General features: G+C 67.1%; 97 protein-coding genes, 1 tRNA gene and 1 pseudogene (2 of these 99 only partly in view). 33 read left to right on the top strand and 66 right to left on the bottom strand.

Annotated features, from left to right (window positions below; genetic code table 11):
* The 16 genes from nuoN to ndhC all read right to left on the bottom strand — a co-directional run.
* A protein-coding gene (gene nuoN, locus PK98_RS03920) for an NADH-quinone oxidoreductase subunit NuoN (RefSeq protein WP_039094436.1) crosses the window boundary here: on the bottom strand, positions 1-515 show its 5' end (the start). The gene continues 961 nt to the left of window position 1, outside the view; 515 of the gene's 1,476 nt are visible here — the first part of the coding sequence; its start codon is at positions 513-515; its stop codon lies beyond the left edge, outside the window.
* The gene (locus PK98_RS03915; protein WP_039094435.1) at positions 515-2,071 is read right to left on the bottom strand and encodes an NADH-quinone oxidoreductase subunit M; all 1,557 of its coding nucleotides are present in this window, start codon (positions 2,069-2,071) and stop codon (positions 515-517) included. The genes nuoN and PK98_RS03915 overlap by 1 nt, the downstream gene beginning before the upstream one ends.
* Positions 2,071-4,155, bottom strand: a complete 2,085-nt coding sequence (gene nuoL, locus PK98_RS03910) for an NADH-quinone oxidoreductase subunit L (RefSeq protein ID WP_039094434.1) — start codon at positions 4,153-4,155, stop codon at positions 2,071-2,073. Before nuoL ends, PK98_RS03915 begins: the two co-directional genes overlap by 1 nt.
* A gap of 4 nt (positions 4,156-4,159) precedes the next feature.
* On the bottom strand, positions 4,160-4,465 hold the full coding sequence (gene nuoK / locus PK98_RS03905) for an NADH-quinone oxidoreductase subunit NuoK (protein WP_039094432.1): 306 nt from the start codon (positions 4,463-4,465) through the stop codon (positions 4,160-4,162).
* Positions 4,466-4,493: 28 nt separating this feature from the next.
* Positions 4,494-5,114, bottom strand: coding sequence for an NADH-quinone oxidoreductase subunit J (locus PK98_RS03900; protein ID WP_039094430.1), 621 nt, complete (start codon positions 5,112-5,114; stop codon positions 4,494-4,496).
* Between the two features lie 34 nt (positions 5,115-5,148).
* On the bottom strand, positions 5,149-5,634 hold the full coding sequence (nuoI, locus tag PK98_RS03895) for an NADH-quinone oxidoreductase subunit NuoI (RefSeq protein WP_039094428.1): 486 nt from the start codon (positions 5,632-5,634) through the stop codon (positions 5,149-5,151).
* Entirely contained in the window at positions 5,631-6,677 is a 1,047-nt protein-coding gene (gene nuoH / locus PK98_RS03890; protein ID WP_039094426.1) for an NADH-quinone oxidoreductase subunit NuoH, read from the bottom strand. The genes nuoI and nuoH overlap by 4 nt, the downstream gene beginning before the upstream one ends.
* Positions 6,674-8,692, bottom strand: a complete 2,019-nt coding sequence (nuoG, locus tag PK98_RS03885) for an NADH-quinone oxidoreductase subunit NuoG (protein ID WP_039096208.1) — start codon at positions 8,690-8,692, stop codon at positions 6,674-6,676. Before nuoG ends, nuoH begins: the two co-directional genes overlap by 4 nt.
* Positions 8,693-8,917: 225 nt before the next feature.
* Positions 8,918-10,210 carry an NADH-quinone oxidoreductase subunit NuoF gene (gene nuoF, locus PK98_RS03880; RefSeq protein ID WP_039094424.1) on the bottom strand — a complete coding sequence of 431 codons (1,293 nt, stop codon included), beginning with the start codon at positions 10,208-10,210 and terminating at the stop codon, positions 8,918-8,920.
* Positions 10,210-10,350, bottom strand: coding sequence for a hypothetical protein (locus PK98_RS17200; protein ID WP_162835546.1), 141 nt, complete (start codon positions 10,348-10,350; stop codon positions 10,210-10,212). Before PK98_RS17200 ends, nuoF begins: the two co-directional genes overlap by 1 nt.
* A gap of 25 nt (positions 10,351-10,375) precedes the next feature.
* The gene (locus tag PK98_RS03875; RefSeq protein ID WP_039094421.1) at positions 10,376-11,059 is read right to left on the bottom strand and encodes a complex I 24 kDa subunit family protein; all 684 of its coding nucleotides are present in this window, start codon (positions 11,057-11,059) and stop codon (positions 10,376-10,378) included.
* Positions 11,052-11,222, bottom strand: a complete 171-nt coding sequence (locus PK98_RS16995) for a hypothetical protein (RefSeq protein ID WP_161792398.1) — start codon at positions 11,220-11,222, stop codon at positions 11,052-11,054. The genes PK98_RS03875 and PK98_RS16995 overlap by 8 nt, the downstream gene beginning before the upstream one ends.
* Positions 11,219-12,433 carry an NADH-quinone oxidoreductase subunit D gene (locus PK98_RS03865; RefSeq protein WP_039094418.1) on the bottom strand — a complete coding sequence of 405 codons (1,215 nt, stop codon included), beginning with the start codon at positions 12,431-12,433 and terminating at the stop codon, positions 11,219-11,221. Before PK98_RS03865 ends, PK98_RS16995 begins: the two co-directional genes overlap by 4 nt.
* Entirely contained in the window at positions 12,433-13,338 is a 906-nt protein-coding gene (locus tag PK98_RS03860; RefSeq protein ID WP_081996027.1) for an NADH-quinone oxidoreductase subunit C, read from the bottom strand. The genes PK98_RS03865 and PK98_RS03860 overlap by 1 nt, the downstream gene beginning before the upstream one ends.
* Entirely contained in the window at positions 13,335-13,970 is a 636-nt protein-coding gene (locus PK98_RS03855; protein WP_235425390.1) for a NuoB/complex I 20 kDa subunit family protein, read from the bottom strand. The genes PK98_RS03860 and PK98_RS03855 overlap by 4 nt, the downstream gene beginning before the upstream one ends.
* The gene (gene ndhC / locus PK98_RS03850; protein ID WP_039094417.1) at positions 13,967-14,341 is read right to left on the bottom strand and encodes an NADH-quinone oxidoreductase subunit A; all 375 of its coding nucleotides are present in this window, start codon (positions 14,339-14,341) and stop codon (positions 13,967-13,969) included. Before ndhC ends, PK98_RS03855 begins: the two co-directional genes overlap by 4 nt.
* 224 nt (positions 14,342-14,565) lie before the next feature.
* Here ndhC and PK98_RS03845 point away from each other — a divergent pair, with 224 nt between their 5' ends.
* From PK98_RS03845 to PK98_RS03835, 3 genes are all read left to right on the top strand, one after another.
* Positions 14,566-15,762 (top strand): thiolase family protein, encoded by a 1,197-nt coding sequence (locus PK98_RS03845; protein WP_039094416.1) that lies wholly within the window; start codon positions 14,566-14,568, stop codon positions 15,760-15,762.
* 225 nt (positions 15,763-15,987) lie between these two features.
* Positions 15,988-17,460 (top strand): amidophosphoribosyltransferase, encoded by a 1,473-nt coding sequence (gene purF / locus PK98_RS03840; RefSeq protein WP_039094414.1) that lies wholly within the window; start codon positions 15,988-15,990, stop codon positions 17,458-17,460.
* On the top strand, positions 17,460-18,185 hold the full coding sequence (locus tag PK98_RS03835) for an SDR family NAD(P)-dependent oxidoreductase (RefSeq protein WP_039094412.1): 726 nt from the start codon (positions 17,460-17,462) through the stop codon (positions 18,183-18,185). Before purF ends, PK98_RS03835 begins: the two co-directional genes overlap by 1 nt.
* A 367-nt stretch (positions 18,186-18,552) precedes the next feature.
* On the opposite strand, the gene PK98_RS03825 is transcribed toward PK98_RS03835, so the two are convergent.
* Together PK98_RS03825 and PK98_RS03820 are read right to left on the bottom strand one after the other, a co-directional pair.
* Positions 18,553-19,917 (bottom strand): cryptochrome/photolyase family protein, encoded by a 1,365-nt coding sequence (locus tag PK98_RS03825; protein WP_039094408.1) that lies wholly within the window; start codon positions 19,915-19,917, stop codon positions 18,553-18,555.
* A gap of 23 nt (positions 19,918-19,940) precedes the next feature.
* The gene (locus PK98_RS03820) at positions 19,941-20,852 is read right to left on the bottom strand and encodes a metal-dependent hydrolase (RefSeq protein ID WP_039094405.1); all 912 of its coding nucleotides are present in this window, start codon (positions 20,850-20,852) and stop codon (positions 19,941-19,943) included.
* Between the two features lie 80 nt (positions 20,853-20,932).
* On the opposite strand from PK98_RS03820, the gene PK98_RS03815 reads away from it, so the two are divergent.
* Complete coding sequence (locus PK98_RS03815) at positions 20,933-21,415, top strand: RNA pyrophosphohydrolase (protein ID WP_039096205.1); 483 nt, start codon at positions 20,933-20,935, stop codon at positions 21,413-21,415.
* 4 nt (positions 21,416-21,419) lie between these two features.
* On the opposite strand, the gene PK98_RS03810 is transcribed toward PK98_RS03815, so the two are convergent.
* The 14 genes from PK98_RS03810 to PK98_RS03745 all read right to left on the bottom strand — a co-directional run bounded on the left by PK98_RS03810 (position 21,420) and on the right by PK98_RS03745 (position 33,254).
* Positions 21,420-21,920 (bottom strand): tetratricopeptide repeat protein, encoded by a 501-nt coding sequence (locus PK98_RS03810; protein ID WP_081996143.1) that lies wholly within the window; start codon positions 21,918-21,920, stop codon positions 21,420-21,422.
* 60 nt (positions 21,921-21,980) lie between these two features.
* Positions 21,981-23,162 (bottom strand): RsmB/NOP family class I SAM-dependent RNA methyltransferase, encoded by a 1,182-nt coding sequence (locus PK98_RS03805; protein ID WP_039094401.1) that lies wholly within the window; start codon positions 23,160-23,162, stop codon positions 21,981-21,983.
* A complete protein-coding gene (locus tag PK98_RS03800; RefSeq protein ID WP_039094399.1) occupies positions 23,159-23,941 on the bottom strand; it encodes an alpha/beta fold hydrolase in 783 nt (260 codons plus the stop codon). Before PK98_RS03800 ends, PK98_RS03805 begins: the two co-directional genes overlap by 4 nt.
* Positions 23,942-24,114: 173 nt before the next feature.
* A complete protein-coding gene (locus PK98_RS03795; protein WP_039094397.1) occupies positions 24,115-24,558 on the bottom strand; it encodes a GFA family protein in 444 nt (147 codons plus the stop codon).
* 118 nt (positions 24,559-24,676) lie between these two features.
* The gene (locus PK98_RS03790) at positions 24,677-25,219 is read right to left on the bottom strand and encodes a hypothetical protein (RefSeq protein WP_039094395.1); all 543 of its coding nucleotides are present in this window, start codon (positions 25,217-25,219) and stop codon (positions 24,677-24,679) included.
* Between the two features lie 8 nt (positions 25,220-25,227).
* On the bottom strand, positions 25,228-26,253 hold the full coding sequence (locus tag PK98_RS03785) for an aspartate-semialdehyde dehydrogenase (protein ID WP_039094393.1): 1,026 nt from the start codon (positions 26,251-26,253) through the stop codon (positions 25,228-25,230).
* 87 nt (positions 26,254-26,340) lie between these two features.
* A complete protein-coding gene (locus PK98_RS03780) occupies positions 26,341-28,602 on the bottom strand; it encodes a S9 family peptidase (protein ID WP_052207995.1) in 2,262 nt (753 codons plus the stop codon).
* Positions 28,603-28,745: 143 nt separating this feature from the next.
* Positions 28,746-29,111 (bottom strand): 50S ribosomal protein L19, encoded by a 366-nt coding sequence (gene rplS / locus PK98_RS03775; protein WP_039094391.1) that lies wholly within the window; start codon positions 29,109-29,111, stop codon positions 28,746-28,748.
* A gap of 15 nt (positions 29,112-29,126) precedes the next feature.
* Positions 29,127-29,855: a tRNA (guanosine(37)-N1)-methyltransferase TrmD gene (trmD, locus tag PK98_RS03770; RefSeq protein WP_039094390.1), complete on the bottom strand. Its 729-nt coding sequence runs from the start codon at positions 29,853-29,855 to the stop codon at positions 29,127-29,129.
* A 203-nt stretch (positions 29,856-30,058) separates the two neighbouring features.
* The gene (rimM, locus tag PK98_RS03765) at positions 30,059-30,544 is read right to left on the bottom strand and encodes a ribosome maturation factor RimM (protein WP_039094388.1); all 486 of its coding nucleotides are present in this window, start codon (positions 30,542-30,544) and stop codon (positions 30,059-30,061) included.
* Positions 30,545-30,597: 53 nt separating this feature from the next.
* Complete coding sequence (rpsP, locus tag PK98_RS03760) at positions 30,598-31,077, bottom strand: 30S ribosomal protein S16 (protein WP_039094387.1); 480 nt, start codon at positions 31,075-31,077, stop codon at positions 30,598-30,600.
* 32 nt (positions 31,078-31,109) lie between these two features.
* Positions 31,110-32,618: a signal recognition particle protein gene (ffh, locus tag PK98_RS03755; RefSeq protein ID WP_039094386.1), complete on the bottom strand. Its 1,509-nt coding sequence runs from the start codon at positions 32,616-32,618 to the stop codon at positions 31,110-31,112.
* A gap of 132 nt (positions 32,619-32,750) precedes the next feature.
* Positions 32,751-32,826: transfer RNA gene (locus PK98_RS03750), tRNA-Ala, on the bottom strand.
* Between the two features lie 104 nt (positions 32,827-32,930).
* Positions 32,931-33,254 (bottom strand): TIGR02300 family protein, encoded by a 324-nt coding sequence (locus tag PK98_RS03745; protein ID WP_039096203.1) that lies wholly within the window; start codon positions 33,252-33,254, stop codon positions 32,931-32,933.
* A gap of 268 nt (positions 33,255-33,522) precedes the next feature.
* Here PK98_RS03745 and aroA point away from each other — a divergent pair, with 268 nt between their 5' ends.
* From aroA to cmk, 3 genes are read left to right on the top strand one after another with little or no spacing between them, the layout of a single operon-like run.
* Complete coding sequence (gene aroA / locus PK98_RS03740; protein ID WP_326998649.1) at positions 33,523-34,809, top strand: 3-phosphoshikimate 1-carboxyvinyltransferase; 1,287 nt, start codon at positions 33,523-33,525, stop codon at positions 34,807-34,809.
* Complete coding sequence (locus tag PK98_RS03735; protein WP_235425389.1) at positions 34,806-35,081, top strand: CBU_0592 family membrane protein; 276 nt, start codon at positions 34,806-34,808, stop codon at positions 35,079-35,081. The genes aroA and PK98_RS03735 overlap by 4 nt, the downstream gene beginning before the upstream one ends.
* Positions 35,078-35,704 carry a (d)CMP kinase gene (gene cmk, locus PK98_RS03730; RefSeq protein ID WP_039094385.1) on the top strand — a complete coding sequence of 209 codons (627 nt, stop codon included), beginning with the start codon at positions 35,078-35,080 and terminating at the stop codon, positions 35,702-35,704. The genes PK98_RS03735 and cmk overlap by 4 nt, the downstream gene beginning before the upstream one ends.
* 54 nt (positions 35,705-35,758) lie before the next feature.
* On the opposite strand, the gene PK98_RS03725 is transcribed toward cmk, so the two are convergent.
* Entirely contained in the window at positions 35,759-36,637 is an 879-nt protein-coding gene (locus PK98_RS03725; protein WP_039094384.1) for an OmpA family protein, read from the bottom strand.
* Positions 36,638-37,219: 582 nt separating this feature from the next.
* Between PK98_RS03725 and rpsA the strand changes: the two genes are divergently transcribed.
* Positions 37,220-38,920 (top strand): 30S ribosomal protein S1, encoded by a 1,701-nt coding sequence (rpsA, locus tag PK98_RS03720; protein WP_039094381.1) that lies wholly within the window; start codon positions 37,220-37,222, stop codon positions 38,918-38,920.
* Between the two features lie 90 nt (positions 38,921-39,010).
* A complete protein-coding gene (gene gloB, locus PK98_RS03715) occupies positions 39,011-39,772 on the top strand; it encodes a hydroxyacylglutathione hydrolase (protein WP_039094379.1) in 762 nt (253 codons plus the stop codon).
* Here gloB and PK98_RS03710 read toward each other — a convergent pair.
* The 7 genes from PK98_RS03710 to radC all read right to left on the bottom strand — a co-directional run bounded on the left by PK98_RS03710 (position 39,766) and on the right by radC (position 43,890).
* Complete coding sequence (locus tag PK98_RS03710; RefSeq protein ID WP_039094377.1) at positions 39,766-40,377, bottom strand: flavodoxin family protein; 612 nt, start codon at positions 40,375-40,377, stop codon at positions 39,766-39,768. The genes gloB and PK98_RS03710 overlap by 7 nt on opposite strands.
* Before the next feature lie 74 nt (positions 40,378-40,451).
* Positions 40,452-41,024: a F0F1 ATP synthase subunit B family protein gene (locus PK98_RS03705; RefSeq protein WP_039094375.1), complete on the bottom strand. Its 573-nt coding sequence runs from the start codon at positions 41,022-41,024 to the stop codon at positions 40,452-40,454.
* Complete coding sequence (locus PK98_RS03700; protein WP_039094373.1) at positions 41,017-41,511, bottom strand: F0F1 ATP synthase subunit B family protein; 495 nt, start codon at positions 41,509-41,511, stop codon at positions 41,017-41,019. The genes PK98_RS03705 and PK98_RS03700 overlap by 8 nt, the downstream gene beginning before the upstream one ends.
* A gap of 91 nt (positions 41,512-41,602) precedes the next feature.
* Positions 41,603-41,827: a F0F1 ATP synthase subunit C gene (locus tag PK98_RS03695; RefSeq protein WP_039094371.1), complete on the bottom strand. Its 225-nt coding sequence runs from the start codon at positions 41,825-41,827 to the stop codon at positions 41,603-41,605.
* A 27-nt stretch (positions 41,828-41,854) separates the two neighbouring features.
* Complete coding sequence (locus tag PK98_RS03690; RefSeq protein ID WP_407637613.1) at positions 41,855-42,613, bottom strand: F0F1 ATP synthase subunit A; 759 nt, start codon at positions 42,611-42,613, stop codon at positions 41,855-41,857.
* Between the two features lie 117 nt (positions 42,614-42,730).
* Positions 42,731-43,048 (bottom strand): AtpZ/AtpI family protein, encoded by a 318-nt coding sequence (locus tag PK98_RS03685; RefSeq protein WP_039096200.1) that lies wholly within the window; start codon positions 43,046-43,048, stop codon positions 42,731-42,733.
* Positions 43,049-43,161: 113 nt separating this feature from the next.
* On the bottom strand, positions 43,162-43,890 hold the full coding sequence (gene radC / locus PK98_RS03680) for a RadC family protein (protein ID WP_081996142.1): 729 nt from the start codon (positions 43,888-43,890) through the stop codon (positions 43,162-43,164).
* A gap of 47 nt (positions 43,891-43,937) precedes the next feature.
* On the opposite strand from radC, the gene PK98_RS03675 reads away from it, so the two are divergent.
* The 7 genes from PK98_RS03675 to PK98_RS03645 all read left to right on the top strand — a co-directional run bounded on the left by PK98_RS03675 (position 43,938) and on the right by PK98_RS03645 (position 50,914).
* Positions 43,938-47,153: an intermembrane phospholipid transport protein YdbH family protein gene (locus tag PK98_RS03675; protein ID WP_039094367.1), complete on the top strand. Its 3,216-nt coding sequence runs from the start codon at positions 43,938-43,940 to the stop codon at positions 47,151-47,153.
* The gene (locus PK98_RS03670) at positions 47,150-47,389 is read left to right on the top strand and encodes a YnbE family lipoprotein (RefSeq protein WP_326998648.1); all 240 of its coding nucleotides are present in this window, start codon (positions 47,150-47,152) and stop codon (positions 47,387-47,389) included. Before PK98_RS03675 ends, PK98_RS03670 begins: the two co-directional genes overlap by 4 nt.
* A complete protein-coding gene (locus tag PK98_RS03665) occupies positions 47,389-47,775 on the top strand; it encodes a YdbL family protein (RefSeq protein WP_039094363.1) in 387 nt (128 codons plus the stop codon). The genes PK98_RS03670 and PK98_RS03665 overlap by 1 nt, the downstream gene beginning before the upstream one ends.
* An 87-nt stretch (positions 47,776-47,862) precedes the next feature.
* Complete coding sequence (purB, locus tag PK98_RS03660; RefSeq protein WP_039094361.1) at positions 47,863-49,182, top strand: adenylosuccinate lyase; 1,320 nt, start codon at positions 47,863-47,865, stop codon at positions 49,180-49,182.
* 33 nt (positions 49,183-49,215) lie between these two features.
* Positions 49,216-49,584, top strand: a complete 369-nt coding sequence (locus tag PK98_RS03655) for a DUF1049 domain-containing protein (RefSeq protein ID WP_039094359.1) — start codon at positions 49,216-49,218, stop codon at positions 49,582-49,584.
* Positions 49,581-50,267: an orotidine-5'-phosphate decarboxylase gene (gene pyrF / locus PK98_RS03650; RefSeq protein WP_039094357.1), complete on the top strand. Its 687-nt coding sequence runs from the start codon at positions 49,581-49,583 to the stop codon at positions 50,265-50,267. The genes PK98_RS03655 and pyrF overlap by 4 nt, the downstream gene beginning before the upstream one ends.
* Complete coding sequence (locus tag PK98_RS03645; RefSeq protein ID WP_039094355.1) at positions 50,267-50,914, top strand: phosphoribosylanthranilate isomerase; 648 nt, start codon at positions 50,267-50,269, stop codon at positions 50,912-50,914. The genes pyrF and PK98_RS03645 overlap by 1 nt, the downstream gene beginning before the upstream one ends.
* Positions 50,915-50,939: 25 nt before the next feature.
* On the opposite strand, the gene PK98_RS03640 is transcribed toward PK98_RS03645, so the two are convergent.
* The 3 genes and pseudogenes from PK98_RS03640 to PK98_RS03630 all read right to left on the bottom strand — a co-directional run bounded on the left by PK98_RS03640 (position 50,940) and on the right by PK98_RS03630 (position 54,748).
* Positions 50,940-53,492, bottom strand: a complete 2,553-nt coding sequence (locus tag PK98_RS03640; protein WP_039094352.1) for an HWE histidine kinase domain-containing protein — start codon at positions 53,490-53,492, stop codon at positions 50,940-50,942.
* A gap of 236 nt (positions 53,493-53,728) precedes the next feature.
* Positions 53,729-53,992, bottom strand: a pseudogene (locus tag PK98_RS03635) (SDR family NAD(P)-dependent oxidoreductase); the annotation flags it as partial.
* 3 nt (positions 53,993-53,995) lie between these two features.
* Entirely contained in the window at positions 53,996-54,748 is a 753-nt protein-coding gene (locus PK98_RS03630) for a glutaredoxin family protein (RefSeq protein WP_039094348.1), read from the bottom strand.
* A gap of 82 nt (positions 54,749-54,830) precedes the next feature.
* On the opposite strand from PK98_RS03630, the gene PK98_RS03625 reads away from it, so the two are divergent.
* Positions 54,831-55,253 carry a MerR family transcriptional regulator gene (locus PK98_RS03625; RefSeq protein ID WP_039094346.1) on the top strand — a complete coding sequence of 141 codons (423 nt, stop codon included), beginning with the start codon at positions 54,831-54,833 and terminating at the stop codon, positions 55,251-55,253.
* 149 nt (positions 55,254-55,402) lie between these two features.
* Here PK98_RS03625 and PK98_RS03620 read toward each other — a convergent pair whose 3' ends face one another.
* Genes PK98_RS03620 through PK98_RS03610 form a run of 3 tightly spaced genes read right to left on the bottom strand, consistent with a single transcriptional unit; the run spans position 55,403 to position 59,121 of the window.
* On the bottom strand, positions 55,403-57,322 hold the full coding sequence (locus tag PK98_RS03620; protein ID WP_081996141.1) for an NPCBM/NEW2 domain-containing protein: 1,920 nt from the start codon (positions 57,320-57,322) through the stop codon (positions 55,403-55,405).
* 60 nt (positions 57,323-57,382) lie between these two features.
* A complete protein-coding gene (locus PK98_RS03615; protein ID WP_039096197.1) occupies positions 57,383-58,378 on the bottom strand; it encodes a cupin-like domain-containing protein in 996 nt (331 codons plus the stop codon).
* A gap of 14 nt (positions 58,379-58,392) precedes the next feature.
* Complete coding sequence (locus tag PK98_RS03610; protein ID WP_052207993.1) at positions 58,393-59,121, bottom strand: SapC family protein; 729 nt, start codon at positions 59,119-59,121, stop codon at positions 58,393-58,395.
* Positions 59,122-59,323: 202 nt separating this feature from the next.
* Here PK98_RS03610 and PK98_RS03605 point away from each other — a divergent pair, with 202 nt between their 5' ends.
* The 4 genes from PK98_RS03605 to PK98_RS03590 all read left to right on the top strand — a co-directional run bounded on the left by PK98_RS03605 (position 59,324) and on the right by PK98_RS03590 (position 66,840).
* Complete coding sequence (locus tag PK98_RS03605) at positions 59,324-62,245, top strand: TonB-dependent receptor (RefSeq protein ID WP_039096195.1); 2,922 nt, start codon at positions 59,324-59,326, stop codon at positions 62,243-62,245.
* Positions 62,246-62,319: 74 nt separating this feature from the next.
* A complete protein-coding gene (locus tag PK98_RS03600; RefSeq protein ID WP_039094344.1) occupies positions 62,320-63,861 on the top strand; it encodes a tryptophan halogenase family protein in 1,542 nt (513 codons plus the stop codon).
* Positions 63,862-63,878: 17 nt separating this feature from the next.
* Positions 63,879-65,822: a sialate O-acetylesterase gene (locus PK98_RS03595; protein ID WP_039094342.1), complete on the top strand. Its 1,944-nt coding sequence runs from the start codon at positions 63,879-63,881 to the stop codon at positions 65,820-65,822.
* A gap of 55 nt (positions 65,823-65,877) precedes the next feature.
* On the top strand, positions 65,878-66,840 hold the full coding sequence (locus PK98_RS03590; protein ID WP_039094340.1) for an alpha/beta hydrolase: 963 nt from the start codon (positions 65,878-65,880) through the stop codon (positions 66,838-66,840).
* A 297-nt stretch (positions 66,841-67,137) separates the two neighbouring features.
* Here the strand turns inward: PK98_RS03590 and PK98_RS03585 are convergent, their stop codons facing one another.
* Positions 67,138-69,804, bottom strand: a complete 2,667-nt coding sequence (locus tag PK98_RS03585; RefSeq protein WP_081996025.1) for a glycoside hydrolase family 3 protein — start codon at positions 69,802-69,804, stop codon at positions 67,138-67,140.
* A gap of 133 nt (positions 69,805-69,937) precedes the next feature.
* Between PK98_RS03585 and PK98_RS03580 the strand changes: the two genes are divergently transcribed.
* Positions 69,938-71,533: a glycoside hydrolase family 43 protein gene (locus PK98_RS03580; RefSeq protein WP_235425388.1), complete on the top strand. Its 1,596-nt coding sequence runs from the start codon at positions 69,938-69,940 to the stop codon at positions 71,531-71,533.
* A 47-nt stretch (positions 71,534-71,580) separates the two neighbouring features.
* Here the strand turns inward: PK98_RS03580 and PK98_RS03575 are convergent, their stop codons facing one another.
* On the bottom strand, positions 71,581-74,514 hold the full coding sequence (locus PK98_RS03575; RefSeq protein ID WP_052207989.1) for a TonB-dependent receptor plug domain-containing protein: 2,934 nt from the start codon (positions 74,512-74,514) through the stop codon (positions 71,581-71,583).
* Positions 74,515-74,972: 458 nt separating this feature from the next.
* Between PK98_RS03575 and PK98_RS03570 the strand changes: the two genes are divergently transcribed.
* Positions 74,973-76,196 carry an MFS transporter gene (locus PK98_RS03570; RefSeq protein ID WP_039094337.1) on the top strand — a complete coding sequence of 408 codons (1,224 nt, stop codon included), beginning with the start codon at positions 74,973-74,975 and terminating at the stop codon, positions 76,194-76,196.
* A complete protein-coding gene (locus PK98_RS03565) occupies positions 76,193-77,872 on the top strand; it encodes a glycoside hydrolase family 43 protein (RefSeq protein WP_052207985.1) in 1,680 nt (559 codons plus the stop codon). Before PK98_RS03570 ends, PK98_RS03565 begins: the two co-directional genes overlap by 4 nt.
* Here PK98_RS03565 and PK98_RS03560 read toward each other — a convergent pair.
* A complete protein-coding gene (locus PK98_RS03560; protein WP_081996024.1) occupies positions 77,782-78,861 on the bottom strand; it encodes a LacI family DNA-binding transcriptional regulator in 1,080 nt (359 codons plus the stop codon). The two genes, PK98_RS03565 and PK98_RS03560, sit on opposite strands and share 91 nt — an antisense overlap.
* An 89-nt stretch (positions 78,862-78,950) precedes the next feature.
* Positions 78,951-81,980: a glycosyl hydrolase family 28-related protein gene (locus PK98_RS03555; protein WP_081996023.1), complete on the bottom strand. Its 3,030-nt coding sequence runs from the start codon at positions 81,978-81,980 to the stop codon at positions 78,951-78,953.
* A 255-nt stretch (positions 81,981-82,235) separates the two neighbouring features.
* Between PK98_RS03555 and PK98_RS03550 the strand changes: the two genes are divergently transcribed.
* Entirely contained in the window at positions 82,236-84,329 is a 2,094-nt protein-coding gene (locus PK98_RS03550) for a right-handed parallel beta-helix repeat-containing protein (RefSeq protein WP_039096190.1), read from the top strand.
* Positions 84,330-84,344: 15 nt separating this feature from the next.
* Here PK98_RS03550 and PK98_RS03545 read toward each other — a convergent pair whose 3' ends face one another.
* The 10 genes from PK98_RS03545 to PK98_RS03495 are packed head-to-tail and all read right to left on the bottom strand — an operon-like array spanning position 84,345 to position 99,024.
* Positions 84,345-85,445, bottom strand: a complete 1,101-nt coding sequence (locus tag PK98_RS03545) for a CapA family protein (RefSeq protein ID WP_039094333.1) — start codon at positions 85,443-85,445, stop codon at positions 84,345-84,347.
* An 11-nt stretch (positions 85,446-85,456) separates the two neighbouring features.
* The gene (locus PK98_RS03535; RefSeq protein WP_235425387.1) at positions 85,457-88,048 is read right to left on the bottom strand and encodes a CocE/NonD family hydrolase; all 2,592 of its coding nucleotides are present in this window, start codon (positions 88,046-88,048) and stop codon (positions 85,457-85,459) included.
* Positions 88,045-89,247 (bottom strand): CaiB/BaiF CoA transferase family protein, encoded by a 1,203-nt coding sequence (locus PK98_RS03530; RefSeq protein ID WP_052207983.1) that lies wholly within the window; start codon positions 89,245-89,247, stop codon positions 88,045-88,047. The genes PK98_RS03535 and PK98_RS03530 overlap by 4 nt, the downstream gene beginning before the upstream one ends.
* Positions 89,244-90,290: a TRAP transporter substrate-binding protein DctP gene (gene dctP, locus PK98_RS03525; RefSeq protein ID WP_235425386.1), complete on the bottom strand. Its 1,047-nt coding sequence runs from the start codon at positions 90,288-90,290 to the stop codon at positions 89,244-89,246. Before dctP ends, PK98_RS03530 begins: the two co-directional genes overlap by 4 nt.
* Positions 90,287-91,573 (bottom strand): 2-hydroxyacyl-CoA dehydratase subunit D, encoded by a 1,287-nt coding sequence (locus PK98_RS03520; RefSeq protein ID WP_039094331.1) that lies wholly within the window; start codon positions 91,571-91,573, stop codon positions 90,287-90,289. Before PK98_RS03520 ends, dctP begins: the two co-directional genes overlap by 4 nt.
* Complete coding sequence (locus PK98_RS03515) at positions 91,570-93,654, bottom strand: CaiB/BaiF CoA-transferase family protein (RefSeq protein WP_039094329.1); 2,085 nt, start codon at positions 93,652-93,654, stop codon at positions 91,570-91,572. Before PK98_RS03515 ends, PK98_RS03520 begins: the two co-directional genes overlap by 4 nt.
* A complete protein-coding gene (locus PK98_RS03510) occupies positions 93,651-94,529 on the bottom strand; it encodes a hypothetical protein (protein WP_081996022.1) in 879 nt (292 codons plus the stop codon). Before PK98_RS03510 ends, PK98_RS03515 begins: the two co-directional genes overlap by 4 nt.
* A gap of 6 nt (positions 94,530-94,535) precedes the next feature.
* Complete coding sequence (locus PK98_RS03505; RefSeq protein ID WP_039094325.1) at positions 94,536-95,846, bottom strand: TRAP transporter large permease; 1,311 nt, start codon at positions 95,844-95,846, stop codon at positions 94,536-94,538.
* Positions 95,843-96,307: a TRAP transporter small permease subunit gene (locus PK98_RS03500; protein WP_039094323.1), complete on the bottom strand. Its 465-nt coding sequence runs from the start codon at positions 96,305-96,307 to the stop codon at positions 95,843-95,845. Before PK98_RS03500 ends, PK98_RS03505 begins: the two co-directional genes overlap by 4 nt.
* 14 nt (positions 96,308-96,321) lie before the next feature.
* Positions 96,322-99,024, bottom strand: a complete 2,703-nt coding sequence (locus tag PK98_RS03495) for a TonB-dependent receptor domain-containing protein (protein ID WP_161792397.1) — start codon at positions 99,022-99,024, stop codon at positions 96,322-96,324.
* Positions 99,025-99,155: 131 nt separating this feature from the next.
* Between PK98_RS03495 and PK98_RS03490 the strand changes: the two genes are divergently transcribed.
* The 3 genes from PK98_RS03490 (at position 99,156) to PK98_RS03480 (ending at position 101,051) form a co-directional block, all read left to right on the top strand.
* Positions 99,156-99,851: a GntR family transcriptional regulator gene (locus PK98_RS03490; RefSeq protein ID WP_039094319.1), complete on the top strand. Its 696-nt coding sequence runs from the start codon at positions 99,156-99,158 to the stop codon at positions 99,849-99,851.
* A gap of 53 nt (positions 99,852-99,904) precedes the next feature.
* Positions 99,905-100,543 (top strand): TetR/AcrR family transcriptional regulator, encoded by a 639-nt coding sequence (locus tag PK98_RS15900; RefSeq protein ID WP_152608522.1) that lies wholly within the window; start codon positions 99,905-99,907, stop codon positions 100,541-100,543.
* A gap of 64 nt (positions 100,544-100,607) precedes the next feature.
* Positions 100,608-101,051 carry an acyl-CoA thioesterase gene (locus PK98_RS03480; RefSeq protein ID WP_081996020.1) on the top strand — a complete coding sequence of 148 codons (444 nt, stop codon included), beginning with the start codon at positions 100,608-100,610 and terminating at the stop codon, positions 101,049-101,051.
* A gap of 49 nt (positions 101,052-101,100) precedes the next feature.
* Here PK98_RS03480 and PK98_RS17485 read toward each other — a convergent pair whose 3' ends face one another.
* Positions 101,101-101,913, bottom strand: a complete 813-nt coding sequence (locus tag PK98_RS17485; protein WP_161792396.1) for an alpha/beta hydrolase — start codon at positions 101,911-101,913, stop codon at positions 101,101-101,103.
* A gap of 65 nt (positions 101,914-101,978) precedes the next feature.
* On the opposite strand from PK98_RS17485, the gene PK98_RS03470 reads away from it, so the two are divergent.
* Together PK98_RS03470 and PK98_RS03465 are read left to right on the top strand one after the other, a co-directional pair.
* Positions 101,979-103,127: an ABC transporter substrate-binding protein gene (locus tag PK98_RS03470; RefSeq protein ID WP_039094317.1), complete on the top strand. Its 1,149-nt coding sequence runs from the start codon at positions 101,979-101,981 to the stop codon at positions 103,125-103,127.
* 4 nt (positions 103,128-103,131) lie between these two features.
* Entirely contained in the window at positions 103,132-104,559 is a 1,428-nt protein-coding gene (locus PK98_RS03465) for a YncE family protein (RefSeq protein WP_052207978.1), read from the top strand.
* 6 nt (positions 104,560-104,565) lie between these two features.
* On the opposite strand, the gene PK98_RS03460 is transcribed toward PK98_RS03465, so the two are convergent.
* Both PK98_RS03460 and PK98_RS03455 read right to left on the bottom strand, forming a co-directional pair.
* On the bottom strand, positions 104,566-105,351 hold the full coding sequence (locus PK98_RS03460; RefSeq protein ID WP_039094315.1) for an ABC transporter ATP-binding protein: 786 nt from the start codon (positions 105,349-105,351) through the stop codon (positions 104,566-104,568).
* Complete coding sequence (locus PK98_RS03455; protein WP_235425385.1) at positions 105,344-106,690, bottom strand: FecCD family ABC transporter permease; 1,347 nt, start codon at positions 106,688-106,690, stop codon at positions 105,344-105,346. The genes PK98_RS03460 and PK98_RS03455 overlap by 8 nt, the downstream gene beginning before the upstream one ends.
* Here PK98_RS03455 and PK98_RS03450 point away from each other — a divergent pair.
* From PK98_RS03450 to PK98_RS03440, 3 genes are all read left to right on the top strand, one after another.
* Positions 106,689-107,477 carry an energy transducer TonB gene (locus tag PK98_RS03450; RefSeq protein WP_161792395.1) on the top strand — a complete coding sequence of 263 codons (789 nt, stop codon included), beginning with the start codon at positions 106,689-106,691 and terminating at the stop codon, positions 107,475-107,477. The genes PK98_RS03455 and PK98_RS03450 overlap by 2 nt on opposite strands.
* A 168-nt stretch (positions 107,478-107,645) precedes the next feature.
* Positions 107,646-108,569 (top strand): hypothetical protein, encoded by a 924-nt coding sequence (locus tag PK98_RS15895; protein ID WP_052207975.1) that lies wholly within the window; start codon positions 107,646-107,648, stop codon positions 108,567-108,569.
* Entirely contained in the window at positions 108,566-109,717 is a 1,152-nt protein-coding gene (locus PK98_RS03440; protein ID WP_039094311.1) for an amidohydrolase, read from the top strand. Before PK98_RS15895 ends, PK98_RS03440 begins: the two co-directional genes overlap by 4 nt.
* Here PK98_RS03440 and PK98_RS03435 read toward each other — a convergent pair.
* The 3 genes in view from PK98_RS03435 to PK98_RS03425 are tightly spaced (each overlapping or abutting the next) and all read right to left on the bottom strand, a layout consistent with a single transcriptional unit that may run on beyond the window.
* Positions 109,698-113,552, bottom strand: coding sequence for a non-ribosomal peptide synthetase (locus PK98_RS03435; protein WP_039094309.1), 3,855 nt, complete (start codon positions 113,550-113,552; stop codon positions 109,698-109,700). The two genes, PK98_RS03440 and PK98_RS03435, sit on opposite strands and share 20 nt — an antisense overlap.
* Positions 113,549-113,773 (bottom strand): phosphopantetheine-binding protein, encoded by a 225-nt coding sequence (locus PK98_RS03430; RefSeq protein WP_039094307.1) that lies wholly within the window; start codon positions 113,771-113,773, stop codon positions 113,549-113,551. Before PK98_RS03430 ends, PK98_RS03435 begins: the two co-directional genes overlap by 4 nt.
* Positions 113,773-115,343 carry the 3' portion of a (2,3-dihydroxybenzoyl)adenylate synthase gene (locus tag PK98_RS03425; RefSeq protein WP_235425384.1) on the bottom strand. The gene runs 49 nt beyond the window's last position, so the window shows 1,571 of its 1,620 coding nt (coding positions 50-1,620); its start codon lies beyond the right edge, outside the window; it ends in the stop codon at positions 113,773-113,775. The genes PK98_RS03430 and PK98_RS03425 overlap by 1 nt, the downstream gene beginning before the upstream one ends.

Here is a 115,343-nt window from a genome sequence, read left to right as displayed (position 1 = left end):
GCCAGCGAACCCAGCACGAAGTACTTCAGCCCCGCCTCGGCCGAACGGTTGTCGTCTCGCACGAAGGACGCCAGCACATATGCTGCCAGCGATTGCATCTCCAGGCCAATATACAGGGTCAGCAGGTCGGTCGCGGACACCATGATGCTCATGCCCACGGCAGAAAACAGCACCAGTACCGGATATTCCGCCCGCATCGACCGGATCCGCTCAAGGAAGGCCGGTGCCAATACCAGAGCCGCAAGGCTGGCAGCATAGATCATCAGTTTGGCGAGGGACGCGAAAGCATCCGCCCGGAACTGTCCGTCGAAGGCGATACGATCGGCGCCCGCAAGGCCGCCATTCACGACCGGGAGGCACAGCGCGAAGGCCGCACCGAGTGCCATGCACGCCAGCACGCTGATGGTGCGGGCGGCACGGTCGCCGGCCCACGCCGCCACCAGCAGCAGCGCCAGGCCGGAAAGCGACAGCACCAGTTCCGGTGCAATCAGCGCGAGCGAAGTCGAGAAATCCATCAGTGCGCGCCCCCATGCGCGTCAGTTCCGTGGGCTGGCGCTTCATCGCCACCCTGGGCCGCTGGCGCGACCGTTCCCATCACGAGCCGGGCGTCGCTTTCGGGCGCGGCGCGGGCCAGACGAGCGTCCAGGATCGCGATGTCGGACCGCATCGGCGCCAGGAAGCTTTCGGGATAGATGCCCATCCAGAGCGTCGCAGCCGCCAGCGGCGCCAGCATCGCCCATTCGCGCGCATTCAGGTCCGGCATGGCGGCAGCATCGGCATTCTTCTGTTCGCCAAACACGACGCGGCGGTACAGGTACAGCATGTAGGCCGCACCCAGGATGATGCCGGTTGTGCCGACAAAGGCGACCCAGCTGTTCACCTGATAAGCGCCGGCGAGGCTCAGGAACTCGCCCACGAAATTGCTGGTGCCCGGCAAGCCGACGCTGGCCATGGTGAACAGCAGGAAGAACAACGCATAGCGCGGCATGTTGATCGCCAGACCGCCATACCGACTGATCTCGCGGGTGTGCAGCCGGTCGTAGATCACGCCGACACACAGGAACAACGCCCCTGACACCAGGCCGTGACCCAGCATCACCATCATCGCGCCTTCCAGCCCCTGCACGTTGAACGCGAACAGGCCGATTGTCACGATCGCCATATGGGCAACTGAGGAATAAGCGATCAGCTTCTTCATGTCGTGCTGCACCAGCGCAATCAGGCTGGTCACCACCACGGCGATCATCGACAGGACCCAGATCAGCCAGGCCAGTTCGGCGCTCGCTTCGGGGAACATCGGCAGGCTGAAGCGCAGGAAGCCATAACCGCCCATCTTCAGCAGCACGCCAGCCAGGATGACCGAGCCCGCCGTCGGCGCCTGAACGTGCGCATCGGGCAGCCAGGTATGCACCGGCCACATCGGCATCTTGACCGCGAAGCTGGCGAAGAAGGCGAGGAACAGCCAGAACTGCGCATCGACGGGGAAGTCGTAGACCATGAGCGCCGGGATGCTGCTGGTACCCGCCACGTTCACCATCCACAGCATCGCGATCAGCATCAGCAGCGATCCGAACAGTGTATACAGGAAGAACTTGTAGCTGGCGTAAATGCGGTTGTCCCCGCCCCAGATCCCGATGATCAGGTACATCGGGATCAGGCTGGCTTCGAAGAAGATGTAGAACAGGAAAATGTCCTGCGCGCTGAACACACCGATCATCAGCACTTCCATGAACAGGAATGCGGCCATGTATTCAGGCACCCGCTTGCTGATCGCCTGACTGGCCAGGATGCAGATCGGCATCAGGAACACGCTGAGCACGATCAGCATGAGAGCGATGCCATCGATGCCGAGCGCCCACGCGAAGCCGGCAAACACGTCCGCTCGCTCGGTGAACTGCCACTGCGCGCCTCCGATGTCGAAGCTGGTCCACAGGATCACGCCCAGCACGAGGTCAATGGCAGTAGCGGCTAGCGCGATCGAACGCGCGGCGCGTTCATTCACGAACAGGCACGCGATGGCACCCAGCAAAGGTACCAGCAACATCAGCGAAAGGATCGGAAAACCCCCCATTACACGAGCACCCAGCTGACCACGGCGACAAGGCCGAGCAGCATGACCAGAGCATAGCTGGTGAGATAGCCCGACTGCACCTTGCGTGCGAGCACCGCCCCCTGTTGCACGACAAACGCCGCGCCATTGGGACCGAACCGATCGATCCCGCCGACATCACCCTTCTGCCAGAACACGCGACCAAGCGCGAAAGACGGCTTCACGAATACGGCATGGTATAGTTCGTCGAAATACCACTTGTTAAACAGGAAGCGGTAGACCGGACCCAGCGCCGCCGCGGTCTTCCCCGGAATGGAGGTATCGCGGACGTAGGCCAGCCAGGCAACCGCCAGACCGATCAGCATCACGATGGTAGCTGACAGCTTTACCCACAGCGGGACCAGATGCATCTCGTGCATCAGATGCTCGTTATAGGCGATCGCGCCGTTCCACACGCTCTCGCTTTCCAGGAAGAACGGGCTGAACATGAAGCCGGCAAACACCGCGCCGACCGTCAGCACGACCAGCGGGATCAGCATGGACCACGGACTTTCGTGCGGGTGGTAACCGGCCGTCCCGTCATCCTGCTGCGCCGAAGGTACAGCATGGCTGTGATCATGCCCGGCATCTTCCTGCGCAGGCGGATTGTGCGCAGCATGCTCGGCATGGCCGTGTGCGTCATGGTGGCCATGCGCATCATGCATCGCATGCTGGATATGCTCGGATAGCGCCCAGCGCGGCTTGCCCCAGAAGGTGAGAAACATCAGCCGCCAGGAGTAGAAGCTGGTCAGCAGAGCCGCCAGCGCGCCGACCCAGAAGGCAAACCGCCCCATGCCGGTCCCGCTTGCAAATGCTGCTTCCAAGATCGCGTCCTTGGAGTGGAAGCCGGCGAAGCCTGCATGCACCCAGTAAATGCCGACACCGGTGATCGCCAGCGTACCCGCCAGCATGGCGCAGAAGGTCAGCGGGATGTGCTTACGCAGCCCACCATAATAGCGCATGTCCTGCTCATGATGCATCGCGTGGATCACGCTGCCCGCTCCGAGGAACAGCAGCGCCTTGAAGAAGGCATGCGTGAACAGGTGGAACATCGCCGCGCCATAGGCGCCGACACCGGCGGCGAAGAACATGTATCCCAGCTGCGAGCAGGTGGAATAGGCGATCACCCGTTTGATGTCCCACTGCGTCGTTCCCACCGTTGCGGCGAAGATGCAGGTGGCCGCACCGATGAAGGTGACAAAGGTCAACGCCGCAGGCGCCGCCTCGAACATCGGGGACAGGCGGCACAGCATGAACACGCCCGCGGTGACCATGGTGGCCGCGTGGATCAGCGCCGACACAGGCGTAGGTCCCTCCATCGCGTCCGGCAGCCAGGTGTGCAGGCCCAACTGCGCCGACTTGCCCATGGCACCCACGAACAGCAGCAGACACAGGATCGTCATCGTGTCGAGCCGCATGCTCAGGAAGGTGATCGTGCTACCCTGCATTGCAGGGGCTGCTTCCAGGATGGCCGGGATCGAAGTCGTCTGGAACACCAGGAACGTGCCGAAGATGCCCAGCATGAAGCCGAGGTCACCCACCCGGTTCACCACGAACGCCTTGATCGCGGCAGCACCGGCCGAAGGTTTGCGATACCAGAAACCGATCAGCAGATAGGAGGCAAGACCGACCCCTTCCCAGCCGAAGAACATCTGCACCAGGTTGTCCGCCGTGACCAGCATCAGCATGGCGAAGGTGAACAGCGACAGATAAGCAAAAAAGCGGGGCTGGTCAGGATCCTCCGCCATGTAGCCCCAGCTGTACAGGTGCACGAGTGCCGAGACGCTGGTGATCACCACCAGCATGATGGCCGTCAGCGTATCGACGCGCAGCGCCCAGTCGAAGCTCATGTCACCAGACTGTACCCAGGTCATGAGCGGCACGACCTGCCCGGCGACATCGCCGCCAAGATAGGCAAGGAAGATCGGCCAGCTCAGCGCACATGACACGAACAGGCCAGCGGTGGTGATGGCCTTCGCCACCGTCGCGCCGAACGCCGGATGGCCCAGCCCCGCGACGATCGATGCCAGCAGCGGCAGGAAAACGATGATGAGGATGGAGGACAAGTACTTACCCCTTCATCCGGTTGACGTCGTCCACCGCGATGGTGCCGCGTCCGCGGAAGTAGATAACCAGGATGGCCAAGCCGATTGCAGCCTCGCCGGCGGCCACGGTCAGGACGAACATGGCGAAGATCTGCCCGGTCAGGTCGCCAAGAAAGGCGCTGAAGGCAACCAGGTTCAGGTTCACCGCCAGGAGGATCAGTTCGATCGCCATCAGGATGACGATGATGTTCTTGCGGTTCAGGAAGATGCCCAGGACGCCCAGCACGAACAGGATCGAACTGACAACGACATAATGTTCAACGCCGATCATGTGCGCTTACCTTCAGCTTCTCGACCGGTCACAACTTCACTCCCTGGCCGATTTCCGGCCGGACATTCACCGTCGCATCTCCCGGACGGCGCGCGATCTGCTTGCCGATGTTCTGGTGGCCGCGAACAGCGCGTCCTTCACGATGGGTCAGCACGATCGCACCGACCATCGCTACCAGCAAAATGAGACCCGCCGATTCGAACAGGAACAGGTACCGGCCGTACAGCAGCGCACCGATACTCTCGATATTGCTGCGCCCCAGCAGCGGCGCTGCCTCTCCGCTGGCGACACCCAATTGCAATCCGCCAGACTGCCAGACACCGATGCCCAGCACCAGTTCGGCCAGGAGCACTGCGGCAATCGCGATACCCAGAGGAAAATTCTTCATGAAGGATGCGCGCAGTTCCGCAAAGTCGATGTCGAGCATCATGACCACGAACAGGAACAATACCGCGACCGCGCCGACATAGACGATTACCAGCAGCATGGCGATGAACTCGGCGCCGATGATCACCATCAGCCCGGCAGCGTTGAAGAAGGCGAGGATCAGCCACAGCACGGAATGTACCGGATTGCGGGCGAGGATCGTGAACACCGCGCTGAGCAGGACCAGCGCGGCGAACAGGTAAAAGGCTATGGCTTGCAGCATGTGTCGTGTGTCCCGGCGCGTGCGTCAGCGGCGCCTAGCGATACGGCGCGTCGGCTTCAAGGTTGGCAGCGATGGCACGCTCCCACTTGTCCCCGTTCGCCAGCAGCTTGGCTTTGTCGTACAGCAATTCTTCGCGCGTCTCTGTCGAGTATTCCAGGTTCGGCCCCTCGACGATCGCATCAACGGGGCATGCCTCCTGGCAGAACCCGCAATAGATGCACTTGGTCATGTCCAGATCGTACCGCGTGGTACGGCGGCTGCCGTCGTCGCGCGGTTCGGACTCGATGGTGATTGCCAGCGCCGGGCACACGGCCTCGCACAGCTTGCACGCGATGCAGCGCTCTTCCCCATTCGGGTAGCGTCGCAAGGCATGTTCGCCGCGGAACCGCGGAGAGATCGGATTCTTCTCGTAAGGATAGTTGATCGTCGCCTTCGGCTTGAAGAAGTACTTCAACGTCAGCCTGTGGGCCTTCAAAAACTCCCACAGCGTGAACGACTTGACCAGTTGCGCGATACTCATGCGCCATACCTCGTGAACATCAGCCACCCGCTCACCAGCACGACAAAGGCGAGGCTCAGCGGCAGAAAGACCTTCCAGCCCAGCCGCATCAGTTGATCATAGCGGAAGCGCGGCACAGTCGCCTTGATCCAGGAAAAGACGAAGAAGAAGAATGCGATCTTGAGCAGCAGCCAGACGAAGCCCGGGACCCAGTACAGGATGCCGATCTCCAGCGGGGGCAGCCAGCCACCGAAGAACAGGACCGCGTTCAGCGTGCACATCAGGAGCACGTTGGCGTACTCGCCCAGCCAGAACAGAGCAAAGCTCATGGAGCTGTATTCGGTCTGGTACCCGGCAACCAGTTCGCTCTCGGCCTCGGTCAGGTCGAACGGGGCTCGGGCCGTCTCTGCCAGGGAGGAGATCAGGAACATCACCCACATCGGGAACAGCAACAGGTTGAAGAAGAAACCGTTGACGATGCCCAGTCCGTGGCCGCGCTGCGCCACGACAATCGCGTTCATGTTGAACGAACCGGCCCACAGGACCACGCAGATCAGGATGAATCCGATGGAGACCTCGTACGAGATCATCTGCGCGGCGGCGCGCATTGCGGAGAAGAACGGGTACTTGGAGTTCGAGGCCCAGCCCGACATGACCACGCCGTATACACCAAGCGAACTGACGGCGAGGATATAAAGCAGGCCCACATTGATGTCGGCCAGCACTGCGCCGGAATTGAACGGCACTACTGCCCAGGCCGCCAGCGCGACCGTGAAGGTGATGATCGGTGCGATCAGGAACAGGCCCTTGTTCGCAGCGGACGGGATGATGGTTTCCTGCAGGAAGACCTTCAATCCGTCGGCAAAGCTCTGCAGGAGCCCGAATGGCCCCACCACGTTGGGACCGCGACGTAGCGCCATGGCAGCCCAGATCTTGCGATCGACATAGATCACCATGGCCACCGCCAGCATCAGCGGCAGGGCGATCAGCAGGATCCCGGCAATCGTCGAGGTAGCCCAGGCCGCCTCGTAGCTCATGCCCCAGCCTTCAAAGACGGGAATCATTCGGCGGCCTCCGCCAGGTTCTCACCATGCAGCAGTTCGGCCGAACAGCGTTGCATCGTGGCGCTCGCACGCGCGATGGGGTTGGTGAGATAAAAGTCCTTTACCGGGTAGACGATGGTGCCACCGGCCCGCTCCGCGCTTTCGGCCGCCGGCAGCGGTCCGAAATCGACCAGACCGTCGACGCCCAGCCCCGGAATCTCCGCGATCATGGCGCTGCGCAGCTGCTCGAAGCTGTCGAAACCGACAGATACGCCCAGCGCATCTGCCAGCGCACGCAGGATGGTCCAGTCCTCCCGAGCATCGCCCGGCGCGAATGCCGCCTTGTCGGCGAACTGCACCCGGCCTTCGGTCGACACATAGGTGCCGGCCTTTTCCGTGTACGCGCTGCCCGGCAGGATGATGTCCGCCGCCGCCGCGCCCTTGTCGCCATGGTGGCCGACATAAACCTTCAGCGCCCCGGTAAAGCGGGTGTAATCCACTTCGTCCGCGCCAAGCGACAACAGCACCGCAGGTGCCGCCTGCGCCAGATCCGCGATACCGCGCGGGCGAGCGAACCCCAGCATCAGGGCGCCCATGCGCGCTGCCGCCATGTGCAGCACGTTGAAGCCGTTCCAGCGCACGCCATCCACGTCGCGCACGACGTTCCAGGCGTGGGCCAGTGCCAGTGCCGGACCATGCGCACCCGCCACCAGACCGCCGGCGCCGACGACGATCGCCGGCCGCGCGGCACTCTGCATCGCCGCTGCGACATGATCGGGCAGGTCGTGCAGGATGGAGGCATCGTCGCCCAGGAACTCGGCGGCATAGGTCGTGTCCCAGTAAGGACCGACGATGAAGATCTTCGCACCGCGCTTCGCCGCCTTGCGCAGGCGGACATTCAGCAGCGGCGCTTCCCAGCGCAGGTGGCTGCCCACGACAAGCACGGCGTCCGCCGTCTCGATCCCCGCAAAGGTGGTGTTGAAGTTGACACCCGCCAGATTGCCGACCGGGTAGCTCATGCCCGTCTGCCGGCTCTCCAGCAGATCGGAACCGAGCGCCGTCATCAGCCGGCGGGCCGCAAACATCGTCTCGCAATCGAGCAGGTCACCGGCCACGGCCGCCACGCTGGCACCGCGTGCGGCAGCAGCGATCATGCCGAAGGCTTCGTCCCAGCTTGCTGGCTGCAGCTTGCCGTCGCGCCGGATCCACACGCGGTCGAGCCGGCGCCGGGCCAGGCCATCCACCTGCCAGCGCGCCTTGTCGCTCAACCACTCCTCGTTCACATCGTCGTTGTTGCGCGGCAGCACGCGCAGCACTTCGCGGCCACGCGCGTCGATGCGGATGTTGGAGCCCATGGCGTCGGACACGTCGATGCCCAGCGTCTTCTTCAGCTCCCACGGACGCGCCTCATAGGCGTACGGCCGGCTGGTCAGCGCACCTACGGGGCACAGGTCGATCACATTGGCCGACAGCTCGTGCTTGGCGGCATGTTCCAGATAGGTGGTGATCTGCATGTCCTCGCCGCGGTAAAGCGCGCCGATCTCGTCCACGCCGGCCACCTCTTCAGAGAAGCGGACGCAGCGGGTGCAATGAATGCAGCGGGTCATGATCGTCTTGATCAATGGGCCCATGTACTTCTCGGTCACGGCCCGCTTGTTCTCGTGGTAGCGGGAACCGCCGCGACCATAAGCGACAGACTGGTCCTGCAGGTCGCATTCGCCGCCCTGATCGCAGATCGGGCAATCCAGCGGGTGGTTGATCAGGAGAAACTCCATCACCCCTTCACGCGCCTTCTTCACCATCTCGGAGTCGGTGCGGATCTCCTGCCCCTGCGTCGCCGGCAGCGCACAGCTGGCCTGCGGCTTGGGCGGGCCGGGCTTAACCTCTACCAGACACATGCGGCAATTGCCGGCAATGGAGAGGCGTTCATGGTAGCAGAAGCGCGGGATCTCCTTGCCGGCAAGCTCGCAGGCTTGCAGCACGGTCGCCCCATCGGGCACTTCGATCTCTGTTCCGTCAACGGTGACTGTAGGCATCTCTGTTTCCGCTTGGGCGTCGACACTGACCATGGGTGCAGCGCGGCATCGCTCCGCCGTGTTCCTCTGTCCGACCAGGCGGCCAAGTGCAAGGCCGCAGCGTGGTTAATCTTCAAGCAGCTGATGCATCTTCAACGGGATTCAACGTCAAAGACCCAATCAACCGCAAACGCCTCGCATTAGGCCGCATTATCGTGCCGGATGTCGCTTCCGGCAGTTGCATTGCTACTCGGCTGCTTCCTGCATCATGACCGCCTTGTCGCCGATCCGCCGCTCGATCTCGGGGCGGAAATGCTTGATAAGTCCCTGAATCGGCCAGGCGGCCGCATCACCGAGGGCGCAGATCGTGTGTCCCTCGACCTGCTTGGTCACTTCGTACAGCATGTCGATCTCGCTTACCTCGGCATCGCCGGTGCGCAGCCGCTCCATCACCCGCCACATCCAGCCGGTGCCTTCACGACACGGCGTGCACTGCCCGCAGCTTTCATGCTTGTAGAAGTAGGACAGCCGGCTGATCGCGCGCACGATGTCGGTAGACTTGTCCATCACGATGATTGCCGCAGTGCCAAGCCCGCTGCCCAGTGCCTTCAGCCCGTCGAAATCCATCGGGCAGTCCATGATCTCGGCCGCCGGAACCAGCGGGACGGAAGAACCGCCCGGGATCACCGCCAGCAGATTGTCCCAGCCGCCGGTGATGCCGCCGCAATGCTTTTCGATTAGGTCGCGGAAGGGAATGCTCATCTCCTCCTCCACCACGCACGGGCGATCCACATGGCCGCTGATCTGGAAAAGCTTGGTACCCTTGTTGTTCTCGCGTCCAAAACTGGAGAACCACGCCGCACCACGCCGCAGGATGGTCGGCACCACGGCAATCGATTCGACGTTGTTGACCGTGGTGGGGCAGCCATACAGGCCGGCGCCCGCCGGAAAAGGCGGCTTCAGGCGCGGCTGGCCCTTCTTGCCTTCCAGACTTTCGATCATCGCGGTTTCCTCGCCGCAGATGTAGGCGCCCGCGCCGCGATGCACGAACACGTCGAAATCGTAGCCAGAGCCCGCCGCGTTCTTGCCCAGCAGGCCGGCGGAATAAGCCTCGGCAACGGCCGCGAACAGCACTTCCGCCTCGCGGATGTACTCGCCACGGATGTAGATGTAGGCCGCCCGAGCACGCATGGCGAAGCCGGCGATCAGCGCCCCTTCCACCAGCTTGTGCGGATCATGGCGGATGATCTCCCGATCCTTGCACGAACCGGGTTCGGACTCGTCCGCATTGATCACCAGAAAGGACGGGCGCCCATCCTTGCTTTCCTTCGGCATGAAGGACCACTTCATCCCCGTCGGGAAGCCGGCGCCACCGCGACCGCGCAGGCCGGATGCCTTGACCTCGTTGATGATGGCATCCTGCCCGCGCCCGATCAGCGCCCGTGTATCGTCCCAGTCGCCGCGCATCTGCGCGGCCGGCAGCCGCCAGTCCTGGAAACCATACAGGTTGGTGAAGATACGATCCTTGTCGGCGAGCATCAGCCGATCCCTCCAAACACAAACACTGCCGCCGCGACCAGGATCACGACCAGCACCGCGGTCTTGACCAGACCGGCGAGGAACTTCCACGCAAGCACCATTAGCACGATGGCGACGATCAGCAGGACAATCGGGTCCATCAGCGGACCTTCCGGCCTAGGCACATCATGCCGGTGCCGTCGCCCATTCGCCGCGATAATCATGATTGCCGTCGGCCATGGCATTGAGATTGCTCAGCGCGCCGACCGGCTCCACCGTGTGGCGCGCCGGATCCTGCGTACCTTCCTTCGGCTGCTCGCCCCGCGCAAGCGCGTCCAGCACGGCATCGAGCCGCGCGGGCGTCAGGTCCTCGTAATTGGCGTCGTTGATCTGTACCATGGGTGCGCTGGCGCAATTGCCCATGCACTCCACCTCACTCAGCGTCCACAAGCCGTCGGCTGTCGTATGGCCCTTCTTCATGCCGCGCGCATAGCACGCATCCATGATGTCGTCCGACCCACGCAGCATGCATGGCGTGGTGCCGCAGACCTGCACGTGGAAGCGGCCGACCGGCGCAATGTTGTACATCATGTAGAAGGTGGCGACCTCCAGCACGCGGATGATCGGCATGTCGAGCTGCGCCGCGACATATTCCATGACCGGCAACGGTAGCCAGCCTTGCGTGCTCGTCTCCTGGCCGACCTGACGCTGCGCCAGGTCGAGCAGCGGCATCACCGCAGAGCGCTGGCGGCCTTCCGGGTACCGACCGATGATCTCGCGCACCTTCTCCGCATTCACATTGGTCCAGGCAAAGCTGCCCCAGCGTGCGCGCAGTTCGGGCGTGTCAGGGTGCGGTGCGCGTTCAGCCATTAGTCTTGCCCCAGCGCTGATGCGCGAAAGTGATCCAGAGGAAAGTGAGGAACAGGACGACCGGGAAGCCAGCGCCCTCGCCGATCTGGCCGATTGCGAAGCCAAGCGCGGCGATCGCCGCCGCTACGGCCACGAACAGCCAGGTGGTCGGACGGGCCGTCACCGGTCGCACTCCCCGAACACGACGTCGATCGCCCCCAGGATGGCGGTGGCGTCAGGCAGCATGTGCCCTCTGGCCATGAAATCCATTGCCTGCAGATGACTGAAGGCTGTCGGGCGGATCTTGCAACGATACGGTTTGTTGCCCCCGTCGCTCACCAGATAGACGCCGAACTCGCCCTTGGGGCTCTCGGTCGCCACATAGACCTCGCCCGCCGGAACATGAAAGCCTTCGGTGTAGAGCTTGAAGTGGTGGATCAGCGCTTCCATCGACTGCTTCATGTCGGCGCGCTTGGGCGGCGCCACCTTGCGGTCGCTGCTGGCAATCGGCCCTTCGGGCATTTCGCGCAGGCACTGCTTCATGATGCGCATCGACTGGCGGACTTCCTCCACCCGCACCATGAACCGGTCGTAGCAATCGGAATTGGTGCCGACTGGAATGTCGAAATCCATCCGTTCGTACACATCGTAAGGCTGGCTCTTGCGCAGGTCCCATGGAATGCCGGCGGCGCGGATCAGCGGGCCGGAGAAGCCCCAGCGCAGCGCGTCTTCCTTGCTGACGACGGCGATATCCACGTTCCGCTGCTTGAAGATGCGATTGTCGACCACCAGGCTCATCGCATCCTCGAACAGCTCCGGCATGCGCTTGTCCAGCCAGTCGCCGATGTCGGTCAGCAGCTTAAGCGGCACGTCCTGATGCACGCCACCCGGCCGGTACCATGCCGCATGCATCCGCGCGCCGCTCGCCCGCTCGAAGAAGTTCATGCAATCTTCGCGGATCTCGAACAGCCACAGGTTGGGCGTCATCGCGCCCACATCCATGACATGGCTGCCCAGGTTCAGCATGTGGTTGGAAATGCGCGTCAGTTCAGCGAACAGAACGCGCAGATACTGCGCCCGCAGCGGAACCTCGAGGTTCAGCAGCTTCTCGATTGCAAGCACATAGGAGTGCTCCATGCACAGTGGACTGCAATAATCGAGCCGGTCGAAATACGGTAGCGCCTGCAGATACGTCTTGTGCTCGATCAGCTTTTCGGTGCCGCGATGCAGCAGACCGACATGCGGATCGATCCGTTCGATGATCTCGCCATCCAGTTCCATCACCAGGCGCAGCACGCCATGTGCGGCGGGATGCTGCGGACCGAAATTGATCGTGTAGTTGCTGACGACCTCGTCGCCCGACGTGGGGGAAGTCTCCTGGATGAGGCCGGCCATCAGTCCTTGCCTTCGCTTTCGGTCGCGATGTCCGTCGCGCCCGGAGTGTCTGCTGCGTCGTCCTCGTCACGCGGAGCGCGATCGGGACGATCCTCGGTCGGCTCGGGCGCGCCAGGTGCCTTGGTACCAGTCTCTTCCGGAACCGGTTCACCCTGACCCTGCCCTGCCACGGTGCTGCTGTCACTGCCGCGTGCCACATGCTCCGCCGCCTTGACGTTGGCTGGGTCGCCGGCGCCCGTCTCGGCCCGCTTCTCCGTCACCTTGACCTCGTTCACCGGCGGTGGGCCACCAGCCTTCTCGTCACCCGGCAGCACGTAATCGGCACCTTCCCACGGGCTGGCAAATTCGAAGGAGCGGAACTCCTGCGACAGCTTGACCGGTTCGTAGATGACGCGCTTGTCCTCTTCGGAATAGCGCATCTCGCTATAGCCGGTCAGCGGGAAGTCCTTGCGGAAAGGATGCCCTTCGAAGCCATAATCAGTCAGGATGCGGCGCAGATCCGTGTTGCCGTCGAACAGCACGCCGTACATGTCGAACACTTCCCGCTCCAGCCAGCCCGCATTGGGCCACAGGCGGGTGGCGGTGGGGACCGGATGGTTCTCGTCCGTCATGACCTTGACCATCACGCGGGTGTTCCGCGTCACAGACAGCAGCATGTAGACGACCTCGAAGCGCTCGGCCCGGCCCGGGAAATCGACGCCGGCGATCTCCATCAGCTGCTGGAACTCGTGCTCGTCCCGCAGCAGGCGCAGCACGTCTTCCACCGCATCGCGGTGAACGGTCAGCAAGATTTCACCATGCTCTTCCTGAGCATGGACCAGATTGACACCCACGGAGGTGGCCAGTGCCTCCATCATGCCGGCGCCGGTCACGAAGCGCGGCGCAGGATGCAGAACCATGCTCATCGCTCGATCGTCCCCACACGGCGGATCTTCCGCTGCAACTGCATCACGCCGTACAGCAAGGCTTCGGCCGTGGGTGGGCAGCCCGGGACATAGATGTCCACCGGCACGATCCGGTCACAGCCGCGGACCACGGAGTAGCTGTAGTGGTAATAGCCACCACCATTGGCGCAGCTGCCCATGCTGATCACATATTTCGGATCGGACATCTGGTCATAGACCTTGCGCAGCGCCGGGGCCATCTTGTTGCACAGCGTGCCGGCCACGATCATCACATCGGACTGGCGCGGGGATGCACGCGGCGCGACGCCGAACCGCTCCATGTCGTAACGCGGCATGTTGACGTGGATCATCTCCACCGCGCAGCAGGCCAAGCCGAAGGTCATCCACCACAGGCTGCCGGTACGCGCCCACTGGAACAGGTCCTCGGTGGTGGTAACCAGGAAGCCCTTGTCGGATACCTCGTTCGACAGGTCGTTGTAGAAACCTTCGTCCGGCCGGCGGATCTCCGGATGCAGCACCGGATTGTTCGCGTCGCCGCGCACGGTGCTGCCCGCAGGATTGGCCAGCGGTCGATCGAGCGCACTGTTCAGGCTGATGGGCTTGCCCTGGGTGTCGGTAATCATGTTGTTCACTCCCACTCCAGCGCGCCCTTCTTCCAGGCATAGGCAAGGCCGACGGCCAGTTCGAACAGGAACACCATCATGGTGATCCAGCCCGGCCAGCCGGTCAGATCCAGGCTGACCGCCCAGGGAAACAGGAAAGCCGCTTCAAGGTCGAACACGATGAACAGGATCGCGATCAGGTAGAAGCGGACGTCGAACTGGCTGCGCGGATCCTCGAAAGCAGGAAAGCCGCACTCATACTCGCTCAACTTTTCGGCGCTCGGATTGTGGGTACCGGTCAGGCGGGCAACGCCCATCGGCAGGAACACGAAGGCGGCCGACAGGCCGACCGCGATCACCAAGAAGATCAGGATCGGGAGATATTGGCTCAGGTCGACCATTGCTGTCCTTGGGGCATGGCATTCGGCGTTGCAGCCGGCTGAATCGCCCGGAAAAGTTGGATTGTCGCGTCGCACCTAGTCCCGCGCCGCAGTACGTTCAAGACCCGCGGCCTTGTTGCGAATGCTTAGCGCAAATCGGGTCGCGCGCGCTGCCAAGCCCGTTGCACAGCCCGCCCGCGGTCCCTAGCATGCTCTGCAAATCAACCCGCAAGAGGATTGCCGCCATGGCCACGTTCAACCAAGCCGATCCCATCGTGATCCTGTCCTATGCCCGCACGCCGATGGGCGGGATGCTGGGTGCGCTGGCCGATGCTTCCGCCACGGATCTGGGCGCCACGGCGGTGAAGGCCGCTGTGGAGCGCGCCGGGGTGGACGGCAGCGCCGTGGACCGGCTTTACATGGGCTGCGTCCTGCCTGCCGGGCTGGGCCAGGCGCCCGCCCGCCAGGCCGCGCTGAAGGCCGGCCTGCCGCAGTCGGTGCAGGCGACCACCGTCAACAAGGTCTGCGGCAGCGGCATGCAGACCGTTATCATGGCGGCCGAAGCACTCGCCACCGGGGGCGCGGACCTGATCGTGGCTGGCGGCATGGAGAGCATGACCAATGCGCCCTACTTGCTGAAGAAGCATCGCAGCGGTGCGCGCATCGGCCACGACAAGGCTTATGACCACATGTTCCTGGACGGGCTGGAGGACGCTTACGAGGAAGGCGCCTCCATGGGTGCCTTCGCGCAATGCACCGCCAACGAGTACCAGCTGACGCGCAAGGACATGGACGATTTCTCCATCACCTCCCTGTCGCGCGCGAACGAGGCGATCAACAGCGGCACCTTCGACGACGAAGTGGTTCCCGTGACGCTCAAGACCCGCAAGGGCGAGGTGATCGTCGATCGGGACGAGGCCCCGGGGAAGGCCAATCCCGAGAAGATCCCGCAGCTGAAGGCCGCCTTCGCCAAGGAAGGCACCATTACCGCCGCGACGTCCTCCTCCATCTCGGACGGCGCGGCCGCTCTGGTGGTCACGCGCGAAAGCGTCGCCACGGCCGGGGGCCAGACGCCGATCGCCCGCATCGTCGCCACCGCTGCCCATGCGCAGGATCCCAAGGATTTTACCACCGCCCCGGTCGGCGCCATCCGTACCCTGCTGGACAAGGCCGGCTGGTCGGTGGACGAGGTCGACCTTTGGGAGATCAACGAGGCGTTCGCCTGCGTACCGATGTTCGCCATGCGTGACATCGGCATCCCGCATGACAAGGTGAACGTGAACGGCGGCGGCACTGCGCTGGGTCACCCGATCGGCGCCAGCGGGGCGCGGATCATCGTGACGCTGCTGGCGGCACTGAAGGCCCGCGGCGGCACCAAGGGTGTCGCCTCCCTGTGCATCGGCGGCGGCGAGGCCACGGCTCTCGCAGTGGAGCTTTGCTGATACAACGTGATGTCTGGCCGGCCCTGGTGCCGGCCAGCACCGCGCCCGGGCAGCGCGATTGATCGTGCGAAGGCCACTGCCCTCTCGTTTGTGCGCCTTCGGCCCGGCCGGCACAAAGGGCACGTCCACCCGGTCACGGCGCCGGGTTCTGCCGCATCACCCTTGTAATCCAGCCGTAACAGCGCCATTGGCAACAGCGCGTCCCACACCACTGTTGCGAGTTCTATGAACCTCACCCATCCCTTCATGGACGCGGACGGCGACAAGCTGCGCGAGGAATGCGGCGTCTTTGGCGTCATCGGTGCGCCGGAGGCGGCCGCCGCCTGTGCACTAGGTCTGCACGCCCTGCAGCATCGCGGGCAGGAGGCGGTCGGCATTACCAGCTTCGACGGTGCGGAATTCTACACCCGCCGCGGGCTGGGCCATGTGGCGGAGAACTTCTCCACCGGGGAGTCGATCGCCGAACTGCCGGGCAGCATGGCCGCCGGCCATGTGCGCTACTCCACCACCGGCGGCGCCGGGCTGCGCAACGTGCAACCGCTATTCGCCGATCTCGCCAGCGGCGGCTTCGCCGTGGCGCACAATGGCAACATCTCGAATGCGCGACACCTGCGGCAGGAACTGGTGCAGAAGGGCGCCATCTTCCAGTCCACCAGCGACACGGAGGTGATCATCCACCTGGTCGCCACCAGCCGCTACCCTACCATGCTGGACAAGCTGGTCGATGCGCTGCGGCTGGTCGAGGGTGCCTATGCGCTGATCGTGATGACGCCGCGTGGCATGGCCGCCTGTCGCGATCCGCTGGGTATCCGCCCGTTGGTGATGGGCCGGCTGGGGGACGCCACCGTGTTCGCCAGCGAGACGGTCGCGCTCGATGTCGTCGGCGCCGAGTTCGAGCGCCAGATCGAGCCGGGCGAGTTCGTGGAGGTCGATTTCGACGGCACCCGCCGCAGCCACCGCCCGTTCGGCAAGCCTGACGCCCGCCCCTGCATCTTCGAGCATGTCTATTTCAGCCGGCCCGATTCGATCCTAGACGACCGCTCCGTCTACGAATCCCGCAAGGCGATCGGGATCGAACTGGCGCGGGAGTCCCGGGTGGAGGCCGACATCGTCGTACCTGTGCCTGATAGCGGCGTACCGGCGGCGATCGGCTATTCGCAGGAGTCGGGCATTCCGTTCGAGCTCGGCATCATCCGCTCCCACTATGTCGGGCGTACCTTCATCCAGCCTTCGGATAGCGTCCGCCACGCATCGGTGAAGCGCAAGCACAATGCCAATCGCAAGCTGGTGGAAGGCAAGAGCATCGTCCTGATCGACGATTCCATCGTGCGCGGCACCACCAGCCTGAAGATCGTGCAGATGATGCGTGATGCCGGGGCCAAGGAGGTGCACTTCCGTGTCGCCAGCCCGCCCACGGGCCATGGCTGCTATTACGGTGTCGACACGCCCGAACGCTCCAAGCTGCTAGCTGGCCGGATGGACGTGGCTGCGATGTGCGAATTCATCCAGGCGGACAGCCTCGCATTTGTTTCCATCGATGGCCTGTATCGCGCGGTCGGGTTGAAAGGGCGCAACGATGCCTGTCCGCAATATTGCGACGCCTGCTTCACCGGCGACTATCCGACAGCCCTGACCGATCTGACGGACCGGCGCCGCCTGGACAATCAGCTGCCCTTCCCCGTCAACAAGGTCGCGTGATGGCGGATGAACTGCACGACGGCCCCCTTGCCGGGCGGATTGCCTATGTCACCGGCTCCAGCCGCGGCATCGGCGCGGCCACTGCCCAGGCGCTGGCCGCCGCGGGGGCGCACGTCCTGCTGAGCGGGCGCTCGGCGTCTGACCTTGAGGCGGTGGAAGATGCCATCCACCAGGCTGGGGGCACCGCTACCATCGCGCCGTTTGACCTGACAGAAGGCGACTCCATCGCCCGGCTGGCCGGCGCGGTGGCCGAACGCTGGGACCGGCTCGACATCCTTGTGCTCAATGCCGCGATGCTGCCGCAGCTTGGGCCAGTGGCGCAGATCGAGAGCAAGGCGTTCAACCAGGCGCTGACCATCAATCTGCTGGCACCCCAGGCCTTGCTCGCCGCCTTCGACCCGCTGCTCCGCCGCAGCCCGTCAGGCCGGGTGATCGCTCTCACCAGTTCCGTCGCCACCGCACCGCGCGCTTATTGGGGTGCTTATGCCGCCAGCAAGGCCGCGCTGGAGGTGCTGGTGGACACGTACGGGCAGGAGGTCGAGCGGATCTCCGGCACGCGCGTCGCCATACTCGATCCGGGGGCAACCCGCACCACCATGCGCGCCCGCGCGTTTCCTGGCGAGGACCCGCAAGGCGTCAAGCCGCCGGAAGCTGTCGCGGACCGCATCGTGGCGTTGCTTGCGGAGGACTTCCCGAACCATCATCGCGAGCGTGTCGATGGCTGAAGGAACCGGTTCGCCGGAGCCTGGGCCTGTTCACGAGCGCTTACTGTTTGCTGAGCGATCTTCAGGTTCACACAGGCATCAAGCTCCCCGCGCCTGCGAAGACCGCTTGTCACACATTCCTGAACCAAGCGGCAGACGGCCTCTACGTCGTCCTCGTCCTGCCTGGCATCCCGTCCACCGCAGTAAGACAGCCGGCCACGTGCGAGCCGATAGTCGATCTTCACGTCATCAAGTCGGCGCCCTGTAACTACGATGACGTCTGAAGCTGGCACCGTGGACCGCTCCGCCTGGTTAGCGAACGTCAGCCCCGGACTGCTCACAGCGGCTATGAACAGAAGGGATGGATAGGGGAAATCCACTCTGGCGATCAACTGGCCTGATCGTCTCGCAGGCTGCGATAGGCCGCCAGGGCGCGTTCCCGTCCCTCGCGATGGCCGACGATCTTCGGCAGATATGTGCCCTCCGGTGGATCGTGTACAAGCCGGTCCGGCACCTTCGCCAGCTCCGGCACCCACCGGCGGATATAGTCTCCGGCGTCGAACTTATCCGATTGCGTCAGCGGCGCCATCACGCGGGTGAACAGCTGTGTGTCCACGCCAGTACCGCTGACCCATTGCCAGTTCACCGAATTGTTGCCGCAATCCGCATCGACCAGCGTGTCCCAGAACCAGCGTTCACCCACCCGCCAATCGATCAGCAGATGCTTGATCAGGAAGCTGGCCACGATCATCCGCACGCGATTGTGCAGCCACCCGCTCTGCCATAGCTGGCGCATGCCTGCATCGACGATCGGGTAGCCGGTGCGGCCCTCCTGCCATGCGCGGATCTCGCCCTCGTCATGCCGCCACGGAAACCGCTCGAACGCCTGCCGGTAGTTCTGCGTCTGGTATTCGGGGAAGGTCAGGATGATGTTCTGCGCGAAGTCCCGCCAGACCAGCTCGCTGCGGAACGTGTCCGCGCCCTCGCCCGCCTGCCCGTCCAGCGTGTGCCAGATCTGCGCTGGTGACAGCTCGCCCCATTGCAGGCGTGGGGAGAGCCGGCTGGATCCCTCGATGGAGGGCAGATTGCGCTCCTCGTGGTAGAGGTCGGCATGGTCGACGAAGCGTGCCAGTTGCTCATGTGCCGCCGCCTCGCCCGGCACCCAGTCGGCGGCGAAGCCGGCGGACCAGTCAGGTTTGGTCGGCAACAGGTTCCATTCTTCCAGCCGGTCGGATCGCGGCCAAGTGTCCGGGGCTGACAAGGCCGGCACCGGCAACGGCGCCTGTTCGGGCAACTCCCGTCGCAGCGCCCGACCGAAGGGCGTGTAGATGCGGTAGGTCTGCCCGCCGCCTGTACGCACGCTGCCCGGCGGCATCAGGTAATTGCCGTCATGCAGCTGCAACTCGACCCGCTGCGCCAGCTGGACCTCAGCCTCGCGCCACCACGGCTCGTAATGACGCAGCGCATGCACCCCGACCGCGCCTGTCTCCTCCACCAGCCGACAGAGTTCCTCGACGCTGTCGCCGCGGCGCAACACCAGTGCGCTGCCGCGTTCCGCCAGCGCCCGGCCTAGCGCGTCCAGCGAATGATGCAGCCACCAGCGTGATGCGCCGCCCAGCCGGTGCTCGCCCGCGCGCGCGTCGTCCAGCACATAGACCGGGATCACCGGTCCGGTCTCGGCCGCGGCAAACAAGGCTGGCTGGTCCGCCAGCCGGAGATCGCGCCGCAGCCAGACGATATGAGGTCGGTTCATGGGGCCACGAACGGCGCCGAACGCTACCCTGTTCCCCGGCATGTGCCGGCAGGTAGCGGCACGCTGAACCGATCGCGTGACATCCCTGCGGCAAACCGCGCATCGCCCAGCAGCAGGACATCCCCGTCCCGCAGGATCACTGGCGCGCGCGACCAGAACAGGAAGGCATCCACCGCCCGGTCATGCCGGCGGGCGGCGGCAAGGTCACAGCGGCCCAGCGGCATCACTCCGACCGGCTGCCCCGCTACCAGCCACCTGCCATCGCCAGCGCCGATGATCATCTCCCGACGCCAGAACGCCACCGGCACCTCGTTTGCAACGGCGACCAGCGGATAAGGCGCGCTCAGCTTAGCATGTCGTTCGTTGGCCCAGGTGATACCGGCATTCAGCCCGACATAGGCCAGCGTTGCCGCGATCGCGACCCGGGCAGGTCGCTGCCAGTTCGCGCCGCGCCGCTCCCGCCGCAATGACCACCAGATGGCACTGCCCATCCCCAGCCATAGCCACAGGTCGATGATGAACAGGATGTCACCATGGAACCACCGCTGATCAAAGGGCTCCAGCAGCCGCACGCCATAGGAGTTCAACCAGTCGAAGGCCGGATGGCTCAGGCAGGCGATCAGCGACAGCATCCACAGCCACCCGAACCTCACCGGCAGTCGTGCCGCGGGCCGCGTGCCGCGTCGTGCCTGCCACCGGTCGAACCACCACAGTCCGACTGCCAGCAGCAGCGGCAGCACCAGCATGGCCAGCGGGCCGTGCGTCAGCCCCCGCCGCAGGGCCAGATGCTGCATCTCGCCCAGCAGCACGCAGGTAGCATCCACGTCTGGAATGTTGGCGCCGATGATCAGAGCTGGCATGGCCAGGCCGGTACGCCGCTTCAGTCCGGCCTGCCCGATCAGCGCCCCCACCATGCTATGCGTCAGATTGTCCATGGCGCTGCTTGCCACAGATCGCGCCGGCCACGCAAAGCGACAATCTGGCATTCGCCTCTAGGTTCGCCTACCTCTGCAACATGAACGAGACAGATCGCGCGAAGTACCGCCCCTGCGTGGGCGTCATGCTGGTGAACACGGAAGGCCATGCCTTCGTTGGGCAGCGGATCGACAACAAGGAAGGCGATCGCTGGCAGATGCCGCAGGGCGGCGTCGATCCGGGCGAGGACCTCGACACGGCCATGCTGCGCGAACTGGCGGAGGAGACCGGCGCCACGCCCGAACACCTCGAGACCCTTGGTCGGCTGCCGGATGAACTGTTCTACGACCTGCCAGCGGACTTGCAGGGGAAGCTGTGGGGCGGGCGCTATGTCGGCCAGCGGCAGATGTGGTACCTGGTGCGCTTCACCGGCAGCGACAGTGACATCGACCTGGAGGCGTACAAACATCCCGAATTCAGCGCATGGAAGTGGGTCGAGCCCGATCTGCTGCCGGAACTGATCGTACCGTTCAAGCGCGAGATCTACTGCACGGTGGTAGAAGGCTTCCGCAACCTTCTGTAATTCTTCAGTTCTGCGCCACCCCGTCGCCGTCGGGCAGTGCCGCTTCGGCGGTCTGGACCGGCGGGCCTTGCGCAATTGCAGCGGCCAGTAGCTCCGCCTCAGCGCAAGCGCCGCCGCACAGGGACTGCAGCTGCGCCAGGTTGCGTTCGGCCTTGGTCACTGCCCCCTTCTCCACCATCGCGGCGCCTTCGCCGCTGATGGCTGCCAGATTGCCGGGCTCGCGCTGCAGCGCCTCTCGGTAATAGTGGATCGCCTTGCCCTGCAGACCCTGCTGGCGGGCGGCGTCGGCCAGGTGCAGATAGACGCCGGTGAAGGCCGGATCGATCACCAGCGCGGATTCATAGGCATCGATTGCAGCCTGCAGGTCGCCGGCATCGGCGGCGCTGCGGCCCTGCGCTACCAGCGCCGCGGCACGCGGGTCGGGATCGTGCGTGGCGCCATGGCCCACGCTGGCGCTCACCGCCACCAGCAGCGACAAGGCGAGGGCGGCGGGGGTGAAGCGCATCACGAACTCCTGGAGCGCGGATCGACGTTTGAGGCGGCTGACAGCCATGGAATAATCAAACTACCATCTCTTTCCGAGGCACGCGACGAAAAAACCGTCCGTTCCATCAACATGCGGGGTCAGTCGCAAGCCCGCACCCCGCTTTGTCCCGCGGGGCAGGTCGATCGCCTGCTCGGACCAGTCCGGCCGTCCAGCCAGGAACCGGACTGCCTGGTCGGCCCCCTCCGCATCGAGCAGGGAGCAGGTGACATAGACCAGCCGCCCGCCCGGCTTCACCAGCTCCGCCGCCACCTCCAGCAGTCGCGCCTGCAGCGCCACCAGACGATCCAGCTCCGCCGGGCTCAGCCGCCAGCGTGCTTCCGGATTGCGGCGCCAGGTCCCCGTGCCCGAGCAAGGTGCATCCACCAGCACCGCATCGGCCCGGCCGATCCATTGCTCCAGCGCCACCAGTTCCTTTCCCGGGTTCAGCAGCACTGTATGGTCCACCCGGACCCCGGCCCGCCCGGCCCGCGGGGCCAGCCGCGACAGACGCGCACGGTCGGTATCGGCCGCCACCAACGTGCCGGCATTGCCCATGGATGCCGCGAGTGCCAGCGTCTTGCCGCCAGCCCCGGCGCACAGGTCAACCACGGTCTCGCCGCCTTGCGCCGCCACCGCCTCGCACACCAGCTGGCTGCCGCCATCCTGCACCTCGATCAGCCCATCTGCATAGGCGTCCCACTGCTCCACCGGGGTGCCGGCGGGAAAGCGCAGGCCCTGCTGTGCCGCCAGCGGCTCGCCCGGTTGCGGCAACTCCAGCGCGGCGCGATCCACCTTCAGCAGATTGACCCGCACATCCAGCGGCGCCCGCTCCAGCAGGGATGCGGCTTCCGCGCCGTCGATGCCGGACCCTGCCAGCCGCGTTGCCAGCCAGTCCGGCGCCACGCCACCTTGCGCCACCGGCTCGCCTGCCGTGACCGGTGCAGGCCCGTAGGTCGATCCGTCGAACAGAGCGGCCAGTTCCGGCTGCACCTGCGCCAGCCGCAGCATCGCGGCGCGCCCGCTGGCCGGCACCGGCCCGCATGCGCGGATCGCGCCATAGACCAGCTCGCGGATGGCCCGCCGATCCTTGGATCCGGCAAAGCGCCGCTGGCGAAGCCAGTCGCCCAGCAGACGGTCGGCCGGGGCGCCCTGCGCCTGCGCGGCGGCGATTACCGCATCCAGCACCTCGATCGCGGCAGCGACCCGCGCGGCCGGCGTCATCGCGCAAGAAAGTCCACGATCGCCTGCCCCAATGCAGCAAAGGTCACGCTGCTCATATGGGTGCCTGGCACCTCGGCCTCGCGCCCATCAGGCAACGCCGCGACGAGTTCCTCGGGAGAGCCGTTGTCACGGTCCTCGCTGCCGCACACCACCAGCGTCGGCGCGGCGATGGCGGCCAGTTCCGCCGGCTCGATGTCCCCCACGCTGCCCAGCAGCAGGCGGGCCGCCGCCCGGTTGACGCCCATCGTCCGCATGAACTGTACCGCCAACCAGGCCGGATCGCCGCGCACCACATCATCGAACCGGTCGATCGCATCGATGAAGAAGTCCGCCCGCCGGTCCCACCCGGTCAGCCCGCTCAGCCCCATGCCGGCCAGCACCAGCCGTCGCGGTCGCAAGCCGGCGATGACCGCGCCTGCGCTGGTGCGTGCCCCGAGGGAAAAGCCTACAAGGTCGAAATCGTCCAGCTGCAGCGCCTGCACCAGCAAGGTCACGTCGCGCAGCAGGACGCCGGCCGGGTAAGCCGCTGCATCGGTTGGTGCCTCGCTCTGCCCATGGGCGCGCAGGTCGGGCATGATCGCCTCGAACCCGGCGTCGGCCAGCTTCTGCGCATGGCCAAACTTGATCCAGTTGGTATGCGCATTGGAGAACAGGCCATGCAGCAGCAGCACCGGCCGCCCCCCACCATCTTCCGGTCCCAGCCGATGCACCGCCAGCCGGGTGCCGGCGTGACCTTCCACCATCTGCGTGCGCAGGCTCACGATCTCGTCCTCCAGCATGGTGCCGCGCCTTCGCGCCCGGCACGGTCGCTGGCGGCATGGCGCCTCGCATCCGACATGACAAGCGCCGCGCCCGATCTCACGGTCGGGCCGGGCGCCGGCATCATGCCGTGCGCTGCCTGATGACCGTCGATGTCAGAAGAGGCGCGGCCCTGCCATGCCCGATCGATCCCTCAGCGTGCCGGCTCCACGCCGGCTTCACGCCAGCGGCGCACGACATCGGGGTTCTCCTCGGTACGTTGGCCTGGCAGGTGCGACACGTCGGTCCAGGCCGGCAGCATGCCCTCTACGGACAGATTGCGAACGGGCCGGAAGTGCTCCGGTTCGTCGAAGCTGCCGATGGTCAGGTCGACATGAGTCATGTCTTCCAGATAGGCGAAGCCCAACGGAGTACCGCAATGGCTGCAGAAGGCGCGATGCGCGATGGCGGAGGACTGGTGCCAGTCAGGCTTCCCCTGCCACTTGATGCTGTCCATCGTCACGTTGATGTAAGCGCCCCAGGCGCCGCCCGTGGCTTTGCGGCACATGCCGCAATGACAGGCATAAGCCTCGCCAGGCTCGACTTCGGCAGTGTAGCGCACCCGCCCGCACTGACACCCACCGCTCAACCGCTTCATTCTTCTACCTCCGACGCCGAGCATACAGGAACAGCGAGGGAGGATGTAGTTCCCCAAAAGAAGCGTTACGATGCCGCTTGTCCCATTTTGAGAACGGGCTGGACTGGCGGCCGGTGCGTCATCGACCAGTGCAGGTGATGCCTGCAAACAGCGCCTCGACCGGCGCCTCCGGCCCGCTACCCGCCAGCACACCGCGGATCTCGCCCGCCGGTGTGCGGTAGGCGAACTCGCCCCGCAACGCAGGCTCCGGCACCATGCGCAAGCCGGTCAGCCGCTGCAACCGCGCCCGGGTAATGCCGGGTGCGATACCGCCCTCCGCCGCAACGTCCGCCCCGCCCCGCATGGTCCAGCCCACCAGCCGGTCATGCTGGAAGCCAAGCTGGATAGGGCCATAGCTGGTGAAGGCCATCGCCCCCGCAGTGCACGCATCGCTGGCAGCGCGGCGCGCGACACCGTCGCCATAGGCCGCAGCGCCCATCGCCTCGACCGTGGCACGAGCACTGCCGAAAGGGAGCCGATCGTAGGATCCGTCATCACCGGCGAACACCACGCCCTGCGCGTCCAGGATCAACGCGCGTGGCGCCGCCGGTGCCGGCGGGTCATCGCACGCGCACGGCAGGAACGCCGCGGCAATCGCGGCGGCGCTCCGCACGATGCGCATCCAGACGATCAGCCCTTCTTCAGGTGACGCCGACCCAGCAGTTCGGCGATCTGTACCGCATTCAGCGCTGCACCCTTGCGCAGATTGTCGCTGACGCACCACAGGCTCAGGCCGAACTCGACCGTGGGATCCTCCCGCACGCGGCTGACATAAGTCGCGCCATCGCCGGCGGCCTCGACCGGGGTGACGTATCCGCCGTCCTCACGCTTGTCGACCAGCATGATGCCGGGCGCCTCACGCAGGATGTCCTGTGCTTGCTCGGCGCTGATCTCACGCTCGAACTCGATGTTGATCGATTCCGAGTGCCCTACGAACACCGGCACGCGCACGCATGTGGCGTTGACCTTGATCTTCGGGTCCATGATCTTCTTGGTCTCGACAACCATCTTCCACTCTTCCTTGGTCGAACCGTCGTCCAGGAAGCTGTCGATGTGCGGGATCACGTTGAACGCGATCTGCTTGGTGAACTTCGCCGGCGCCACCGGGTCGCCGACGAAGATGGCGCGGCTCTGCTCGAACAGTTCGTCCATGCCAGCCTTGCCGGCGCCGGAGACCGACTGGTAGGTGCTGACCACCACCCGCTTGATCCCGGCGGCATCATGCAGCGGCTTAAGCGCCACCACCATCTGCGCGGTGGAACAATTGGGATTGGCGATGATGTTGCGCGCGGTATAGCCATCGATCGCGTCGGGGTTCACCTCCGGCACGATCAGCGGCACGTCCGGATCCATGCGGTACAGGCTGGAATTGTCGATCACGACACAGCCGGCCGCCGCAGCCTTGGGGGCATATTCCTTGGTGGGGCCGCTACCAGCAGCAAACAGGGCAATGTCCCACCCGGCAAAGTCGAAATGCTCAAGGCTCTTGCACTTCACCTTGCGACCGGAGTCGCCGATCTCGATTTCCATGCCGATCGAGCGGGAAGAGGCGACCGCGGCCACCTCGTCCATCGGGAATTCGCGCTCGGCCAGGATCGCGAGCATCTCGCGTCCCACATTGCCCGTCGCACCCACGACCGCCACCCGGTAACCCATCACCTACTCCTCAGTTCGACAGCCGCGCGCGATAGCGGATCGAGGCGCCTGCGCAAACAAATTGCCCGCGCCCTGCCCCAAGCAGCGCTATTCTGTTGCCGGACCAGACACCTCCGGCCCTGCCCCGTTGCGATCGAGGAAATTGAAGATCGAAGTCCAGACATGCACGCTGACCTTGGGGCCGCCCACGCGGTGGGTGAAGCCGGGATACAGCATCATCTCGAAGGGCACAGCCTCGCCCTGCATCCGGGCAATCAGTTCGGACGCATTCTCGAACACCACATTGTCGTCCGCCATGCCGTGGATCAGCAACATGGGGTCGGTGATGCCCAGCGCACCCTCGATCGCCGCCGACCGCTCGTAAGCCGCGCCATCGGTGCTCGGCAAACCCATGAAGCGCTCGGTATAGTGCGTGTCGTACAGCTCCCACCGGGTAACCGGCGCGCCGGAGATGCCGGCCGCATACAGGCCCGGATCCGCCGCGAGCTGCTTCAGCGTCATGTAACCGCCATAGGACCAGCCATAGGTGCTGATCTTGTCGTCGTTCACGAAGTCGAGCGTCTTGAGGTATTCGGCGCCCGCCTTCTGGTCGGCCACCTCCACGGTGCCCATTGCACGGTAGATCGGCTTCTCGAACGCGACGCCCCGGTTGGCGCTGCCGCGATTGTCGAGTTCGAAATAGATGTAGCCGCGATCCACGATCGCCTGCGCCAGCGCACCCTTCCAGCCGCGCGTCACACCCTGCGGACCGGGGCCGCCATAATGCTGGAAGAACACGGGATAGGTCTTGCCCGCTGCCAGTTCCGGCGTGATCATCATCCAGTGCAGCGGCGTACCGTCCTCCGCCGGTACGGTGCCGTAGGTGGCCGAGCGGTGGCTCGCCAGGAACGGTGCATACGGATGACTGGCATCTAGGCGGTTCTCCTCGATCCATGCCAACCGTTCGCCGGTCGTGTCCGCCAGATAGACCTGCGTCGGCTGCGTGTCATTCGACCGGCTGACCAGCAGGCTGCGCGCCGCGCCGTCCATCTGCACCGCATTGCTGAATGCCTTGTCGGTCAGCAACGTCTGCGCCGACGGGTTCACCAGGTCGAGCACATAGGTCTGCTGCGCCAGCACGTTGTCCTTGGTGGCGGAGAAGAACACCCGACCGCCATCCTCGTCCACACCGACCAGCCGGGTCACCATCCACTCGCCATCGGTCAGCTGGGTCCAGCTGCCACCGGCGAAGCGGTAGAGATGCCCGAACCCGTCCCGCTCCGACCACCAGATCAGGCTGCCATCCTTCATGAAGCGGTAGTTGTTGGTCAGGTTGATCCAGTGCCCCTCGGCCGCCCGCTCAGTGAACAGCACCTCGCTGGCGCCGGTGGCCGGATCGACCTTCAGCATGTCGATCTTCGTCTGCAACCGGTCCTGCCGCTGCACATACAGCGCCTGGCCATCGGGCGCCCAGTCGACCCGTGCGACGTAGATGTCCTTGTCCGCACCCAGATCGACCTCGACCTGCGCGGCTCCATCCGGGTTCATCACGAACAGGCGCACATCGGCATTGGGCGTGCCCGCTGCGGGGTAGCGCTGGTCATAGACGCGCGTGCCGGTCGCACCGATCGCCGCGCGGGTGACCACGCCCACCGGGCTTTCGTCGACCCGCGCCACAGCAATGCGGGCATCATCGGGCGACCACCAGAAGCCGGTGTGCCGGTCCATCTCCTCCTGCGCCACGAACTCGGCCTCGCCCCAGGTCACCAGTTCGCTGGCCTCTTCCGGCGTCACCGGCGCCGGCTGCTGCCCTAGCCGTCCGGTCCACAACTGCCGGTCGCGTACGAAAGAGACCCATGCGCCCGTCTGGCTCAGAGTCGGGTTCAGCTCGCTCTCTTCTGTATCGGTCAGCCGCTGCACCGAGCCGTCCAGGCGCGCGAGATACAGGTCCCCTTCCAGCGGCACCAGCAGCGCCTGCCCGTCCGCCGCCCACTGATAGTCGACGATGCCTTTCAGACTGCCGATCCGCAGCCGCTCCCGCTGCATCTTCTCCGCTTCGGACAAGGCGCGCCCGCTGCCCAGCGCCTCGCTGTCGACCAGCATGCGCCATTCGCGGGTCTCGCGGTCGTAGCCCCACAGATCATACCGCTCCCGGTCATCCTCCCGGTTGCGCAGCAGCGTGAGATACCGGCCATCCGGTGATATCTGTGCCCCGCGCGGCGCTGGCCCGTTCAGGCTGGGGCTGCCGAATACCCGCTCCAGCGTGAGCGCCGCGTCTTGCTGCGCCACGTCAGTCACGGGCGCCTCCTGCGCCAGCACAGGCGCGGCGACAGTGGAGGCAAGCAGCATTGCGGCAATCAGGGTACGCATATGGTGGCATTCTCTCGTTCCGGTGGTGGGCGGCGAGCATGGTTACGCATGAAAGCGGTGCAGGGAAAGGGCCACGAAAAAGGGCCCGGCCACCCGACGGTGACCGGACCCTTTTCCTGAACCCTTCGAAGGGCAGGTCAGCCTTACGGGTTGACCTTGCGCTCGGCGATACGGGCGCGCTTGCCGGTGCGGCCACGCAGGTAATACAGCTTGGCGCGACGCACCACGCCGCGGCGGACCACGGTGATGCTGTCGATGTTCGGCGAGTAGAGCGGGAACACACGCTCCACGCCTTCGCCGAAGCTGATCTTGCGCACGGTGAAGTTACTGCCCATCGCGCGGTTCGAACGCGCGATGCACACGCCTTCGTAGTTCTGCACGCGGGTACGCTCACCTTCCACAACGCGCACGCCCACGCGCAGCGTGTCGCCGGGGCGAAATTCGGGGATGTCCTTGCCTTCGCTCAGCTGGGCAATGGCTTCGGCTTCTAGTTCCTGAATCAGACCCATGGTCCGTATTCCTCATCAATCATGCCGCGCGCCAGAGGCAGGCTGGCCCCGAACGCCACCATGACGTTCCCAAAGGTCCGGCCTGCGTAACCGTGTGTCTTCCTCGCTGCGGGCCTTGCGCCACGCCGCAATCTTCGCATGATCCCCCGATCGCAGCACTTCGGGGATCGTGCGTCCTTCCCATGTCGATGGTCGGGTATAATGCGGGTACTCAAGCAGCCCTTCTTCGAAGGATTCCTCGGCCCCGCTGGAAGCCGCGCCCATTACGCCGGGCAAAAGGCGAATGCAAGCATCCAGAATGGCGATCGCCGCCGCCTCGCCGCCGGACAGCACGATGTCTGACAGCGACACCTCCTCCACCTGCCGCGCCTCGAAGATCCGCTCGTCGAACCCCTCGAACCGGCCGCACAGGATGGTCACCCCCGCTCCTTCGGCCAGTTCGCGGATGCGTGCCTGCGTGATCGGCTTTCCCCGCGGCGTCATCGCCAGCACAGGGCAGTCCGGCCGCCGTTCGCGCACATCATCCACTGCGCCCGCGAGGATGTCCGCCTTCAGCACCATGCCGGCACCGCCGCCAGCCGGCGTGTCATCGACGGTGCGATGCTTGTCCACCGCATAGTCCCGCAACTGCACCGCCTCGCACGACCAGCTTCCCTCGGTTAGTGCGCGACCGGCCAGCGAAAGGCCGAGCGGACCGGGGAACATGTCCGGATACAGCGTGATGATGGTGGCGGCGAAAGTCACAGGGTCCAGTTCTCTATCAGCGCGCCGGAGACATCGAAGTAAGCCTACCGCCACTCTGCCGCTTTTGCACGTGCTGCAACGCCATGTCAGATCGACTGGTCAGGAGGTAGATGCGCCCGGATCGCCACGGCGCCGCCTGACCTGAAGCGTCGGGTCGTGCACCGTCCGGCCATGCCGCCATCCTGTATATGCAGGCGTACAGGCTATTCGGCGAACAAGGGGTCGATAACCACCCGCTCGGCGTTCCACTCGGGCACCGCCTCGGGGCGCATCGGCACCATGAAGGTCTTGCCCTCCAGGCGCTCCACCTCGAGGATGTCGCCCGCCCCGTAATTCTCGACCGCCACCACCGTGCCGAGCGGCGCACCGTCTCCGGACACCACTGCCAGCCCGATCAGATCGGCATGGTAGTACTCACCCTCCGCCAGCGGCGGCAGGTATTCGCGCGGTACGTTCAGCAGCGTGCCGCGCAACGCCTCAGCGGCGTTGCGACCGGCCACCTCGGCGAAGCGCGCAACCGCGCCGCCCTTGCCGTCATCGCGCAGGGTGGTGACGGTCAGCGCGCCATCGTTGAAGGCCTTGTGCGCCTTCAGCGAGGCGAAACCGTCGCCGAACAGCTTCAGCCGCACATCCCCGGTCACGCCATGCGCGCCGGTGATCACGGCGAGGACGATGGGCTTGTCGCTCATGCCAGAATGCCCGGGGCAGATGCCCCTCCCGCCGGCGGGAGGGGCACTCGCCGTCAGCCTTCGGCCGGTGCGTCGGTGCTGGCACCCACGGCGGCGTCGTCGCCGGTGGCCGGGGTTTCGCTGCCCTCGGCCGGCTCCTGCGAGCTGGCCTCTTCGGCCGGCGCAGCCTTGGCGGCAGCTTCAGCCTCGGCAGCCTCGGCAGCCTTGGTGGCCCGCTCCTCGGCGCGCTCCTTGGCCTTTTCGCCCGGCTCGGCCTTGTTCGGGTTGTTGCGCGCCGCACGCTCCTTCACGCCGGCCTGGTCCAGGAACCGGGCCACACGGTCGGTCGGCTGCGCGCCGACGCCAAGCCAGTAACGCGCGCGATCCTCGTTGATCTTCATGCGATCGGCCGAATCCTTGGGCAGCAGCGGGTTGTAGGTGCCGATCTGCTCCAGATACTTGCCGTCGCGCGGAGAGCGGACGTCAGCCACCACGATGCGGTAATACGGACGCTTCTTGGCACCACCACGCGACAGACGGATCGAAATTGCCATGTTATTCTACCTTTCCAACAATTCTTCTGAGCTTAATTCTTCTTGAGCAGGTTCATCAGCTCGGGCGGCAGCTGACCGCCCGCACCCAGCCCGGGCAGCCCGGGCTTGGCGCCGGGATTGCCGGCGCCCATGCCACCCATGCCGCCGCCGCCTAGCCCCGGCATGGCGGCATCAAGCCCGCCTTTGCCGAACAGTGCGCCAAGGCCCTTCAGCCCACCCATCTTCTTGATCTGCTTCATGGCGCGACCCATTTCCTGGTGCATCTTCAACAGCTTGTTGACGTCCTGCACCGATGTGCCGCTGCCTGCCGCCACGCGCTTCTTGCGCTTGGCGTTCAGCAGTTCGGGCTTGCTGCGCTCGGTCTTGGTCATCGAACCGATGATTGCGTCCATGTGCAGCAGCACCTTGTCGTCCATGCCGCTGGCGGCCATCGCCTGCTTGGCCTTCTTCATGCCCGGCATCATGCCGGCCAGCATGCCCAGGCCGCCCATCTTCTGCATCTGCATCAGCTGTGTGCGCAGGTCGTTCATGTCGAACTGACCCTGCATCATGCGCTGCGCCAGCTTGTCGGCGTCCTCCGCATCCACTGCCTGCGCCGCGCGCTCCACCAGGCTGACGACATCGCCCATGCCCAGGATGCGACCCGCCACGCGGCCCGGATGGAACGGCTCGATCGCGTCCAGCTTCTCGCCCGTGCCAGCAAACTTGATCGGCTTGCCGGTGACGGCACGCATGGACAGCGCCGCGCCACCGCGCGCATCACCGTCCATCCGGGTCAGCACCACGCCGGTCAGCGGCACTTCGCCGCTGAAGCTCTGCGCGACATTCACCGCGTCCTGCCCGGTCAGCGCATCGACCACCAGCAGCACTTCGGTCGGGGCCGAGACGGAGGCGACCGCCTTCATCTCCGCCATCAGCGCCTCGTCCACGTGCAGCCGGCCCGCGGTATCGAGCATCAGCACGTCCACTGCCTGCAGCTTCGCGCTTTCCAGCGCGCGGCGGGCGATGTCGACCGGCTGCTGGCCCACGATGATCGGCAACGTGGCGACCTGCGCCTGCTCGCCCAGTACCTTCAGCTGCTCCTGCGCCGCCGGACGATTGACGTCCAGGCTGGCCATCATGACCTTCTTGCCCTGCTTGGTCCGCAGCAGTTGCGCGATCTTGGCGGTGCTGGTGGTCTTGCCCGAACCCTGCAGGCCGACCATCATGATGACCGCCGGCGGGCGCACGTCCAGCTGCAGCGGCACGGCCTCGCCACCCGTGGCGTCGGCTCCCTCGCCGCCCAGCATGGCAACCAGCTCGTCATTGACGATCTTGACGACCTGCTGACCCGGCGTGACCGACTTCAGTACCTGCTGACCGACTGCCTTTTCGGTAACCCGGGCGATGAAGTCCCGCGCCACCGGCAGCGCCACGTCTGCCTCCAGCAACGCGACGCGCACCTCGCGCATGGCTTCGCGCACATCGGCCTCGCCCAGCGCACCGCGACCGCGCAGGCGGTCGAACACACCATTCAGGCGATCGGACAGTGTGTCGAACATGGCCTCACCTCGCTCTTGCCGCCCCGAGGGGCCGAATGCCAAAAACGCCGGCGGACGAAACCTCGTCAGCCAGCGTGCAGCCTGGAACTGGGTGACCATTGCCCGTGGGCGATGGTCGGTAGTCAGAGGAAATGGTGGAGCCTAGCGGGATCGAACCGCTGACCTCTACAATGCCATTGTAGCGCTCTCCCAGCTGAGCTAAGGCCCCGTCCATTTCAACGCCGCCGCCCTGGGAGGCTGCGGCACCGGACCTTCTCGGCCCGGGGTGGAGCGCCCTTTATGGGCACTCCACCCGGGACGCAAGAGGTAAAATCAATTGTCCTCGTCATCCTCGTCGGTCGCGCCGGCTACGCCCAGATCGTCGTCGCCGCCCAGGTCTACATCGTTGTCGGGCGAATCCTCGTCCTCGTCGATGTCGCCCAGCTCGTCTTCCTCGCTGAGGTCGGTGTCCTGCTCCTCGACGACCTTCTTCTTCTCTTCCTCGTACGGGATCGGCTGCTTGCTCTTCAGCACGGGCTCCGGATACCACTCGTTCCGGCACTCGATGCACACGATCGGGCTGTCGTTGCCCAGGTCGTAGAAGCGTTCACCGCACTTGGGGCAGGTGCGCTTGGAGCCCCATTCAGGCTTCACCATGGATTGATCCTCTTGGACGCCAGGCCGCGTATCGCGGTGCCGGACGGAAAAAACATCGGTCGCGTGCTTGATGGAAACCGCCCGCCCGCTTTGCAAGGGCATGCATGGCAGCCCCGCGCCCGCGGGGGCGGCGATCAAGAGCGGCGCGCCTTGCCACAGGGCACCCCCGCTGTCAAAAGCCGGCCGCTCCCACAGCACGAAAGCTACCGCCCTGCACGCTTCCCACGACCACGGCCCGACCCCGCGCCGCTTCCTGCCCGCCGGCCCCTTGCGCGGCCGCATCCGCGTGCCTGGCGACAAGTCGATCAGCCACCGCTCCATCATGCTGGGGGCGCTGGCGGTGGGCGAGACGAAGGTGACCGGCCTGCTGGAAGGTGAAGACGTCCTTGCCACCGCGGCTGCCATGCGGGCGATGGGCGCGACCGTGGAACGGCAGGGTGATGGCAGCTGGTCGATCCATGGCACCGGGGTCGGCAGCCTGTTGCAACCGGTGACTGCGCTGGAGATGGGCAATTCCGGCACTTCCACCCGGCTGCTGATGGGCCTGGTCGCCAGCCATCCGATCACCGCCACCTTCACAGGCGATGCCAGCCTGTCCCACCGCCCGATGGGGCGCGTGATCGAGCCGCTTAGCCAGATGGGCGCCGACATCACTGCCAGCCCCGGCGGTACCCTGCCATTGATGCTGCGCGGCCTCAGCCCGGCCGTACCCATTACCTATCGCCTGCCGGTCGCCTCCGCCCAGGTGAAGAGCGCCGTGCTGCTGGCCGGGCTCAACACCGCCGGCATCACCACCGTGGTCGAGCCCGTGCCGACCCGTGACCATTCGGAACGCATGCTGCGGGGCTTCGGTGCGGACCTTTGGGTGGAGGAAGAGGGCGGCATCCGCACCATCCGCCTGCGCGGAGAGGCTGAGCTGCGGCCGCAGACCATCATCGTGCCCGGCGATCCCTCCTCGGCCGCGTTCTTCGCTGTTGCCGCGCTGCTGGTGCCCGGCAGCGACCTGGTGATCGAGAATGTCGGCCTCAACCCGACCCGCGCCGCCCTGTTCACCGTGCTGCGCCAGATGGGCGGCAGCATCGTCGAACTACACCCGCGCGAAGTCGGCGGCGAGCCGGTGGCCGATCTCCATGTCCGCCACTCTCCGCTGACGGGCGTCGCCGTGGACCCGGCCCTCGCTCCCGCCATGATCGACGAATTCCCTATCCTGTTCGTCGCCGCTGCCCTGGCCAAGGGCCGCACCGTGACTACCGGGCTGGAAGAGCTGCGCGTGAAGGAATCGGATCGCCTTGCCACCATGGCCGCCGCGCTCACCGCTGCCGGTGCCCGCGTGACCGAGCAGGAAGACGGTCTCACCATCGACGGCACCGGTGGCGACCCGCTGTCGGGCGGCGCATACCCCGTCGCCACGAAGCTCGATCACCGCATCGCCATGAGCATGGCCGTTGCCGGTCTCGTCAGCCAGGGCGGCGTGGAGGTGGACGATACGGCGCCCATCGCCACCAGCTTCCCGACCTTCCAGCACCTGCTGGACAGCGCGACCGGCAACCGGTGAGCGGCCTGCTGAGTCCCCTTGGGGCGGACATCGTCGGACTGCTCGGCAGCGCCCTCTTCATTGCCGCCTTCGCCTACGCTAACATGGTGAAGGTGATCGACAAGGTGCTGTTCAACGCCGTCAACCTGATCGGCGCGGCGCTGCTGCTCACCTCCCTGTCAGTCAACTTCAACCTCGCCGCCTTCGTGCTGGAAGCTGCCTGGACGCTGATTGCAGCTATCAGCCTTGTATCCGCGCTGCTGGCGCGCCGGACGGTGGAGGTACAACCATGACCACCCTCATCATCGCCGTCGACGGCCCCACAGCCAGCGGCAAGGGCACGATCGCGAAAGCCCTGGCCGCGCATTACGGCCTGCCGCATCTCGACACCGGGCTGCTTTATCGTGCCGTCGGCTGGCAATGCCACCTGAATGGAGGCGATCCGGACGACCCCGCCGCCGCCCTGGCCGCCGCCAGCTTTGCGGATACTCTGCTCGGGGACGACCGGCTGCGCAGCGAGGCGACCGGTGGCCTTGCCAGTCGCGTGTCCGTCCATCCCGCCGTGCGCCAAACGCTGTTCAACCGGCAACGCGCCTTCGCCCTGCAACCGGGCGGCGCCGTACTTGACGGGCGCGACATCGGCACGGTGATCGCGCCGGAGGCCCGGCCCAAGCTGTTCGTGACCGCCAGCGTGGAAGCGCGCGCACTGCGCCGATGGAAGGAAATGCAGAGCCGGGGGGAGGATCATACCCTCGCCACCATCGAGGATGACCTTCGCCGGCGCGACGAGCGCGACCGCGAACGGGCCCAGGCACCACTGCTGCCCGCCGCCGATGCGGTGATCCTCGACACTTCCAGCCTCGATCGCGACGCTGCGATCAGCGCCGCCATCGCGCTGGTGGAACAAGCCCGCTAGTCAGGCCTGCAAGTCAGGCGGGGCAAGCTTCCGCCCGCCCCGCCCTGCATCACCTTACAGCCCGTCGACGCTCTTGCTGACCAGGATGTTCACCGCCACGCGGCGGTTCTGTGCCCGGCCCTCTTCGGTGCTGTTGTCCGCCAGCGGATCGGCCATGGCCATGCCGGTCGGCGTCAGCATCCGGTACGGCGCCCAGCCGCACCGCTGCTGCAGGTAGTTCACGACCCGGCCCGCACGCCGCTCGCTCAGCTCCTGGTTGAAGTCCTCGTCACCGACATTGTCGGTATAGCCCACCACCAGCAACAACGCGTTCGGCGTTGCCTCGGCCTGCTGCGCAGCGGCGCACAGATCAGCCTGCCCCTGCGGGGTCAGCTGCCACTTGCCGGTATCGAAGTTCACGTTGGTCGTGCCGTGGATGTTGTACTTGTCGATGTCGCCCAGACGTCCGCGCAGTGCCTCGGTTGCGGCGGTCTGCTCGGCAAAGCCCTGCGCGGTGCCGGTGCGGATCATGCTGGCGGTCCGCAGATCGCGGTTCTTCAGATTGACGCGGGTCGCCACCAGCTGTCCGGCCCACTGCACAGTCTTCACGGTAACCGGCAGACCATTCAGCAACTGCTGAGCGGCGAGCTGATCGCGATCCAGGCCCAGGAACCCGCCGGTGCCGTAGATTTCGGTGCCTTCGCTCAGCACCACCACGTTGCTGGTTCCGTCCTCGCCCATCACCTGCAGCCGGTTACCATCACGGGCGGAGATCATGCCCGACACTTCCGGGCCGGCCTCATACTCCGACAGATCGGCGGGCGGCGCGCCGACAACGGTTGCCGCCACATCGGCGCCCCGGGTCATCTGCTGCGCCATGGCAGTTCCACCCATCGGCAGGGCCAGCGTGGACAGCAGCACCAGAACCTTACTCTTGTTGCTCATCATGTTCATACCCTCATCCTCGTTTCACTGCGTGCGGCTGCCCTGCGGGTCGCTGTTCGACTGTTCCGATCCCTGTTGCGTCTTGCGGCGTATATGCCAGGGCAGGCCACGATTGTTTGGCAAGGCGGCTTGGGTGTTCAGCCGGACCTGTCCGCTGGATGAACGTTCCTGCCGTGCCTTTGGCTACACCGGCCACCTGCCCGCCCGATGCGGCGAGTTGCAGGCCGGGCGCCGGGTCCGCCCTGCTCTGCACCGCACGATTGCCACGGCCAAGGCGGGCCGACATAGTTGCAACTCTTGCCTTCCTGCCTGTTTTCACCTATGTGCCCGCCCGTCCGACGGGGCTTGCGTGTCCGGTCCGGCGAAGCGGGGCCGCGCCAGGCGGCCTGTTGCAGGTCATCGCTTGTGGCGCTTGCCCGGTCCGGTTGGCCGGTGTCCGCGCCGTCGGCCCTGCCGCCCCGCCCGCCAGACCTCCGCCTGCCACTGAGGACGCCCTGCCGGCATCCGGCCTGCAGGGCGGATCGGCCAAGCAAGACCGGCGGAGACAACCGCCTGGCCGGAAAAAACGAAAAGACAGGATACCTCTCCTTTATGGCATCTACCGCCACCCCCAGCCGCGACGACTTCGCGGCTCTCCTGGATGAACAGCTCGGCGGCGCCGACGGCGGCTTTGAAGGCCGTGTCGTCCACGGCACCGTCACCGCGATCGAGAACGGCATGGCCGTGATCGATGTCGGCCTGAAGAGCGAAGGCCGCATCTCCCTGCGCGAATTCATGCGCGGCGAGGACGACCACGGCCTGACCGTGGGCTCCGAAGTCGAGGTCTATGTCGATCGCGTCGAGAACGCCGACGGTGAAGCCATGCTCAGCCGTGACCGCGCCCGTCGCGAGGCCGCCTGGGACAAGCTGGAAAGCGAATTCGGCGAAGGCAAGCGCGTCGAAGGCCGCATCTTCGGCCGCGTCAAGGGCGGCTTCACTGTCGACCTGGACGGCGCCGTGGCCTTCCTGCCCGGTTCGCAGGTCGACATCCGCCCCGTGCGCGACGTCACCCCGCTGATGGACGTGCCGCAGCCCTTCCAGATCCTCAAGATGGATCGCCGTCGCGGCAACATCGTCGTGTCGCGTCGCGCCGTGCTGGAAGAGACCCGTGCGGAACAGCGCAGCGAACTGATCGACCGTCTGGCCGAAGGACAGGTGATCGAAGGCGTGGTGAAGAACATCACCGATTACGGCGCCTTCGTGGACCTGGGCGGCATCGACGGCCTGCTGCATGTCACCGACATGAGCTACAAGCGCGTCAACCATCCTTCGGAAGTGATCAATATCGGCGACACCGTCACCGTGCAGATCATCCGCATCAATGCCGATACCCAGCGCATCAGCCTGGGCATGAAGCAGCTGGAAAGCGATCCGTGGGAAGGCGTCGCCGCCAAGTACCCTGTCGGCCTGAAGACCAGCGGCACCGTCACCAACATCACCGAATACGGCGCCTTCGTGGAGCTGGAAGCCGGGATCGAGGGTCTGGTCCACGTCTCCGAGATGAGCTGGACCAAGAAGAACGTGCACCCCGGCAAGATCGTCTCCACCTCGCAAGAGGTCGAGGTCATGGTGCTGGAGGTCGATTCCGACAAGCGTCGCATCAGCCTGGGTCTGAAGCAGGCCCATCGCAATCCGTGGGACGAGTTCGCCGACAGCCACCCCGTTGGCTCCATCGTCGAAGGCGAAGTCAAGAACGCCACCGAGTTCGGCCTGTTCGTCGGCCTGCCGGGCGACGTGGACGGCATGGTCCACATGTCCGACATCGCCTGGGGCATCTCCGGCGAGGACGCACTGGCTCTGCATCGCAAGGGTGAGTCGGTCCAGGCCGTCGTGCTCGACGTCGATGTCGAGAAGGAGCGCATCAGCCTCGGCATGAAGCAGCTCGAGAAGGGTGCACCGGCCGCCGGTGTCGCCGCCTCTTCGGGCAGCCTGCGCCGCAACGAGGTCGTCACCGTCACCGTGCTGGAAGTGCGCGACGGTGGTCTGGAAGTCCAGGCGGGCGAGGATGGGGCCACCGGCTTCATCAAGCGGTCCGATCTTGGCCGTGACCGCGACGAGCAGCGTCCGGACCGCTTCCAGGCGGGCCAGAAGATCGACGCTCTGGTCATCGGTTTCGACCGGTCCAAGAAGCCGAACTTCTCCATCAAGGCGCGTCAGATCGCTGAAGAGAAGCAGGCTGTGGAACAGTACGGCTCGTCCGACTCGGGTGCGTCGCTGGGCGACATCCTGGGCGAGGCCCTGAAGCGCCAGTAAGCGCCTCAGGCTTGTTCTGACGAAAGGCCCGTCCGCTCACCCGAGCGGGCGGGCCTTTCCGTTTGTGGCACTGAGGGCTACCTTCGGCGCATGACCCTCCAGTTGCATACCTTTCCCGCCCTCACCGACAATTACGGCTTCCTGCTGCACGATCCTGCCAGCGAAGAAACCGCCTGCATCGACACGCCCGATGGCGCGGAATGTCTGCGCCAGGCAGAGGCCAAGGGCTGGCGCATCACGCAGGTGTGGAACACGCATTGGCACGCCGATCACACGCAGGGGAACCTGGCGGTCAAGTCCGCAACCGGCTGCACCGTCATTGCTCCGGCCGAGGAGGCGCACCGGATCGAAGGCGTGGACCGCACCGTAGGGCCCGGCAACACGCTGCTGCTGGGTGAATGGCAGGCGGAGGTGTTCGCAGCCGGCGGCCACACGCTGGGCCACATCGCCTATCACCTGCCCGCCGCCACGATCGCCTTTGTCGGGGATTGCCTGTTCGCGCTGGGCTGCGGCCGCATGTTTGAAGGCACGCCGGACCAGTTCTGGGCCAGCCTGCAGCGCATCGCCGCCTTGCCGCAGGACACCACCATCTGCGGCGCGCATGAATACAGCGCCGGCAATGCCCGCTTCGCCCTCCATGCCGACCCAGACAATCTCGCGTTGCAGGATTACGCACGGGAGATCACGGCAAAGCGCGCGGCGGGCGAACCGACCGTACCCTTCCGCCTAGAACGGGAGCTGGCGACCAATCCGTTTCTGCGGGCCGATCAGCCCGCCTTGCAGGCGCGCTGGGGTGGCGGCGACGCAGTAGCCACCTTCGCGGCCCTTCGTGCCGCCAAGGACGCCTACTGACCCGGGTAAGGCTCCGCCTGCAGCAACCTGGCCAGATGCGCGGCGTTGCCTGCGACCATCTCCGCCGTCTTGCTCACCTTGTCCGGCACGGCCTTCAGGTCCTTGAAGTCGGTCGACCCCATTGCCTCGCCCACCCAGTAACAGGCGCCTACGGCCGGGATCGTCCAGCCGGTGTCGTTCAGGCTCTGGAACAGCTGCGCAGTGCTGAAATGCGCCCCATCCTCGTTGCCCACGATCGCCGCCACCGCCACCTTGCCGTAGCTGGGCATGCGGCCGGCATCGTCGGTTTCGTCCAGGAACGCATCCATCCGTTCCAGCACCCGCTTGGCAACGGAACCGACCTGACCCATCCAGATGGGGCCGCCGAAGATCAGGATGTCGTGCGCCAGAATCTTCTCCCGCAACGCAGGCCAGGCATCGCCCTTGCCCTCGTCGGAGGTTACACCGGGCTTCACGTCATGGTCGGCAATGCGCAGCACCTCTGCCACCTCAACGTCGTGCTGCTTCAGGGCGTCAGCCAGCACACCGATCATGCGGTCGGTGCTGCTGTCCTCCCCATCGCTGGGCTTCAGGGAGCAATTGATGGCTATGGCTGTGACGGTCACAAGAAAACTCCCGCGCTGATGATCAGCACGGGAGCGTTCGTAGGCCGGGTGCGGTTCCACAGAACCGCAGGATCTCAGAGTGCGGCGATCGCCTCGTCCACCAGCCGCCGGTCGGCGCCCGCATCGTGGCGTTGGGCAATCAGATCGCGCGAGGCCCTGGTGGCGGCAAGGGCGGCACGAGCGCGCAGCTCGTCCACCGCGGCTCGCTCGGCGGCGGCGATCCGGTCCTGTGCCATGCGCTCGCGCCGGGCGATCAGGTCGGTGGTGTCGCTTTCGGCCTGCACCAGCACGGCATCCGCCTCACGCCGCGCATTGGCCAGCATGTTGGCGGCGTCCTGCTCCGCACCGGCAATACGGCGGGCATATTCGTCGCGCAGGGCTTCCGCCTCAGCACGCAGCTTCTTGGCTTCGTCCAGCTGGGTGCGGATCGCGGCAATGCGGCTGTCGAGGCCGCCGGCGACCTTGCGGTGCACCTTGGCGCCGAAAAACGCGACCAGCAGCAGGATCAGCATGGCGATCGACACCCACTGGAAGGGCGCCAGGCCCAGCAGCGAGGGTTCGACATGGACCGTGTGGCCGTCTGCCGCCGTGGCGTGCAACGCAGGGTCTGCTTCGCTGGTGGCAAAAACGTGAGGGGCGTTAGCCATGGACCATGACCTTTCTGACAGCATGATGCGCCGCGTCGGCATCCACATCGATCCGGGCCACACGGGCCACGATATCCTGCGTCGCCTCGCTTGCGACCTGCTCGATCTCCGCCGCGGCGGCGGAACGGGCGGCGTCGATGCGCTGCTCGGCTTCCACCAGGCGGGCGTCCAGGCTGGTCTTGATACTGGCCAGGCGCTGCTCGGCATCACGCTTTGACTGGTCACGAGCTTCGTTCACCAGCGCATGCGCTGCCTCGCGATTTGCGGCCTCCCGCGTGCGCCATGCATCCTCGCGCGTGTCGGCCTCGTCGCGCGCGGCCTGCGCCACGGCAAGGTCGTCACCGATGCGGCGATCACGATCGGCCATCGTGTCCATGACCCGCGGCAACATGCCGAGGCCGATGATGAAGAATGCCAGGGCGAAGATCACCAGCAGCCAGAAGATCTGGCTGGAATAGGTGCCTGCGAGCTGTTCGATCTGGGGCATGGTTCGCCTAGCCGGGGAAAATCATAATTCGTCAGCCGCCGCCCGGCACCGCACATGGCGGCCCCGGGCAGGCAGCATAATCGCGTAACGCTTACTGGAAGATCAGCAGTGCGGCGACGACGAAGGCCAGCAGACCCAGCAGCTCGGCACCGGCGAAACCGATGAACAGGCGGCCCTGCTGTGCGTCCGCGGCACCCGGGTTGCGCAGCGCGCCTTCCAGGAACTTGGCGAACACATTGCCCACGCCGATGGAGGCGAGGCCGCAACCGATCGCAGCGAGACCGGCGCCGAGCAGCTTGGCGGCTTCAGGTTCCATGATAAAACTCCTTGCAGATTGAACAGGTTAGTGAAGGTTTTCGGCGTCGTTGATATACAGCGACGTCAACAGCGCGAAGACATAGGCCTGAATGCCCGCGACCAGGATCTCCAGCGCGCAGATGCCCACCATCAGCGCCAGACTGGGGATGCCGATGAAAATGCCATAGCCGATTCCGGCATTGCCGCCAGAGATGACGAAGGACGACAGCACTTCCAGCAGGACGTGCCCGGCCATCATCGCCACGAACAGTCGCAGACCCAGGCTGAAGGGGCGCACCATGAAGGAGATCAGCTCGATCGGGGCAATGATCGGCGCCATCCACCACGGTGTGCCATGCGGCAGGAACAGGCTGAAAAAATGCAGCCCGTGCCGTGCGAAGCCGACGATCAGCACGATGGCGAAGGACAGCACAGCCAGCACGCCGGTCACGGTAAAGTGGCTGGTGAAGGTGAAGGCATGCACGCCCACCACGCCCAGCGGCAGAAGCCCCAGCATGTTGGCGAACAGGATGAACATGAACAGCGTGAAGATGTAAGGCACATACTTGCGCCCCGCCGGACCGACATTCGCGGCCAGCATGTCTTCGATGAAGCCGGTGAAGCTTTCCACCGCCATCTGCCAGCGGCCGGGCACCAGCTGGCGCCGCATGCCGCCCAGCATGAAGGCCCAGAGCACCAGGGCGCTGATCGCCATCCACAACGCGCTGTTGGTGAACGCGATGTTGTAGCCCGCCAGTTCCCAGTTCCCGGAGCCGAACAGCGGCTCGATCGTGAACTGGTGCATCGGATCGACCTTGGCCGGTTCGGCTGCCACGTTAACGTCCTTCGTTCATTGCCACCCGGCACGCGGGCGTCGCCAAGAAAGTCGGCGCCTGTCCTGCACCCCTGCGTTTTCGCGGGTTCAGTCCGGGCGCCGGCTCGAAATCCGAATGATATTCCTGAAGGCCACCACTATTCCCAGGAACAGCATGACCAACAGACCCCAGGGCGCGGTTCCGGCGAAGTGATCAATCACCCAGCCGATTACTGCACCACCCAAGATCCCGCCGAGCAGTTCCGCGAGCACCCGGTTGCCAAGCTTGTAGGAAGCGTCGGCGCCGGTACCGCGCGGACGGTTGCGTTCCTCTTCACGCTCCTGCGCGGCCTTCAGCCGCTGCCCGAGCGCGTCGATCCTCGCATCCCCCCCGTCAGGATCCCGAGCGGACTGGTCGTCGTTCATCACCGGTTCCCTTTTCATGGGGCAACGACATGACAGATGGCCTGCCCGCCTGGGGCGCCGACCCCGTAGGCGGGCTGCAATCCCAAGTCAACATGCCGCCAGCCTGCCGACGCTTACCTTGCGAGCAAACCCAGCGCCCGTAAAGAGACATGCCCGTCCCGCCCGATGATGACATGGTCGTGCAGGATGATGCCCATCGGCTGCGCCACGGCGGCGATATGGTTCGTCAGCTGGATGTCTGCCCGGCTGGGCTGCGGATTGCCGCTGGGATGGTTGTGCACCAGGATCATGGCCGCCGCACCCAGGTTGGCACCCTTCAGCACCACTTCGCGGGCATAGACCGCTGCTTCGTCCACCGTACCGTCGCTGAACAGGTGGTCGTCGATCAGCTGGTTGCGCGAATCCAGGTACAGCACCCGCACACGCTCCGTCGTCAGGTGCGCCATGTCGATTGACAGGTAATCCACCAGCGCCTGCCAGTTGCCCAGCACCGGCCGCGCCCGCGCCTGCCCACGTGCCATGCGGCGGGCAGCGACCGCGGCGATGCGCAGCGCACCGATGCCGCCCTCGCCCATGCCCTTCACCTGCCGTAACAGCAGGGGATCGGCATCAAGCACGCCCGCCAGGCTGCCGAAGCGGCGCAGCAACTCCTTGGCCAGCGGCTTGGTGTCGCCGCGCGGATTGGCGCCGAACAGCAGGAACTCGATGATCTCGTAATCGGCCAGCGCATCCGGCCCACCGCCGATCAGGCGCTGCCGCAGTCGCGCGCGGTGGCCGACGGCACCATCCACCTTCTTCGGCAGGGCGGGCGGATCATCCAGGGGCAGAAGCGGCGCAACCATCGCATAGCGCATTGCCTTTGCCGGTGCTTGCTTGCAAGTGGACCGCGATGGCCGACGACGTCGCATCCGATCCCGAGGCCGCCGCATTGCCGGAAGCGCCGCCGCGCCGCCGCATCGGCTGCTGGGCGTCGCTCGTCATGCTCGTCTTCCTGCTGGGTGGCCTGCTGTTCCTGTGGCTCAGCCGCGACCGCATCGCCGGCGACATCATTACCGACCTGCTGGACGACAACCGCCTGCAGGCGACCTACCGTATCGAAAGCATCGGCCCGCGCCAGCAGGTGCTGGCCGACGTGGTGGTGGGCGACCCAGCCCGCCCGGACCTGACCATCGAACGGGTCGTGGTCCGCATCGGCCCCCGTCTGGGTACGCCGGCGCTGGAATCGGTCCGCCTGGTCCGCCCGCGCCTGTACGGCACCTATCGCGGCGGGACGCTCAGCTTCGGCGCGCTCGATCCGCTGCTGTTCGAAGGCGACCGCAAGCAGCCCTTTACCCTGCCCGACCTGCGGCTGGTCGTGGAGGACGGGCGCGGCCTGCTGGTGGGCGATGATGGCCGGCTCGGCTTCAGCCTGGCGGGCAGCGGCTGGCTGCGCGACGGCTGGACTGGAGAGGTCGCCGCCATCACCCCGCAATGGGCCGCCGGCGGCTGCGCTGCCACGGGCGCCAGCCTGTATGGGCGCCTGTCGATCCGCAATGCCCGCCCGCAAATCGCCGGCCCTCTGCGGCTGGACCGGCTGGCTTGCGCTGGTGCCGGCATCGCCGTTGCCAATGTCGCAGCCCCGCTGGACGTGACGGCCGAGCAGGCGCTTGACGGATTCGGCGGCACCGCGCGGCTGACCAGCGGTGCCACTGCCCTGCCGCAGGTGACCGCGCGCGACACGCAGGGCACGCTGCGCTTCAGCTGGCGCAAGGATGCGCTCACCGCCGATTACAGCCTGACCGGCACACGCGTGACGGCAGCCGGCGTGGCCTTGGCCGAGCTCACGCTGGAAGGCGCCGTGCGCACCCGCGGCGGCTTGCGCCGGATGGAACTGGAGGCGGATGCCAGCGCGAAGGGGATCGCCCCCGGCCCGGCGCTCGACCGTGCGCTGGCCAGTGCACAAGGCACCACGCACGATACCCTGCTGTTCCCGCTGATGGGGCAGTTGCGCCGGACGCTGGCGCGAGAGACACCCGGCAGCACGCTGACCGGCCAGCTGATCGCCCGCCGCGTGCCGGGGCGAAAGACTGGCGACGAGCCTACGCTCACCCTGCTGGTGCCATCCGCCACCCTGCGCGGCGGCGGTGGCGCCACCCTGCTGCGGGTGTCGCGCGTGCAGCTGGTGGATGGTGGCGGCCAACCGCTGCGCTGGTCGGGCAACGCACTCACCGGGGGTGACCTGCCGCGCATCAATGCCCGAGTTGAACAGGCGCCGGATGGCAGTCTTGAGCTGGTGGGCAGCATGGCGCCATGGCGCGTGGGCGACAGCAGCCTGTCCGTGCCGCGCCTGACGCTGGCCCATGCCGGCGGCGGCAGCTGGCGCTTCGCCGGCGCGTTGCAGGCGAGCGGCGCCCTGCCCGGCGGCAGCGCCCGCAACCTGCAGGTTCCGCTGGACGGTACCTGGTCCCGCCGCGCCGGCGTCGCCATGTGGCGCGACTGCACCGATCTGCGGTTCGATGCGCTATCCTATGCCAACCTTTCGCTCGACCGCCGGCGGCTGACCCTGTGCCCGCCGCGCGGAGGCACCATCCTGCGCCTGCCGGCCGGCGGAGCCTTGCAGGTGGCCGCCGGCGCGCCCTCGCTGCAGGTGACCGGCCGACTGGGCGCGACCCCTGTCGCCATCGATAGCGGCCCGGTCGGGTTTGGCTGGCCTGGCACGCTGACGGCGCGCGCGGTCACCGTTGCACTTGGCCCGGCAGAGACCGCCACCCGCTTCGTACTGACCGACCTGACTGCGCAGCTGGGGCGTGAGATCGGCGGCACCTTCGCGGGCACCGACGTGCTGCTGAATGCAGTGCCGCTCGACATTCGCGATGGCGCGGGCAGCTGGACCTATGGTGGAGGCCGGCTGGTTCTGGCCGATGGCAGCTTCCGGCTGGAGGACCGGGCCGAGATCGACCGCTTCAACCCGCTGGTGGCGCGCGGCGCCAGCCTGACGCTGTCCGACAACCGCATCACCGCGGATGCCTTGTTGCGCGAGCCCGCCAGCGACCGGGAGATCACCCGCGTCGCCATCGCGCACGACCTGTCCCGCGGTATCGGCCGCGCGGACCTGGCCGTGGACCGCATAACCTTCGACAAGGGGCTGCAACCGGTGGCGCTGACCCCGCTGGCGCTGGGCGTGGTGGCCGATGTGGCAGGCGACGTGACCGGCAACGGCCGGATCGAGTGGAACGAGGTCGGCGTCAGCAGTTCCGGCGCCTTCACCACGGAGGATCTGGACTTCGCCGCCGCGTTCGGCCCCGTCACGGGCGCGTCCGGCACCATCGCCTTTGCCGACCTGCTGGGCCTCACGACCGCACCCGACCAGGTGCTGCGCATCGCCACCGTCAACCCGGGCATCGTGGTGACCGACGGCGTGGTCCGTTACGCGCTGAAGAATGGCGAGACACTGATAGTGCATGGTGGGGAATGGCCGTTCTTCGGCGGGAGGCTGGTGATGCAGCCGACCTCCATCACCTTCGGTGTGCCGGAGGTACGGCGCTATACGTTCGAGATCACCGGCCTCGATGCCGCCCGCTTCGTGACCAATTTCGGCATGTCCAACCTGTCGGCCACCGGCACGTTCGACGGCACCATGCCGATCGTGTTCGACGTGGACGGCAACGGCCGGCTGCAGGGTGGGTTGCTGGTGTCCAATGCGCCCGGCGGCAACGTTTCGTATGTCGGGGAACTGACTTACAAGGACCTGTCCCCTATCGCCAATTTCGCGTTCGATTCGCTCCGCTCGCTCAACTACGAGCGCATGAGCATCCAGCTCGACGGCAGCCTGACGGGCGAGATCGTGACCCGGGTCAGCTTCGACGGGATCAGCCAGGGCGAAGGCGCCTCCAGCAATTTCGTCACGCGCAAGCTGGCCAGCCTGCCCTTGCGCTTCATCGTCAACGTGCGTGCCCCGTTTCTTTCGCTGATCGGTTCGGTACGCTCGCTCTACGACCCGTCCGCCATCCGCGACCCGCGCACGCTGGGCCTGCTCCCCACTGGCGGCAGCACTCCATCCATCGACCAGACGGCACGGCCCGGCGCGCCTGCCATTCAGCCTTCCGAAAGTGAGCCTGTGCCATGACGCTGCTTGAATTGACCTGCCGGCGCCCGCATCTACCATACAGAACGATGTGGCAGACGACCGCGCGGCTCTGGCCGGTCCCGTTGCTTGCGATGCTGCTGGCGGGCTGCATCACGGTCAACGCACCGGAGGAGCCGATCGTGATTGAGCTGAACATCAATATCAAACAAGAGGTGATCTATCGCCTGGCGGCGGATGCCGGCACGGCGATAGATCAGAACGCAGAGATTTTCTGATGACGACCTTTCGCTCCACATTGCTCACCTTGGCCGCACTCGCCGGCCTGGCACTGGCCGCCCCGGCCAGCGCGCAGCGCGATCCAGCCTACGAGGCTGCGCGTGCCGAGGGCACCGTGGGCGAGCGGACCGACGGCTATCTGGCGCTGACCGGCGGCGGCGATGCTGCCCTGCGCAAGATGGTGGACGACATCAACATCCGCCGGCGGGCGATCTATGCCCGCCGCGCGCAGGCGGAGGGCGCCACGATGGAGGAGTACAGCTTCACCGCCGGCTGCATCGCCATCGGCCGGACGCAGCCAGGCGAGAAGTACCAGGCGCCCGACGGCAGCTGGCAGACCCGCGGCGGCGGCGCGCCCCAGCGCGACGCTCGCTGCCCGGGCTGAGCCCGCCCCGGCCCACCCGCTCCATCCGGCTTGCCAAGCGCCGGGCTGTTCCATAACGGGCGCGTCATCCCGCAATTGGAGCTCCCCATGGTCCCCCGCTATTCCCGCCCCGCCATGACCGCCTTGTGGGAGCCGGAGGCGCGTTACCGCATCTGGTTCGAGATCGAGGCGCTGGCGACGCAGAAGCTGGGCGAGCTGGGCGTGGTCCCGGCAGGGGCGGCCGAGGCGCTGTGGAGCTGGTGGCGCACCGATCCCGCGATCGACGTTCCCGCGATCGACGCGATCGAGGCGGTGACCAAGCATGACGTGATCGCCTTTCTGACCTGGGTGGCTGAACAGGTGGGCGACGATGCCCGCTTCATGCATCAGGGCATGACCAGCTCGGATGTGCTCGACACCACGCTGGCGGTGCAGCTCGCCCGCTCGGCCGACCTGCTGCTTGCCGACCTCGACGCGCTGCTCGCCGCACTGGAGCGCCGGGCGCAGGAACACCGCTACACGCCAACCATCGGGCGCAGCCACGGCATCCATGCCGAACCCGTTACCTTCGGCCTGAAGCTGGCCGGCTATCACGCCGAATTTGCCCGCAATCGCGCGCGGCTGGTCGCGGCCCGGGCGGAGATCGCCACCTGCGCCATCAGCGGCGCGGTGGGCACCTTCGCCAATGTCGCGCCGGAGGTGGAGGAGTTCGTCGCCGATCAGCTCGGGCTGGTGCCCGAAACCGTCTCTACGCAGGTCATTCCGCGCGATCGTCACGCGATGTTCTTCGCTGTGCTGGGCGTCATCGCCAGCTCGATCGAGCGGCTGGCGATCGAGGTCCGCCACCTGCAGCGCACCGAGGTGCTGGAAGCGGAAGAATATTTCAGCCCCGGCCAGAAGGGCTCCAGCGCCATGCCGCACAAGCGCAATCCGGTGCTGACCGAGAACCTCACCGGCCTCGCCCGGATGGTCCGTTCCGCCACTATCCCGGCGATGGAGAACGTTGCCCTGTGGCACGAGCGCGATATCAGCCACTCCAGCGTCGAACGTTTCATCGGTCCCGATGCGTGCATCACGCTGGACTTCGCGCTCGGCCGTCTGACCGGTGTGGTCGACAAGTTGGTGATCTATCCCGACCGCATGCAGGCCAACCTCGATCGCATGGGTGGTCTGGTCCACTCGCAGCGTGTGTTGCTGGCGCTGACGCAGGCAGGCGTCAGCCGGGAGGATTCCTATCGCCTGGTGCAGCGCAACGCGATGAAGGTGTGGGAAAGCGACGGCAAGCTGTCGCTGCTGAACCTGCTCCAGGCCGATCCCGAAGTCACCGCCGCCCTGCCGGCCGCACAACTGGCCGAGAAGTTCGATCTCGACTATCACTTGCGGCAGGTCGATACGATCTTCGACCGCGTGTTCGGCCCTTCGGCCTGAACCTGATCGCTGTCTGAGGGAGCGACAAGTCTGATGGCAATCGTGCGCACCGTCCTGTGGGTCTTGCTGCTGGCCGTCCTGCTGCTGTTCGCCGCAAACAACTGGACGCCGGTCGAGGTGCGCATTTGGGAAAGCCTGGTGCTGGAAACCCGCCTGCCGGCGCTGGTCATCGTCGCCTTCCTTGCCGGGCTGGTGCCGTTGTGGCTGCTGCACCGTGCGCGGGTGTGGAACCTGAAGCGCCGCATCGCCTCGCTCGAAAGCGCCGTTCGCACCGCCGCCATGGCCGCCGACACGACGTTCGTGCCGGCTACGCCCGCGCCCGCCAGCCCGGCGGTGACCGCCCAGGCAACACCCTCGCCCGCACCTGCCGGCACGCCGCACCCGTTCGGAGAACCCCTGTGAGCAACCCGATCTTCCTGGCGCTGGACCTGCCGCGGCTGGATGCGGCGCTGGCGCTGGCGGGCAAGGTCCGGGGTCATGTCGGCGGCATGAAGCTGGGTCTCGAATTCTTCTGTGCCCATGGCCATCACGGCGTGCACGAAGTGGCCCAGCTCGGCCTGCCGATCTTCCTCGACCTGAAGCTGCACGACATCCCCAACACCGTCGCCCGGGCCATGCAGTCGATCCATGTGCTGGAACCCGCCATCGTCACCGTCCATGCCAGCGGCGGACGCGCGATGATGGAGGATGCCAAGGCGGCCGCGGGCGAGCATTGCAAGGTCGTGGCCGTCACGATGCTGACCAGCATGGACGATGCCGATCTGGCGCAGACCGGCATTGGCGGCAGCGCGCACGACCATGTGCTGCGCCTGGCCGATCTGGCGCAGGAGGCCGGCATCGACGGCATCGTCTGTTCCGGGCAGGAGGTCGCCGCGGTCCACCAGCGCTGGAAGGCCGGCTATCTGGTGGTGCCCGGCCTGCGCCTGCCAGACGGGGCCACCGCCGGCGCTTCCGGTGACCAGAAGCGTGTCGCCACCCCGCGTGCTGCACGTGATGCGGGTGCCTCCGTGCTGGTGATCGGCCGACCGATCAGCCGCGCGGCCGACCCGCTCGCCGCCGCACGTGCGATCGAGACGACGCTCTGATGCCCGCGCCCGCCGTCAAGATCTGCGGCTTGTCCACGCCGGAAACGCTCGCCGCGGCGGTGCAGGCCGGAGCCACCCATGTGGGGCTGGTCCACCATCCCGACAGCCCGCGCCACCTCACGCTCGATCAGGCTGCAAAGCTGCGCGCGCAGGTGCCCCCGCATGTCCAGACCGTGCTGCTGCTGGTCAACCAGCAACCGCAACCAACGCTGGAGGCGATTGCCGCCGTCAGGCCCGATATCGTGCAGTTTCATGGCAAGGAAACGCCCGAATGGCTGGCGCTGCTGCGAGGCCATGCCCGGGTCGGCGTGTGGAAGGCGTTCGGACTGCGTGACGCCGCCGCGCTGGAGCGTTCCCGCAAGTATCAGGGTGCGGCCGACCTCCTGCTGTTCGACGCCCCGGCGAACAGGCTGCCTGGCGGCAACGGCCTGCGGCTCGACTGGACGCTCCTCGCCGGCTTCCGCCCCTTCATGCCCTGGGGCCTTGCCGGCGGCCTGAACCCGGCCAACGTGGCCGATGCCATACGCCAGACCGGCGCCACGTTGGTGGACGTATCCTCCGGCGTGGAGAGCGAGCCCGGCGTCAAGGATGCCGGGCTGATCCGCGACTTCCTGCGCGCCACGCAGGCGACCGTCGCGCCGGCCTGACCCGTTGGGTGGCGCAGCACGTCGTTCAGCCGACCAGATCCTGGATCGCGTTGGCAATGTTGTGGGTGGTATAGGGCTTCTGCACCACGGTGGCGTCCCGGTGCTCCATCGGCAGGCTGGCCTGCTCGCCATAGCCCGAGGCGAAGAAGAACGGCACGCCAAGCTCCGTCAGCCGGTCGGCGACGCCGAAGCTGGTCTGGTCGCCAAGGTTTATGTCCAGGATCGCGAAACTCGGCCGCTGCTGGTCAAGCATGTCGTGTGCCGCTTCCGGCGTGGAGGCGGTCGCGACCGTGGCTCCGAACCGGTTGAGGATGTCCTCGGCATCCAGCGCGATGATCAGGCTGTCCTCCACCAGCAGCACGGACTGGTCGAGCGCGATGCCGGGATTGACCGCCTGCTGGCTCGATGCGGTACGCCGGGGTAGCCTGATCTCCGGCCCTGTCGCATTGCGTGCTTCCGACACATGCCGCGCCGGAATGACGAACTCGGCCCGGACGCCGTCCGCCGCATAATCGATACTCGCCTTGCCGCCCAGATCGTACGGGACGGAGCGGTTGATGATGGTCGTGCCGAAACCCTTGCGCTTCGGCGCGGAGACCGGCGGCCCGCCGGCTTCCTGCCATGTGAATCGCAGGTCCCCTGCATCGTCCCGCACCCAGGCGATATGCACATGCCCGTTGCCCGAGAGGCTGCCATACTTGGTCGAATTGGTGACCAGTTCGTGCACCACCAGCGCCATGGTCGAGTAGGCCTGCGGGTTCAGCAGCACCGGATCGCCCTCGGCCATGATCGCCGACCGCCGTTCGGCGGCAAAGGCAGCGGCCTCCGCATCGATCAGCGCGCCCAGCGGCGCGGGGCCCCAGTGATCGTCCGTGATCTGGTTGTGCGCGCGGGCCAGCGCGTGGATGCGACCATCCACCAGCCGGACGAACTCCTTGACCTCCGGATTGTCGGGCTGCGACTGCCGGATCAGGCCGCGAATGACACCTAGGATATTGCGCACGCGGTGGTTCAGCTCCGCGATCAGCATTTCCTGCCGGGCGTTGGACTGACGCCGCTCGGCCGCGGCCTCGTCGGCCAGGCGCAGCACCACCTCGATCAGGGTTGCGCGCAGGGTCTCCGCCACGCGCAGTTCCGAAGTGGTGAACGGTTCGGCATGACCATCCACCGTCTCCTGCCACTCGGCGAAACTTTCGCGCGGAGTCAGCCGCGGTCCGTTCGGGCCATACTCGACCGGCTTGTGCGGATCGCCGGCCCAGCGAACCGCCTGCTTCAGCTCGCGCCGGAACAGCATGACGTAGTCGCGCGGGGAGCGGGAAATGGGGATCGCCAGCATCCCGGCCGCGCGATCCGCATAGGTCGCGGCATCATCCACCAGGCTGCCGATATGATCGGTGGTGAAGACCCGCCCCGCCGCCAGCCCGTTCAACGCACGGACGATCTTGCGGAACTCTTCCGTCGGCGGGGTGATGCCGGAGAATGCGTAATTGCCGTTGATCCAGACGCCGACCCCGTCCGCCGGGATCGCACTGGTCAGGATATCGCCCAGCCAGTCGGGATCCTGCAGCAGCGTCTCGTCGGATGCCACGGCGCCCAGCAGCTGGTCGGAGATGTCGCGAGCACGCCGCTCATATTCGGCCATCTGCCGGCGCTGCCGCGATTCCAGCCGCATCGCGAACATGTCGGCGAACAGCTCGCAGACGGAGCGTCGCTCGAAGGTCGGGGCGCGCGGCGCATAATGGTGGCACGCGAACAGCCCCCATAGTTCCCCATCCACCACGATGGAAATGGACAAGGAGGCGGCGACCCCCATGTTCCTGAGATATTCGAGGTGGATCGGCGACACCGAACGCAGGATGGACAGCGACAGATCAAGCCGCTTGCCGGAGCGGTCCACCTCCGGCACGATCGCCACCGGCGTCGCATCGACATCACGGATGACGCGCACGAGATTGCGCTTGTAGAGCTCCCGGGCCTGTCGCGGGATATCGCTGGCCGGATAGTTGAGGCCCATGAAGCTGCCGATGCCGGGCTTGCAGGCCTCTGCCACGACCGCACCCGCGCCTGAGGCGGCGAACTTGTACACCATGACCCGGTCGTAGCCGAGCATCGCGCGCACCTGCCGTGCGCCCTCCCGGAAGAAGGCCGGCAGGTCGGCGGTGCGGTCCAGACGCGACATCATCGCGCGCACCGCGTTGGTTGAATCCCCGCCGGCTGCCACACCTGGTTCCGCCTCGATGACGATCTGGCCGCCGGAATAATGAACCGCCACGTCGTAAGGCTGGCCCGTCGTGCCAATCTGGCAACCGAACAGGCGTTCCACCATGTCGGGTTCGGCCAGCAGGGAGATCCGGTTGCGCAGATCGTGCAGGAAGGTCATCGGGACGTAATCGGCCAGCGGCGTGCCCAGCAGATCGTCCGGATCGTGCCCGAGCAGGTTGCGGATGTTCGCGGACACGCGGGCGATCAGCCAGTCAGTGCTCACGGCGATCAGGAAGCCTGGCTGCTGGATCGCTCCGGATAGGTGGATCGGCTCGCGATCGCAGTTCGTCAGATCGACAAGGTCCAAGTCCGCCACGTAAGCTCCATGCAAGTCAGCAATCTCCAGACGCGAAGCGCCTGTGATCTACGGATCGCGGTATCGGTTTCGTGCAGCGGAGGCAACTTTCGGCTGACCATATCAACGTGCAGAACCAACTCTTGCCCGGACCAATGGCACAGGCAAGATACCGATCGCCACCGGCCAGCCCGCCAATCCCTCCGCGCTCGTAAACTGTCGCAAGGAAGCATGTTGATCGCGCATCACGAAGGTCTGATCTCGGTAAACGGCTTGGCCTCGTAGATGCCAAGATTGTTCACCAGAATGTCGGTGTGCGGTACCGCGGCAATCAGCGTCTCGGCTCCCGCCGCAGTCGCCGGTTCGGCCAGCACCGGTGTCACGCTGCCATGCTGGCTGATCTGTGCCGCCGCGTCGTCCAGCTTGGCCTGATTGCGGCCGCAGATGGCAACCGCCACACCCTCGCGCGCCAGCCGCACCGCGATGGCAAGGCCGATCCCGACGCCACCCGGCAGCAGCACAGATCATGGCCAGGCAAAGGTCATCCACACCGCCATTGCGATCATCATCAGGTTCTCGGTCAGTGACAGAAAGCCCAGCGGTACATTGCTCGACCCGCCGACGCAGGCACATTTCAGTTCGCGCCTGTCCAGGTACACAGCCTTGATCACGGACACCGCGCCGACCGTGCCGATGAACAACGCAACCGGAACCGACAGCCAGATGAACACACCGGCAATCATCAGCACGCCAGCCAGTCCCTCAGCGAACGGGTAGATGTAGGAATACGGCACCCACCGCTTTGCCAGCAGATCGTAGTTCAGGAACATCGTGGCAAAGCTCTCGACGTTCTGGAGCTTCAGCAGCGCCAGCACCACCATGCTGAACCCGACAAACCATTCGGCCGCATGCAAGGTGAAGGGGGTGCCATAGATCGCCTGGCTCACCGCCGCTGCCATCAGCGCAGTGATCGCGAACAGTGCTATGACGGGCGTGTAGCTGGGCGCCTTCGGATCCGTGACCTTCTTCCCGAGATGACGCCGGAGGTCGTCATACCCCCCGATCCGTTCGCCAGCGATGAAGACCAGGGGCGTTGTCTTCACATCGTGCTCGGCCTTGACGGCGTCGGTCTGCTCACGCGTGGTCAGCCACACATCATCGACGATGTAGCCCTGCCGCCGCAGCAGGTCCCTGGCCTTGAGGCCATAGGGGCAGACATGGTTCTCCATGACCATCCGGTACAGGGTGGCTTGGCGCGGCTCTGAGGTGGCGGGCATGATGGCAGACTTCCGTTGCTGTTGATCTATCTGCTCCCCATATAGGGTCCGTACCATGGTACGGAGTCAAGTGGTGGACAGGATGACGATCTCAGGTCTGGCGCGCGCGGGCAGCGTGGGTGTCGAGACGGTGCGGTTTTATCAGCGGCGCGGCCTGCTGGCCTTGCCGGATCGGTCAGGCGGTACCGCACAGCCGGGCGGTGTCCGGCGCTATGGGCACGCCGATGTCGGGCGCCTGCGGTTCATCCGGTCGGCGCAGGCTGCAGGGTTCACGCTCGATCAGATCGGAGAGCTCCTTGCGCTCGATGCGACAGACGACCGTGCCCGGGTGCGCGAGCTGGCTCATGAGCGGATCGTCGCACTGAACGCCAAGATTGCCGAGCTCGAAGAAGCACGCGCATCCTTGCTGCGGCTGGCCGGCAAATGCGCGAATGGTGCCGACGGGCCCTGTCCGATACTGGCGTCGTTCGAGGATACCGGGCCAGTCGCGCGACCCGTTACATGAAGCGTGGCGGGTTCCGGCAAGCGCCAGGATCAGCCTGCAACATCCACGATCAGGCGCGTAGCTGGCACCAGTTTACCCCCGTCGCACAAGTCGGCTCATCCTGCCGCCCGCGTCTGATCCATTCCGGATGACCTAATGCTTTGCACCCGTCACCTTTGCATCAGCGCCGCATCGCCCCACGTGACCGGCAGGCGCCCGTTGGCGGCATCACGGGTGCGGGCAACGAGTTCCAGCAATGTCACGCCGGTGATGTCCGCCTCCAGCGACTGTGCCGGCATGCCGCGGGAAAGCGGCTCGCTCCGGGTCAGCAGCCTGCCGTCACCATACAGCGCGAAGGTCACTTCATTGTCCGCGTCCTCTGCGGAATCATCCACCCCGACCGAGGCGGTGAAGCGCCGATGACCTTCATTGCGGGCCTCCAGTCGCGAATTGGCAAGGACGCCGATACCGCTGGCGAAATGCTGCCCCGCGACCTGCAGTACGCGGCCATACGGCGTCGAATCCGCACGCGCCCCGCCCCAGCCGGTGTAGAACGGCCGCGCGCCGCTGCCCCGCGTGCCGAAGCTGGCTGCACGATGGATCGTGGGGTCGACCTGCGGGACGGTCAGGCCATCCACCGCCGGATTGACCTGACCCGGCAGTTCCGACAGGTACATGCCATCCTCCAGCGCACGATTGCCGCGGACGCGCCAGGCGCGGGTTTCCCGCGGCGCGACTGTCACCTTCATCTCGCCGGTGAAGCTGGCGCCCTCCCCGTTCCACAGATCGGTTGTCGCGATCGCGGCATCATCGCGCAGCTTCATGTGCGCAGCGGTCAGGGTCGCCTCGACCGGCGCGGACGAGCGATTGAGGATCGCGACCGCCTTGTCGCCATCGGCCAGGGTCTTGACCAGGATCTGCAGGTCGTCGGTATCGTAGGCGAGCACCGCCTGATGGCCACCAGGATCCTGGTTCAGGGCGATCAACGCGCTGTTGCCGAAAATGTCCATCAGTGGCTGCGGCGTGTTGCGCAGATCGCTGCCGATGAGCAGCGGCGCGTTGAGGAAGGCCCACAGGGTGAAGTGCGATCGTGCTTCCGTCAGGTGGTCGGCATCAAAATCGCCCTTGCCGATGAACAGCATGTCCGGGTCGTTCCACGATCCCGGATGGGCGTAGAGTTCGCGCGTCACCGCCGTATCGAAATTGGTGAGCATCCGCCCCCAATGCGGCGTGATGTCGTCGCTGGTGCGGGACACATTGCCGATGTCCTTGGCCCATGCCCGCACATGCGCAGAGCCCCAGATGCACAGCGACAGCACGAAATCGTTGTCGGGATTGTACCGCATCAACGCCGTCTTGACCTCCCCGAACAGCCCCCTGACGGCCGGGATGTCCGACAAGGCAACCGTTTCCAGGTTCAGGATCGGGTCGAGCGCGCGGTATCGCCCGGAGACGACCCTCTCGCTCTCAGGGCCATAAGCCCGCAGGCCGCAGCCATCGATCTTGATGTAGTCGAAACCCCATTCACCGAAGAACTGGCTGATGTCCTGGTCGATATGACCGTACAGCCCGACCTCGCGCTGCGTCAGCGTACCGCGCGGCAGGTTGGTCTGGTCGGGCATGTAGGCCTGGGCGCAGGTGTTGCGGCCCAGGTCGGAATACAGGCCCGCCTTCAGCCCCATGCCGTGCAGACGGTCGGTGAACGGCCGGAACGATGTCGCCCCGTCCGGTGTGCGGGTGGACGGGAACCTGTCGGTATTGGCCAGCATCCGGCCATCATCACGCCGGTGCTGCCACCAGCCTTCGTCCAGGTTGATGTAGCGGTAGCCTTTGGCCGCCAGTCCGGTGTCCACGATCACCTGTGCGGAGGCGAGCACCTTCTCCTCATCCAGGTCGGTGAAGAAGGCGTTCCAGGAATTCCACCCCATCGGCGGGGTGATCGCGGCACCGTCGACATTGGCCGACCAGGTGCCCGTGGGCGCGAGCGGGTCGGTCTGCTGCGCGATGGCTGGTTGCGACCCGCACAGCAGGGCGATCGTCAGCATGGTTGCGAAGCGCGGGCGGCGCCTCGTCTGGGTACGGGCTGGCATGTTCTTCTCCCGATAGGATCTGCTTGTGTTCTGCACGTTGATCGCCCGGTTCACAGGCCGCTACTCGCCGCGGAGCAGGCGAAGAACCATGGCGCGTATCCGACCGTAATTGCCGGCCCTGAGCGGACCCAGGACGCCGTGCACTTCCGCGTCCAGAAACTGCAACGGATGCCCGTCCGGGCGGAAGACGTAATGGTCGAACCAGGCCCGCCAGGCCGCACGCTCTGCCGCCGGCCGTTCGGCAATGGCGATCATTGCCAACAGCATCGTCGTGTATGGCTTGTCCGGCCCTGCGGCGAAGCCGTCCCACCAGAAGTTGACCAGCATGTTGATGTCGGACGTCGCCTCCACCTGATGCCACCAGAGCTTGGGCAGGTAGATGGCGTCCCCCGGCTCCAGCTCCGCCACCAGCGCCCGCCCTCTGGCGCGCTCGAAGCGGGGGTAGCGCGCATCGGGGCTGCTCCCGCTCGCCGCCAGGCTGATCGGCTGGCCCGCCATCGTCCGGTCGATCGGCCCGACATAAAGATCTCCGATCGCATCAGGAGGGTACAGCGTGAACCGCCGCCGCCCGGCGACGACACAGGCCAGGTTGTCCATGGTGTCGTAGTGACAGGGAACCGAGGAGACATGGCCGATCCAGAACCGCGGCCGGACGGCCGACGGCACGAAGGCCACGGGCGTGAGCCGCTCTACGCCGGGAAGGTAGGTCTCGGACGTCAGCGAGCCCATGTACATGGTATCGTGATCAGGCTGCCCGGCGGTTTCCAGGATCTGCTGCAACGCCTCCCTGAACGGCAAAGTCCGATGCGTGAAGTTGAACGCGCGCAGCCTCTCATCCGCATGCCGGTAGCTTCCGCCGATCTCCGGCTTGCCGACGAACAGGTCGGTTTCGCGGCCACTGTCGAAGGCCATGATCTGCTCGGCTGCAAGCGAAACATCGCCGCAGGAAACGAGCGGCCAATGCCGGGCCGCGCCGCGCAACACGACCGGCTCGTACCGCGCCATCACGCTTGTCCGGAATGCGTCCGGATCGCGCAACGCGGCCGGATCGGTCATCTCCGGAACCGGGATCATACCGACGGGCCCGCCAGCCGTTCATTGTGCAGCCGCGCCAGCCGCCTGATGTGCCTGACGGACCCGGTCTGCGCGTAGGCGAGCTGCAGATCGCCCTGCCGGAACAGGTCGAGCGCTGCCTGATCTGGCAAGGCATGCAGGCGATCCAGGCTGATTGTGTACAGCCCATCGAGCCGGATGCTGCTTCCATCATCGAAGCTGAGGCTGACATCGATCGGCTCGATCAGACGGTGCTGCATGTATCGCGCGACGATGGCATCGGTGGCGGCAAGGCCGGTGTGCAAGCGACCCAGCGCGTGCTGGATACGCTGCAGCGCGGTCGTGGGCTCCCCCGCTTCATCGAACAGGATCCGCCCGTCCGGCTTCGTAAGCGCCGGATGGTCCGGCTCCACCATAATGCGATCTTCCACGACGAAGAACCCCTGGCGCTCGAGATCGGCAGGACGGTAGCCGGTCATTTGTCCGCGCAGACAAGAAAGGTTCTCGCCCGGCACAAGGCCCATCACCACCCCGGCGTAGAAGGCGCCGGTCTCGGGATGCTTGGTGAAGAAGATCGGATGATCATGCGCCGCATCAAGGAACTCGTCGGCGACAATCTGCGCAAAATGGCGAGTCGCATCAGGCGCGGGCGACACGCGAAGGTCGCCATGCCGCTGCGGGTTCAGCGGTTCAAGGGTCTGCGCCGCCCCGCCTCCGCCGGGTTGATCCTGCCCCCTGGTCGTCATGCCCCACCCTTCGCTTCGCCAATGTTCAAACTTGTACTCTGACAATAGTTGTAATGCATAGCAGCTGAGATATGGTAGCGTTAACTAGTCGAGAGTCGAGGGTCACCTGACCGTCGCTTGCCGGCCGGTTCAACCAATCGTGATTCCTCGGCTCAGAAGGAACGCGACCGAGAGAGGGGATGATCGAATGCGCCTGCTGGCCATGAATCGCATGCACCTGCCGAACGGACCGGGTGCCCTGTCCACCCTGGCCTGCACAACCAGCCTGGTTGCGCTGATGGCCTCGGTTCCCGCCTTTGCGCAGGATCAGTCCAATGCGCTCCCGGGTTCGGCACCGACCGTCGAAGCAGACAGCACGACGATCGTCGTGACCGGCCTGCGCGGATCGTTGCAGCGCAATCTCGACATCAAGCGCGATTCATCCGGCGTCGTGGATGTGATCTCGGCGGAAGATATCGGCAAGTTCCCCGACTCCAACGTCGCCGCGTCCCTCCAGCGTCTGCCCGGCGTGTCCATCCAGCGGTCCGGATCACGCGGCGAACCGACCGGGATCACCGTTCGGGGCTTTGGCGGGGACTTCAACACCACCCTGTTCGACGGTCGGCGCATCTCTACCGCCACCGGGGGCCGGCAGATCGACTTCAGCACGGTAGGGGTCGATTTCATCGGTCAGCTTAGCGTGTTCAAGACGCCGGACGTGTCGCTTTCGTCCAGTTCGATCGGTGCGACGGTCGACATCCAGTTCCCCAACGCCTTCGATCAGCCGGGCTTCCGCCTTGCCGCGACCGGGTCGGGTTCGATCCAGGACCGGGCGGAAAAGATCGTGCCCACCGGTGGCCTGCTGGTCAGCAACACCTTTGCCGACGACACGATCGGCATACTGGCCGACGTGATCTATACGCGACGTGATACCGATACCAACCGGGTGTTCGTTTCCGGCTGGCCGGGCGGCAATTTCGCGCCCTGCCAGCTGGCTGGCAGCGCCGGTGCCTGCACCCCCACCAGCGACGCAAGTTCCACCGCCTTCGCCAACCCGGCCAACCGCCAGAACCTGCCCGGGTGGTTCCCGCAGCAATATGGGGCGGAGCAGCAACGGGTCAGCGACGAGCGGGTCGATGCCCGCATCTCGCTGCAGTACCATCCGTCCGAAGAGCTGATGGTCACGCTGGACAACAATTACTCGCGCCAGAACATCACCCAGGACAATTATGCCTTCGGCGTGTGGTTCAACCAGGGCGACCTGCGCAACGTCACCGTGGACGAGAACGGCACGGCAATCGACTTCACGCAGCAGGGCACGCCGACCGACTTCACCTCGGCACTCAACAAGCAGATCCTGCAGACCAACCAGACCGGCCTGAACATCACCTATGCAGCGTCGGACAACCTGACGCTGGAAGGCGACGTCGCCTACGCCAAGAGCTGGCTCAATCCCGATGACGTGATCGGCAGCCGCAATGGCGACATCGGCTATGGCGGCGCGCTGGGCAACAATCTGCGCTTCACCGTCGATGGCGACAGCAAGGACGCCTTCCCCTCGATCAGCAATTTCGGCCCGGCCGGCAACGGCGCCGAATGGGCCAACCAGTCCCTGATCGGCAGCCATGTGGCGGTGAACCAGACGCAGGTGAATACCGACGAGCTGGTGCAGTTTCGCGGGGCCGCAACCTGGACCCAGGACGACCTCACCCTGAAGGCCGGTGGCCAGTATTATCAGGACACCTTCAACTTCCGCAACCAGAGCACCTTCGTGAACAATTTCTGGCAGGCCTATGCCGGATATGGTCGCCCGTCGGGTCGGGACACCGGCATCGCCCCGCTGCCGGCCAGCCTGTACGAAGGCTCCATCAGCCTCGACGGGTTCATTCCCGGGTTCGACGGCAGCCTGCCACCATCGGTGTTCGTGTTCAGCCCGGTCGGCTTCCAGGATTACCTGACCGGTCTGGGCAATCCGCAGGCGCAGACCATACCCGGCTTCAACTATGGCAGCGTCAACGGCTTCACCGGGACGTTCGACGAAGCGGTGGATCCGGGCAGCGTCCTGCGCGTGCGCGAGAAGACCTGGGCACTGTTCCTCAGTGCCAGCTTCCGGGCAGAGATCGCGGACATGCCGTTCACGTTCAACGCCGGCGTCCGCAACGAGGTGACCAACCTGTCGGCCACCGGTCAGGGCCGGCTACCGACCTCGATCGTGACCAGCACGGCCGATCCGACCCTGCTGACGGTCGCTGCCTATACCGATATCCAGGGGGTCACCAACGAGAGTTCCTACTCCTACCTGCTGCCCAGCTTCGATGCGAAGCTGGAGGTGACCGACAACCTCATCCTGCGCGTGGATGCGTCGCGTACGTTGACCCGCCCCACGCTCAACCTGCTCAACCCGGTCCTGAACGTCGGCAGCGGACAGCGCGTCGGCGCCCTGTCGGCAGCCGGCGGCAATCCCAACCTGCGCCCGTACCTGGCGGACAATTTTGATATCGCGGCGGAGTGGTACTACCAGCGCAACTCCTACCTCTCGGTCGGGCTGTTCCTGAAGAATGTCAGCAACTTCATCGTCGGCGGCGTCACGCGGCAGGCGGTCAACGGAGTGATCGATCCTACCACCGGCCAGCCGGCGAGCTTTGCCGTGTCGCAACAGATCAACGGTCCGGATGCGACGGTGCGGGGTGTCGAATTCGCCTGGCAGCAGGTGTTCGGCGATAGCGGTTTCGGCTTCCAGGCGAATGCGACACTGGTCGACACGAACCGGCCGTATGACGATACCAACATCTCGCAGACGGGGTTCGCGGTCACCGGCCTCGCCAACTCTGCCAACTTCGTCGGTTTCTACGACAAGGACGGCTTCCAGCTGCGCGCCGCGCTGAATTGGCGTGACAAGTACCTGCTGCAATTCGGTCAGAACCAGAACACCGGTGCCTTTGGTGCAGAGCCGACCTTCGTGAACCAGAGTTTCCAGATCGACCTGACCACCAGCTACGACCTGTCGGACAATTTCAGCGTCTTTGCCGAGGCGCTGAACGTGAACAACAATCAGCAAAGCACCCACGGTCGCTACGGCAACCAGCTGCTGGACGTCTTCGATTACGGCCGGCGGTACACGCTGGGCGTGCGCTATCGGTACTAGAACCTCCCCAGTACCGATCCAACCTGGGCAGGGTGCGAAATGCCGCACCCTGCCGCTTTTCCGGCGGCAGACTGATGAACGACATCAAGCACATCGTGATCGTGGGCGGCGGCACTGCCGGATGGCTGACCGCCGGGATCATCGCCGCACGGCACCAAGGTCGCCGGCCACACGGCTTCACGGTGACGCTGGTCGAATCGCCGAATGTGCCGATCATCGGCGTAGGCGAAGGCACCTGGCCCACGTTGCGTGCCACGCTGCGCAAGATCGGCGTATCGGAAACGGACTTCTTTCGCCATTGCGGGGCTGCGTTCAAGCAGGGCGCGCGGTTCAATCGCTGGACCACCGGTGCCGCCGATGACGGCTACTACCATCCGCTCATGCTGCCGCAGGGCTTCGCGCAGACCAACCTGGTTCCGCATTGGCTGGCGGCGGAGGCAGAGGAAAGCTTCTGCGATGCCGTGACCCCGCAAGGGCGGCTGTGCGATGCCGGGCTCGCGCCCAAGACCATCACGACGGCGGAGTATGACGGTCCGGCCAATTATGCCTATCATCTGGATGCCGGCAAGTTCGCCAGCTTCCTGCAACGCCATTGCTGCGACACGCTGGGTGTCCGCCATGTGCTGGCCGATGTCACCGACGTGCATCTGGACGACAGCGGCGACATCGACCGGCTCGATACGAAGCAGGGCGTGACGATCGCTGGCGATCTGTTCGTGGACTGCACCGGCTTTGCCGCCTTGCTGATCGGCAAGACGCTGGGCGTTGGCTTTCGCGATTGCAGCGACGTGTTGTTCTGCGACACGGCGCTGGCCATGCAGGTGCCATACGACCGGCCGGATGCGCCGATCGCCAGCCACACCATCTCCACCGCGCAGGATGCCGGCTGGATCTGGGATATCGGCCTGCCCGCCCGCCGTGGTGTCGGGCATGTCTTTTCCAGCAGCCACACCAGCGTGGAAGCCGCGGAGCAGGCGTTGCGCGACTATGTCGGGCCGGCTGCCCGCGACCTGACTGTCCGCCATTTGCCGATCCGCTCCGGCCATCGCGAACTGTTCTGGAAGAACAATTGCGTTGCTGTCGGTCTCGCTGCCGGGTTCCTGGAACCGCTGGAGGCATCGGCGATCGTCCTGATCGAGCTTTCGGCCAAGATCATCGCGGAACAGCTGCCGGCCAGCCGCGCGGTGATGGACACGGTCGCACGGCGCTACAACGATACGACCCTGTATCGCTGGGGCCGGATCATCGACTTCCTCAAGCTGCATTATGCGCTGACGAAGCGAACCGACACGCAGTTCTGGCGCGACAATCAACGCGCGGAGACGATCCCCGACCGTCTACGCGAACTGATGTCACTGTGGGCCTATCACCCGCCATGGCTGCATGACGAATTCGACCGGGCGGAGGAGATCTTCCCTGCCGCCAGCTACCAGTATGTCCTGTACGGGATGGGTCACCGCACCGCGCTGCAGCCCGGCAGCTTCGAGGCGGATGCGGAGCAGGCCTCCCGTTTGCGGCGGGAGAACCGCAGCTACACCGACCGTCTGCTGGGTGCGCTGCCGGCGCACCGGGCCCTGATCGACAAGATCATCCACCACGGCCTTCAGCCCGTCTAGCCAAGAGCCGCATCACCATGCCCCCTCGAACCCCTCTGTTTGCCGCGTCGCTGGTCGCCTTGCTGTGCCAGGCGCAGGTGGCCCTTGCCCAGCCGCGCCTCGATGGCGCACTGGCGGACCATGCTGTCATCCAGCGGGATCAACCGATCACCCTGACCGGTCAGTCCCGCCCGGGCGAGACGGTGATGATCAGCCTGGCCAGTGTCAGCGTCAGCGCAACGGCCGACAGCGACGGGCGCTTCGTTGCCCGGCTGCCCGCGCTGCCGGCGGGCGGCCCCTACACGCTGACACTGGCCGCAGCCGACGGCGCCACTGTCCTGAGCGACATCCTGGTAGGCGACGTGTTCCTGTGCTCCGGCCAGAGCAACATGGAAATGCGGGTGAGCGACTCGCAGAGCCTGTTCGCAGAGGCACACCCTGACATCGACCCGCGCCTCCGCCTGCTGACCATCGGCAAGCAGGCCGCGACCAGCCCGGCCCCGGCCCTTCCCTCTCCGCCAAGCTGGCAGGTTGCCGGGCCTGACACCGCCCCGACCTTCTCCGCCGCCTGTTTCTACATGGCGCAGGCGCTGCGTAGCGGCAGCGACGTGCCGGTCGGCGCGATCCACTCCAGTTGGGGCGGATCGCGGATCAGCGCCTGGCTGAGCGATCCCGCCTCGCGCCAGTCGGGGCTGGCGGCGGAGGCGGACCTGCTGGCGCTGTATGACCGCGACCCGCTTGCCGCGACGAAGGACGCGTCTGCCACATGGGAGAGCTGGTGGCGCACGCAGACCGGCGATGCCCCGGGGCAGGAGCCGTGGCAGCCGGACACGCAACTGACCTGGCAGGCCGTGCCCGCGATCGCCAACTTCGAAAGCTGGGGCGTGCCGGAACTGCAGAACTACAACGGCATGCTGTGGTACCAGCGATCCGTGACGCTCACGGCGGCGCAGGCGCAGGGGCCCGCCATACTGTCCCTCGGCATGATCGACGATGCCGACCAGACCTGGGTGAACGGCACCGCCATCGGTGGCACCAGCCTGGCCGGCACGCCGCGGATCTATGTGCTGCCCGCCGGCACGCTGAAGCGCGGGCGAAATGTCATCACGATCAACAATGACGACGTCTATGCGCTGGGCGGAATGATCGGCCCGGCCGAAGCCATGCGGCTCACCCTGGCTGACGGCACGACCATTCCGCTGGGGACAGAGTGGCGCTACGCCATCGCCGCACCCGTGTCCGGCAGTGCCCCGCGCGTGCCGTGGGATGCCATCAACGGCGCAGGCACCCTGTTCAACGCGATGATCGCCCCGCTTGGCCCCATCCGCCTGGCCGGTATCGCATGGTATCAGGGGGAGTCGGACACCGGCATTCCGGGTTACGACCGGCGGCTGCAGGCACTGATCGACGACTGGCGCGGTCGTTTCGGCAGCGCGCAGACTGCCTTTGTCGTGGCGCAGCTGGCCAATTACGGCGCGCCTGCCACGACCCCGGCAGACAGCGGGTGGGGCGATGTGCGGGACGCGCAGCGCCGGGTCACCGCCGCCGATCGCCACGCCGGGCTGGCTGTCACCCTCGACATCGGGGACGCGTTTGACATCCACCCGGGGCAGAAGCTGCTGGTGGGACAGCGGCTTGCGCGTGCCATGCGCGCGGCCCTTGGCGGCTCGGAGACGGACCGTGCTGGTCCGGCGATCATGCGCGCGGAACGCAGCGGCGATGACATCGTGCTCCACTTCACGGGGGTGACGGGCGCCTTGCGCACCAGCAGTTCCCCTCAGGCGATCGGCTTCGAACTCTGCGGCCCGGCACTGCAGACCTGCCGCTTCGCCGCGGCCCGGGCTGATGGCGCGCAGGTCACCGTCACGGGAGACGGTCAACCTGTGGCGCGGGTCCGCTACGCCTGGGCCGACGCACCCGTCACCAATCTGTGGGACGATGCCCGCCTGCCGGTGGGCACGTTCGAGATCCCGGTGCCCTGACCGGGGCCGGCGACCGACAATCATAACGACAAGGAGAGGCGAGATGGAAAGAACTATGGAGCACACAGCAGGCGTCCGCCGGCAGCATTTCTCGCTCAGGCGGCTCGGGCTGGTGGCGGGGGCGCTGGCCTTTGCCTTCTCCGTCCCGGCGCATGCGCAGGACGAACAGATGACGCCGATCGAGATCCCGGCGCAACCGACCGCCATCGAACTCGGCACCGGGCCGCTGCCGGGTGGCGACATCCCGGAATCCTGGCACAGCCAGTATGGCAGCGTCTTCGCCCGCAACGTGGTTGTGGCGACGCTTACCCCGTTCCTGCCGGATCCTGCGCAGGCCAACGGCACGGCGGTCGTGGTCGCGCCCGGCGGCGGCTTCCGCACGCTGTCGATGGAGAACGAAGGATGGGACGTCGCCAAGGCCCTGGCGGCCAAGGGCGTCGCCGCCTTTGTCCTGAAGTACCGGCTGAACCAGACTCCGGCGGAGATGGCCGCGTTCGAACAGTCCATGACGCAGATGTTCTCCACTGCGGCGGCCCGCCCGCCCCGGCCCAGCCCGGCGGAGATGATGGCCAACCTCGAACCGCAGATCACCGATTCCCGGGCGGCGTTCGCTATGATCCGCGCCCGCGCCGCCGAGTGGAACGTGAACCCGGATCGCATCGGCATGGTCGGCTTTTCCGCCGGCGCGATGCTGACCTTGGCCACCGCACTGGCCGGCGAGGATGCCAAGCCGGCCTTCATCGGCAACATCTACGGCCCGCTGGCGACCGTCGAGGTGCCGGCCGACGCGCCGCCCCTGTTCGTCGGGCTGGCGGCGGACGATCCGCTGTTCGCGAATAGCGGGTTCGGCCTGATCGAGGCGTGGAAAGCTGCCGGGAAGCCGGTCGAGTTCCACCTCTACGAACAGGGCGGTCACGGCTTCGGCATGTATCCGAAGACCACCACCAGCACCGGCTGGTTCGATGCCTTTGCCGCGTGGATGACGATGCACGGCTGGATCACCGCTCCGGCCACCTAAGCAGGTCGTGCGCACACGGAGACCAGAACGGGGATCGATGCGGGCGGCGTGCGCGACGACATGTTCGCGGCGTATGTCGCCCTGACATCCGGGTGCCGCCGGGCAGGCGGCAAGACCTGCCTCGACGTCGATCCGGGTGCAGGAGGCGGCGCATCCGGGCAGAAAGCCATGCCGACCTTTGATGCCTTATGGATCCGCGTTCGATAGCTGTCCGGGTGATCGGGTAACAGCAACTGCTCCGGCAGCCTGAGGCCATGGCCGCCGCGCTGGTATTGCAGCGCGGCGGCCATGTTCTGCTCAGCGTGGCAGCGCCTGCGAACCGGTGATCGTGAAGGAGGCCGCGACGCCAGCCGCCGCCGGAAGGCCGGCGCGCATGCCGGGCTGGCCGCCGCCGATCCACAGATCGACCTTCCCCGCATCTACCCGACGCTCACCGGCCGCATCGACGGTGCTGAGCGCGCGCGGATCGAGCGTGAGGCACACCGTGCGGCTCTCTCCCTTGGCGAGGGTGATGCGCTCGAACGCCGCCAGGGAGCGGATCGGCGCGCCGTCCATGCCGGGCCGGCTGACATAGACCTGCACCACCTCTTCGCCATCCATCGCCCCGCTGTTTGTCACCTGGACCGACACGGTCGCCGGCTGGCCGGCGCGGATGCGCCGGCCAGAGACCCGCGGGCGGGCATAGTCGAACGTGGTGTAGGACAGGCCGTAACCGAACGGATACAGCACCTCCCCTGCGAAGTAGCGATAGGTGCGGTTCGCCATGGCATAGTCACCGAACGGCGGCAGGTCGTCCGCCGACCGGTAGAAGGTGACCGGCAGGCGCCCGGCCGGGCTGAAATCGCCGGCAATGGCCCGCGCGACCGCATCGCCGCCCTGCCCGCCCGGATACCACGCCTCGATGATGGCAGGCACGTTCTCGTCAGCCCAGTTGACGCTCAGCGCGCTGCCATTGACCAGCACCAGCACCGTCGGCGTGCCGGTGGCAACGACCTGTTCCAGCACCTTCTGCTGCGGGGCCGGCAGGTCCAGGCTGGTGCGGTCGCCGCCGGCGAACCCGTCGACCACGACCTTCATCTCCTCACCTTCGACCTGCGACGTCAGCCCGCCAACGAAGACCACCAGCTCCGCCGCATCCGCCGCCGCGACGGCAGCGCGCGCACCCTCGTCGCTGGGCAAGGCCCACAGCAGGCGCTCGTCCCCCTTGTCCTCGCGCTGGAACGCCTCGACGGTGATCGGGTACGTGCGGCCGGCTTCCAGCGTCACGGTGCCGGTTGCGATCGACGGGCGCCAGTCGACGTCCCACGCATCCACGATCGTGTTGTCGCCGACGCGGATGCGATAGCCGCCATTGGCTTCGTAGCGGAAGGTGTAGGTGCCGCTTTCCGGCGCGCGCAGGAACCCGCTCCAGCGGACGGCGCCGTTGCGGCGCTCGCCCTCCCAAGCATGATGCGCTTCTGTCCGGACCTCGCTGTCATCGGGCTGACCGGCGAAGCTGCGGTCGCTGAACTCGCCCAGCCGCACGCCGGGTCTGGCACAGCGCGCATCCAGGCACAGGGCGCTGGCCGGCACAGGCGCCAGGCCCGGCTCGATCAGGCCGGACCCTTGCACATAGGTGACCTCCGCCTGCGGGTATCGGCGCCGGATACCTTCCAGCACGGTGACCGGGTGCGACGGTTCGCCGTTGTAATTGCCGACCAGCGATTCCAGCGTGTCCGCATTTGGCCCGACCACGGCAATCCGCTGCGGAGCGCGGGCGAGCGGCAGCAGCTTGCCTTCGTTCTTCAGCAGGACGAGGGCCTTTTCCGCCGTCTGCTGCGCCAGCGCGCGGTTCGCCTCCGTGTCGTTGTCGCGCGGCGTGATGCCGGGAAACACGTCCGCCGGATCGTCGAACTGGCCCAGCTGCATGCGCGCGGTGAACAGACGCACCAGCGACCGGTCGATCACCGCCTCGTCCAGCACGCCCGTGCGCACGGCGCTGACGACATGCTCGATCTCGACCGGGCCACCGCATATCAGGTCCATCCCCGCCTCGAATGCTGCGGCGACGCCCTGCTCCGGCGTGTCGGCATAATCGTGGTGATCGTCGAGGTAGATGTCTGCCACCGCCTCGCAATCCGACACGACGAAGCCGTCGAACTTCCAGGCATCCCGCAGATATCCGGTCAGCAGTTCCTCGCTGGCGCAGGCGGGCTTGCCGTCCACGGCGTTGTAGGCGCACATGATCGATACCGCCTCCCCCTCCATCACCGTCGCGCGGAACGCCGGCAGATAGGTGTCGGCCAGGTCACGGGCCGAAGGATGGATGTCGTCCCGATGGCGCGAGGGCTCCGGCCCGCTATGCACCGCATAATGCTTGGGTGTCGCCACAGTCCGCAGGTACGTCTCGTCGTCACCCTGCAGACCCTTGACGAAGGCGACCCCCAGGCGGGAGGTCAGATACGGATCCTCGCCATAGGTTTCCTGTCCCCGCCCCCATCGCGGATCGCGGAAGATGTTGATGTTGGGCGACCATATCGTCAGCCCCCCGAACCAGTCGGACCCGCCGAAGCGGTGCTGCTCCGCCAGATGCTTGGCGCGGAACTCCCGGCTGATCAGGTCGGCGACATCGCCGATATGCGCCTCGTCGAATGTCGCGGCCATCCCGATCGCCTGCGGAAAGACCGTGGCAAAACCGGCCGCGGCGACGCCGTGCAGCCCTTCGTTCCACCAGTTGTATTCACGGATCCCCAGCCGCGGGATCGCCGGCGCATCGTTCACCAGCTGCGATGCCTTCTCCTCCAGCGTCATCCGCGCAACCAGATCGCGGGCGCGCGCATCGGGCGCCAGGCCGGCCTTCTGGTAGGTCGGCACGCTGGCCCCGGGCAGCACCTGGGCCGTCACGGGCAGTGCGGCCAGAAGGCAGCTCGCGCTGGCGAGCGCCGCCAGGGCGCGTCGCAATCTGATGGTGCTCGAACGTGTCATGGTCTCTCCCTCGGATTGTCGTTCAGCCGTCCTGCCCGCCCTGCTTCTTCCAGCGTACGGAAGGCGGCGATTGCCCCGCTCCGCGGCACGATCTAGCCTGCGGCCAACGAAAAGAAGCAAGGAGAGGGAACGGATGCACAGGATATTGGCGACACACTGGATGGCGGGTGCAGCGGGTGCAGCGTTGGTCGGTGGCTGCGCCGGTCAGCTTCCGGCCGGGGCTGCAGGCGCCGCGCCGACGCAGGCCTGGCGTTCGGACCAGGGTGACGGCACTTACCTGAATCCGCCGCTCAATGCCGATTACCCCGATCCCGACATCATCCGCGTCGGCGAGGATTTCTACTTTGTCAGCACCACGTTCGCCAACGTGCCGGGACTGACCCTGCTGCACTCGAAGGATCTGGTGAACTGGGACATCCTGTCGCATGTCGTCAACCGGCTGGAGGGGCGGCCGCAATATGATCTGGCCGATGGCGGTGCCTATCGCGCCGGGGTCTATGCCCCCAGCCTGCGTCATCGTGACGGCACCTTCTACGTCGCGGTAACGCCGGTGGGGCAGAGCACGCGCATCTACCAGGCCCGCGATCCGCGCGGACCGTGGACCTTTGTGGAACTGGGGCAGGAGCTGTTCGACCCCGCGCTGTTCTTCGACGATGACGGGACGGCCTACCTCGCCAGCGCGATCGGCAGCGACGGGACGATCACGCTGTATACGCTGGACCGGACTGTCAGCCGCATCAGCGGCTCGCGCGTCGTTCACTACTATCAGGGCGCGGAGGGATCCAAGATCGTCAAGCGGGACGGCTGGTACTACCTCTTCAACTCGATCCCGCGCCGACTGGGTATGACGGTCAGCCGCGCACGCAGCCTGTTCGGCCCGTGGGAAACGCGTGCCTCCATCGACGATACCACCGGCGGCCATCAGGGTGCGCTGGTCGACCTGCCGAACGGCGACTATTACGGCTTCGTGATGCTCGATGCCGGCGCCAAGGGGCGGGTGACGAACATCAGTCCGGTCTTCTGGCGTGACGGATGGCCGATCTGGGGCACGCCCGAAGCGCCCGACCGGGTGCCCGCTCGCGCGCCCAAGCCGATCCCCGGCCATCCGTTCCGTGAACCGCCCGCGTCCGACACCTTCGCCAGCAGGACGCTGGGCCTGCAATGGCAATGGAACCACAATCCGCTGAACGACCGGTGGTCCCTTGCCGAACGGCCGGGCTGGCTGCGATTGAAGGCGGCGCCGGGTGACCAGCTGTGGTCGGCACGCAACACGCTGGTCCAGAAGGGGCAGGCACCGGGCGGGCGCGGCGAAGTGGTGGTGGATGCAACTGGCATCAACCCCGGTGACGTGTGCGGGTTCGGCACCTTTGGCAAGTTCAGCGGTCAGCTTGCGGTCGCCGGCCAGCCGGACGGCAGCCGCGCCCTGACCATGCGGGTGACGGAAGCGACCGAGCGCGGCCCGGTTGTCGATACCCGCGTCGCGGCCCTGCCGCTCACGGCGGAACGGCTGTGGCTGCGCACCGACATGGATTTCCGAACCGAGCGCGCAACCCTGTCCTACAGCGTGGACGGACAGCGTTTCACACCGGTCGGCGGCACGCTTCCGCTGGTCTATGACTGGCGGACCGGCACCTTCCAGGGCGTGCAGTTTGCCCTGTCGTGCTACAATCCGGGCGCCAGTGGCGGGCATCTGGATATCGACGGGTTCACCCTCACGCCCCTGCCCTGACATGTCGCCGCCGCCACGGCCCGGGGTCGTGGCGGCGGTCACCCGCATCAGAACGCGAACCGGACACCGGCGCGATACACGCGGCCGATCTGGTCATACAGGGCCGGATTGTTGAAGATGGGCGACGGTTCGGGATCACGGTCGAACAGGTTGTCCACCTTGCCGTACAGCGTGACCTCGTCCGTCAGGTTCACCGTCGCGCCGATATCGACATAGAACGCACCCTTCAGCGTGTTGTAGTCGATCGTCGGCCGCTGCGATGTCGACACGGGGCAGCTACCCGGCGCGCAGACCACATACTGGTTGCCGTAAGTGCCGTCGCTGAACCAGCGTTCCTGCACCAGGAGCGAGAACGTGTCCGTCTCGTAGCTCTGGATCATCAGCCACTTCCAGTCCGGGGTGGCACCCGAATTGCTGCCCGCGCCATCGACCGGGATCGTCCCGGGCAGGCCGGTGTCGGTGATATATTCGATGACATGGGTGGCAAGGCCGCGCAGCGTCAGCGAACCCGGCAGGCCGAGCGGCTGGGGCAACCGCAGGCTGGCTTCGATGTCGAAGCCCCTGGTCTCGATCGACGCCAGGTTGAACGCCTGGACGTTAACGAAATTGCCGCTCCCGCCACTGTTGCTGAGATCGAACGCGGCGCAGGTTTCCGGCAGCACATTCTGGAAGCACAATTGCACGATGTCCGCCGGCGCGAGGCCGGAGATGACGTCCTTGATCGACAGGTTGTAGTAGTCGAACGACAGGTTCACGTTTGGCGCGAATGCCGGATTGTACGTGAAGCCGACCGTGGTGTTGCGCGCCAGCTCCGGCGTCAGCGCGGTGTTGCCGATCGAGTTCTGGATCACCAGCACGTTGGTATTGGTGAACGGGTCGAAGAAGTTGGGCAGCGTCGTGGTGACAGGCGCCGCGAACAGTTCCGACAGGTTGGGCGCACGCACGTCGCGCGACGTCACGCCCCGGATGCGGAAGCCGTCCAGCGGCGTGTCCCACGTACCGCCCACCTTCCACGCCCAGACCACGCCGGATGTGCTGTAATCGGTTACACGCGCCGCACCATTCAGGTTGGCCTGGCCGATCGCCGTCGAATCGAACAGCGGCAGGTTGGCTTCCAGGAACGCTTCCTTGACGTTGTAGACGCCGCGACCGTTCTTGTAGGTGCCCGCATACCAGTTGCCGTTGCCGGACGCGTTCAGCACCGGATCGGCCGGGTAGTCCGCATTCGGCGGCGTGTTGGCGAAGCCCGCGCCGTACGGGTCGGCCTCCACCCGATAGAATTCGCGCCGGTACTCCCCGCCGAACGCGACCGAGAACGGGCCGGCCCACAGGTCGAAGGGTGAGCCGGAGAAGCTCAGGCTGACGACGTCCTGGGTCTGGCGCGTGCGCTGGTACGGGCCGTTCGCCGGAACGACGTAATCCAGCGCCGCCTGGGACGCCGCATCGCCGAAGATGTTCAGCGGCTGACATCCGGCGGCCCGCGCAGCCGCGCTGCGGCATGCGGGCTGGCCGTTCAGCGAGATGACGTCGATCGCCTGGTTGAACCGCGGATTGAGCATGATGTTGCTCACGTCGATGTCGGTGTAGTTGATGCCGTGCGTGCCGTAGAGGTCGTAGGTCCAGTCCCGCTCGCCGATGCCGAACTCGCCCTTCACCCCTGCCACGTAGCGATATTGCCGCCGCTCGGTATCCACCCTGGTGTTGCCCAGCGAAGCGTTGCTGGTGCCGAAGCCGAAATTGGTGATCCCTGCCGTTGCGCAGCGGGTCTTGATCGCCTGCGGCACGAACGGGTTGTCGCACTGGATCGTCAGACCGGGGCGGTTGGCGCCATTCACCGGCTGGTTGCTGGTGCGCACCCGCGCCAGGTTCACCGTGGCATAGATCTCGTGGCCCGGCGAAAACTCGAACCCGACCCGGCTGTAGCTGTTCAGGCGCTCGATCGCGGATCGCAGGGATCGACCCGCATCGACATTGCCGGCAACATTGCCGCCAAGGCACAGACTGCCATAGCAGGGGCTGCCGAACTGGAACTGATACGGGTTGCCCTCGGCGTCGATGCCGGTGCCGGTCAGCGGCCCGCTGGTGATCAGGCCATACTTGCCGTAGCCGGCGGTCTGCACCCGGTCGCGCATGATATATTGCGGCGAGCCATCGTTCAGCACGCCGCGATTGATCATCGAATATCCGGTGAACCAGTCGCGGCCATTGGCCAGCTCGAACCCGTAATTGCCGCCCGGTACGCCCGCTTCGTCGTCATACTCGATGCTGGTCACCAGGTGCAGCCGGTCATCCAGCAGGCTGGTGCCGGCGGCGAGCTGGAGCAGGATCTGCTCGTCATCACCATAGGTGGTGATCCCGCCCAGGACGTTCCCCTTGATGCCTTCGAAGCGGTTGTCGAGAATGAAGTTGACCACGCCGCCGACTGCGTCGGAGCCGTAGGAGGCGGAGGCTCCGCCGTTCACCACGTCCACCCGCTGCACCAGCAGCTGCGGGAACAGGCTGACATCTGGCACACCCGTCACGTTGGCGCCGACCACGCGCTGCCCGTCCAGCAGGGTCAGCGTGCGGATCGCGCCGACACCGCGCAGCGAGAAGGAGCTGAGGCCCTGCTGCCCGCTGGACGTGCTGAAGGTGTTCACCTGGGTGCCGCTCGATCCCTGCAGGGAGGGGAGCTGCGCGATGGTGGTGAAGATGTTCGGCTGCGCGTTGGCGGCGATCTGTTCGGCGCCCAGGACTGTCGTCGGCGTCGGCGCGTCGAACCCGCCGGTGACGATCCGGGTGCCGGTGACGACGATCTCGCCTCCGGCACGGCCGCCGCCCTGCGGCGTCTGGGAAAGTTCTTCGGGCGCGGACTGGAGCGGGCCGTCAGGCCCGGCGGGAACCCCCGCCGGCGGCGTCTGGGCCGGCGACACCTGCGCCAGGGCCGGCAGCGGCAGGAGACACGCCAGCGCCGTCAATACAGGCAGCGACGCGCCTTGCATGAGAGAACGACGATGACCGTGGTCTTTGTGAAGCATCCTGTTTCCCCTTTGTTTTTTAACTCTTCGCCAAGAACCCGCCCGGCGACGGACACAGGTCCGCTCGCCCCTAAGCAGAGGACTTCGGCATTATTCGCAAAGAACAGGACAACGGATGATCGTGCCGTAGCTGCGTGACATGGTACGCTACCAAGCACTCTCCACCCGCTGATTGCCTGCACCCTCCCACCCGTTGGCTCACTTTTGCTGCAGTGCAGCGTGATAACGTTAACAGGTGTAGATTATGTAGGACTTATCCTGTTGTCAATTCGACTCTGCCGGGTATATCGCCCAACTGCATTACCAATGAGTGATGTGCTTTGTCTGACACGCTACTGGCGCAGCGACCAACCAGTCGCTAAGCCGCCAGAGCGATGTTCACGTTAACGGAGAGCGGCTTGCGTACGTCTGGCTTCCCGAAAATGCGGTGGATCATCATCGGCCTGTTCGTGGGCGCGATGGTCATCAACTACCTGGCGCGTGCCGTGCTCGGCGTGGCGGCGCCGGTCATCCTGGTGGAACAGGCGATCAGCAGCGAACAATATGGCTGGATTACCGGGGCCTTCCAGCTCGGTGTCATGCTTCAGCCGCTCGCCGGCTGGCTGCTGGACGGGGTGGGTCTGCGAATCGGATTCGCCATCTGCGCGGCGGCCTGGTCGCTGATCACGATGGCCCATATCTTCGCCAACGGATGGCTGGGCTTCGCGGCGCTGCGCGGCCTGCTGGGTCTGGCGGAAGGCGCGGCTCAGCCGGCCGGTCAGAAGCTGGTGGCCGAATGGTTTCCGGCAAAGGAGCGCGGCGTCGCCGGCGGCATCTACAATATCGGCGCCTCGTTCGGCGCGGTGCTGGCGCCGCCGCTGGTCGCGTGGGCGGTGCTCACGCAAAGCTGGCGCCTGGCCTTCCTGATCGCGGGCGGGATCGGCCTCGTCTGGGCCGTCATCTGGTACCTGTTCTACAACACTCCCGCGCGCCATCCCCGGCTGCGGGAGGACGAACGCGCCTATATCGCCGCCGGGCAGGAGGAACACCTTGCCGCAACCGGCACGCGCGTGTCGATCCCGGCCCTGCTGCGCCGGCGCAATCTGTGGGGCATCGCCCTGCCCCGCCTGCTGGCGGATCCGGTCTGGGGCATGCTGGCGTTCTGGCTGCCGCTCTACCTGGTGCGCGAACGCGGTTTCGACCTGACGCAGATCGCCCTGTTCGCCTGGCTCCCGTTCCTTGCGGCCGATCTCGGCTGCCTGTTCGGCCCTGCCGTGGCCGCATTCCTGCAGCGGCAGGGCGTCTCGCTGATCAATGCGCGTCGCTGCGCCTTTACCGTCGGCGCCATCATGATGGTGTCCATGGCCTTTGTCGGTGTCGTCACCAGCCCCTACGCGGCGATCGCGCTGCTGTGCCTGGGCGGGTTCGCCCACCAGACCCTGTCCGTCACCGTCATCACCATGGCGTCCGACCTGTTCAGGCGCAACGAAGTGGCGACCGCGGCCGGACTGGCCGGATTTGCCGGCAATCTGGGTGTGCTGGTCTTCTCGGTCCTGCTCGGCGGCATGGTTGACAGCGTCGGCTTCGAACCCTTCTTCGTCATCCTCGGCGTCCTCGACCTTGTCGGCGCCGTCATCATCTGGACCATGGTGCGCAAGCCGGCATGACACGCTTCGACAACCCGATCCTCCCCGGGTTCAATCCCGATCCCTCGATCGTGCGCGTGGGTGACGACTTCTACGTCGCCACCTCCACCTTCGAATGGTATCCCGGGGTGCAGATCCATCACAGCCGCGACCTGGTGAACTGGCGCCTCGTCGCGCGCCCGCTCTGCCGGGCGGCTCAGCTGGACATGCGGGGAAATCCCGATTCCTGCGGCGTATGGGCGCCCGACCTGACCTGGGCCGATGGCCGTTTCTGGCTCATCTTCACCGATGTGAAACGCTACGGGCAGACGACCGCGGACGGCGCGGTCGGCGCATCGCTGCGCGACTTCCACAATTATGCCGTCACCAGCGAGACGATCGAAGGGCCGTGGTCCGACCGGATCTACCTGAACAGCAGCGGGTTCGACCCGGCGCTGTTCCATGACGATGACGGCAGGAGCTGGCTGCTCAACATGCTGTGGGACCATCGCCCCGGGCGCGGGCGGTTCGCCGGCATCGTGATGCAGGAACTGGACCGCGCGACGATGCGGCTGGTTGGCGAGAGCCGCGTGATCTTCGAAGGCACCGCGCGCGGCTTCACCGAAGGCCCGCACCTCTACAAGCGCGACGGCTGGTACCACCTGCTCGTCGCCGAAGGTGGCACGGGCTGGGACCATGCCGTCGTCATGGCCCGCTCCCGTTCGATCTGGGGCCCGTACGAGGTGCATCCGGAGGGTGTGGTGCTGACCGCGGCCGGACACGACGATCTGCCGCTTGCGCGCGCCGGCCATGGCGACCTGGTCGAGCTGGACGATGGTTCGGCCTGGCTCGTCTATCTCTGCGGTCGGCCGCTGCCCGGTCTGGCACGCTGCGTCATGGGCCGCGAAACCGCGATCCAGCCGGTGGCCTGGGGCGATGATGGCTGGCTGCGGACGCTGACAGGAGATGCCCGGCCCGATCCCGCGCCCCCGCTGCCCGCACTCCTGCCGCATCCATGGCCGGCCGAGCCGTGGGATGGCCGGTTCGCGTCGGACCAGTTGCCGGCCGAGCTCCAGTGGCTGCGCACCCCCGAACCCGAAGCCTTGTTCAGCCTCTCCGCCAATCCGGGCCATCTGCGCCTGTGGGGTCGTGAGAGCCTGGGCAGCGTGTTCGAACAATCGCTCGTCGCCCGGCGGCAGGAGCACTTCTGCTACACGGCCACCACGCAGCTCAGCTTCGCACCTGCCGGTTTCCAGCAATCGGCCGGGCTGGTCTGCTACTACAACGGCACGAAGTTCCATTACCTCTACGTGACCTCAGATGCCGGCGTGCGCCAGCTGCAGGTGATGAGCGCGGACCCGGCCCATGGCTGCGCCATCAGCGTCGCCGTCGCCGCCCTGCCGGATGGCCCGGTCGAGCTGCGCGCCGAGGTCGATCACGGGACGCTGCGGTTCTCTTGGCGGCAGGATAGGGCCGGGTGGGAGACGCTGCCTGGCACGCTGGATGCCAGCATCCTGTCGGATGAGGTTACCGTACCCGGATTGCCGAACTTCACCGGCACCTTCGTCGGCATGGCCTGCCAGGACATGTCCGGCGCCAGGCTCCCGGCCGACTTCGCCTGGTTCCGCTATGAAGGTCGTACCGCCTCGTCGGCTGCCGATCCCGCGCTGACCGTCTCCGCCGGCGGCGCGGTGGAGGAGCGTTTGATCAGCACATAATCGAGGATCTTCTCGCGCCCGGTCTCGCCAGCCTTGCGCGGGGCGGCCCCTGCCGTCGCCACTTCGGCCAGCGCCTCGGCCGCCAGCCGGCGGATGGGCTGGCCGATGGTGGTGAGCGGCGGCCACAGCGTCACCGCAGCGGCGCTATCGTCGAAGCCCACCACGGTCAGCATCCGCGGCACGTCAAGCTGGCGGCGATGCGCCACCGAGACGACCGCCGCAGCCATGTCGTCATTGCTGGCGAACACCGCCGTCGGCGGCAGCGGCGCATCCAGCAGCTGTTCGCCCGCCGCCAGGCCGGAGGAATAGCTGAAATCGCCCTGCGCCAGCCTGACCTCGGCATCGCCGGCTTCGCGCACCGCGGCATAGAACCCCGCCAGCCGCTCGGCACTGGCGGCCTGGTCGGGATTGCCGACCACGAAGCCTAGCCGGCGGTGACCCAGCTCGATCAGGTGCATGGTCATTTCGTAGGCGGCGGCGCGATCGTCGATCCTGACGCAGCTGGTTCCGGCCACGTCATGGGCACCCACCGCCGCCAGCGGGATGCCCGCCTTGTGCAGCATGTCGACGACGCGCGCAGCCTCGCCCAGCGGCGGCGCCAGGATCGCCCCGGACAGCCCGATGGCGACAAAGTTCCGGATCGCCTCTGCGGAAGGCGGCGCGCCGCCCTCCCCCTTCAGCAGGAACAGCTGGGCGCCATGGGCGGACGCTTCCTCGTAGATCCCGGTCAGGAACTCGCTCATGAAGGCGGCGCTCGGGTTGGAATAGATCACGCCGATGCGCAGCTCGCCCGACGTCACCAGGCTGCGCGCCGCCGTATTCGGGGTGTACGACAGCGCCTGGATGGCATCTTCCACCAGCCGGCGGGTCTCCGCCCGCACGCCGGCCTGGTTGTTGATGACCCGCGAGACGGTCATCGGAGACACGCCGGCCCGTGCCGCCACGTCGACAATGGTCGCGCCGCGCGCCCGCCGCTTCTTTTCTATCACCGTCGCTCCTGGTGCCCTGTTCTCACCCGGTGCCTATAGCGCCGGTCGCCTTTGCGAAAGCCGGCGTGGCAGTTTTGTCCGGACGGCGCTCACAGCGGCAAGGCGTGCAGGCTGTGATGGCTGATGATGTACAGGGTGCGCCGGTCGGCACCGCCCAGCAGGAGCTGCAAGGGACGTTCCGGAACGTCGATACGCCGCAGCAATGTGCCGTCGGCGGAATAGACGAAGACCTGCCCGTTCGCGACATAGAGCGTGCCGTCTGCCGCCCGTACCGCACTCTCGCCGCCACGTTCGGCCAGTACCTTCAGCTCGGTGACGCGGCCCTCCCCGGCTATCAGCCCTTCATAGGTCCGGTTTTCCGACGAATTGGTCAGCACGATCCGCTCGCCCGCCTGTGCCCCCACCAGGCTATACGCGTCCAGCGGGTCCGACCAGCGCCAGCCGCGATGGTCGCTGCCGCCTTGCGCCCACACCCGATAGGCCGGCAGCCGCAGCGATCCGTCCGGCGAGGCATATTCCATCGGCTTGGCCGCACCCAGCTTGTCCGCGAAGAACTGCGCCAGCGGCGGAAACTCGTAGGTGGCGAAATCGATCTGGTCGGCGAACTCGCCATTCGCCCACAGATTGCCGGGCTGCAGCGTCATGGCCCCCGGCGCGGCGGCCGCCGGTGTCGGTGCGATCACCTGCACCCGGTCGGGCGCCGCCGGATCGATGCTGTAGACCGTGCCCCCGGCCCCCTCGGACGACAGCACCATCAGCCTGCCGCCACCATCGACGGCGAGGTTTACCGGATCGAGCGGTGGATCGGTGACGATGCGCAGCCCGCCGGACGTGGACCAGCTGTAGATGCGATGGAAGAACCGGTCGATGAAGAACAGGTTGCCCTTGGCGTCCACCGCCCCGCCACCGGCGGAATAGAAGCCGTCAGCCAGCTTCCGCACCCCTGTCGATACCGCCGGCACCCGCTGTTCGGGCGCAAGCACCGCCGCCGGTCCGATGTCCAGCGCGCCGAACTGACGCTCCCGCAGCGCGCGGCCGGTCGCCGCGTCGATCATCGCATTGTCGAACGGGAACTTGCTCGCCCGGGCAAAGGTGCCGCAGCCGTCCTCGTCGCAGGTCGAGAAGCCGCTTTCCGCATTGATGTGCACGTTGCGGAACCGCACGTCGTTGGACCCGAACAGCCGCACCGCAGTTTCGACCGGCTTGATCGAACGGGTGACGCGATAGGCGCGATAATTGGCCAGCAGGATGTTGCGCACATCGCTCAGCTCGATCGAGAAGGCGTTGGGGCCGTCGCGCGCCTCCTGCTCTGTCTGCGCGCCCAGGAACTCCCAGTTGGCCACGTTGCGCAGCACGATCTCGTGGCGGTAATGATGTTCGGCCGACAGCCCGTAGACATGGCCGGACGTATCCGTGTCCGAGACATGGAAGCCGGAGGAGGACAGCGTGTTGGGCGACCAGATGGCGGCAAAGGTCCCGCCCCCGCCATCGGTGACCCAGATGCTGGCCTGCTGCCCGTCCGGGCGTGCGGCAGGGTCCGTGGCACCGGTCGCGGTGCCGTTCACCCGCACGACCGGGCCATGGATGCGCACGTCGTTGACCATGGATCGCGCGCCGCTGCGCCATAGCAGCGCGGTGGCACGCGGATTGATGCCACCGGTCCACAGGCCGAGCCCGGACACGATGGCCGCACCCCCGCGCGCGCTTTCCAGCAACGGGACCGGATCGCCGATGCCGGCATAGGCGGCGGCTTCATCCGGCAGGTAGAGCTGCGTCGTGTCGGGATGCAGCGCGATCAGCACCGTATCGGCACGCAGCCGGATCGGCCGTGTCACCCGGTACCGGCCCGTGGGCATGTAGAGGACGCGGTGCGTGTCGATCGCACGCTGCAGCGCCGCCGTGTCGTCCGTCCGGTCGTCGCCCGCGACGCCAAGATCGCGGACGCTGACCCATTCCCTGACGGGCGGCAAGGCGCGGATGGCGGGCGGGCGCGGTGCGACAGCGCGGCGGACCGGCACCGCGTCGAACACCGACTGCTTCGTGCCGGTTTCCCCCAGCGCCGCGACGGCAAGACCGTGCGAAAACCGGCGCACCTCGTAATGGTCGCCCACGCCGGCAAAGGTCCGTCCGCTCTCCCTCAGGCGCGCGAAGACCGGCGTGGCCGACGCCGCGGCATTCTCGAACCCGACCTGCGTGAAGGTGCTGTCCTCCATCGAGATGACGATCCCTGCATCGCTCACATTCGCAAAGCGGACATCCTTGCCCCACACCATGTCGGAATAGCCGCGGTCGATCTCGATCCCCACCGGCATGTCGCGGAACATGACGTTGACCAGCGTCAGCACAGCCTCGTGTTCACGGATGCCGGCGACCTGCTGCCCTTCAAAGTGGCTGTCGATCAGGGTGAACGGCCAGGTCGGCGCGGTCTTTTCCGCCACGATGCCATACCGTCCGCCGAAGAAGCGCACGTTCTCCACCTCGTTGCCCACATGGTAGACGCCGGCGAATGCGCTGCCGAGCCGCATGTCGACATGCCGCAGGAAGGCATGCTGCGCGACGCGGAAGCGGACGGCGACAGCGCCCTGATTGCCCTCGCCGATATCGAAATCCACGTTGGACAGAGCCGAATAGAACGTCGTCTGCGTGCCGTCGAAGATGGTCGGGTCGAACGGCACCGTCGTGCGCGGTGGAACGGCCGGCCGACCGGAGCGGAACTGGTCCTCGCCAGTGAAGCTGACCATCGCTGCCACGCCCTCGCCGAAGCCGGGCGTGCGCTCCGCCAGCACGAAGACGGGCCGTCGGCGCCCGACGCCGAACACCCTGACGCCCGAGCGGAGCAGCAACGTCCGGGTCAGGCGATAGCGGCCCTCCGGCACGAACACGATGGCGCCGGCGCCCTCGGCAGCGGCTGCATCGATCGCCTGCTGCAATGCGGCGGTGTCGTCGGCCCGCCCGTCGCCGACACCTTGCACCACGATGGCGGCGGGGTCCTGCGGCATGGCCTGGTAGACCGAACGCGAAGGTGCCGCAGCGGACGCCAAGCTTCCTGCGAACAGCATGACGGGCACCATGGCCAGCAGGATGTGCCGCAAGGACCGGCCCGCCTGAACCCATGTCATGGCGGTACGCCTGACGACTGCAATCATGCTGCATCCTTCCCTCTGATCATGGATGACCATCTCGGCGGCAGCTCTGCTGCTGGCGATCACCTCATGGCATTGTTAACGTAACCATGGCATGGAAGACCAGTGCTTATCGTCCGTCGGTCAAGATTGCCGAAGTCTAATGGACAAATTATTGTATGATGTATGATCTACGGTAGAGTGGATCGGGTTCGCTCGGAACGAAGTCGCACAATGCCTTGGGAGAGGATGATGGCCAGGATCAGGTATGTCGCGCTGCTGGCGCTATCAGCGGCCATCTCCGCTCCCGCTGCCGCGCAGCTGGGGCCGTTCCCGGCGATCCCGGTGGCGCCGCCTCATGTCGAGCCGGAGCGCCACCGTGTGGTCATCCCCAATCGTCCGGTGCCGACCCCGGTGGTGCTGCATCTGTCCGCCAGCGGATCGGACGCGGGTGACGGATCCGCCGAGCGCCCGTTCGCGACCTTCGAACGCGCGCAGGCGGCGGTGCGCCGGCTCAACCGCGATCACGACGTGACAGTCCGGGTGGCCGCGGGCACCTACAATCTGGCCGCCCCTCTGCGCTTCGGCGCGGAGGATGGCGGACAGAACGGTTCGACGGTCCGGTGGGAGGGCGAACCGGGTGCCTATCCGCTGCTGTCGGGCGGCGTGCCGGTAACCGGATGGCAGCTGGCGGATGCAGCACGCGGCATCTGGTCGGCACCCATGCCGCGCGGCAGCGATCCGCGACAGCTGACCGTCGACGGCCACCTGGCACGTCGCGCCAGTATCGAGATGCCGCGCGCGGCGGTGGAGTTTCATCCCTGGGGCCTGACGATCAAGGACCCGGCCTGGAGCACGCTGTCCGAACTGCCCGACCAGAGCCGGATCGAGATCGAGGGGATGAGCTGGTTCACGCACCGCCATGCCATGGTCGAACGGATCGAGCGGGACCGCATCGTCATGCAGCAGCCGGGCTGGCGCAACAATCTGGTCGGCTACGACACCTTCGCCCGCCCGGTCGCCGTCGAGGTTGCGCGCATGTTCCTGGTCAACGCCCTCGCCTTCCTGCGGGAACCGGGTCAGTGGTATGCCGATCCGGCGGCAGGCATTCTCTACTACAAGCCTGTCGCCGGGCAGGACATGCGCAGCGCCGAAGTGGTCCTGCCCCGGCTGGAACGGCTGGTCTCGATCTCCGGCACCTATGACCGCCCGGTGCGCGACCTGCACTTCCGGGGCCTGGCGTTCCGCCACACCAGCTGGCTGCAACCGTCCGGGCCGGAAGGCTATGCCAGCCAGCAGAGCGGCGCCTATCTGGCCGGCGACCTGGTCGATTATCCGGCGGATCCGATCAGGGATTGCAGCTGGGGGTGCCGCGCGTTCGAGGTGATGCGCAACCGCTGGAACCAGCAGCCCGCCGCGGTGCAGGTCGCCGCCGCGACGCGCGTGATCTTCGACGACAACCGCTTCGGACAGCTGGGCCAGGTGGCGCTGGGGATCGGCAACAATGCCGATGCGAACGACAGCGGCATCGGCCTGGGCACCGCGGCGATCGAGGTGACCGGCAACACCTTTGCCGATCTGGCGGGCGGCGCGATCATGGTTGGTGGCACCCGTCCGGACGCACATCACCCGTCCCGCCCGGAGATGGCGCTGCGCGACATCCTGATCCGCAACAACCGCATCTCCGGCATCTCGCACGACTACAAGGAACAGTCGGCGATCCTTGTCACCTACGCCTCGGGAACGCTGATCCTGAACAACGACGTGTCGGATACCCCCTATGACGGGATCGACGTCGGCTGGGGCTGGGGCACGAACGATCCCGGCGGCAGCCCGGAATACTGGCGACAGCAGCGCGGCTATTACGATGTTCCGGAAAACCGCGTCTACGATACGCCGACCACGCTGCGCGACACCGTCATCATGGGCAATCGCGTGTCGAAGGTGAAGCAGTGGTTCCCGGATGGCGGCGCCATCTACCACCTGTCGGCCGATCCGGGCGCGCTGATCGCGGGCAACTACATTTCCGACGTGCAGGGTTCCGGCGGCATCGCGATCTACCTGGATGAAGGATCGCGCCATGTGACGGTGCGCAACAACGTCATCGACGATGTCGGCGGCGTGTGGCTGAACCTCAATTCGCAGGATCACCTGGCGCCCAGACGCACGGCCATGGACAATGTCGCGACCGGCAACTGGTACAATTCCGGCCGCCTTCAGGGCAGCTGGACCGAGTACCTGAACAACTGGGCGCAGGACAATGTCGCGGTCCGCGGCGATGCCTGGCCGGATGCGGCGCAGCAGGTGATCGCCCGCAGCGGGATCCAGCCGGCAGCCGCCGAATGATCGCAGGCGGCGGAGCTATCCAGCAGGCCCGACCATGAAGTCGCCGTCGATCCGGATCGGTGGCAGGCCCGCCGCGCGGGTGATCTGTTCCAGATAGTCGGCAATCGCCCGCGCCCGTGCGCCGTCGGCCAGCACCGGCCGACCGGGCGCCTCCACATGGACAGGCACGATACCGGCCTGCAATCGGCCGTCAGGATGCCACAGCAACCGCCCGATGAAGGCGTTGACCGCCTCCGGATGGAACGGCGCCAGCGTGTAGGCGGGGTCAGGTTCGAACCCGAACAGCTGCTTGCGCCGCTGCGCCCAGGCGGCGCGTGCAGGATGGTCCTGCCCCGGGCTGAGCGCATCGGTGACGACGCAGCCATTCCCCAGACCGTGGAAGATCGGCCGGCCCCCATGGAACTCGATCCCGCGCACGATATGCGCATGGTGCCCGATCACCGCATCCGCGCCGGCATCGATCGCCGCATGCGCCAGCGGCCGTTCGTACGACGCCAAGCGGGCCGGCACATGGACGATCCCCTTGTGCAGCGCGACCAGCACCAGATTGGCCAGCGGGCGCACGGCAGCGACGTCGGCCGCCAGCATCTCCAGCGCCTCCTCGCTGACCCGCGCCAGCGGCGCGATCGGCGTGATGGTCGATCCGTCCGCCGTGTCGATCCGCAGATAGGCCGACCCCGCGGCATCGTCGCCTGCCCAGCCGAACTCGGGGCCCACACAATTGTAGCTCAGCAGCGCGATCCGCCGGCCGGCACGCTCCGCGATGGCCGGCTGGCGGGCGGCGGCCAGGTTCGGCCCCGCGCCGGCATGGGCGATCCCCAGGCCATCCAGTCCGGCGATCGTGTCCGCGATGCCGTCCGGCCCGCAATCGCTCATGTGGTTGCCGGCCAGGCTCAGCATGGCAATGCCGGCATCGGCGATGGCCGGCAGGTTTCCGGGCGGGGCACCGGGCGCGGGCACATCGCCGACCATCTCCTTGCCGCGACCGGTATGCGGCACCTCCAGATGCGCGATGGCCAGGTCCGCGCGGCGCAACGCCGGGGCGATGCCGCCCAGCCAGTAGGCCGCATCCGGCTCGTCCAGCACCAGGTCGCCGGCCAGCAGCAGCTCGGTCATACGGTCACGGGTCACAGCTTGCGGTCGATCATCCAGCCTTCCGCGGTGCAGAAGGTGCAGTCCTCCCCGGCAAAGGCCCGCGCGGCCGTGGCATCGCCCTTCAGCTGCCAGTCGAGCCACGCGGCCCCGGCCCGCGCCCATTCGCCGCCATCGGCCAGCGCAAAAGTGCCGCCATGCCCCACGGGGTAGTTCATCAGCACGACCGGCACATGGTCGATCCGTCGGAAATCGTCGGTCCCGTTGGGATAGGCGATGTCCGTCGGCCCGCCCAGGATGTAGGCGACCGGCGTGTGCAATCTGGCGAGGTCGGCCTTGTCGATCGCGACCCCGCTGATCCCGCTGCCGGCCCGGTTGTATACCCCGCTGCCGAACGCCACCACCGTATCGACCCGCGGATCGGCGCCGGCAGACAGCGCCTGCAGCCCGCCGCAACTGTGCCCCATCACCGCCACGCGATCCGTATCGATCCGGCCATGCAGCGGATCGGCCGGATCGGCATTGGCCCTGGCCGCCCAGTCCAGACCGGCCAGCATTTGCGCGACGCTGGTCTCGTCCGGTGCACGTTCGCCTGGCGCTGGCGGGCTTGCAGGACCGGTCCGTTCCTGCGGCAACCGGTCGAGGACAGGCTGCTCCTCTCCGGGCCGGCCGTTGGCGATCACCAGATAGCCGTGACTGGCAAATTCCCGCAGCGCATGGCTGGCGGACAGGCCGTTGTCGCGGCAGCCGCCATTGCCCCACAGCACCACCGGCATCGGCGTGTCCGGCAAGGTCTGCGGACGATAGAAGGTGTAGCCGGGTGCATCCGCCCGCGCCTCGGCAATGGCCGGGCTGGAACCGCGACCGGCCGCGGCACCGATCTGCCTTGCCGGACCGGCCGGCGATCCGGCCCCGGTGACATCCTGGGCGGACAGCAGCGGCAGGTCGATGCGGGATCCCGCCTCCCACCCGCGCTGCAGCGTCAGCACAGGTGCCGGCGCCTGCACCATATCCGCCAGGTTGCGCTGGCGCGGATCGGCCCCGGTGACGACGAACCGCACCCGGCTGCCCGCCTCCAGCCGGCGTGACAGCGGCATCATGGCGATGGACAGGCGCGCGACCTCGCCATCCGGCAGGGGCGCGGTGTCCGCCTGCCGTCCGCTATGCCAGGGCAGGCCCAGATTATCCCACGGCGGCGCCTGCGTGGCACGGTGCGACAGTTGCAGCCGGCCGAAGGACAGCACGGACACCGTGCCATCCGCCGCGACCTCCTCCAGATAGGCGAAGACCTGCGCATCGGGCTTGTCCACCGTCAGCGCCACATGCGCGACGGGGTAGCCGAGCAGATCGACCACCGCGGCCAGCGGCGCGGAGGTATAGACGATACCGTGCTCGTCCAGCGGCTCGGGCCAGAAGGCGAAATAGCTGTCGTTGGCTACATCGTAATCGACCGTCATCGCATCAGCGCCTGCGGTGCCCGGACGCGGGGCCAGGTTGTTGCCTTCCGCCAGGTAGAGGGACAGCGGCAGCGCATCCGTACCGGGCACGTCCGGCCCGGTGACATACTCGCCCCCAGCCGCCCCCTTGTCCGACCACCAGGTGGCACGCGGCTGCGTGTCGAAGCCGTTGGCTGCCCCTTTCAGTTCATGATCGAAGTATCGGACGACCTCCCCGGTGAAGTCGAAGCCCGGCGGCGGCACGCAATGGCTGCCGGGACCGACCAGCACGTTGCTGCCGATGTTCTCCGCCGCGACCAGCACCTGGCTGGTCGGCTCGTCCTTCCAGTTGCTCCAGAAATAGGTGGCGATGCCGGCATCGCGGATCGCACCGGCGTATTTCCATGCGGCAACCTCGTCCCAGAAGGCATTGCCGGTGAGGTCGGAGATGCTGTCGCGATACGGCATGCCGTACCACAGCCCGGACATTGAGGTGTTGGCGGCATGCTCGGCCACTGCGGCGCGCAGCTCGCTGCCATCGCTGTCGGCGTCCACCGGGATGCTGGCGAGATCGACCGCCAGCGGCTCGTCCGGGCGGGTGTTGAACTGCGCGGTGATGCCGCCCCGGCGCACGAAATCGTACTTGTCCCAGTCGGTCGCGCCGATGAACACCGCCTTCAGCGCGGGCGGCACGGTGGTCGCGGTGTGCATGGTGCTGCCGCCCAGGTAGGAACAGCCGATCATCCCGACCTTGCCGGTGGTATAAGGCTGCGCCGCCAGCCATTGCACCAGATCGTGCCCGTCCTGCGCTTCCGTCCGGTCCTGGAACCCGCGGCGATGTCCGAAGGATGCGCCCTTGCCCCGGATGTCGGCCACCGCCACGACATAGCCGGCACGCAGCAGCGACCGCAGCGCCAGATTGTCGCCCAGCGCGGCCTCCTCCACCTTGCCGTCCTCGTCACGAAACCGCGCGCGGTACGGGGTGAAGGCGAAGATCACCGGCAGCTGGCCCTGCTCCACCGTCGCGCCATTGGCGGGCCGGTAGATGTTCACCGCCAGCCGGGTGCCGTCGCGCACGGGGACGTACAGCGATTCACGCCGGTAATCGGGATAGTCCGCCTCGGCCTGCTGCGCCCGTGTGCCGGGCGCCACCACCAGGGCGATGGCTGCCGCCAGGATACCGATCCTCATCTGTCGTCTCCGCCTGAAGCTTCGGGCCCGGGGTCGTCGCTGGCGAGCCAGTCCAGGATCTCCTGCCGGTGCTGGTCGATCCGGGGTGGCGGCTGGTCCGTGCCGGGTGCGCCCGGTTCCATGTGGAAGCCGGCATTCGGCACCGCGACATGGGGGTTGTCGGGCAACTGGTCGATCGTCAGGTCCAGCAGCGCGCCCGGACGGCACAATGCGGCCGCCTCGCCCACCTGCCGCACCATGCCGCACGGAATGCCGGCCGCGCTGAGCTCCGCTTCCCACCGGGCGGCAGGACGCGTGGCGAAGATGCGCGACAGCTCATCATGCATCGCATCGAAATGGGTGCGCCGGGCATCCGCAGTGGCGAAGCGCGGGTCGGCCAGCCACTCCTCCCGTCCCAGCGCCCGGGCCAGCGCGGCGAACTGGTTGTCCTGCACCACGCCCAGCGACACCTGCCGGCCGTCACCCGTGGCGAACAGGGCGGCGGTCGGCAATTCGCTATAGCCGGTATTGCCCAGCCGCTTCAGCGTGCTGCCGGTGACCAGGAACGGGGTCAGCGCGCTGGTCATGAACGCCATGGCGGCGTCCAGCATGGCGACATCGATATAGGCACCCTGCCCGGTCCGTTCCCGCTGCAGCAGCGCGCCCAGGATCGCCACGGCGGCGGTCTGCCCGGTCAGCGTGTCGACGATGGGAAAGCCCACGCGCACCGGCGGATCGCCCTCCGCGCCGCTCAGCATCATCATGCCGCTGGTCGCCTGCACGATGTTGTCGATCGCGGGCCAGTCCCGCTGGGGCCCATGCTGGCCATAGCCGGAGACGGAACAGAACACGATGTCGGGGCGCCATTCGCGCACGGTCTCGTACCCGAAACCCAACCGGCCGATCACGCCGGGGCGGAAGTTTTCCAGCAGCACGTCGCTGCGCGTGACGATCCCCTGCGCGATGGCCCGGTCGGCCGGGTCCTTCAGGTCCAGCGCGATGCTCTTCTTGCCGACATTGGCCGCGATGAAGGCCGGGCTCATGCCGTCGAACTGCCGGTCGGCCCCGTAATTGCGGAACCCGTCGCCCCTGGTGGATTCAATCTTGATGACCTCCGCCCCCATCAGCCGCAGCAGGTGGCTGGCGAAGGGGCCGGCCATGACATGGCTGAAATCGGCCACCCGGATGCCGCTGAGCGGCTGCGAAGCTGGGTCGATCATGCTGCACCTCCACACACGACGCGATCATCGCCGGGCAGGCTGGCCTGTGCCCGCCGGAACACCGCCTCGCCATCGATGCCCCACCGCCGCGCGTCCCGCGCAGTGCGCAGATTGTCACGCTGGTACACGTCCTCGAACCGCTGCTGGTCGGCCGCGCTGGGCTGGAACACCTGCACCTTGCCGCGGCTGTCCTCCAGCCCGGCCTCCAGCGAGGTGTAGATCGCATCGGCGATGGCGCGTTCCCAGACCGGCGTGCTGGCCGCCAGGATGTCGCGCTGCCATGGCTCCAGCCGGTGCCAGCGATCGTCGCCCATAGCCCGCGCCGGGTAGGCGCCGCGCGGTATCTCCAGCGCGAAATAGTAATCGGTCACTTCGGACAGGTGCAGCGCCTTATAGGAGTCCGGGCTGGAGACAACGCCGTCCAGCACGCCCTTGGCCAGCTGCGAGTAGACCTCCCCCATGGGCATCAGCACCGGGTCGGCGCCGAAGCTGCCCAGCACCGACAGCAGCTCCGTCGGTGCACGGATGCGCAGGCCGCGCAGATCGTCCAGGCTGCGGACCGCACGCCCGCGGATCATGATCCCCGGCAGCAGCCCGCCTTGCGCCGCCAGTACCTTCAGCCCGTGCAGCTCCCGGCCGATCTCCGGCTCTGACCGGGCGAGGCAATGATACAGCGCCATCTGGCTCTCGATCGATTGCGCGCCCTTGTAGAACCCGGTCTGCGTGCGCAGCAGATGCGTGCCGCCGCGGGAATAGATCGGGCTGATCAGCGCGATGTCGGCCACGCCGTGGCGCAGCTCCTCCATCGACATGTCGGCCGACATCAGCGCACCCGACCATACCGGGCGGATGCGCAGCCGCCCGTTCGATTGCTGCGCCACATGGTCCATCCACACCCGGTCGGCGCGGCTGAACGGGTGCGACGGTGGATAGGGACTGGCATAGGTCAGCTCGGTCACGCCGGCGGGCAGCGGCTTCGCGCAACCGGCCAGTGCCAGCAGCGGGGCCAGCAGCAGCGCCAGCCAGGTGCGCAGCGGCATCATGCGGCCACCCGGTCCTGCAGGAACCCTGCCACCATGCCGACCATCCGGTCATGGTCCCAGATATTGGCATCGACCATGTCGGCGCCGATCATCAGCACGGGAATGCCGGCTTCCTCCAGCGCCGCCGCCGTCAGCTTGGTGCCTGACTGCGACAGGCGATTGTCCGGCGGCAGCAGGATCACCGCGGCATCGATGCCGCAGCGTTCCGCCTCCGCCCGCATCCATCCGCTCATCCATGGCGGCAGGTGCAGCGTCTCGTTCATGGAGGCGATGCGGCTGGCCAGCGCCTCCATCGGCCGCCCCTGCAGCTCGCGGATATAGGCCGGCCCGGCGAAGGGCATGTACATCGACCACACGAACACCGCCCCCATCCGCTCCTCCAGCGCCTGGTAGAAGCCGGGATCGTGCCACACGCCGGCACCGATCCACATCAGGCGCAGCTTCTCGTTGCTGCCGGCGCCGCCGCCCTGCGCGATCCGCTCCAGCACCTCGTCGCGGAACTTGCGCGCATGGGCCACCGCCCAGTCGGATCCGCGATGCCATTGCGGGATCATGGTGTTGGGCATCTGGTCGGCGATGGACACCGGGCTCGGCCGCGCGGCGCCGATTGCCTGTGCGGCTTCCCAGATGTAACCTTCCTGTTCGTTTATGCGCTCCATCAGGTGATGGAACTTCGCCTCGTCGAACCGGCGGCCGGTGCGCTGTTCCAGCAGGCTGATCAGGTCGCGCATCTCGGCCACCATGTGGGCGATGCGGTCGGGCTGGTACACGCGTTCCCACTGGTCGTGCGAATGGCGGAACCAGTCGGCCTCCTTGTGCTCCCACGCGGGCGCTTCCATCGCGAAGAACTCCGTGTCCAGCTCCCTGGCCCACAGGCCGAAGACGTGCTGGATGCAGTCGCAGGTCAGCCGGGCGACCAGCACCGTCGGGCGCGGCAGTCCGCCCCAGGGCGCGCTGGCGGGATCCTTCGCCAGCGTGCAGGCGAGGCCGAGCGAGCAGTACTTGCAGCTGTTCGCGGGGTAGCCCTTCTCCACCATGGCATCGAAATACCGGCCCGACAGCTGCTTGGCGGAGATGTAGGCCGACCACCATTGGTTGGAGACGATGGGGATGTCCATCGCATGGAAGATCTCGTGCGGGGTGTCGGCCTGCGCGATGGCGAACGGCTCCTGCTCGTCCACCACCCGGCGGCGCAGCTCCTGCCCGAAGGCCTTCTGGTACGCGGTGGCTTCCCCGGTGCAGGCCAGGGTCTTGCGGCTGCGCTGATTGGCGGAGGTGCTCAATGGAAGACTCCGGCTTGGTCCAGGCGGGCGATCATGTCCGGATCCAGCCCGGCAATGTCGCGGGCGACCTGGTGGCTGTGCTCGCCCATCATCGGGGCGCGGAACGGCTGCGGCACGTCACGGGAAAACCGGATGGGCGTCGCCACATGGCCGAACGGGCCCAGCAGCGGATGGTCCAGGGTGACCAGCGCGCCGCGCCCGGCCATCTGCGGATCATGCTCGATCAGGTCCTCGCTGTCCTGCAGCACGCCCGCGGCGATGCCGGCGGACTGCAGTTGCGCGGCGATGGCATGGTCGGCGCGGGCGGCGGTCCAGCCGGCGATGTCGCCGCCGGTGATCGCCAGCAACCGGTCGCGCTCCGCTGCGTCGAAGGTGCTGATCGCCACCCAGCGATCGTCACCGGCCGCGGGGAACACGCCCTGGAAGAACACCGCAGGATCGGCATTGCCGGTGCGCTGCGGCACCTGCCCCGCCCGTGCCAGGGCCAGCGCATCGCGCATCTGCTGCACGCAGATCTCGTACATGGAAGCGTCGATGTGACAGCCACGCCCGGTCTCTCGCCGGTGCTGCAAGGCCGCCGCGACATGCCCGGCCATCACGAACGGCACGATCACGTCGCCATAGGGTACCGCGCCCGGGATCACCGGGTCCTCGTTCGGCCAGCCGGTCAGGAAGGTGCGGCCGGACAGCGCGCCGCCGGTCCCGTCCACGCCCCATTCCTGCGCCAGCGGACCGGTCTGGCCGAACACGCTGCCGGACACCATCACCAGCCCCGGCCGCGCCGCTGCCAGCGCATCATAGCCCAACCCCAGCCGGTCCATCGTGCCGGGGGAGAAGTTCTCCACCACCACGTCCGCCCACCGGATCAGCGGGTCCAGCACACGGCGGGCATCGGCCTGCTTCAGGTCGAGCGTGAGGCTCCGCTTGGAGGTATTGAGATGCGCGAACCACGGCTTGTCATCCAGATTGCCGGCTTGCGAGGCGGAGACCTGCAGGTCCAGCCGGGCGAGATCGGGCCGGTTGCGCGTCTCGATCTTCACCACTTCCGCGCCAAGGTCGCCCAGTGTCTTGGTGGTGATGGAGCCGACCAGTGCCCAGGCGAAGTCCAGCACCTTCACGCCCGACAGCGGCCCCGGGCGATCGCCCGCATGGATCGCCGGCGCGCCGGCAATGCTGCCGGGACGGACCATGGCGAAGCGTTCGGGCAGCCCGTCCGCCGTGTCGAGGAAGCCGCGCGCGGCCAGATGCGGGTCGGCCAGCACGTCGGCCGGTTCGTTGACCACGCAGGCATTGATGCCGCGCCGGCGCCCCTCGCCCGCGATGTCCGCCTTGGTGCGGGTGGCGAAGAAGGCGGCCATGGCGCTCTCCCACTCGGCCCGCACCTCCGCCGGCAGGGTGGAACGGTTATAGGCCAGCCAGTCCACATCCCGCAGCGGGTTGGCGCCGCCCGCCTCGTCCATCCATTGTGCCAGCGCACGGTTGGCGGGCGCACCCAGCCGGCCCGTCATCAGCGCGTGGAAGCACCAGCCATCCGCCAGCCGCCAGATCACCTGCACCCGGGCGCGGCCATAGGCGATGCAGCCGCCCGCCCGGTCCAGCTTGCGGCGGTCGAACTGCCACACCAGGATGCCGTTGACGTTGCGGCTCATCGCCACCTGCTGGATCGAGACATCGACATGCTGCCCCCGGCCATGCGTGCCGCGCGCGAAATGGGCGGCCATCGCACCGGCAGCCGCGACCATCTCCGCATGGAAGGTGCAGGCATCGCCCGCTTCCTTCACCGGCATTTCGCCCGGCCGCCCCGTCAGCCGCAGCGCGCCCCCGGTGGCGGAGGCGACCAGCTCGCCCGCGCGCCACTCGCTGCGTGGCCCGTCCGAACCGAACGGCGTGACCGAGACATGCACCGCCTCCGCGCCGATCGCCAGGTCGGCAGTGGCTGCGCGGCCCAGATCGTCGATAACGAAGGAGGCCCCCTCCACCGGACCGCCCAGCTCCGCGCCGAGCGACGCGAGATAGCGGGCCAGCGGCCGGTCGGCCATGGTGCCGAGCACCGCCACGCGGTGACCATCGAGAAGCTTCATGCTGCAATTCCCTGAAGAAAGCCGGCGATCTCCGCGCCCGCGCCGTCCCGTCCGCGCCAGTCGCGCCGGGTCAGGACCAGCGCCGGCACGCCCGCCTGCGCCAGCGCCGCCCGCTCCTGCGGCAGGTGCCAGCATTGCGCCTCGTCCTCTTCCACCCGCCACAGCACCACGGCGCGTGCCTGCGCCTGTGCGATCCCGGCGGCGAGGGACGCGACGGGATCGCGGAAGCCGCGCGGTCCATCGGGCCGCTCGTGCATCCAGCGGCCCAGCGCCGCGACCGGATCGCCGCTGCCCTCCGCCACCGGCGCACCCCGATCGCACCATGCTTCGGCCAGCGTCTGCCCCACCGGGCGGAAGCCGGCATCGGCGATCACGGCGTGCAGGCGTCCGTCCGGCGGGGCGGTGCCGGTCAGCAGGCAGGCCGGTCGATCGTCCGCCGCTGGTCCGGCGCCCCGCTCCGCATTGGTGCGCGCGATGGCGGCCTCCAGCGCGGCGTCGGCGATGCCCAGCCGCTGCACCAGCACGCGCAACCGCTCGACGGTGCGTGCCAGGCTGGCGGGGCGCGGGATACGGGCGCTGTCCAGCAGCAGCGGCTCCGGCCCGGCGATCCGGCCCAGCCGCTGCAACTCGCACAGGTAATAGTACAATCGCTGCGACGTATCGTCGGACCGGCTGAACAGCACCGCCTCCAGCCCGTCATAGGCGCCTTCCGCCCAGGCATCGAGGACCGGCATGGCCCAGGGCGCGAACTTGCTTTCCAGCCAGTCGGCCGCGCGGCCCGGTGCGCGGTCGGGATCGAACCGCACCGGCCCTGCGTCGCGGCCGGAGGCGATCAGCAATTCTCGCGGGATGTCGGGACCGGCTATGGCGATCATGATCGGTCAGGCTCCCAGCACGGACGGCAGCCACAGGATGATTGCCGGAAACAGGATCAGCAGGATGAGGTGGACGAAATCGCTGGCCAGGAACGGCAGCACGCCGCGGAAGATGCGGGTGATCGACACGTCCTTGGCCACGCCCTGCATGATGTACAGGTTCATGCCGAGCGGCGGATGCACGAAGCCGATCTCCATTGCCCGGGTCAGGAACACGCCGAACCAGATGGCGGACAGGCCGGTCGCCTCCACGATGGGCAGCAGGATGGGCGTGGTCAGCAGCATCAGCGCCAGCCCGTCCAGCACCGATCCCAGCAGCAGCAGAAACAGCGCGATCAGCACCAGCGTGCCGAACTGCCCCAGCCCCAGCCCCTGCATCGCGCTGCCCGCCGCATCCGCCAGGCCGGTCAGCGCCACGAAGACCGAAAAGATCAGTGCGCCGATGATGATGAGGTAGATCAGCCCGGTGGTGCGCAGCGTTTCCTGAAACGCGACCTGCAGGCTGGCCCAGGTGAGCTTGCGGCGCATGGCCGCCACCAGCAGCGCGCCCGCCGCGCCGATCGCCGCCGCTTCGGACGGGCTGATCCACCCCACGGAGATCCCGCCGATCACGAAGCTGATCAGCACCACGATCTCCCAGATCCGCGCCAGTGCCGGCAGCCGCTCGCGCCACGGCACGCGTTCGCCGGCCGGGGCCAGTTCGGGCTTCAGGCGCACCAGGATCCACACCACCAGCGCATAGAACAGCGCCTGGGTGATGCCGGGGATGATCGCGGCGGTGAACAGCGATCCGATGGAGGTTTCGGCGATGATGCCGAACACGATCAGCGCGCCGGATGGCGGGATCATCTGCCCCAGCGTGCCGCCGGCCGCGATGGTGCCGGTGGCCAGTCCCGGGTCGTACCCGCGCTGGCGCATCTCCGGATAGGCGACCAGACCCACGGTCGCGGTGGTGGCCAGGCTGGACCCGTTGATGGTGCCGAACCCGGCGCATCCCGCGATGGAGGCGTAGGCCAGCCCGCCGCGGCGATGGCCCAGCATCCGTGCGGCCGCCTCGAACAGGTCGCGGCTGGCATCGATGGAAAAGAAGATGTGCGCCATGAACAGGAACAGCGGCAAGGTGCCCAGTTCGTACCGGGTCAGCGTGTCGAGCATGATGACGCCGGCCTTGATCACCGCGGCCTCCCAGCCGAGCAGCAGCACCATCCCGCCCAGGCCCACCAACCCCAGCACGGCGCCGATCCGCCCGCCTGCCAGCAGCAGCACCAGCAGAATGATGATGCCGACCAGGCCGGTAGCAGGGGTCGCCCAGATCATGCGCCCTCCTCGCGCACGGGGCCGGCAAACAGCCGCCGCAGCAGCACCAGCAGGGTCAGCACCAGGCAGGTATTGGCGACCAGCCGCAGCACGCGCCACGGCACGCCGATGATCTCGCTCTGCTCATGCGCGTGCCACAGGTCGAACTGCAGCCACAGCGATCCCGCCAGCAGCGCCAGGAAGAACAGCAGGGTCAGCGCCGTGGCCAGCCGCGCCGCCCAGGCCTGCCCTGCCGGGGGCAGCCGGTCCACCACCAGGCTGACATGGGCATGGCTGCCCTCGATCGCGGCAATCACCAGGCTGAGCGCGCCGGACACCAGCACCACCGCCTGCATCAGCTCGATCGAACCGTTCAGCGGCAGGCCGATATTGCGGCCGATCACCGCCAGCGTGTCGACCGCGGTGGCGGCCAGCAGGGCCATGCCGCCCACGATCGTCGCCCCTTTCAGCAGGTTCGTCATCGCGTCACCGGCGTTCAGAAGCTGACACGGGCGCTGATCGCCACCTGCCGGCCGATCGGGTTGGCGGCGGTCGCGTCATAGCCGCCGCTGCCATTGCCGGACGGGGCGATGTTCACGAATGGCGGATCATCATCGAACAGGTTGCGCACCTCCGCCGTCAGTTCCAGCCCGCCGGGCACCCGGGCATAGCTTTCGCGTACCCGCCAGGTCAGCGTCAGGTCCACCGGGGTGAACGCCTCCACCTGCTGCGACGGCTGGATCTGGTTGTTGGTATAGCCGCCGACATGGGTTGCAAGCGTGCGGAAGGTGAACGGCCCGTGATCCCATGTCGCGACGAAGCGCCCGCGGAACCGCAGCGGCTGGAAGATCACGTTCAGCTGGCTCACCAGATCCGCCTCCGGCGCCACGGCCACGCTGTATTCCGTCAGGTAGGTACCCGACAGGTTCAGCCCGACCCGGTCGTCCGGCCCCAGCTCGGTCGACCAGCTGGCGTTGAAGTCGATCCCGCGGGTGACGGAGCGCCCCAGATTGAGCCCGCGCCCGTCCACGAACAGGTTCACATTGTTGATGTCGCCCCCGGGGATCGGCTGGTTCAGCACCGGCAGGCCCGCCGCCAGCGCCGCGGCCACGCGGTCGCGCGCGGCCTGTCCGCGGAAGATCACGGGCGTTCCGGCATACTGGGCTTCCTGCGCCAGCAGGCCCAGGTTGGACAGCAGGCCGATCACCTGATTCTCGTACTCGACGCTGAAATAGGTGACCGACAGGCGCAGGCTGTCGGTCGGATCGACATCCGCGCCGACGGACCAGGTGGTGGCCGTTTCCGGCCCCAGATCCAGGTTCGGACCCGCCAGCGTATAGCCGAGGAGCGGCGCCCCGCCGGCCGGGTTCTGGTATTGCTGGCCGAACAGCGCGTTGCTGTTGCCGTAGATTTCCGGAATGGTCGGCGCCCGGAACGACGTGCCGTAGCTGGCGCGCAGCTTAACGTCCTCGATCGGCTCCCAGTCGATGCCGAACTGCGGATTGGTGGTGTTGCCGGCATCGCTGTACTTGTCGTGCCGGACGGCCGCGGTCAGGTCCAGCGACCGGATGCCGCCGGTGGCGTTGTCCGGCCCGAACAGCGGGACCAGCAGCTCGGCATAGCCGGAATCGACCGTGCGGCCGAACTCGCGGAACACGATCGGGTTGGTCGCGGCGCCGCGCCCGTTGCCCAGCGCGACCTCGAAATCCTGCCGCTCGTATCCCAGCGCCAGCTTCACCTCCCCGCCGGGCAGGGTGAACAGGGGCCCGCTGATGCCGGCTTCCATGAACAGCAGCTTCCCGTTGGTAGGCGCCAGGAAGACCTGGTCGAAGATGTTGTCCAGCACGCCCTGCTGCGTGCGGCCCAGACCATAGGGGTCGAAGGCGGTGGCGGGGTTGCTGCTGGCCAGCGCGGCATTCAGCGCCGCATTGTCGACCCCGCGGGTGGACCCGGAATAGTCGCGCGTCTCGCCATAGCTGATCAGTGCATCCAGCGACCACTGATACGGCAACGACACCTCGACGCTGGGCGACACCTGCCAGCTTTCGGCGAAGCCGGACGAGGTATCGAGCGGCGCGTCGTTGATGAAGCTGTAGCCGAGATTGTAGCTGGTGCCGGTGAAGCCCGGCGGACGCACGAAGAAGGCGTTCGTCTGCGGTACCGTCAACCGGCTGCCGATGGCGTTCGGGATCCGGTCGAATTCCCGCCGCGAATAGAACCCGTCGACCTTCAGCTCGAGCCCGTCGGTCACCGCCAGCGATGCGGTGGCGTTCACCGAATCGTACTTCTGCTGCGGGATCAGGTCCTGGCCGGGATTGCCCTCGCACAGATTGCTGGTCCCCGGCGTGATCGCGCCGGCATTGGCCGGCGTATACTGGGCCGGCAGGGCATAGCTGGTGTTGCCGATGAACAGCGTGCCGGGCGCACAATTGGTGACCCGGTAGTCATTGCCGCCGAACCGTCGCTGATCGCTGGTGAAGTAATCGCGATCGTCGCCGCTCAGCCGCGAGCGTTCCACATGTTCGTAGGCGACCATCAGCTGCCCGCCCTCGAACACGGTGCCGAACGCCGCGCCGGCGGCCCATTCGTCCCACCCGCCCTGCGTGGCGGTGTTGTAGCGGGCGAAGGCCTCCACCCCGTCCAGCCGTCGTCGCGGGATCAGGTTGACCACGCCGGCCACCGCATCGCTGCCGTAGATCGCGCTGGCGCCGTTCGCCACCACCTCGACCCGCTCCACGCCCAGGGTCGGCAGGACGGACGGATCGACGGAGCGGCTGTTGTTCACCACCCGGTGCCCGTCGATCAGCACCAGCGTCGCATAGGGGCCGATGCCGCGCAGGTTGATCGTGTTGCCATAGACGATGTTGCCCGACCCGCCCGATTGCGCGCGGGAGTTTTCCGAGACACCCAGGTCGAACACCTGCGGCAGTTCGCGGATCACCCGGTCGATGGTGACCGCGCCCGACGCCACGATGTCCTGCCGGCCCAGCACCGTCGCGGTGGCGCCGACCGGCGTGCCGGTGGCGATGCGGCTGCCCGTCACCACGATCTCCGGCTCGGCGGCGGTCGCCTGATCGTCACGCGCGATCTCGCCCGCCCCGGCGACCTGTTGCGCCTGCGCCTGACCCCCGGCCAGGATCGCCAGCGAGCTTGCAGCCAGCATGATGCGCCCACGGGCGCGTGCCACTCTTCCAGACATGTCCAACTCCCGTGAACGCGGGCCTTGTGGCCTCTCACGCCGGCATGGTTCTGCCAGTCGCACGATTGCGGCAACCGGAATCTCGCCTACAATATTGTTGACAATCCGCTGTGCCGGCATGAACCAGCAGCATGGAAGACGCTGCTGCTGCCCTCGCCCGCAAGGGTCCGCCCGCTGTCGAGATCGCCGACTGGATCCGCCGCCAGATCAGCGCCAGCCGCTTCGTGCCCGGGCAACGCCTGGTGGAGGTGGACATCATCCGCCAGACCGGCGGCAGCCGCTTCAAGGTGCGCGAGGCCTTGCAGCGGCTCGCGGCAGAGGGGCTGATCGACATCGAGGAGTTCCGCGGTGCCACCGTGCGCGGCGCATCGATGGACGAGGTGCGCCAGCTCTACCTGGCACGCGCGGCCGTGGAAGGCATCTGCGCCGCCGACTTCACCCGGCGGTCCAGCGCGGCGGAACGCCGGATTCTGGCCGACATGACGATCGAGATGGAGCAGTGCCCGCAGGATCATGCGCCCGAACGCTTCGGCCGGCTGAATGCGCGCTGGCACGCCTTCATCATGGACGTGTCCGGCAACCTCGTGCTGGCCGACATGGTCAAGCGGCTGAATACGCCGGTCCACCGGCTGCTGTTCGGCACCTTCTACCGGGGCGACCGGCTGAACGAAGCCATCGCCGACCATCGCCGCATCCTGCACGCGATCACCGCCGGGGATGTGGACGCCGCCGATGCTGCGATGCGCCAGCACATCCTGAACGGCTATCGCTTCCTGACGGGCCTAGACCATGCCATTCACGAGGAGGACGAGGTCAATCCCGTGTGACAGGTTGATCCGACCGGCCGGTGTCGTTGACAGGACCGGGCCGGGCACGGATATTGTCGGTGATGCAGGTAGATGACGTTCCCAGGCGAAGGCGGCGCCGCCAGCCGGAGGAACTTCGCCGCGAAGCCATCATGGCCGCCCGCCAGATCCTGCTGGCTGACGGTCCGGCCGCCATCACGCTGCAGAGCGTGGCGGGTGAGCTGAAGATGGCCCACGGCAACATCACCCACCATTTCGGCACGGCCGCCAATCTCCAGGCCGCGCTTGCCGATACCTTGATCGCCGACCTGATCATGGCGGTGCGAAGCGGAACCGACAGCCTGCGCAAGGGTGTGATCCGGGAAGCGGATCTGGTGGATCTAGTGTTCGATACCTTCGAACAGAGCGGATCCGGCCGCCTGATCGCCTGGCTTGCGGCGCAGAACAGCGCGCACCTCGCCCCTTTGTACGATCGTTTCAGCCGCCTCCCGGCGGAGCTGTTCGACGGGGAGCCGGCCGGGGCCGTTCTCGGACGTGACGACCTGCCGCCGATTATCGGCAACATCGTCATCACTGCCCTTGGATCATCGCTCATCGGCGACAGCCTGACGGACTCGCTGGGACTGTCGCGGACATTCATGCGCGAACGCCTGACCGCCGATCTGGTGCGTGGCCGGATCGCGGCCTCGGCAAAACAGGCTCAGGTCCCGTAAATCCGCGTACGCCATCCACGCCGCACTATTGTCATCGCTGACAGTAATGCATATCATAGGCCTTATGGCGGATGAGGATCATCTTGTGGAAACATCGGTCTTGCCGGTCGGGCGACATCACGCCCACCCCATCTCGGTCGAAAAGAACGAGATCGATCATCTCGGCCACGTCAACAACGCGGCCTATCTGACATGGGTGCAGGATGCCGTGGTCGCTCATTGGGAACGGTTCGCCTCCAAGGAGGCTGTCCGCGATCATCTGTGGGTCGCGCTCAAGCACGAGATCACCTATCGGCGGCCGGCCTTCCTCGGTGACGGGATCACGGCCGAAAGCATTGTCGAGCAGCTGGTCGGTGCTCGCGCCTTCTTCACCACGCTGATCAAGCGCGGGGACGAGTTGCTTGTGGAAGTGAAGAGCAGCTGGTGCTGCATCGACGCGGTGACCCATCGGCCGGTGCGACTGGCCAGGACGATCGCCGCCCGCTTCCTTCCGGTCAGTGCGGCATAGCGATCCTGGCAGGTGACCGGAGCGCGCAAGCGGCAACCCGGACCTCCGATCATTCCAGCGAGGCCATCCGCAGCATCCGCGGCATCGCGGCCGACAGGATCGACGCATGATCCTCCTCCGGTAGCAGCCGGAACTGCACCCGCTCCTGGCCCAGCGCCCGCGCCAGCAGACCGGCGATGTCCCGCGCCCCCGCCACCATCTGGCGCGCCTGCCGCCGTGCGAGCGCCTCGGTCGCGTTCGGCGCCCTTGCCTGCCATGGCGGCAGCGCATCCTCCCATTCACCGATGCACACCAGCGCGCGCCGGTCGCCCGGCGACAGGCGGGCGATGCCGTCCTCCAGCAGCGGCCGGTCCCACCACACCGACGGACTGATCGCGGCATAGGTGCGGAAGCTGTCCGGCGCATGGGCGAGTGCCCACAGCGTGAAATATCCCGCCAGCGAATGACCCCACAAGGTCGTGCGGGCCGGATCCAGCTCCACCCGCCGGCCGACCTCCGGCCGCACCTGTTCCAGCACGAAGCGCAGGAACGGCTCCGCCCCGCCCGCACCTTCCCGGTCGGGCAGCGGCGTGGTGTAATCCCGCTGGCGGTGCGCCCGATCGCCATCCGCGGCGGAGATGCCGACGATCACCTGCGGCACCACGCCGGTCGCGTCGCAGCGCCGGCTCATCCGCCGCATCGCCTCGACACAGGTGCCGAAACAATCCGCGCCATCCAGCAGCCAGACCGATGGCCAGCCGCCGGCGGGCGCCGGACCGTCCGGCACCAGCAGGTCGATCCGGTACGCGCCCAGCCGCCAGCTGGTGGCGCCGGGCAGGCGGTAACAATCATCGGGCACCATCATCGCGTTCTTTACAATCATTATCATTTGCGCAACAGGCGGGCGGCAGGTGTCGCAGCCTGCCGCATCAGGGGGGACGGGGCAAGATGACCATTCGTGGCCGCACGCGCGGCGCAATCCTGGCGGTCGCCCTCGCTGGCCTGTCCGCTGGCGGATGTTCGCCGGACCCCGCGCCTGACCAGCAGGCGGCAACTGCCGGGCTCGTCGATGTGCGCGGGCGGCAGGTCCGGGTGAACGGCCCGGTCAGCCGCATCGCGATCGACGATTCGCGCTATCTGGTGGCGCTCGGCCTTATCCATCCCGATCCCGGCTCCCTGCTGGTCGCCTGGCCGCAGGACGTGAACCGCCTGGGGGACGAGACCTACCGGCAGTTCCTGGTCAAGTCGCCCGGTCTCGGCGACCTGCCCAAGGTCGCCAGCTCGGCCGGCAATTTCGACCTGGAATCGCTGCTGGCCGCAAAGCCGCAACTCGCGCTGCTCTCGCTGGAAAGCGGCATTACCGATGCGCAGATCGCGCAGCTCGAAGGCGCCGGCATCACCGTCGCCATCGTCGACTTCTTCGTCCAGCCGCTGCAGAACCTCGAACGCAGCCTGCTGCTGCTGGGGGAGGTGACCGGCCGCCAGCAGCAGGCGCAGGCCTTCGTGCAGTTCCGCAAGGCGCGCATGGACCGCATTGCCCAAGGCATCGCCAGCCTGCCCGCCGACGATCGCCCGACCGTGTTCCTGGAGGCGCATGCCGGCATGGGCGGCGATTGCTGCAACAGCCCGGGCCGCGGCAATATCGGCGACTACCTGTCCTTCGTGGGCGGCCACAATATCGGCGCCGACGTGATCGAGCAGAGCTTCGGCAAGCTGAACCTCGAATATGTCGTCAGCCGGGATCCGGCCGTCTACATCGGCACCGGTGGCCCGCATCTGGCCAAGGCCAACGGGCTGGTGCTGGGCGCCGCCGTCACGCCCGCCCAGGCGCGCGCCGCCCTCGCCCGTGTCACCGCCCGGCCCGCGATCGCCGGCCTCACCGCGGTGCGCACCGGCAATGCCCACGGCTTCTCGCACCAGCTGATCAACTCGCCGCTCGACATCGTCGCGATCGAGACCTTCGCCAGGTGGCTCCACCCCGACCTGTTCGCCGACCTGGACCCCGCCGCCACGCTGGAGGCGATCAACCGCCAGTTCCTGGCCGTGCCCTATCGCGGCACCTTCTGGGTCGACCTGCCCGCTTCCAATCAGGAGTAAGTCCATGCGTTCATCCACCTTCCGGCGCCACGGCCTGTCGCTGCTCGCCACCGCCGCGCTGTTTGCCGGCGCCGTGCCCGTCCTGGCGCAGGACGCCTTCACCACGCTGAACCGCACGGCGGAGGCGCAGGTCACCTTCTCCGGCCCCGACCGCATGACCCCGATCCAGGCCGGCAGCACGGTCACCGTGGGTGGCGAGGGCTTCCAGCCGGGCCAGCAGGTCACGCTGCTGGTCGGCACCACCCCGCTCGGCACGCCCCTGACGGCCGATGCGGAAGGCAAGATCACCGGCACCGTCACCGTGCCGTCCAACGCCGTCAGCGGCACCCACCCGGTGGTAGCGGTCACCAACGCGCCCTACACCGCCCTGGTCGCGGAGCTGAAGGTCAGCCCCGTCGTGCCGCTGTCCGGGCAGGACCGCTTCACCGTGACCAACGGCATCGCCGCGCGCGGCATCTACCAGACCGCCTACAGCCCGGCCGCCGATGCCATCTTCGTCACCACCGCCGTCGGCCGCCCCCCGGTGACCGTGTCGGAACTGGTGAAGATGAACCCGGACACGCTGGAGGTGCTTGCCCGCGCGACACCGCCGGCGGCCCCGGCCCGTGACGCCCGCCCGGGTCAGCCGCAGCGCCCCGGCCAGTCGAACGAGCCCGGCCTCTTCGCGGTCTATGGCGTCGGTGTGGACGATTCCGACGGCAATGTCTGGGTCACCAACACCCGCCAGAACACCATCGCCGTGTACAAGCAGGCCGACCTGTCGCTGGTGCAGCAGTTCGCGCCCAATACGGTGCCCCACCCGCGCGACGTGCGCGTCCATGCCGGCAAGGCCTACATCGCCGCGACCAACGAACCCTTTGTCGCAGTGATCGACACCGCCACCCTGGAGCCGCTCGCCCCCATCCCCATCCAGTCGGGCAAGCGCGGCGAGGCCTTCGGCGGTGCAAGCCTGTCGCTCGATGCCGCGAACAACCGGCTCTACGTCGTCAGCCTGTCCTCGGCCGAGGTCGCGGTGATCGACACCACCACCAGCCAGGTCGGCAAGGTGTTCCCGCTGCCCGGCGCACGCGGCGCGATCGGCGTGTCGCATGATCCGGCCACCGGCCGCATCTATGTCGCCGCGCAAGGCAGCGACAACCTGCTGGTGCTGGATGGCGAGACTGGTGCCGTCATCGCCGACACGCCGGTGGGCGCCGGCGCGCTGAACGTGGCGTTCGATCCCGCCAGCAAGCAGGCCTATGTCACCAGCCGCGGCGCGGGCACCGTCACCGTCACCGATGCCGATGGCAAGATCGTCGCCAATCTCGGCCCCGCCCCGCTGGCCAACCACGTCACCTTGGGCGAGCCCGGCGTGATCTACGCCGCGGTCAAGTCCGGCCAGGCGAGCGGCGAGGAAGGCGACACCGTGATGCGCATCGCGCCGAAGCGCTAAGGGCACTCAGGGCAGGATGTCGTCGATCGCGATCCGCAGATCGGCGCCATCCTGCTCCACCCGGCCCCGCACCTTGTAGACCTGCGCCAGTACCTCCGCGCTGATCGCCTCGGCCGGCGGACCATCGGCCATCACGCGCCCCTCGGCCAGCACCACCACCCGGTCGGACCAGCGCGCCGCGATCGCCAGGTCGTGCAGCACCATGATCACCATCATGCCCCGCTCACGCGCCAGCCGCTGCACCAGCTTCATCACCCGCAGCTGGTAATACAGGTCCAGCGCGCTGATCGGTTCGTCCAGCAGCAGCACGCGCGGGCTCCGCGCCAGCGCCTGCGCCAGCGAGGCCAGCTGCCGCTGCCCGCCGGACAGATGATCGAGGCCTTCCAGCGCCTTGTGCCCGATGCCGACCAGCTCGATCACCTCCAGCGCGCGGCCCATCAGCGCCGCATCGGACAGCGCCGGCCCTTCGACGGGCGAGGCCCGCAACGCTCCCGCCACGCCCTCCAGCACGCTCAGCGCCACGCGCTGCGGCAGGCTCTGCGGCATGTAGGTGACGTACCGCGCATGGTCCGCCAGCGGCAATGCCAGCAGGTCGCGCCCGCCCAGCCGCACGGCCCCCTTCGCCGGATGCAGCCCGGCCAGCGCGCGCAGCAAGGTGGTCTTGCCCGCCGCATTCGGCCCGATCAGGCTGGTGACGCTGCCCGGCACGAACGGCGCCAGCGACAGCCCGTCGATCACCGGCTTGCCGCCATAGGCCGCCCCCAGCCCGTCGATCTCCAGCGTGTCAGGCACGGTTCGGCTTCTTCAGGATCAGCAGCAGGAATACCGGCACGCCGATCATGCTGGTCACGATGCCCACCGGCAGCAGCACGCCCGGCACCAGCACCTTGGACAGCACGCTCGCCAGCGCCATGATCACCGCCCCGGTCAGCAGCGATGCCGGCAGCAGGAACCGGTGATCCTCCCCCAGCAGCATCCGCGCGATATGCGGACCGACCAGGCCGATGAAGCCGATCGTGCCAACGAACGCCACCGCGGTTGCCGCCAGCGCACTGATCCGCAGCAGGCTGAACAGCCGCAGCCGCCGCACATCGATGCCGAAGCTGCGCGCCCGGTCCTCGCCCAGCCGCAGCGCGGTCATCGCATCCGCCGCGCGCCAGCTGAACGGCAGCACCACCGCCAGCACCACCGCCAGTGTGGCGAGGCCACCCCACGTGGACCGGCCCAGCGAGCCCATGGTCCAGAACACCAGCTGGCTCAGCGCCTCCTGGCTGGCCACGAACTGCAGGAGCGCGACCAGCGCATTGAAGGTGAACACCAGCGCGATGCCGAACAGCACCACCCCCTCCATCCCCGCCGCCCGGCTGCGCGCCAGCGCCTCCAGCAGCAGCACGGATGCGAAGGCGGCGACAAAGGCGTTCAGCGGCACCATCCAGTCCGCCGGCACGAACGGCAGGCTGATCCCGGACACGATCGCCAGCGCCGCGCCGAAGCTCGCCGCACTCGACACACCCAGCGTGAACGGGCTGGCCAGCGGATTGTTCAGGATCGTCTGCATCTCCGCCCCGGCCAGCGACAGCGCCGCCCCGACCAGCAGCGCCATAAGCGCATAAGGCAGCCGCACCTGGCGGATGATGGTCTGTTCCGGCGCACTCAGCTGGTCGGGCTGGAACAGGCCCAGCAGCACGTCCCACAATCGCAGGGGCGATGGCCCGGTGGAGATGTCCAGCAGGAACGCCGCGATCCCCAGCACCACCATGCCCAGCAGGATCATCCCCCGCCGCCGCCGCGTCGCGCGGTAGGCAGCCAGGATCGCCGCCCGGTCATGTTCGGTCCCTTGATGCACGCCAGCCCCGTGACGCAGATGCGTCGCAATGTCTACCGGCAGGCTCCGGCCCCCGATCACGCCACGCTCGGCAGAAATGGTCAGCGTGAACGGGTTCTTTGAAGCTCGACCTTCCTGTACGTAACAGATAGAAATCGCGCCGATGCTCAACAGACTGCCGCTCTCCGCCATCATCGCAGCAAGTGCCTTGCTGACCAGTTCGGCGGCCTCGGCCACCGAACTGGTGCTGGCCGATGCACCGAGCAGCAGGTGGGTGGTCGATGGTTCGCAGGGACAATGCCGCATGGCCCGGGATCTGGACGAAGGGAGTGACGGCGTCACCCTGCTGATCACGCAATGGTCGCCGGGCAGCAGCTTTTCCATGGTGCTGGTCGGAGATCCGCTGAAGCGGTTCGAAGACCGCCAGGAGATGACGCTCCAGTTCGGCGATCCTGCGGGCCTGTTGGGGGAGCGTCGTGCGTTTTTTGCCAAGGGAAGTCTGGCCGCCAGCCAGGATGCGCTGATCTTTCGCAACGTGTCGCTGGCGCAACCGACGCCGGAGGATGCGGCCGCAGGGGACCTGGCACCGGAATACGGCACGGCCGCTCCGATCCTGCCACCTGCGGCCCTTGCGCAAGCCGACCGGATCGATCTGGTTCAAGGGCAGCACAGCCTGCGCTTGCGGCCCGGCCGGTTGGCGGATGCGCTCGCCGTGCTGGATGCCTGCTCGATGGACCGGCTGAACGAATGGGGGCTCGACGAGGCCGCCCATCGGACCCTGACGCAATCGCCTCGCTGGACGGGGCGGGACCTGGCTGATCTGGCACGGCAGGTGCAGCGAGGCTACCCGAGGGCCGCCTTGCGGCGTGGAGAGCAGACCGATCTGCATCTGCGCGTCCTGGTAGACGAAGCCGGAACCGCAACCGACTGCACGATCATCGACACGACCAACAGCAGCATCACTGCCAATGTCTGCGACTTCTTCAGGACAGCGGGCGCATTCAGTCCCGCGCTGGATGCATCGGGCCGGCCGATAAAGTCCTTCTACACCTCCTGGATCGTCTATCGACTGGTACGTCGTGGTCCGAACTGATCTCTGGTGATCCTGGCGAAAGGACCTGTCCGGCAACCCGGCCCGTCCGGAACAAGGCGGATCCGGTCTGGTAGCGCGTCTGGTGCGGCAGGCCTGTCCTACACGCCCCCATCTGCATAATAGGCCCGATTCGCCCGCCCACGCCCCAGCACAGGGAACCCGCGAATCATGCCCGCACCACACGCCCGCCACGATGGCTGGACGCCCGACCGCACCGCCCGCTTCCTCGACACGCTCTCGCACAAGGGCAATGTCAGCCGCGCCGCTGCCGCCATCGGCCTCTCACGGGAGACCGCCTATTGCCGGCGCCGGCGCGATCCGCTGTTCGCCCGCGCCTGGGCGGCCGCCATGCTGCTGGCGCGGGAGGAAGGCGGCCACATCCTGGCCGATCGCGCGCTGGAGGGCGTGGAGGAGGCGGTCTGGTTCCGCGGCGAACTGGTCGGCACCCGCCGCCGCTACGACAACCGCCTGCTGCTCGCCCACATCGCCCGGCTCGACCGGCTCGCGCTGGACGAGACTGCCACGGCCGACGCCGCCCGGTTCGACGAGCTGGTCGCCTGCCTCGCCGGCGCGCAGCCGCCTGCCTCCCTTGCGGCCGCCAATGACGACCTCCCGCCCGACCGCGTCACCGTCACCGACCGTGCCGCCGGGCAGGAAGCCGACCGGCAGGAAGAGGAAGCCGCCGGCGGCTTCGGCGAGGATGAGTGGGAGCGTGAACGCCGCGAAGCGGCCGAGCGGATAGAGCAGGCCCGCACGGACGCGGGCACAGCATGGGACCGCTGGACCGACGATGCCCGCGCCCATGTCGATGCGCTGCTCGCCGCCGAGGCACCCTGCCCGCGCAGTGGTGAAGAGGCCCCCGCCACCGCTCCGCAAGCCGCGCTCTGCACTGTGTCAGACCTGTCAACTTCGCCCACGCCAGATCTCCTTTCTGGCCCTGCCGCCTCTGGCGGTCCGCGTGCCGGCGAAGGTACCCTGCCCGTCCTCGCCAACCGTGCGGAACGCCGCCGTCGCGGTCGCAAGTCCCGGCCCGCCGTGCCTCACACCCGGTCTGGCCGCCACGCCCACCCCCCGCTACAGCGCCGCCCATGACCATTCCCGCCGCCCTGCACGCCCTTGCTCCTGCCATGACCGAGTGGCGCCGCGACCTGCACCGCCACCCTGAGCTTGCCTTCCAGGAGAGCCGCACCGCCGCCATCGTGGCGGACCGGCTGCGCGACTTCGGGCTCGACCCGCACACCGGCATCGGTGGCACCGGCGTGGTGGCGGTGATCGACAGCGGCCAGCCTGGCGCGTCGGTGGCGCTGCGCGCCGACATGGACGCGCTGCCGATGGCGGACGAAAGTGGCAAGGACTGGCACTCCACCGTGCCCGGCATCGCCCACACCTGCGGCCATGACGGCCACACCGCCGCGCTGCTCGGCGTGGCGCAGCACCTCGCGGCGAACCCGCCCGCCAGCGGCCGGGTCGTGCTGATCTTCCAGCCGGCGGAGGAGAACGGCCAGGGCGCCCGCGCCATGCTGGCCGACGGGCTGCTCGACCGGTTTCCCTTCGATGCGGTCTATGCCTTCCACAACATGCCGCTGCTGCCGCCCGGCAGTGCCGGCATCGCCGCCGGCCCGGTGCTGAACGGCTACATCATCTGGGACATCCTGGTCGAAGGGACCGGCGGGCACGGCGCGGCCTTCTACAAGGCGGTCGATCCGCTGCAGGCCGCGGCCCGGCTGGCGGTGGAAATCTCCTCCATCGCCGGGCGCTATCTCGATCCGGCGGAAAGCGGTCTTGTCACCGCCTGCGCCTTGCAGGCGGGCACCTCGCACAACATCATCCCGGGCACCGCCACCCTCGCCGGCACGCTGCGCGCGCTGAAGCCTGACGTGCTGGCACTGCTGTGGGGCCGGTTGCAGCAGGCCTGCACCGGCGTGGCCGCGCTCACCGGTTGCACGATCACCTGCACGCCCGCGGCGGAGGTGCCCCCATGCGTGAACGACCCCGCCGCCGCAGACGAGGCTGCTGCGGCCGCGGCCACCGTGCTGGGCGCCGACCAGGTGGTGCGCGACCATCCGCCCTACCCGTTCACGGACGACATGGCCCTGCTGCTGCAGGCCGCGCCCGGCGCCTACCTGTTCCTGGGGCAGGACAGCGCCATGTGCCACAATCCCGCCTACGATTTCGACGACGCACTGCTGCCCAAGGCGGCGGCGATCTTCGTGGAGATCGTCAGGCGGAAACTGGGCTGAACCGCGCCATCCGCTCGGACAGCAGCGGCGCGATCAGCGCGCTCGCCTCCGGTCCGGTCAGCTGCGGGTGCAGGAACGGCACGGTCAGGCATTCCACCGCACCGGCGTAGGCGCCCCAGCTGCTGGGCACCAGTTGTGGCTTGTGGGCATGGTCCAGCCCCGCCCGGATATGGGTCAGCGTGCCGGCGAACCGCCGGTGATGGTGCCCGCGCACCAGCCGGTTATTGTCCAGCACCACCCGCACCACGCCGTCCAGCACGGCCGGCGGCAGGCTTCCCAGCGGGCTGTCGCTGCCCCGCAGGAAGCCGGTGACCTGCTCCCGCGTGGTCAGCTCCGGGTGGGCCTCCGGGTCGAGCCCGGCAATCGCCAGCAGCGCGCGCAGGGCCTGGGCCTCGGTCGGCTCCGGCTCCGCGCGCCAGCAATCCGCGGGGTAGGCGTCCAGCAGTGCCAGCAGCCCGACCTCGCGCCCCATGTCCTGCAATGCCGCCGCCACCCCTTGCGCGATGACCCCGCCGACGGACCATCCCGCCAGATGCACCGGCCCATCCGGCACAGCGCGGTCCACGCGGTGGGCATAATCATGCGCCAGCCGCTCCAGGCTCTCGGGCGCCGCCACCCCGGCATCCAGCGCCGGCGCCTGCAGGCCATAGACGGCCCGCGCCGGCCGCAGGCTGGTGGCCAGCGTGCGGTACCCCCAGCTCAGTCCGCCTGCCGGATGCACCATGAACAGCGGGCTTTCCGCGCCCCGCGCCAGCACGATCAGCGGCCCGACCCCGTGATCCGCCTCCGCCGCACCATCGATCCGCGCGGCCAGGCCACGGATATCCGCCACCTCGAACAGGGTGGCCAGCCCGGGATCGTGCCCCCACTCCTCCCGGATGCGCAGCAGCAGGTCCACCGCCGACAGCGAATGGCCGCCCAGCGCGAAGAAGTCGTCCCCGGCCGCCAGCGGCCCGCCATGCTCCAGCACCGCGGCGAACAGCTCCGCCAGCCGCCGCTCCGTCCGCGTGGCGGGCGCCGCCCCGCCCTCGCTGGCGAAGTCCGGTTCCGGCAAGGCGCGCCGGTCCAGCTTGCCGTTGACCGTCACCGGCATCGCCGCCAGCGGCACGATCGCGGCCGGCACCATGTAGGCCGGCAGCCGCCGCCCCAGCGCCGCCCGCAAGGCCGCCTCGCCATAGCCCGCGGCCGGCACCAGCCACGCCGCCAGCCGCTCCCCCCGCACCAGCACCACTGCCGCGCTGGCGAGGCCGGTATCGGCGATCGCCGCCTCGATCTCGCCCAGTTCGATGCGCAAGCCGCGGATCTTCACCTGGTGATCCGCCCGCCCCAGGAACTCGATCGCGCCATCATTCCGCCGCCGCGCCAGATCACCGGTGGCATAAAGCCGTTCGCCGGGGTGGGACGGGTCGGCGACGAACCGCTCCGCCGTCAGGTCCGGCCGCCCCAGATAGCCGCGCGCCAGCTGCACGCCGCCGATGAACAGCTGCCCGGCCATCCCCTGCGGCACCGGGCGCAAGCTGTCGTCCAGCACCAGCAGCCGCGTGTTCCAGACCGGGTGCCCGATCGGCACCGGCCGGCTCTCGTCGTCCGGTCCAGCGGGCCAGTAGCTGACATCCACCGCCGCTTCGGTCGGGCCGTACAGATTGTGCAACTCGCCCCTGATCCGCCGGTGGAACCGGTCGCGCAGATCGGCCGGCAGTTCCTCGCCGCTGGTGAAGGTGCGGGCGATGGCGAGCCCGTCGCTCTCCGGCGCGGCCAGGAAGGCGGCGAGCATGGAGGGGACGAAATGCATGATCGTGATGCCCTCCGCCCGGATCAGCCGCGCCAGCGCCACCGGATCGCGATGCGCCTCTGGCGGGGCCACCACCAGCGTCGCGCCGCGGATCAGCGGCAGGAAGAACTCCCACACCGACACATCGAATGTCGCGGGCGTTTTCAGCAGGATGCGGTCGCTTCCTGCGATGCTGTATTGCTCTGCCATCCACAGCAGGCGGTTCACGATGGCACGATGTTCGACCACCACGCCCTTGGGCGCGCCAGTCGAGCCGCTGGTGTAGATCACGTATGCGGCATTCCCCGGCACGGCCGCGCAGGCCTGCGGTTCGCCAGCGTCGGGCCAGTCGACCGGCCGCAGCAATGCCGCGCCGTACACACCATGCGGATCGTCCTCGGCCAGCACAACGGCAGGTTGCGCGCCGGCCACGATGGTCGCGATCCGTTCCGCCGGATGCTCCAGGTCGAGCGGCAGGTAGACGCCGCCTGCGCGCAGCACCGCGACCAGCGCCACGACCAGCGCGAGCGAGCGCGGCAGGGCCACGGCCACGATAATTTCCGGCCCCACGCCCCGCGCCTGCAACGCCGCCGCCAGCGCCCGCGTCTGCCGATCCAGCTCGGCATAGGTGAGGTCCATGCCCGCAAGACGCAGCGCCACGGCATCGCGGTGCGTGCGAAAGGCTTCCTCCAGCAACTGCACCAGCGTCACGGCGGATACCGGATGCGCGGTATCGTTGAACCGGCCCAGCTCGGAACGCGCTTCCTCCGGCGTGGCGGTGGGCACGTCACCCAGCCGCTCCGCCCGCAGTGCGGCCTGAAGGAAGGTGGCGAGGCGAAGGCCATGCGCCTGCACCGCAGCGGCATCGTAGAGCGCCGGATTGGCATCCACCTCGATCGACAGGGTACTGCGACCATCGCCGCGGAAGGTAAAGTGGATGTCGTCCACCGGCCCGGTCCCGGTGACATGCAGGCCGACCTGCAACCCTGCCATGCGCGGCGGACGGTCATAGGGCTGCACGTTGATCAGCGGGCCATACAGCCGCCGGTCACCGCCGATCAGGCCCAGATCGCGCCGCACCTGTTCCGAGCGGTACCGACCGTGCCGGCGAACCTGTGCCAGGTTATCAGCGACTTGAGCCAGATAGCTGTCAAGTGGAAGCAACTCGCCAGACGCGATGCGCAGCGGCAGCACGTTCATCACCATGGCCGGCACCCGGGCCGTGGCGGACCCCATCCGGCCCATATGCGGCACGCCCACCACCGCCTCCTCGCCACCCGTGAAGCGTCGGCAATAGGCTGCGGTCAGCGCCATCAGGACGTCGGGCCAGCCCAGCCGGGCAGACTTGGCGCGGTCCAGCAAGGCGAGACGTACATCATCCGGCAGGGCAGCTTCGGTGCGGATGAAGCTGTGCGAGGACACGGCGCGGCCCGGCGCCATGCCGGTTACATCCGCCATGCCGTGCAGGTAGTCCCGCCACCATGCCGCATCGCCAACGCGTTCCGGCGAGGTGCGATAGACCGCATCCTCGGCCAGCACACCGGCCAGTGGCGCCAGAGCGCGACCACCCGTCTCCTGCCCGGCCAGGTAACGGCCGTACAGTTCCGCCACGCGCGCGGTCAGCAGCACCATCCCGTACCCGTCGATCGCCAGATGGTGGACCTGTTGCGCCCACAGATGCCGCTGCGGCGCCAGCCGATACAGCCGTTGTCGCGCCAGAGGGTCGTGCGCCGGATCGACCGTCGTGGCCATGTCGGCGCGGATCAGCAGCAGCGCAAACTGTTCCGGATCATCAGCGGCCGTGCAATCAATCACTTGCAGGTCGATGCGAAGATCGTCTCTCACCAGCTGACCGCCGGTAGAGCGAACGCGCAGTCGCAATGCTTCCGCTTCGACACCTGCCTGGGCCACGGCGCGCGACAGCGCCGCGATGTCGAGTTCGCCGACAAGGTCGAGATACTGGCCGGTGTTGAACACCGGGTTGGCCGGATCGAGCAGCTGGGCGTAGAACAGCCCTTCCTGCGCCTCGGCAAGCGGGAACGGTGTCGGCGAGAACCGGGTCAAGAGCCCTGCCGCTCCTCCACCAGCGTCCACAGCCCCAGCAACGTCGGTGATTCCGCCAGGTCGGCGAAGTCGAGCGGGATGCCTTCCGCCTCCCATTCCAGCGCCAGGTTCATCGCCCGCATGGAATCCAGCCCCTGATCCATCAGGTTGACGTCCTGCAGGAGCGTGTCGGTGCCGAGATATTCAGCGACCTGCTCGCGAAACGTGGCGTAATCGATCATCAGGCGGTTCCTTCCCCGGCCAGCATCCGCGCCCGCAAGGCAGCGCGCAGTTCCTTGCGGCTGACCTTGCCCACCGCGGTGGTGGCAAAATCATCCACGAACACAATCTGGTCCGGCACCTTGAACGCGGCAATGCCGCGCCCGCGCATCCACGCCTTCAGCGCGGCCTGCTCCGGCGCTGTCCCATCGGGGATGATGAAGGCGCAGCTGCGCTCCCCCAGGAAGCGGTCCGGCAGGGAGACGACCGCGGCATCGAACACCTGCGGATGTGCCAGCAGGTGATCCTCCACCTCCTCGGCACTGACCTTTTCGCCCGCGCGGTTGATGTGATCGGTTGCCCGGCCCTGCACCTCCAGATAGCCGCCGGGAAAGCGGCGCACCACGTCGCCGGTGCGGTAGAAGCCGTCGGGCGTGAAGGCGCGGGCGTTGGCGGCGGGATCATCGTGATAGGCGCGGATCGTGTAGGGCCCGCGGGTCAGCAGGTGCCCGGCCTCGCCATCGGCGACCGGAGCGCCGGCATCGTCCAGCACCAGCACCTCGTCATCCGGGCTGATCGCGCGCCCCTGCGTGCCGGTGACGATATCCTCCGGATCGTCCAGCCGGGTGTAGTTCACGAGACCTTCGGCCATGCCGAACACCTGCTGCAGCGTACAGCCGAGTTCCGGGCGCACGCGCTTCGCCGCCTCCGCCATGAACTTGGCCCCGCCCACCTGCAGCACCTGCAAGCTGGACAGGTCATGCCCCCCGCGCTTCGCCGCCTGCAGCCACAGCAGCGCCAGCGGCGGCACCAGGCCGGTGATGGTGACGCCCTGCGCCGCGATCAGCGGAAAGGCGACATCGGGAGTCGGCGCCGGCGCCATCACCACCCGCGCACCCGCCACGATCGCGCCGAAATGGCCGGGGCTGCTCATCGGGAAATTGTGCGCGGCGGGCAGCGCCACCAGGTAGCGGCTGTCCGCGTCCAGACCGCAGATCGGATTGCTGGCGCGGATGGAATAGAGGTAGTCGTCATGCGTGCGCGGAATCAGCTTGCTGAGGCCCGTGCTGCCGCCGCTGATCTGCACCAGCGCCACGCTGGAGGGGCTGACATCCTCCTCCGGCAGCGCGGCCCGGACGCCCTCGCCGAAGGGCGCCGCGCCCGGCGCGATCACCACCACATGGCGCAGGGTCGGCACCTCCGCCTGCACGAGAGCGGCCATGGGCGGATAGTCGAACCCGTCATGCCGCTCCGCCACCACCAGTGCGGCAGCCTCCGCCTTCCTGGCAAAATGCGCGATCTCGGTCTCGCGATGTGCCGGCAGTGCGAAGACCGGCACCAGGTTGGCGCGCATCAGGCCGAAGGTGACGGACAGGAACTCCGGCACATTGGGCAGCTGCACCACCACGCGGTCGCCCGGTTGCAGGCCCAGTGCCACGAAGCCGGCCGCGGCCAGGTCGATCCGCCGGCCCAGCTCGGCATAGGTCCAGCGCTCGGCCCCGCCGACCACGGCCATCCGCTCGCCGCTCTCCGCGATGCGTCGCCGCAACATGGCGCGGAAGGTCTCGCCCGCCCAGTGGCCGCGTGCGCGAT

Origin of the sequence: Croceibacterium mercuriale, from assembly GCF_000802385.1 — a bacterium.
In the GTDB taxonomy this organism is placed as follows: Bacteria; Pseudomonadota; Alphaproteobacteria; order Sphingomonadales; family Sphingomonadaceae; genus Croceibacterium; species Croceibacterium mercuriale.
Note: the sequence above shows the minus strand (reverse complement) of the source record. Positions and strands in the feature narration are given on the sequence as shown.

Bases quoted from the DNA above. Each gene is read 5' to 3' on its own strand.
- PK98_RS03915 (WP_039094435.1), bottom strand. From the start codon at position 2,071: ATGGGGGGTTTTCCGATCCTTTCGCTGATGTTGCTGGTACCTTTGCTG.
- nuoK (WP_039094432.1), bottom strand. From the start codon at position 4,465: ATGATCGGCGTTGAACATTATGTCGTTGTCAGTTCGATCCTGTTCGTG.
- PK98_RS03900 (WP_039094430.1), bottom strand. From the start codon at position 5,114: ATGCTGCAAGCCATAGCCTTTTACCTGTTCGCCGCGCTGGTCCTGCTC.
- nuoI (WP_039094428.1), bottom strand. From the start codon at position 5,634: ATGAGTATCGCGCAACTGGTCAAGTCGTTCACGCTGTGGGAGTTTTTG.
- nuoH (WP_039094426.1), bottom strand. From the start codon at position 6,677: ATGATTCCCGTCTTTGAAGGCTGGGGCATGAGCTACGAGGCGGCCTGG.
- nuoG (WP_039096208.1), bottom strand. From the start codon at position 8,692: ATGCCTACAGTCACCGTTGACGGAACAGAGATCGAAGTGCCCGATGGG.
- nuoF (WP_039094424.1), bottom strand. From the start codon at position 10,210: ATGCTCGCCGACAAGGATCGTATCTTCACCAACCTGTATGGTTTCCAG.
- PK98_RS17200 (WP_162835546.1), bottom strand. From the start codon at position 10,350: ATGGACCCGATTGTCCTGCTGATCGTCGCCATCGTGCTAATGGTGCTT.
- PK98_RS03875 (WP_039094421.1), bottom strand. From the start codon at position 11,059: ATGGCTGAACGCGCACCGCACCCTGACACGCCCGAACTGCGCGCACGC.
- PK98_RS03865 (WP_039094418.1), bottom strand. From the start codon at position 12,433: ATGGCCGGCCTCATCCAGGAGACTTCCCCCACGTCGGGCGACGAGGTC.
- PK98_RS03860 (WP_081996027.1), bottom strand. From the start codon at position 13,338: ATGAGCATGGTTCTGCATCCTGCGCCGCGCTTCGTGACCGGCGCCGGC.
- ndhC (WP_039094417.1), bottom strand. From the start codon at position 14,341: ATGGTCGACCTGAGCCAATATCTCCCGATCCTGATCTTCTTGGTGATC.
- PK98_RS03845 (WP_039094416.1), top strand. From the start codon at position 14,566: ATGGCCACGTTCAACCAAGCCGATCCCATCGTGATCCTGTCCTATGCC.
- purF (WP_039094414.1), top strand. From the start codon at position 15,988: ATGAACCTCACCCATCCCTTCATGGACGCGGACGGCGACAAGCTGCGC.
- PK98_RS03835 (WP_039094412.1), top strand. From the start codon at position 17,460: ATGGCGGATGAACTGCACGACGGCCCCCTTGCCGGGCGGATTGCCTAT.
- PK98_RS03825 (WP_039094408.1), bottom strand. From the start codon at position 19,917: ATGAACCGACCTCATATCGTCTGGCTGCGGCGCGATCTCCGGCTGGCG.
- PK98_RS03820 (WP_039094405.1), bottom strand. From the start codon at position 20,852: ATGGACAATCTGACGCATAGCATGGTGGGGGCGCTGATCGGGCAGGCC.
- PK98_RS03815 (WP_039096205.1), top strand. From the start codon at position 20,933: ATGAACGAGACAGATCGCGCGAAGTACCGCCCCTGCGTGGGCGTCATG.
- PK98_RS03810 (WP_081996143.1), bottom strand. From the start codon at position 21,920: ATGCGCTTCACCCCCGCCGCCCTCGCCTTGTCGCTGCTGGTGGCGGTG.
- PK98_RS03805 (WP_039094401.1), bottom strand. From the start codon at position 23,162: ATGACGCCGGCCGCGCGGGTCGCTGCCGCGATCGAGGTGCTGGATGCG.
- PK98_RS03800 (WP_039094399.1), bottom strand. From the start codon at position 23,941: ATGCTGGAGGACGAGATCGTGAGCCTGCGCACGCAGATGGTGGAAGGT.
- PK98_RS03795 (WP_039094397.1), bottom strand. From the start codon at position 24,558: ATGAAGCGGTTGAGCGGTGGGTGTCAGTGCGGGCGGGTGCGCTACACT.
- PK98_RS03790 (WP_039094395.1), bottom strand. From the start codon at position 25,219: ATGCGCATCGTGCGGAGCGCCGCCGCGATTGCCGCGGCGTTCCTGCCG.
- PK98_RS03785 (WP_039094393.1), bottom strand. From the start codon at position 26,253: ATGGGTTACCGGGTGGCGGTCGTGGGTGCGACGGGCAATGTGGGACGC.
- PK98_RS03780 (WP_052207995.1), bottom strand. From the start codon at position 28,602: ATGCGTACCCTGATTGCCGCAATGCTGCTTGCCTCCACTGTCGCCGCG.
- rplS (WP_039094391.1), bottom strand. From the start codon at position 29,111: ATGGGTCTGATTCAGGAACTAGAAGCCGAAGCCATTGCCCAGCTGAGC.
- rimM (WP_039094388.1), bottom strand. From the start codon at position 30,544: ATGAGCGACAAGCCCATCGTCCTCGCCGTGATCACCGGCGCGCATGGC.
- rpsP (WP_039094387.1), bottom strand. From the start codon at position 31,077: ATGGCAATTTCGATCCGTCTGTCGCGTGGTGGTGCCAAGAAGCGTCCG.
- ffh (WP_039094386.1), bottom strand. From the start codon at position 32,618: ATGTTCGACACACTGTCCGATCGCCTGAATGGTGTGTTCGACCGCCTG.
- PK98_RS03745 (WP_039096203.1), bottom strand. From the start codon at position 33,254: ATGGTGAAGCCTGAATGGGGCTCCAAGCGCACCTGCCCCAAGTGCGGT.
- cmk (WP_039094385.1), top strand. From the start codon at position 35,078: ATGACCACCCTCATCATCGCCGTCGACGGCCCCACAGCCAGCGGCAAG.
- PK98_RS03725 (WP_039094384.1), bottom strand. From the start codon at position 36,637: ATGAACATGATGAGCAACAAGAGTAAGGTTCTGGTGCTGCTGTCCACG.
- rpsA (WP_039094381.1), top strand. From the start codon at position 37,220: ATGGCATCTACCGCCACCCCCAGCCGCGACGACTTCGCGGCTCTCCTG.
- gloB (WP_039094379.1), top strand. From the start codon at position 39,011: ATGACCCTCCAGTTGCATACCTTTCCCGCCCTCACCGACAATTACGGC.
- PK98_RS03705 (WP_039094375.1), bottom strand. From the start codon at position 41,024: ATGGCTAACGCCCCTCACGTTTTTGCCACCAGCGAAGCAGACCCTGCG.
- PK98_RS03700 (WP_039094373.1), bottom strand. From the start codon at position 41,511: ATGCCCCAGATCGAACAGCTCGCAGGCACCTATTCCAGCCAGATCTTC.
- PK98_RS03695 (WP_039094371.1), bottom strand. From the start codon at position 41,827: ATGGAACCTGAAGCCGCCAAGCTGCTCGGCGCCGGTCTCGCTGCGATC.
- PK98_RS03690 (WP_407637613.1), bottom strand. From the start codon at position 42,613: ATGCACCAGTTCACGATCGAGCCGCTGTTCGGCTCCGGGAACTGGGAA.
- PK98_RS03685 (WP_039096200.1), bottom strand. From the start codon at position 43,048: ATGAACGACGACCAGTCCGCTCGGGATCCTGACGGGGGGGATGCGAGG.
- radC (WP_081996142.1), bottom strand. From the start codon at position 43,890: ATGGTTGCGCCGCTTCTGCCCCTGGATGATCCGCCCGCCCTGCCGAAG.
- PK98_RS03675 (WP_039094367.1), top strand. From the start codon at position 43,938: ATGGCCGACGACGTCGCATCCGATCCCGAGGCCGCCGCATTGCCGGAA.
- PK98_RS03670 (WP_326998648.1), top strand. From the start codon at position 47,150: ATGACGCTGCTTGAATTGACCTGCCGGCGCCCGCATCTACCATACAGA.
- PK98_RS03665 (WP_039094363.1), top strand. From the start codon at position 47,389: ATGACGACCTTTCGCTCCACATTGCTCACCTTGGCCGCACTCGCCGGC.
- purB (WP_039094361.1), top strand. From the start codon at position 47,863: ATGGTCCCCCGCTATTCCCGCCCCGCCATGACCGCCTTGTGGGAGCCG.
- PK98_RS03655 (WP_039094359.1), top strand. From the start codon at position 49,216: ATGGCAATCGTGCGCACCGTCCTGTGGGTCTTGCTGCTGGCCGTCCTG.
- PK98_RS03645 (WP_039094355.1), top strand. From the start codon at position 50,267: ATGCCCGCGCCCGCCGTCAAGATCTGCGGCTTGTCCACGCCGGAAACG.
- PK98_RS03630 (WP_039094348.1), bottom strand. From the start codon at position 54,748: ATGCCCGCCACCTCAGAGCCGCGCCAAGCCACCCTGTACCGGATGGTC.
- PK98_RS03625 (WP_039094346.1), top strand. From the start codon at position 54,831: ATGACGATCTCAGGTCTGGCGCGCGCGGGCAGCGTGGGTGTCGAGACG.
- PK98_RS03620 (WP_081996141.1), bottom strand. From the start codon at position 57,322: ATGCCAGCCCGTACCCAGACGAGGCGCCGCCCGCGCTTCGCAACCATG.
- PK98_RS03615 (WP_039096197.1), bottom strand. From the start codon at position 58,378: ATGACCGATCCGGCCGCGTTGCGCGATCCGGACGCATTCCGGACAAGC.
- PK98_RS03610 (WP_052207993.1), bottom strand. From the start codon at position 59,121: ATGACGACCAGGGGGCAGGATCAACCCGGCGGAGGCGGGGCGGCGCAG.
- PK98_RS03605 (WP_039096195.1), top strand. From the start codon at position 59,324: ATGAATCGCATGCACCTGCCGAACGGACCGGGTGCCCTGTCCACCCTG.
- PK98_RS03600 (WP_039094344.1), top strand. From the start codon at position 62,320: ATGAACGACATCAAGCACATCGTGATCGTGGGCGGCGGCACTGCCGGA.
- PK98_RS03595 (WP_039094342.1), top strand. From the start codon at position 63,879: ATGCCCCCTCGAACCCCTCTGTTTGCCGCGTCGCTGGTCGCCTTGCTG.
- PK98_RS03590 (WP_039094340.1), top strand. From the start codon at position 65,878: ATGGAGCACACAGCAGGCGTCCGCCGGCAGCATTTCTCGCTCAGGCGG.
- PK98_RS03585 (WP_081996025.1), bottom strand. From the start codon at position 69,804: ATGACACGTTCGAGCACCATCAGATTGCGACGCGCCCTGGCGGCGCTC.
- PK98_RS03580 (WP_235425388.1), top strand. From the start codon at position 69,938: ATGCACAGGATATTGGCGACACACTGGATGGCGGGTGCAGCGGGTGCA.
- PK98_RS03575 (WP_052207989.1), bottom strand. From the start codon at position 74,514: ATGCAAGGCGCGTCGCTGCCTGTATTGACGGCGCTGGCGTGTCTCCTG.
- PK98_RS03570 (WP_039094337.1), top strand. From the start codon at position 74,973: ATGCGGTGGATCATCATCGGCCTGTTCGTGGGCGCGATGGTCATCAAC.
- PK98_RS03565 (WP_052207985.1), top strand. From the start codon at position 76,193: ATGACACGCTTCGACAACCCGATCCTCCCCGGGTTCAATCCCGATCCC.
- PK98_RS03555 (WP_081996023.1), bottom strand. From the start codon at position 81,980: ATGACATGGGTTCAGGCGGGCCGGTCCTTGCGGCACATCCTGCTGGCC.
- PK98_RS03550 (WP_039096190.1), top strand. From the start codon at position 82,236: ATGGCCAGGATCAGGTATGTCGCGCTGCTGGCGCTATCAGCGGCCATC.
- PK98_RS03545 (WP_039094333.1), bottom strand. From the start codon at position 85,445: ATGACCGAGCTGCTGCTGGCCGGCGACCTGGTGCTGGACGAGCCGGAT.
- PK98_RS03535 (WP_235425387.1), bottom strand. From the start codon at position 88,048: ATGAGGATCGGTATCCTGGCGGCAGCCATCGCCCTGGTGGTGGCGCCC.
- PK98_RS03530 (WP_052207983.1), bottom strand. From the start codon at position 89,247: ATGATCGACCCAGCTTCGCAGCCGCTCAGCGGCATCCGGGTGGCCGAT.
- dctP (WP_235425386.1), bottom strand. From the start codon at position 90,290: ATGATGCCGCTGCGCACCTGGCTGGCGCTGCTGCTGGCCCCGCTGCTG.
- PK98_RS03515 (WP_039094329.1), bottom strand. From the start codon at position 93,654: ATGAAGCTTCTCGATGGTCACCGCGTGGCGGTGCTCGGCACCATGGCC.
- PK98_RS03510 (WP_081996022.1), bottom strand. From the start codon at position 94,529: ATGATCGCCATAGCCGGTCCCGACATCCCGCGAGAATTGCTGATCGCC.
- PK98_RS03505 (WP_039094325.1), bottom strand. From the start codon at position 95,846: ATGATCTGGGCGACCCCTGCTACCGGCCTGGTCGGCATCATCATTCTG.
- PK98_RS03500 (WP_039094323.1), bottom strand. From the start codon at position 96,307: ATGACGAACCTGCTGAAAGGGGCGACGATCGTGGGCGGCATGGCCCTG.
- PK98_RS03495 (WP_161792397.1), bottom strand. From the start codon at position 99,024: ATGTCTGGAAGAGTGGCACGCGCCCGTGGGCGCATCATGCTGGCTGCA.
- PK98_RS03490 (WP_039094319.1), top strand. From the start codon at position 99,156: ATGGAAGACGCTGCTGCTGCCCTCGCCCGCAAGGGTCCGCCCGCTGTC.
- PK98_RS03480 (WP_081996020.1), top strand. From the start codon at position 100,608: ATGGCGGATGAGGATCATCTTGTGGAAACATCGGTCTTGCCGGTCGGG.
- PK98_RS17485 (WP_161792396.1), bottom strand. From the start codon at position 101,913: ATGATTGTAAAGAACGCGATGATGGTGCCCGATGATTGTTACCGCCTG.
- PK98_RS03470 (WP_039094317.1), top strand. From the start codon at position 101,979: ATGACCATTCGTGGCCGCACGCGCGGCGCAATCCTGGCGGTCGCCCTC.
- PK98_RS03465 (WP_052207978.1), top strand. From the start codon at position 103,132: ATGCGTTCATCCACCTTCCGGCGCCACGGCCTGTCGCTGCTCGCCACC.
- PK98_RS03450 (WP_161792395.1), top strand. From the start codon at position 106,689: ATGGCCCGGGATCTGGACGAAGGGAGTGACGGCGTCACCCTGCTGATC.
- PK98_RS03455 (WP_235425385.1), bottom strand. From the start codon at position 106,690: ATGCGGCATTGTCCCTGCGAACCATCGACCACCCACCTGCTGCTCGGT.
- PK98_RS15895 (WP_052207975.1), top strand. From the start codon at position 107,646: ATGCCCGCACCACACGCCCGCCACGATGGCTGGACGCCCGACCGCACC.
- PK98_RS03440 (WP_039094311.1), top strand. From the start codon at position 108,566: ATGACCATTCCCGCCGCCCTGCACGCCCTTGCTCCTGCCATGACCGAG.
- PK98_RS03430 (WP_039094307.1), bottom strand. From the start codon at position 113,773: ATGATCGATTACGCCACGTTTCGCGAGCAGGTCGCTGAATATCTCGGC.